This window comes from Bacteroidota bacterium, from assembly GCA_016721765.1.
Classification (GTDB): Bacteria; Bacteroidota; Bacteroidia; order UBA4408; family UBA4408; genus UBA4408.
This window is the reverse complement of the sequence record JADKHO010000004.1, coordinates 807,401-922,743: the sequence shown is the minus strand read 5'-3', so window position 1 is coordinate 922,743 and position 115,343 is coordinate 807,401. Positions and strand designations below refer to the sequence as shown.

Below are 115,343 nucleotides of genomic sequence, written 5' to 3'. Positions count from 1 at the left end.
AAAAACTTGGGAAGGAGAGTGAAAATTGTAAGCATTGAAATTGGAAATTTTAATTGTTTTGTTATTCTTAATGCCGCATCTGATTTAAAGTAAAATTTATTTTCTTCAATTAAAACTATGCTTTCTAAGTTTTGATAGGGAATAGCGAATTGGCGTATTAATTTTTTTGCGGATTCGGATTGCAACGAACAAAATTTGAATTTGGCATTGGGATCATGTCTCACAATAAATTGAACTGAACTGCTGCACAAATTGCAATAACCGTCAAACAAAATAATTCGGGAGGATTGCATTACTTTTTATAGGCAACAGAATAGGGATCTACTGATACTTCTGTTTTTTTATCGGATACAAGTAAGGTAGATAAATCGATGGTAGAGACACTTCCATTGCGCCCACCACAATCAGAACTGTGGTGTGGTGCGGGTCCGGCGAGGTTTACATTTCTATTAGCAATGTATACTAAATTGCGATCGTCATCCACAGCAACACCATGTGGCTGCCAACTGGTGAAGACTGATTTTATAAGAGTATTTGTTTGATAGTTGATTATGGCAACTGAACCTCGTTTTCCGGGAAAGTTTACAGAGTCTTCGGGACATGTTACAAATAGGTAAGGATAATTTTTTGAAAAACTCATTTCCTGAGGAAAGGAGCCAGTCCCAATTTTCGCAATCAATGAATCGTTTGCTGCGTTAAAAACCCTCACTTCATTAGTAAATTGGCAAGTTACATAATACTTGCTATAATCAGGACAAAAGGCAATTTCGTGCGGATCGAGCACATGTGGCGAAGTAGTAATTTGCGGCGCACCGTTCATAATTACTTCATTTACATCCGGAATTAGTGGATTGCTTACATTTATTTTATAAATATAGTTTCCGTATTGTGCTGTTGCATATAAAAAATTATTGGATTGATTGAGATTGGTGCCATGCGGAAAAACAAGCAAGCCACTCCCTGAATATTTTTTCTTAATGCTTAGATTCTCAAGGTCAACATAAAAAATATTTCCGTTTGAATTCCAATCGGCAATGTATGCATATTTGGAATCGTTGGTAATTGCAAAGGTATTCCAACTGCCAAACCCAATAAATATTTCGCCTGCAAAGGTATCGTCGCTGGTTCTAAATTTTTGCATATAGGAGCCATTAATAAACGATACATACCAGTATTGTCCATCGGGTGAAACCCGCACGGAATGTGGAGCTTCATTTAAAGGTGTGTGCCCAACCTGAACATAACGCATCGGCAATCCTGTTTCTGCATCAAAAACAGTAACCGCATCACAACCTTGATTGGTAACATATATTTTTTTACGATTGAGATTATCCGAGAATTTTACAAATCCGTTTTTATCCGGAGCCCCGGAAGAAATCCAATTTTTTAGTAGTGTAATTTGGTCGTTGCTTAGCGGGTCGGCACCAATTGGCATTGTAGGAGTGACACTTGGACCTTGGTCGGGATAAGTATTGGTAAATAAAAAAAATGTGCTTTGAGTGTGCGCATAAGGTATAACTGCAGCGCCATTTCGCGTGCCTTCAAAAAGATTTTCCCAAGTGAGCAGGGATAATCCGGCAGCCCCATCCTTGCTTTTATTGTTATGGCAGCCGCTTATGGCACATTTAGTAAGCACAATTTTTCCAACCTCTTCCGGATATCCACTACCTTCCAAATCGATAACCGGCGCATCTACTTTACATCCGTTGAAAGTCTGAACAAGCAACAATATTGAAAGCAATAATTTACCGAACGTTATTCTCATGCATTATAGTTTGGTAACAAGTTGATTTGAGCTATTGCCATTTTAATAGGCTTAATAAGAATTTATCTTGTACTTTTTAAAGGTGTCGTTTTTAAACACTTCCAGCGCTTTTTGATAGGCATCATTTATTTCGTTGATGACTTCAAAATAGCTGTCGTTTTTCCATAAATCTCGCGCTAATAATGCTTTTATTTGAAGCTTTATAACATCACCTGATACCGCTAGCCCTTTATCGTCTTTCTTGATTTTTTCCTTCTCGGCTGCGGCAATCAATGCATTCATCATTTCATTAGTTACTACGAAATTCTTTTTGTATTCGTCAAAAGTTGGATACTTGGCAAATAAGTCTTTGCGATTACGATCGAGATACGAGAGTACAAATTGATTTAAAATTCCTTTGCGGATAAGGTTGGTATAGTAGGCTGAAGATTTAGAAGTGTCGATAGGAATAAAAATATCCGGCATAATGCCACCGCCTCCGTAAACAATTTTCTTATTTGGTGTGGAATATTTTAACGAATCAGGAAACTTAATACTATCGGCATTTGTCAATTCACCGTGTTTGAAACGTGTATTTAAATCTTTGTAGTAATTTTCAATTTTGCCGTCATAAGGCTTTTGAATACTACGTCCTACAGGAGTATAGTAACGAGCAATGGTAAGTCGCATGGCCGAACCATCGGGTAAGTTAAATTGATTTTGTACTAATCCTTTTCCAAAAGTTCTACGACCAATGAGTAAGCCTCTATCCCAATCCTGAATTGCCCCTGAAACAATTTCACTTGCCGAAGCTGAGCCTTCATCCACCAATACAATTACTCTTCCTTTTTCGAATTCACCTTTTCCGGTTGCATTGTAGGTTTTTCGGGGTGATTTTAAGCCTTCGGTATACACAATTAATTTTCCATCGTTCAAAAATTGATCTGCAATTTCAAAAGCAATATTGAGGTATCCGCCACCATTATCATTGAGGTCGAGTATTAAATCTTTTGCACCTTTTGCCTTAAGTGTTCTTAAAGATTCAGCAAACTCATCCATGCTGGTTTGAGCAAACCTGCTTAATTTAATATAGCCTACAGTAGGTGTTGCCATATAAGTAGCATCGATGCTGTACAATGGAATTTTATCTCGAATAATGGTAAACTCCAAAAGTTCGCCAATACCTGAACGCATAATACTCACATTGACTTTTGTACCTTTTGCACCTCTTAAATTTTTAATAACATCGTCATTTTTAATTTTCATGCCGGCAAAATTTTTACCATCAATTTTGATGATTTTATCCCCGAAATGATACCAACTTTCTCGGAAGGGCCACCGGATATTGGAGAAATAACTGTAATGGTATCAAACAAAAGATTGAACTGTATTCCTACACCTTCAAAATTACCGGTAAGCGGTTCGTTGGTTTCTTGCAGATCTTCTTTAGGGATGTAAACGGAGTGAGGATCTAAAGTTTCGAGCATCCCGCTTATGGCATCTTCTACTAATTTTTTATTCTTAGTTGAATCCACGTAGTAATAATCGATATAATCGAGCACTGATTTAAATTTTTGAGAACTCTCAAAACTACTAGGGTTTTGCGCGTTTGAATGGAATGCAAATAGAAAACTTGCAATAAAAAATACGGATTTTATAATTTTCATAGATATGTTTCGTTAAGAAGTAACAAATTAAGCGAAAAAAAAATTGTGCTTTTAGCACTTAACATATATTAACGGGCTCAGAAAGGGACTACCTTTTCGACTTTATTTTTTCGAAGGTAAGCTTTAATAATCTGTTGCACATCTCGGTTGTCCTGTCGATGTTGAACTATTTCCTTCAAAGCGTCTAAATTATATTCCATATACTCCAATTCCACAAAGCCAAAACCCTTATATCTGCCATTCTCAACAAGGATAATTGATTTTTCATCATGGGATTTTCCTTCGTCAATCACTAAAAAGTTTTGGTGTTTTTGTTCGAATGTTTTAAGTGCTGCTAGTGCTCTAGAGTTGTAGTTATCGGCATTTTCTTTTCCAATGCAAGCACCGGTACATTTCTTTATGCTGTAATGAAAGCAAGCTTCTTGTGAATCATATAATCCGCATAACTTCTGACACAGGTTAAATTTCTCGATCAATTTATATAAACTGTTTTTAGCTTCAATTGCAGATGAGAAGGTTGCCAATGGTAAGGAGGAATTTCCTGTTTTTTCGGGCGAAATAGTGATGTAACCTTGTGAATCGTATGCAACAAAGATTCCGTAATTATAAAGTGTTCGGCGTTGCGCGCGATTGTAAAGGGGTTTGTGTTTTTTTATTTCTTCCGATTCTTTTAACAAGGCAACTAGTTCACTTCCGGTTACTTCAAAGTCAATGTCGGCAATGTTATTTTTCATTTCAATTGCTTTCTTGCTGCTATCACTGGTAAGGTGTTGCAGCACTCTTTGTCGGATATTTTTACTTTTTCCGATGTAGATGAGCTCTTTGGCTTCATTAAAGAAATAATACACACCTGTTTTTTCGGGAAGTTTTTTTAGCCAGGATTTATCCAAATTTAAATTCAGATTAGTGATAGCGTCTTCCTTTGATTTTGATTCAATTCTTAATTCTTGTGCGCCGGTTTTTAAGAGCAATTCAAAGAGTTGAACAGTTGCCAAAGCATCTCCGCCGGCACGGTGCCTTCCGTTTATTGGTATTCCTATTTCGGCACATAACTTACCGAGGCTGTATGATTTTTTGCCCGGTAATAACTTCCGGCTTAGTTTAACAGTGCAAAGGGTTTTGCGTTTAAAATCATATCCAAGGTTTTTATATTCCCGCTTAATAAAATTGTAATCAAAGGATGAGTTGTGTGCAACAATTACCTTTCCTTCGGTGAGTTGGATGAGGTGTTTTGCTATTTCATAGAATTTTGGAGCTTTTTCAACCATTTTATCGGTTATACCAGTCATCTGTGAAATGTAAGGTGGTATGCTTTTTTCGGGATGCACTAGTGTTTGGAATTCCTCTACCACTTTTTCACCGTTGTGGATATAAACAGCGATTTCTGTAATTCGCTCGTTTGCTGAATTACCACCGGTTGTCTCAATATCCAGAATCGCGTACATTTTTATAATTTACTCAAAGGTAAGCAGCTAAAAGTTGCTTTGCAACAAAGCAAAAGCGTTGTTTTTTACAAACAACGCTTTTGTGTAAAGTGAATAAAACTGTTTATACTATGTACGTGTGGCGTGGAATCCTTTTCTTTTCATTTCACCCCAACTTTTTTTACCAACAATTAAATCGAAGTTCCCTCTAATGGCAGCCAATACAAGATAAGGATGAAAGAAAATTGGCTCAATAAATATGGCCACCAAAATCTTACCTAAATCCCATTTGTTTTTGTATTGATGATAGGTTAATTCTTCTACTACAATGGCATAAAGCGAATAAACGATAGAGAAGGAATACACTAAAATCAAAAGACCCCAGAAAAATTTCCAATATACATATCCCAGAAAGGCCAAAATCAAGAAATTGATAAAACCTAAAAATTCAATAATAGGAGCCGCCCACTCAAAAACCAGCCAATAGGGATAGCTGAGTAGTCCTAACAATCCATAGGTTGGATTTAAAAATAATTTCTTGTGTCGAGTAAGGGTTTCCGCCGTTCCACGCGTCCAACGATTTCGTTGAATCCCTAATACTTTTAGTGATTCAGGAATTTCTGTCCAGCAAAGGGGTTCAGGGATATACACCATTTTATATTTCTCCTTTTGGCGGTGCATATAAATCCTCATTTTTACCACCAACTCCATGTCTTCTCCAACAGTTGTAATGTCGTATCCACCACAAGCAATAACCGTTTCTTTATCAAATAATCCAAACGCACCGGATATTAGGAGCAATCCATTTAATCGGCTCCATGCCATTCGGCCTAATAAAAAGGCTCTTAGGTATTCAACGGTTTGAATGCGGGGTACAAAGCTTTCGGGTAAATTTACCTTTACGATTTCCCCATTTTTAATGAGGCAGGAATTTGCAATTCGAAGCACACCCCCAACAGCAATCACGCGTTCTTCGGTTTCTTCAAGAAATGGTTTTACCATGCGCACCAGCGAATCTTTTTCAAGTATGCAATCCACATCCACACAGGCAATTAGTTTATGGCTGGCTACATTAATCCCAAGATTTAGTGCATCCGATTTTCCTCCGTTTTCTTTATCAATAACAATAAGCTTAGCAAATTTTGGATTTGTGGATTTATAAATATTCCGTGCCGGTTGAGTCTTAAGTTGCGGATTAATTTTAAAATCTACCTTTTCTAAATCAAATGCTTTTTTCATCAATTGCAATGAATCGTCGGTACTACCATCGTTTACAATAATAACTTCGCTTTTTTTATAATGTAAGGCAAGCAGTGAGTTTATGTTTTGAACAATAGTTGCTCCCTCATTGTATGCCGGCGCAATCACCGAAATGGTTGGTGCAAGTGGAGATTCTGAAATAATGTTGTAATCTACAAAACTATTTCGCTGCAAATAAGTGCGCGTTTCATAAATCGAAAAAATAGCCAAACCTATGTACGCAAAAATCAGCGCTGCTGTATAAATAAGCAGTCCGTTTTTAAATAAATCTGATAGAAACTCAATTATCTCCATGGCTTAATTTGTTTCTGCTAATGCGTGTTTAATAATATCCCTAGCAGTGGTATCTGCATAGGAAGTAAAAATTTCCCCAATAAAATGTCTGCCTTCATCACCCACAAAAACAATGGCTTTAGCAGCAGCAAGACTAATATCGTAATCAAAGGATAGCAATTGAACTTCTAAGAATCCAAAATCTTTGGCTTTAAAAATCCCCATAAAGCATTTCAATACTTGCACTTTAAACTCTTTTGCATCCCTATAAAATTGAGCTTTAATTAAACCAAGTGCCTTTTCATCGTGAAGCGTTCCAATGGTTTCAACGGCTTGAATGCGTACTTTCAAACTGCGGTGAGTCAATGCCAATTCCACATCACCACTGTCTTTCATGGTTATAAAATGCCGAATAAGTTTAAGTGCAAAAATAACTACAGTGTCGTTGTTCGATTTTAACCAAATGCTAAAATCGGGAAGGGTTGAAATTTCTTTGTTGGATAAAATATGCAAGAATTTTAATTGCTGCCATTCTGAAATGGGATAGGTGGTATCATCTAAAAAGCGCAAAGCATCAAAGTTAGCAAGCTTAACCAAAGCTGTTTGCGATTCTGTTCGAAGAAGTGCCTGTGAATGATTGCTGTATTTCATGATCTCTTCATTCGCTTCGATATAATCCATATCTGCTAGTTCCTGTATTCCTTTGGCTTTGATATACCAACGCCAGCTTTTTAATTTATTAAGCGAATATTGAGGAAGGTTGTGATTGAGATAGATGTCGCGCAAATTTTGAGCTGCTTTCCCACTCATGGTCTTATAAATGGAAATAAGTTCATTTAACAAAATATTGCGGTGTTCATGTTTTAAGAAAGTGTGATTGGTATAGCTTTTTATGAGTCTATTGGTTTCGCCTTCAAATGCAAAAGATTTTATTTTTCCTTGCATAATCGCATTAACCAGCTTTTCAATCTCAAATCGAAGTTCGGCAGCTTTGCGTGTTTTCCAGGCCACATAGATTCTTCGAAGCAATAAAAAAGCAATAAAGCCAATAGAAACAATGGTAAAAATCCAACCAAAGAATAAAATAATTTTTAACACCGTTGGTGAGGTGTCATAAAATTCTTGCGCAAATTTTATAAAAAGGATATGTTGGTTGCTATTCACTAATACGTTTTCTAATTAATTAATTGTGTAGTTTGTTTCAAAACACTCATTCTACGGTCGTGCACAAACTCTTTCAAACCGGGAATAAAAGCGCCAGGATCATTTTTATCGCCTAAAGTTGTGGAGCAATTTTTTTCAAATTCTTCATTTGAGAATTCTTTCATGCTATCTTCATGCACAGCATCTTTAATTAATGCGTAAAGGCGTTTTACTTCCCCATTAATGTGCTCTTCTGTAAACTCACTCACAAGTAAATTTTGCAGTGTAGTAAGGTAGCGTTTTTGAATTTGTTTGTTTTTAGTTAATACCAGATTAGCTAGCGGCAAGCTTGGATTACAATAGAAAATAGGAAATTCACATACTTGCGTGTAGGTGTATTTGGGATTCCAAGCAGCAAAACTGTAATTGTAATCGTAATTGATCCACTGCATTTTGCCACTCACAGAATCAGTATACAAAAAATAATTGTGCGGATACATCATATTATAGGCGTCTACATTCACCAGTAAATTATTAATTGCCCATGTTTTTAAGCAATCATCGAGGTTGAAAATGCTGTCTAAATTTGTATCTTGATTTTGCTCTGAGTTTGCTGAATTAACTACCGAGATAAAGTGAATCAAATCGCTCCAATCGTTTTGCTTTTTATTGTTTTTTTTGCGGTAATTGCGCGCGTAATCGGTTGATGAAGCTAATTTTACAAGTGTTCCATTAGGCTCTCCAAAATATAAATTGCCGGATGCATTGTTGAAATTACGTTTTAAAAAATCTTTATTGATTCCTTCCACCATTAAATAGAGCCCCCAATATTCATTGTTTAAATACACTTTAGCATAAGCGCTGCGTGGGGTTGGTAGACCTTCGTTCGTGAGCATATCTAAAGTTATTTTTTCACGCATTAAACTTGGATCTTTGTAATTATTGTTCAAATTAATTCGTGTTACGCCACAGTGTTTTTGTTTTCTTACAAAGCAATTAAAATCCAATTTAAAAGATTTCTTTTTGCCCTTTGTAAATTCATAGGACGATTCGCCTTTTAAGCGAACACCAATGTCTTTTATTTCATTCCCATCAATGGTTACATTGCATTTGTAAAAATGGTTTATTTCCAATGAGTCTTTCACAAGCTTATATTTAACCAATGAATCCCAAAAACTTTTATCGGCAAAATTCATTTTAATTTCATGCACTACCGAATCATCAAATACGTTTCCTTTATATATTTTGACTTCATTTGCAGGATTGGTTTTGCAAGAAAATAAACTTACAGAAACGACTAGAACTAATCCTAAAAAGCCACTACCAACATTCATATCAAAACTGATATTTTATACCTGTATCAAGGGTAAATTGAAAAATATATTTTGAAGCATCAAAGGGCATTTGCAAGCGCGTGTATCCGGTTCCCAATTGAAATCCAAATCCGCTATCAAATGTCTTTACCCACTGTAATTGTGCCGTTTGAGAATTCAAATAGTAATAGGTATCAAAATTTAAAGAGTTGCTATTATTTTCAGGTGAAACGCCTTGACCTAAAGTAAGCGTAATATAGTTTTTGTCGTTCTTCAAGAACCTACGGGCAAAGACAAAAATGGAAGCTGCAGTTCTTTGAGAAGTAGGGGTAACAAAGGCGCGAAGTCCAAACCAATACTTCCCGGTATAAATTCCTCCGGATCCTGTAAAGGTTAATATATTATTGCGTTCAAAAATCATGTAACGAACGCCAAGGGAAGCGATAATTTTTTTCGAAAAATTATTAAATAACTCAGCCCCAAATTTATGTTTTGGAAAGAGATTAGGAGCAGCAGAAAAACCGTAATTCAAATAACCGGATAGGGTAGAAGTGAGGCGCGGATAAAAATCAGCCTCGTATTGAAAACCATCTAAACCAAAACGATTGGCGTAATTAACCCGAGCCAAAACAGGCCCAACGGCGGTAATTCTTTTATACTCCAATGAAAGCAAGTTACGCTGGCCATAAATAGAGCCAAACCAATCGTGCAAATTATATATTGCAAGCGCATTTTGTTTTCTTAACCGTTTAATTTCTTGATCAAGTTGCTCTGCCTCAGCATTATCAGGATTGATTTGCTTTATAATTCCCAGCGTTTTCTCAGCATCTGCGTACTTACGAAGGGCGATTTGCGCTTTTGCTTTTTTCAGAAGCAGCTCCACATTATTTTGATCCACCAATATCCCGCGTTCGGCAAAGCGAATTGCATCTTCCGGATTATTGCCCCAAAGTGCATTGTCCGTTATTGCCTTGTGTGCGTCAATATTATCGGGTTTATCGGTGATTACTTTTTCGAGTATCGCTTTTGAAGCATCGTAGTTTTTATCCCAAGATAATATGCGTGATTTTAAAATTTTGACATCCGTATAATCGGGATACCTACTTAATATTGTGTCGCATTGTGTTATGGCTAAGGCATGTTGGTTATTGAATGCATTGCTTAGCGCCAACTCAAATAAGGAATCTCCGTTAAACGCAGACTGTGCAGAGGAATGAAGAAAAAATGGAAAGAGAATTAATAAAAAGTGTAAACGTAGCTTCATATTGGTATACGCATCACAACTTCCTTCCTGCATTCGGTTCTTAGTAGATGCATTTATGTGTATTTTCTATTTGATTAAGGCTTAAAAGTAAGTAATTTTAGTTCAAAACTATGTGAATTCATATAAAATCTTGACAGTTATCGTATTCCCATGGTATTCCTACTCATTTCTAATAAAAAGGTTACACTTCAAACCTAGGTGTAAGATTTTACTTTGAAATGAAATTATAAGAAATTTCAAAATTTAATAGGCTTCAAATTTGAATGGCAAGCTAAAATATTCAGCAAATTCTTGGCCTTTTTCAAGCATGTCTTCATCATCGGCTTTATACTGCCAAGTAACCTTTATTCCCTGATTACTGGGATTTAAATGTTGAATTTTGAGAATGATTTCGATGATTCTTTTTTGTGAAGAGGAATTAATGTAATCGAATTTGAATTCGATATTTGTGCTGGGATTTGGAGCAGCGAAATAATCCACAAACCACCTTAAAATTGGGTCATAGAATAAAACCGAATTTTGGACGAAGGAACGTCCGGAGAGTTTAAAAATATTTTTTTTCGCATCGAGTTGAACAAGAGGGGTTTCTTCTGTAGCTTCTATATAAAGGGCTTCCATTCTAGTATAAGTATAATTTTAATTGTTTTCTAATTCCACCTCAAGCGTAAAAAAGGATAATCCATTTTCGGCAGGATGAAATTTAAAGGTTAATTTTTTATCAGATTTTATGGCAAGATCAAATAATCCAACCCCAACAGAATCAAAAGTTGGGTTCCGTTCTTCAAATAATTTCTTCTTCGAAAAGTCTTTTAGCTCAGAAATACTAGCATTTTCAAGCAATGCAATTTTTGTTTCGAGTTTTGATTTTGCTTCACTGTTCACCAAATTGCCGGTTGCAACTTGTAAACCTTGAGGTGTTTTTTTTACCAAGAAATAGGCATTGTTAAAACCGGTTTCATCCGGTATAGCATATTTATGAATGTTTTGAAGCGTTTCTATCAACACCGAAAAAATTTTTCTTCTAAAAGCCGGCGATTTGTATTTGGGATAAATTTTTGTTTCTGCTAGTTTCAGGAACATGATTATCAAATCCTGATTAATGGCGCCACGATACCCCATTACAATTTCATCCCACTTTCGATATTCATTCAAATTGAAATTATTTGTCACTGTTTTTCGTTTTAATGAATGAATTATTTTATGCTTTTTTCACCTAACAAATATAGTTGTTCTTTCACCTGCACCAAACTGTCTTCACAAAGTTTTATAATTCGATTTACAAGCTGCGGAAAATCCTCCACGTTAATATTTTGCTTGGCTTCATATTCAATTTTTTCGAGTAATTTTTCTGCCTCAGTTAAACCCACATAAGGCACTGATGAACGCATTTTGTGCGCAATGCTAACTAAGCCCGTGTAATTTTTTAGGCTTAATTGATGCTCCAATTCAACAAGATTTTCAGGAGTTTGTTTCAAGTAAATTTCAAGCATTTTTATAACAAAATCAGTATTCCCATCCGCGAGGTTTGTCAAAAAATCGAGGTTTATCACTTTTGTCCCGGTCAATCGTTTTAGTAATCCCTTATCGATTGTGGAAGTAATAATTTTGTAGAGTGCATTTACTGTAAAGGGTTTCGATAAAAAGTCATTCATACCCGATTCTCTGCATTTATCTTCTTCGTCTTTAAATGTATGGGCGGTAAGTGCAATAATTGGCACATTGTTTTGAAGTTGTGTACGAATAATTTTTGTTGCTTGTAATCCATCCATTTCTGGCATTTGAATATCCATAAACACCAAATCATACTTGTCGGATTTTACTTTGTCAACAGCCTCAAAGCCATTTTGAGCAACATCCACAACACAATTTAAATCTTCTAAAAGTTTAACCACCAGTTTTTGATTCAGGAGATTATCCTCAGCTACTAATACGGTTAGTCCTGAAAGACTTTGTACAGTTGTTAACTTTTCTTTTTTATTTGATAAGTCGCTTAAGTTTGTTTTAAGATAAGGAATGGTGAACGTAAAAGTAGTTCCTACATTGAGGTGACTTTTTAAATGGATAGCCCCATTTTGGAGTTCAAGCAATTTTTTCACAATAGCCAATCCCAATCCTGTACCTCCATATTTTCGGGTTGTTTCGGGACTAGCTTGAGTAAAGCTTTCAAAAATAGTTTCTGTTTTATCATTTGGAATTCCAATACCGGTATCGGAAACAATAAACTCAAGTATTAAAAACTTGGAAGTTTCTTTTTTCTGGTTTACTGAAATAGTTATACCTCCTTTATCGGTAAATTTAATTGCATTGCTAATGAGGTTGCTCAATACTTGATGCAGGCGCACCTGATCTCCGATTAAATTTAAGTTTCGCTTAAAATTAAAGGAAGTTTTAAGTAAAAGATTTTTTTCTTGAATTTTAGGTTGAAATTGGTTGATTACATTATTAATCGCAATGTCAATATCAAATTGAGTATTTTCAATGCTCATCATCCCGGCATCAATTTTTGAAAAGTCGAGGATGTCGTTAATGATTACCAATAAATTGTCGCCGGAAGTTTTAATGGCCGATAAATAATCACTTTGCTCATTGTTTAAATTCGATTTTTCAAGCAGGGAGGCAAAGCCAATAATTGCATTCATAGGCGTGCGGATTTCATGACTCATGTTTGCCAAAAATTCTTGTTTTATCCGTACTGATTCTTCTGCAATTTTTTTTGCTTTATCTAATTCCAGTAAGGTTTTATGTAATCGATTAATGTTTAATTCGGAAATACGGTTGGCTGATTCCAGTTGCTTTTCGATCAAAAATATGTCGGTAATATCCTGAGAGCTTGCAATAACGTATGGTTCTGAATCTGCTTCGGTATGCACCACATTTCGGTAAACCAAATAACGTTTCTCATTATCTTTGCTCATGAATTGCATGATACCCGTAGACTTTTGCTTCTCCTTAAGTTCTTGCAGATAATCTACAAACATGTCTTTTTTTTCTTCAACTAAGAATTCGTGTAAGTTGCGTCCAATTAACTCGTGTGCTTTAAAACCTAATATTTTAGCTGCGGCGCGGTTAATTGAAATAATTTCACCATCCATTTTATGGGTACAAATAAATCCCTGCGTATTTTCAAAAAGTACCCTGTACCGGTTTTCATTTATTCGTGCAAGTTCCTTTGCGGTTACGTCTAATTTACTTTTAGTTGCTGAAAGCTCTAAAAGAGCCGTATAAAATTCCGATTTCGTTAATTTAACTGAATCGATTACAAGAATAGGGGCTTTATATTTTGCTTTTTGGGTTATAAATCCGGATGGTGTTTCACCAACAATTAACAGGGGTAGTAATTTTTTTAATTGAATTAATTCCTGCAAAAGTTCCGTTACAATGGGTGAATTGCTTTTGCTTTTTACAAGCAGGATTCCAAAACTTTTTTTCTTTAGAAACTCTACAGCATCAGTTGCATCAGCAGCTGCTTGAAGGGTGTGCATATAACTTTGCGTTGACAAAGTTTTGGATATAATAGCTCTATCTGTTTTATTGAAATTAATTATCAATAACTTGGGATAGCTCATGACTTAAAATTCTTTAAATTCAAATGGTAAATTTAAGAAATGGCTAAGTTCAATGCCGATTAATTTCATGTCTTCGTCTTCTACATTATTGTACCAAATAATTTTTGCTTTCGCACCAGTCTTATGCAGTTCATCCAGTATCTTGAAAAGTTCGGTAAGGTATTTATGGGAAGATGTATTAAAATAATCGAGCTTGCATTCCAGTACGGTTTCTTTGTTGGGGCTTTTGCAATACTTCTTCAGCCAATCTACCAAAGGAGTATAAAAATCAGCTGAGTTATGAGGTATAGAGATTCCTGAAATTTCGAATTTGCCTGCTTCTTTGTCCAAGATAACATTAGGAAACTCATCCGTCGAATCAATAATTAGTTTTTCCATGGTTTAGAATGGGCATATGGAACGATTGTGATACTACTGTAAATGTAAAAATATTTCAATTCTGATAAAAATTATTATGCATACTATTTTTTGATTCTACCAACAACATGAAATTCATCTCTTCTATTTAATTGGTGCTCCTTTTCAGAACATTTTACATTGTCGCCGCATTTGTTCACTAAATTGGTTTCTCCTTTTGAGACAACCGCTATGATTCTTTCGCGTGAGATTTTATTTTGAGCCATAAAATTAATGGCAGAGATGGCTCTTTTTGCAGACAAGCGGAAGTTATATGATTTAGAACCTCTGGAATCCGTATTGGCACTTATTTTTATTGCCAATAAGGTATCAATTCCCAATTTTGTTATGTTGCGTAAAAGCGCCTCTTTTGCATCCGGACGAATATCGAATTTATTAAAATCAAAATAAATGTTTTCAAGTTCCATAGAAGGTACTCCACTCGTATCAAAATCAGCTGAACTTTTCGTATTCAAGTGGTTTAGTTTTGTTTCTGTTTTGATTTTAGTAATGCGCGCTTCTACTGCTGCGTAGTTAGCAGAATCAATAACAGTAATGTTTTTGGTGACACTTGTTTCGTAAATTCCTTTGGAGTTTTTATTTTGATAAATTACATTTAATTTAACAGGAAATACCCCCATGTGATCAAATGTATGACGTGAGTTGGGGCTGTTTTTTCGGATTACAGAGTCACCAAATGTCCATTCATATTTCAAAATTTTAGATCCGGGTATGGTAACGAGTTTGCATTCAAAAATATTTTCTAAGCTTAATCTGGTTGTATCCGGAGCTAAAAAATCCAATTTTGGTTTTTCTACGGTTGTGGTCTCAAAGGTTTTGGCGATGCGTGCATTGTTTACTTGTTCAAATTCTGCAGGATTTAATACAACTACTTTTTTAGTTACATCTCTTTCATAAATTCCTTTGGTGGAATCAACTTGAAAAACTACATTCATTTTTACTTGATATACACCTATACTGTCGTAAGAATGCTGTATTAGTTTTGGGCCAATACGAACTAAGGTATCCCCAAAATCCCAGGTGTAGGCTAAAATTTTTGATTTTGGAATGAATACAGGGGCAGCATCAAATACATTTTCTAGATCTATGGTTGTTGTATCCGGAGCTAAAAAATCGAGATGAGTTAAGCCTAACATTTCTGAATTAAAGCCTTTTTTCTTGTTTTCTCGGGCAACTGATTTAAGGTAATAATTCATGTACTCTTCCTTATTCAAAATATTCACTGTTTTGGTAACACATTTTTGAAACACCCGCTCAGTAGAATCATCTCGTGCTACCATACTTAGTTTAACTTCATAACTACCCGGACTTTTAAACTTGTGCTTAGTGCTTGCGCTATCGCTGCCAATCGTAGAATCGCCAAAGCTCCAGTGGTATTTTAAAACGGTAGCATTTTCGATCTTAGAAGGAGCTCCATTAAATGTAAAAACCGAATCCACAGAAAGGGTGTCGGCACTTGTAAAATGAACAGTGTTTATGTTTAGTATTGTAATTGTGGTATCTTTTTCTTCTTTTAATGAATGTACAATGGGGTCGAGTATATATAGTTTTACTTTGTGTACACCAGGTTCTTTAAACTCATGTGTTACCACTTCTCCTTCGGCATGCTCACCATCGCTAAATTCCCAATGGTATTCGGCACTAGCACCCTTTACACCAACATTTTTTTTAGCATCAAAGGTTATTGGAAAGCTTGGTATGGTGGTCATCATTTGGCAATCATCAAAACGTGGTGTTGAATAATCAATCAAGCGATAGATGTCGTAATCGCCAAATCCACGTTGACGCGACGAAGAAAAATACGCCTGTTTTTTATACTTATCATATTTAAAATAAATATCATCACCGGCAGAATTAATAGGCATACCCAAATTTAAAGGCTCAAGCCATTGTCCGTAAGAATACACAGATTTGTACACATCATATCCACCCATTGAATTATGACCTTTGGAAGAAAAATATAAAGTGCTATCATCCATACTAATGCTTGGACTATCCTCGTCTTCTTTTGTATTTATTACCGCACCCAGGTTTTTTGCCTTTCCCCATTTGCCATCTGTTTGTTTTACACTCATGTAAATATCAAGTCCCCCATATCCACCCCTTGCGTTGCTCGAAAAATAAAGGGTATCATTGTGCGCCGAGAAAGAACCATGGTTTTGATATTCACCTATGTTAATGGTTTTACTAAATCGAATTGGTTTTGACCAACTTTTGCCATTCCATTCACTTAGCCATAATGCTTGGTTTTTGTAGGTTATCAGAAATTTTTCATCGTAAGATAAGGAAACAACCGATTCGTGAGCACCGGTATTTCTTAGTCTTTTTATAAGTGTATCGCCAAGCGTAAAACGCTCCCCAACATGAAATACTCCACTATCGCCTTTGCTAATAAACATATCTTCATAATAGCGATTTGATTCTATTTCTTTTTCACCTCCTACATTAGTTTTGCGTCGAGCAGTAAAATACATCACAGATTCATCACTTTTAACTACAGGAACATATTCTGCTTCATAGGTATTGATGTTTGAGCCAACATTGTCAATATTTACAATGTTGTTGAATGTTGCCATATAGCCCTTACCTTGCTGACATTGTTCTATTTTTTGTGATAAATCTTCGAGTTCTTTTTTGTTATTGCTTACAAATCGTTTAAAATTTGAATAGGCTTTGATGGCTTCATCATATCGATTATTGAGTTGATACGCCTGCCCTAAATAGTAATAGACCTTTGTGATTGTATCCTTAGTGGAATACTTTAATGCTTTTTCAAAATAGGGAAGTGAACGCGGTTGTTCAAATAAATTTAAAAAATAATTAAGCCCACATTCGTAATTGTAAATAGGATTTGCAGAATCCTTTTGAAGTAGAAATAGATAAATATTTTCAGCTTCCACATAAGAATCATTATCAGAAGCTTTTCGGGCTTGGGATAATAATTTTGAGTTCGAAAATTTTGCATATTTAAGAGAGTCTTCTACGCTCAATATTTCAGACGCAAAGCCACCTAATCCTTCACACAAAAGGAAAATCAGAAAAGCTATCCTGAAAACGTATGTCATATTCGTCAATTTCTCCCCCGGTTATTGGCGCTATAAAAGATTTAATTTTTTCAACAAAGCTTCTTTGTGCGAACGACTGATTGGTATTGCATTTTCACCAATAAAGACTGTGTTTTCCTCTATCTCCTTAATTTTATCAATACGAATAATATAGGAACGATGTACTCGAGCAAAATCTTTGGGGGGGAGTTTGCTCTCAATACCTTTCATGGTGGTTAACACAGTGTAACGTTGGCCGGTGGTGTAAATATTAACGTAATCCGATAAAGCTTCAATCCAGTTAATTTCATTGGCATGAAGTTTAATTAAGCGAGAATCTTTTTTAATAAAAATCTCATCTAAATTCACATCATTGCGGGTAATGCTCTGACTCATGTCTCTGGCTTTTTCAGCTGCTTTCAAGAACCTTTTATAATCTACCGGTTTAGATACAAAATCCGTTACATTATAATCGTACGCTTCTGCGGCATACTCCTTTTTGGAAGTAACCAAGACTACTTGAGGAATGTCTGTAAAGGTTTTCATAAAGTCAATCCCACTCATTTCCGGCATTTCTACATCCAGAAAAATTAAGTCAGCAGGTTTTTCTTTCAACCCAATTAGAGCATCTTTTGCGCTGGAGTAAATTCCTTCGAGTGTTAGAAATTCGGTTTTACTGACGCAGTGTTCTATCACACTTCTGGAATTTTCATCATCATCAACAATAATACATCTTAGTTTCATAGGATATAGTTTATTTATTTAATAATTCTTTTGCTTCGTCCATATCAATTTGCCTACCATTGAAGAAGGCAATTATGAATGCACCGTCGAGTTTATAATTAGTAACCAATTCATTTTTGCGGAACAATGCACTTGCATAATCAGGATAATTACCTACTGTATATCGCGTGTTTCCACTTGGTAGCTTATCCACATCAATGTCTTTTATGGAAACAAACTTATTGAGTAGTTCTGCCGGAACATCGTTCTTAAAGTTCCCGATTTGGATGGTGAAGAATATTTTATTTTTTGTAATCCCATTCATTTCTTTATCCGTATCACTTTCTTCAATACTTTCTTTTTGCAACATATTCACACCTAAAGATTGAAGTGCAATACGTTTACCGCCTTTGTATGCCACCACAAATGCTCCTTCGAATCCCTTTAATAAGATGTCAATTTTTGCTTTAGCAGCTTCGTTGTAAGAGGCATAATTTCCTGTAACATAGCGTGTAATCCCATTCTCGCCCATGAAAGAAATGAGTTGAGGCAGGTCTCCAAAAATTTCTTTTGAAACATTACCTTTATAGGCACCAACCTGCACACGGAAAATTACTTCATTGCTCTCCTTTTCTAATTCCGATTTCGCAATGGAGCTGTTTGTAGCTTTTACTGCACTCTTTGCAATTGGTCCGCTCACCGGTATCAATTTATTTTTGTTTTGAACCACTACGGTTGCTTCTTTTATGCCGCTTTCTACCAAATTTGTTTTTCGGGTTGCTGCATCTCCATAATTATTGTATTTACCTGCTGTGTAAACGGTAAGTGAATCACCAACTTTTGTGCTTTGGATATCTTTTATGCTTAAGTATTTGTTTATTAATTCAGGTGGAATTCCTTTTTTATAAGAACCCAATTGTACTTTATAAATATCTCGTTTATCGTCTTTTCTTTTTTCATTTAAATCAACAATTTGTGCATAAGCCCCAGTCGAATCCAAATACATTCCGTATTCAACTACCATCATTGTATCTGTATATTCCACCCCTTTTGCATTTACGATAGATCCTTTTGTTGACTGAATTTCATCGTCTCTAAAATTGAATATTAAATCCTTGTCATCGTCCAAGGGTACACCACGCAAATCCACCGGTTCACCTTTCGGTGTAAATGGACTGTAATCAGCCATATCCACAACACCATCTCCATCTTCATCATCCGGATCGCTTGCAAGATAATTTACATTTTCTTCTTCAGGAGTGATTTGTGCTTTATCTTTTCCAAACAAATGATAGTGCAATGAAAAGGAGGACATTACAAATCGATCATTTTTACTATCCCCTAAACGCACACCTTCGCCTTGTGAACTCACATTATCGAGGTTATCGGTAAAAGTGAAATGAATGGTTGTTCCTAATTTAAAGTCAAGTCTATCATTAACATGAATAATAGCTCCAGCACCCACTGGAATTGCCCATGAGCGCTCACCGTATTTCCCTGCCTTATCTAAATTTGCTTCGCGCAAATCCGATTCGTAGGTGTAGTCGCGATAAAGTTGAATAGCTTGTGAAGCATTCACACTTTCTTCAGAAATATTTTTAATAGAACCATCTTTCCAGTAATAGTAGGTGTTTCCATTTGCATCGCGTAAATCTGTTTTGGATAAAAATTCAAACGATTCGATTCCGGTGCTGATGTATGGTGAGATTATTCTATCTTTCTTTAAGAAGTTATCAAAATTGTAAGTTAAATTAATTCCACCTAACCGGATGCTCGATTCAAAATTTAAATTGCGATCGATTCCTCTTTCATTGGCGCCCAATTTTCCGAAAAGGGTGTAAAAACGAAGGTTCAAGTAATCTGTTACATCTTCACTAATTCCAAGTTCATAAGCAACACGACTCACCATAGGGTTGGCAAATTTTTTATTGCTGAGCTCACCATAAAAAGAAAACATTCCCACCCCTAAACCAATGATAGGCTTGGGGAGAATAGAAGCTGCTTGAACGTCATTTCCACTTTTGCTTTTTGTAGCGCTTGAATCAGCACTTTGTGCCATAGCAAAAACAGTTGTGAATAAAAGGACTTTGAGGAATAGAATTTTTTTAATCATGATTGCTTGATTAAATTGTTTTTAATTACCTAACCCACTTCTGATTTGCTATCATCAAAGCTTCCTGCACCGTTATGCGTGCGCCCCCATTGTATGCCGTAACAAATGGACCTTTTATCATTTCATTTTGTTTTAACTCTTCCCGCTTGTCGCGAGCAAGCTTATATGCATTTACATTGTTCAAGGTAAATTTATGCCAACCCTCATGCATTTCGGCATAAATTTCTTCGCTTATTTTGTAGGTTTCTTTGAAGTATGATAGTTCTACAGGTTTATGCGTAGCACAAATTTGAACCCTAAAACTAATTCCTTTTTGCGCATCAGGTATACTTGTTACTTCTGCTGCTTTACCTAGGGGAGATGCAGATTTGGTGCTTTCATCACTTGTGCTTGTTTGTGCTTCATTTTGTTTTGCACTTTCGGCAAGCGTATTTGGTTCTTGTTTAGATTCAGTTACAGTTTGCACTTCTTCTTTTGCGGATTTAGCATTTGCTTCATCAGTTGATAGAGAAGATAGGGAAGTACTCGCTAAAACGCTGTCCTTTTTTTCGCTTGCTTGCTCAGTGGAAGAAACAGTTGAAACAGCTGCTGAATTCATTAAACTGAACAAAAGTTGCGAAGTTGCGAGGGTGAATTTTTTACTTTCTTCTGCAATTGTAAAAGATAAATATCCGTTCACTTCGGCCGAATCTTCAGCAGATTCTGTTGCGGTAAGGAAATAGGAAACATTAAATTCTTTTTCAAATGGAAACGACATCCATAAAAATTTTACTTTTTGATCCACAAATGAAAAAACAGCGCCATGTAATTCGCTCGCCGAAGCAATATAACCGAGTGGGATTAATTCTTCCAATTTTGCAAATCCGGTTACTGAATCATTTTTTAAAACTATGTTTACAAGTACTTGCTTTGGTTTAGTTCCATTGCTGAAAGAGCGGGTACACATTACCGGCAGCTTAAGTGATGAATCAGTTTGTAGATTTATTGTTTCCGTTTTTTTCGCAGCGGATTCAAGGGGATTATCAAGATTTGTTCTAACGATATTCACAAAAATTTTCTTTTTTTCGAGATTCACTGTTGATTTTTGATTGTTCTCCAGAAAAGAAAAAGTTCCATCTACCCAACCTTCGCTTGAAGCGGATGAAAGCACAGTGATTTTGTATTTTACAACAAACTCTTTTTCAGCAGGCAAAGTCATCCATATAATTTTTACCTCATGATCCGTAAATGAAAAACTTCCTTTTTTGCTTTCGATTACGGAAGCACCAAATCCATCGGGTAAAATTTGTTTGAACTCTGCAAAACCGCTAATGTCATTTTTATTGATTTTTATTTCAATTACATATTCTCCTCCGGTGGAAACTGATTCAGGAAAATTATGAGATACTGTTACCGGTTCCGTTTCAAACAGTGAGGCAAAAAACAGCAAACCGGCAACATTGAGAAGTAGGAACAAGTATTTAATCATAGCCTTAGGATTAGTTTAGTACGATAATTTAGGTATCGGTTGCCAATGCTACACCTTGCCACACGACACAATAAGCTATCGTAACAAAAATAATTTTTTTTCACTCCAAAGGCTAGTGATGGAGTGCTTAGTTATAAACACAAAAATGTTAAAAGGCAGATTCTGTTTTTTATTTTGAAATGATTCATGTAGAACTTCTGTACCCCTTAATTTATAAGGAGTTTCAGCAGATTTTGTTCTAAAATGAAAATGTGAATCAAGGAAGGATTTTGAATTACAAAATTAATTAATCAACAAATATCCAAATTGGGATTATTTTTTTGAGGGAGGTAAAAAAAAAGCAGCAATCCTCTTGCTGCTTTTTTTTAATACTGGTGTATTCTCTAAAAATTTGGTTTAAGTAAATATTTGGAATAAAAACGATTTATTTCTTTTACTGCGTCATCTGCATTGTCAACCAGTGTAATCAGGTTTAAATCATCGGGGTTAATATTTTTTGCAGTTAGCATGGTGGTTTTTATCCAATCTAATAAGCCTCCCCAGTAACTTTTTCCTACCAAAATTATTGGAAATCTACCAATTTTTTGAGTTTGAATTAAAGTTATCGCTTCAAACATTTCGTCCAATGTTCCCATCCCTCCGGGTAGTACAATAAAGCCTTGTGCATATTTCATAAACATTACTTTGCGCACAAAGAAATAGTCAAAATTAATTAACTTATCTGTATCGATATAGGGATTAGAATATTGTTCAAAAGGTAATTCTATATTTAAACCAACTGAACGTCCGCCTCCTGAACGTGCTCCCTTATTTGCTGCCTCCATAATTCCGGGCCCACCTCCTGTAATAACACCGTAACCTTGTTCTGTAACTTTCTTTGCAATTTCTTCTGCTAATTCATAGTAAGGATTATTTGGTTTTGTGCGGGCTGAGCCGAATATCGAAACGCATGGCCCAATTTTTCCTAGCTTCTCAAAGGCTTCCACAAACTCGGCCATAATCTTAAAAATTTGCCAAGAGTCTTGTACTTTTATTTCATTCCAATCTCTGTTTTCAAATGCTTTTCTAATTTTTTCTTCGCTGTTTGACATCATATTTTTTATTTTTTATTTTCTATTTCATATTGATTTTGCATTTCTAATTTAAGATAATGCGCTGTAAAGCTATTTTTATTTTTGATAATTTCTTCAGGAGTTCCTTCACAAATTTTTTCTCCACCGCGTTCACCACCTTCCATACCTAAATCAATTATATGGTCGGCAACTTTAATAATATCCAAGTTGTGCTCAATTATTAAAACAGTACTTCCGTTGTCAATAAATCGATACAGCACATCCAATAAAATTCGGATATCCTCAAAATGCAATCCTGTAGAGGGTTCGTCTAAAATATAAAACGTATTTCCGGTATCGCGTTTTGATAGTTCGGCAGCTAATTTAATACGCTGTGCTTCTCCACCACTAAGCGTTGTAGATTGTTGGCCAAGTGTAATATATCCTAATCCAACTTCTTTTAATGTTTTAATTTTTTGCAAGATGCTCGGTATGTTTTCAAAAAATTCAACTGCATCTTCGATCGTCATATTTAACACATCGCTAATGGATTTGCCTTTGTAACGAACTTCTAGTGTTTCGCGATTATAGCGTTTTCCGGAGCATGTTTCACATTGCACATACACATCCGGAAGAAAATTCATTTCGATGGTTTTCACCCCACCTCCTTGGCAGGTTTCACATCGCCCGCCTTTTACATTAAATGAAAATCGACCAGCTTTGTATCCGCGTATTTTTGCTTCCGGTAATTCTGCATATAAATTTCGGATGTCGGCAAAAACATTGGTATAGGTTGCAGGATTACTACGCGGAGTGCGACCAATTGGGGATTGATCAATTTCAATTACTTTATCGATGTGTTTTAAGCCTTCAATTTTTGAGTAGGCTAATGGCTTTTTATGCGAACGATAAAAATGCTGATTTAAAATTGGATAAAGTGTTTCGTTAATCAATGTTGATTTTCCACTGCCTGAAACTCCTGTTATACAAATTAATTTTCCGAGTGGAAACGAAACAGAAACATCCTTTAAATTATTTCCCCGTGCTCCTTTTAAAACAAGCGCTTCTCCGGTTCCCTTTCTGCGGAAAGCAGGAATGGCAATTGATTTTTGCCCTTTCAAATATTGAGCGGTTATTGAATTTGAAGCAAGAATTTCTTTTGGCGTTCCGGCCGCTACAACATGTCCACCATGTATTCCGGCTTTAGGTCCAATATCTAATACATAATCAGCACATAAAATCATTTCCTTGTCATGTTCCACCACAATAACTGAATTTCCAACATCACGTAAATCTTGCAATGCTTTTATCAATTTTTGATTATCTCTTTGATGCAAGCCAATGCTGGGCTCATCTAAAATATACAATACTCCCACCAGCTGAGAACCAATTTGTGTGGCTAATCGAATACGCTGTGCTTCACCACCCGAGAGCGATTGAGAACTTCTATTCAAGGTTAAATAATCTAACCCTACGTTCAGTAAAAAATTAATTCGTGTTCTAATTTCTTTTAGAATTTCAGTGGCGATTAATTGATTTCTATCGGAATAATACGCTTCAATATTTTCGAACCAAGCCTTTAATTCTGTGATGCTTTTATTTGCTAATTCGGCAATGTTCTTATCGTTAATCTTAAAATGAAGCGATTCTTCTTTTAACCTTGCGCCATGACATTTAGGGCAGGATATTTTATTCATAAACGCATCAATCCATTTATCTACTGCTTTTGAGCTGAGTTCTTCCTGCTGTCGCACGATAAAATTAATAATGCCTTCAAAATTCATCGAATAGCTGGAAACTCTTGAGCTTTCACTTTTTTTATCCTGATGAGATTTTAAAATTTCATCGCTGCCGTATAAAATGGTATTAATGGCATCCTCCGAGATTTCATCAATGGGCGTATTTATATCAAAACCGTACTTATCGCCGAGCGACTCGATTTGACTAAATATCCAAGAATTTTTGTATTCGCCTAAAGGAACAATTCCACCTTTTTTGATGGTTAATTTCGGATTCGGAATTATTTTTTGAATGTCAATCTCAGAAACAAAACCAAGTCCATTGCATTTAGGACAAGCACCAAAAGGAGAGTTGAACGAAAATAAATTTGGTGCAGGGTCATCATAAGAAATGCCGGAAGTTGGGCACATCAGCATTCTACTGTAATGCCGCACCTCTTCAGATTGCAAATCCATCACCATGATTGCATTTTTACCGAGTTTCATGGCAAGTTTTAAAGCATCAGCAACACGCTGTCGTGCCTCAGCATCCACCTCAATACGGTCAATCACAATTTCGATATTGTGTGTTTTATAGCGATCCAATTGCATGCGTACTTTTAGTTCCTGCAAAGTTCCATCAATGCGGGCACGCAAGTAGCCTTGCTTTAAGGTATTTTCAAATAATTCACGGTAATGGCCTTTTCTACCTCGCACAACAGGAGCAAGAACCGCTATTTTTTTTCCGCTAAAATTTTGGAGGATGAGATTAATAATTTGATCATCGGAATAACGCACCATTTTTTCTCCGGTAACGTAAGAGAAAGCATCTGCTGTACGCGCATAAAGCAATCGCATAAAATCATACACCTCAGTAATGGTACCCACAGTAGAGCGTGGATTCTTATTCGTTGTTTTTTGTTCAATCGAAATTACGGGGCTAAGTCCTGTAATTTTATCCACATCGGGTCGTTCCAAATTGCCGAGAAACTGGCGAGCATAAATGGAGAAACTCTCGATGTAACGGCGTTGGCCTTCTGCATAAATGGTATCAAAAGCAAGCGATGATTTACCGCTGCCACTGAGCCCTGTAATAACAACTAATTTATTTCTTGGAATGCTAACGTCCAAATTTTTTAAATTGTGTACCCGCGCTCCAATTACTTCAAGACTATCTGTTTCCTGCATTTCGTTAGTTGATTTTGCCATAACAGGATTAATTTTTTATGGAATTGGTATCAATCGAATGTGCGTTGCTGTTGTAAAAACGTAGCGTATCTTCGGCAGAGTAAATATTGTCTTCTGAAAAATGTTTTTCAATATAATCGTAATCGGTATAGCCATTTTTAGGCAATAAAATGGTGTAGCTTTTCTTTGCTTTATTGGAGAGGTAATTTTTCCTTAACCAAGGGTTAAATATTTTAAGAATTTTGTAATTCACTCCTTGTCCCAATGCAAAATCGGTTAAACTGGTAATACTTGAATCTACCGTTAAACGAGATGTTGGAATAAAAGAATAAACATCTCGTTTACGAAAATTGTAACCGTAGTTTTTTGGGTGTAGTAAAATTTCTTTTGCAGATAAAATGCGGAAAATGTAGCGCGCTGTTTCTTGGTTTAATAATAAATTGTAATAATTTGTTTGTTTTTGATTTTGAACTTGTTTCGAAATTCCTTCAATTCCCATGTTGTACGAAGCTGCTGCAAGTGTCCAATTGCCAAGGGTTTGATAGGCTTCTTTTAAATAACGACAAGCCGCTTCAGTTGATTTTTCGACATTGTAGCGCTCATCCACTTCTTCGGTAATTTCGAGGTTTAATTTTTTTCCGGTTGCTTCCAAAATTTGCCAATATCCGGTGGCTCCGGCAGGTGAAATTACATTGGAAAGATTGCTCTCGATAACTGCCAAATATTTGAAGTCATCGGGAACACCGTTTTTCTTTAATATGGGTTCAATAATCGGAAACCAACGATTGGCGCGCTTATGAACCAGTAAGGTTTGAGACTGAAAATATGTACATACAAGTAATTCACGATCGAGACTTTCGCGCACATCAAAATTATTCATTGGAACTTTTTCGCCTGCAAATTCGAGGTTTAACGGAAGGTCCAAAGCAAATACCTGGTATCCGTTTCTGAAATCGTCGGCGAATTTTTCATCCACGCTGAATTTTTTTGCAAAGGTGAAAAGCATAAGTGCTATAAATAGTGCAATAACAAAAACGGAAGAGATAAGATGTTTTTTCATTTTAAATTGAATTGAAAAGATGCGAACTTTATTTGCTCTTTTCTTCTGGTTTGTTTTTTCGGGTGGTACTGTAAAGTAACCCAAAAATGGTTAGGAAATAAACTCCAAAAAATACAACTTTTGTGGTTGTCCAATTGGATTCAGTTACTATATAAATGCTCATCAAAAAAGAAAGCAAAGCGATGGACCCAAGCAATAAAGCAACTTTGCGATCACTTAAGCCCATATAGGATAAATGATGTGTGGTGTGATCTCTACCACCAACAAATGGCGATTTTCCTTTGGCCAAGCGATTAATTACAACGGTTGTTGTGTCAACAATTGGAATAATAAAAATAATAGCGGTTAAAATTAATTGTTTGCTGGGTGATAAAAAGCCTTCATTAAATGGTGTATTCCAAAAATAGGTAATTCCCATTGCCGACAATAAAACACCCAAAAACTGACTTCCCGTATCGCCCATATATATTTTAGATGGATGCCAATTGTAGAATAGAAATCCAAGTATGGAAGAGAGCACGCCAATAATCATAATGAAATTAATACTATCAACCTTACCAATAGAATAAACCACAAATAGTGCAGAAATAAGAATGAAAATGGATACTAAAGAAGTGATAGCATCCATATTGTCCAACATATTAATTGAGTTCATGATGCCAACAACCCAAAGAATGGTTAAGGCATAATTGAGGTAATTGTTTGTGAATAGGGTGATGTAGGTGCCACTTGCGATGAGGATAATTCCACAAAGTACTTGGGCTAAAAATTTAAGGTAAGGTCGGGTATTATATGCATCATCCGCTAAGCCCACAATAAATCCTAAGGATGTGGCAAGAAGTACCCCTAAAAACTGCTGCTTGTGAAAGATTGTTTTATCATCCGAAAAAATAGAATAAACAGAAATGGAAAGTAAAAAAATAATGTAAAAAGAAATACCTCCGAAAGCAGGTTTAGATTTGGTTTCCCACCGCACAATCGTTTCATCAATATTCCGCATTCCTAAATTCTTCGAGAACTTAAGAAATAACCGATTTATGAGTATTGAAAAAACAAGTGCGACAATAAAAAACGTACTATAAATTAAAGTCGAATGTGATGAAGCTAACATTAGTGATAATAAAAAGGAATGCAAGGTACTATTTTTTGCTTAGAACATACTCTTAAATTCATTGAAACTGCTGGCAACTTTATCTTTTTCAGAAAGCTGAGGATTACTTATTTTCCAATCAATACCCAAGGCAGGATCATTCCAAAGTACTGCGCCTTCAGCTGCTTTATTGTAATAATTGGTACATTTATAAAAGAACAAAGTTTGATCCTCAAGCGTTACAAAACCGTGCGCAAAACCGGGTGGTACATATAAAACTGTTTTATTTTTTTCGGTCAACTCAATTGCAAAGTGCTTTCCATAAGTGGGAGAATTTTTTCGGATATCTAATGTAACATCCAATACAGCCCCCTTTATAACGCGCACCAGTTTACCTTGTTCATAAGGTGGATTCTGAAAATGCAAGCCCCGTAAAACACCGGTATTTGATAAGGACTGATTGTCTTGCACAAAATCTACATCCACACCAAGTTTACGGTACGTTTCGCGATTATAACTCTCATAAAAATATCCACGTTCATCCTCAAATACTTGAGGTTGAATCACTAGTAACCCACTAAATCCGGTCTCAATAACGGTAGCCATACGCTGCGTTGCTTTTACGTTTAAAAATTTTCTTGTACCAAGGCTTAGCTTTGGCTCTGGAATCATCATCGTAATACCCATAGCCGTAGCCATAACCATAACCATATCCATATCCGTAACCTGGATGAATAGAGTCTACACCATTTAAAATAATCGATAAGTTTTTAATATTATGTTCCTTAATAATATTGTTCACATTTTCGAAGAAGAAACGTTTCGAATAATTGGACCTAAAAATGAAAATAGGATAATCAGCTCTTTTTAAATTGTTTAATCCATCCGAAACAATACCCACCGGAGGATTATCGATAATTACAGCATCATAAGATTTCTTTAATTCCTCAATGATTTCCTCCATTTTCTTGGTTAAAATTAACTCGGATGGATTGGGAGGAATTGGACCCGCTGTAATAAAATCCAAATTTTTTAAGGAACTATGTTGAATACAATCTTTAATGTCTGTTTTTCCTATTAAGATGGTACTCATACCCCTTTCATTAGAAGCATTAAAACCAATGTGAATTTTCGGTTTACGCATATCTAAGTCGATAATGATGACTTTTTTTCCTGCGTAAGCAATAATACCTCCTAAATTAATTGAAACAAAAGTTTTCCCTTCCCCAGAAATGGAAGAGGTAATCGAAATTACTTTTGGACCGAGTGAATCAGAGATAAACTGCATATTGGTTCGAACAGAACGAAATGCTTCGGCTATACTCGACTTAGGATTTTGATCCACCAAGAGCTGTGATATTGGAACTTCTTTTTTGTATTTAGGTATTAATCCTAAAATTCCGGCATCGGTATACTTTACAATATCGGCAGTGGAGGTTACATTATTATGAGTAACATAGCGAACAATAATTAATATCAACGATGAAAGCGTAGCTAGTATTACGGATATTATTAAAATCATATTGCTATTCGGGGAAACCGGAACACCCGGAGTTGCAGCATTTTCGAGTATCACATTTTGTGAAACATAGCCTGCATTAGAGATAGAATATTCTGCTTTTTTATCCAAAAGCAAGGTGTAAAACTTCTCGTTGATCGAATACAATCGATTTAGGCGAGCGTATTCAATTTCTTTAGTAGGTAGATTTATAAACTTCTTTTCGGTTTCCTGAATACGGTCATTTAAGCTTACTTCCTTACGATTGAGTTTTTCCTGAATGGTTTTAATTCCATCGTATAATTGCTTCCGCTTTTCCTCAATTTGATCGTCAATAATTTTAATCTGCTGATTGTTGATAGTTGCATGATACAACTCCATTTCTTTTTTTGATAAAAGTACTTCGAGCGGATTAATTAGGTATGCAAAGGTATTGGCATACGGTGTGCCTGCTAATATTGCGAGCAAGTTATATACATCCGGATTTTTGCTTGCGCTGATGCTTTTTGCTACTTCATTGATGACACTTTTGTCAAAATTTAAATCAATTGTTTCTTTAGCGAAATCATTCATCTCGGCAGTATAAGTATTCGAAAACTGCTCCGGATTTGTTAATTTATTTTCAAGTTTAAATTCTTGAATTTTATTTTCGGCAGTGCTTAATTGCTCGTATACGGCGTTTAATTGACTGTTGATAAAATTTAAGATCTTATTCGAACTTTCTGCTTTTCGTTCTACATCATAAACTAAAAATTCCTCTGCTATTATATTCGCAATATCAGTACACTTTCGAGGATTATTATCTTTAACGGTTATCTTAATTGTATTTGCCTCAGAACTGAGCATACGAATATTTAAGGAAGGGGAGTATAATGCCGAAAGGTTATCCGGATTATTCACTACAAAATACTGTTCAATATTCTTAACAGTGCTTTTATTTGAAAGTACCTTTTTAAAATCCAAAATCTTAATTTTAAAATCGATGTCTTCCAATTTATTCCAAACATTGGTTCGAAATACTTGTTTTATTTTTTCGCCGGTAAGGTTGCTGAAATAAGCGACTTCGGCTTCGTTATAATTTATAAAATCAATAAAAAAGGGTCTTCCGTAAACCTCGCCGTTTTTCACATTTACCTCTATGGTATAGCCACTTGAAACATAGTTTTCGTAAGTTTTGAAAGTACCTTTATTGTAATAGGAAACGCGTAAGGGCAATTTAGAAAGCGCTCGGGTTAAAAATACCTTTGAACGCATGAGTTCTATTTTGCTTTCAATTTTTTCCTGAATTTCAATCGGATTGGCAACGTTTAATACCTGACTGGCAGTATTTTCCTGATTTATTTGAATTACTGTAGAGGTTTGGTATACCTCAGTTGAATAACGAACAAAAAGAAAAGCACTGATTATCGAAAGGACAAAAAATACTAAAGCCCAGCTCAGGCTCTTTTTTGTTATAAAAAGAAACAGGCTTAAATCAAATTCTTCCTTAATGGTGGAACTGTTCTTTATCACTGTAGTGATCTTGAAAAGGTGAGAATGATAAATAAGCTCGAAATAAGGCTCACATAAGGAGCAATCTCAGACACCAAGCTTCTGCCAAATTTGGGCACAGGTTCAATGTAAATAATATCATTCGACTGCAGGTTTATGCTCGATTGCTTTATACCTTCAATGGTAGAAAGGTCAAAAAGATACACTTTAGGGTTCTCTAATTCGCCACGGAGTAGTTTTACCCGATACGCTTTACCATTGTCAGAAATTCCGCCGGCAGAAGCTAAAACTTGTAATAAATTAGTTGCATCGTTGGTTAAGGGTACAACTTTGGCATCATTCGAACCACCAGTAAACACAAATACTTTACGGTTTTCAACTTTTAATAAAATAAAAGGTTTTATGTAAAAATCCGCATATTTTTCCTCTAACATGCGCTCTGCTTCACGCACGGTTAAACCGGAAACCGCTATTCGTCCGAGCATGGGGAGCTTTATTTTGCCATCAAATTCAACATTGTATTCAATCGAAAAATTGGCATTTACCCCTGCATTATTCGTATTTAATGAGGTTAAGTCAATTAATTTAAAGCCTTCATTCGAGAAAATCCTAAAGTCAAGTATATCATTCGGTTGAATCTTATAATCGGGGTTGCTGGAATCTTTAGGTATATCAAATTTGTATTCTTTTGGTGTTTTCATCATGATATTAGGGCGTAAAGTCCTACACGATGAAAGCGTAATTAGCAGCAGCACAATGGCAAGCAATCCTTTTTTCATATTTGTTTTTGATTATCGGGCGCAAAATTATCAAAATATAATTAAAGCCACCTTTTTTTAGTTGAATGAAAGGCTATTTCCGATAGGTGGCAAGCGATTGCTGGTAACTGGTTCTAACGTCGTTCACCAAACGTGTATAATGGAATTTTGATTTGACATGTTCCCAGCCCAAACTCCCCATTTTTAATCGTAATTCGTCATTTTCAACCATTTCAAGCAAATTTTTTGCAAACGGGAGCAATTGGTTGTTTTCACTCAATAAGGCTGTTTTTCCGGGTATTACCACATTTTCAATTCCACCCACATTGGTAGATACTATTGGTTTGTTTGCCGCTTGGGCTTCAATTAAACTAACCGGTGTTCCTTCATCCAAAGAGGTTAACGCAATGATGTCGGAACCGGCGCACACCCAATCTATGTCTTTAATCCATGAAGTAAATGTAATGGTGCTAAAAGTATCTGCTTCCCCGTTTGTAAAGGGCAATTTTAGCTCATTTGCTTTTTGTTCGATATTTTTTCGTTCGGCTCCATCTCCCACAATCATAATTCTAACCTTTTTATTTGTTTTTTCTAAAAGCAGCTTAATGGCTTCCAAAAACATCGAATGGTTTTTTATCATAACCAATCTTCCGATTATAGATATAACAATTTCATTTTCAGCAATTTTATAGCGCTCACGAAAACTTTTTCTTTTTTCTAAAGTATTGGTCTGAAATTTTTGTAAGTCAAAGCCAAGCGGCACCATTAGCAGTTTTTCTTGTTTAAATACCTTGTGCTGATTTACCAGCTCATCGGCTTGTATGTCGCTAATTGCAATAATCTTTGTGCTTTTTCTTGCAAGATATTGTTCAATTACTTTATAAAATGCTGTTTTTAGTTTCCCAAAATAAAAGGAGTTAAAAATATGCCCATGAAAGGTATGATAAATTACTGGAACTCCGCATGAAATAGCGGCTAATCTTCCTAATGCGCCTGCTTTAGCAGCATGGGTGTGTACAATATCGGGTTTAAATTCGCGGATTATTTCCTTTAGTTTTTTGTAGGCGAGATAATCGTTTTTAAAATTAATTTCCCTTCGCATTTCGGGAATAATTAAAGGTTTAAGGCCAAGATTTTCTACGATGTATTCTGAACCTTCTTCACTTTCATCTTTTGTTCCCCCAACCAAAAGTGTTTCAAATTCGGGGGCTAAATATTTACTCAAGTAAGCCACATTATAAGTGGGGCCTCCTAAATTAAAACGGTTGGTAATTCTAAGTATTCGTGGCATCGTAGGTATCTTATTTCCGCTCTTTTTAGGTGGAAATGTTCGTTTTTTAATTAATTATTAAGGGTTTCTTCAAATTTTTCCACCATGTCTGAAATACCAGTAAGGCCCATATTCGGGCAACACTGTCTTGCGGATTGGTCGAAAATAATTGTGCTTTAAGTTTTTGAACGGACTCAAGTTTGAAAATTTTTTGATCCCTAATAAAGGAATCACTTAACAGTTCCTCAAGTGTGCTGCGCAAATCACTTTTAAACCAATTTAATAGTGGCACTTCAAATCCTTGTTTATTCCGGGTGTATAGCTCATCAGGCAATACATTCCGAAAGGCATCCTTCACTATTTTTTTACGTTGATTTTTATCGATTTTAAAATGTTCGGGCAAAGAAAAGGCAAAATCAACAACATTATAGTCCAGAAATGGTGTGCGCACTTCTAAACTGTTTGCCATGCTCATCATATCCACTTTAGTGAGCATATCGTTCACTAAAACTAATTCCATATCAGTGTGTAAAACTGAATTTATTTCAGGGCCAATGTGCTTCAAAATTTCAGATTTTCTTCGTTCTGCTTCACTTGAATCAAGTTTTTGATTTAATTCGGGATGCAACATTTCACGGCTTTCAATACCATCTGTAAACCCTGCCCAGCGCCAGTAACGCTCCTTGTCGTTCAAATTTAAACCGGTACTGTATTTTTCTATTTTTCGAATTAAGTTACTGAATTTTGAATTGCGCGATTTGGGTAATGCTTCCCAAATTAATCGACTGTTTTTTAAAACTGTATTTGCGATGTTTTTTTCTCGTGAGTTATAGGCTGCATAATGCTTGTTGTAACCTGCAAAAAGCTCATCGGCGCCATCTCCCGAAAGGGCAACAGTTACCTGCTTGCGGGTTTCTTTACTTAAGATATATACCGCTAGTGCGGAGGAATCAGCAAAAGGTTCATCAATATAATCAAGCGCTCCATTTAGGTGCTCAAATAAATCGGCATTTGTAAGCGAAAAAACGGTGTGATTGGTACCATGCATTTTTGCTACCAATTGTGCATAATGCGTTTCATCAAAAAGCGGTTCATCTTTAAATCCTATCGAAAAAGTGGAAAGGTGTTTCGTATGCTTTGATGCAATTGCTGCTATCACGGATGAATCAATACCCCCACTCAAAAAACAACCTAATGGAACATCCGAAATCAGGCGTAATTGCACTGATTTATCCATAAGTTCCACTAATTTTTGTTTTGCACTTTCGTAATCTTTCGGAGAATTTTCTTGTGTTGATGTGTCCTTTATGCTATAGTAACAGTGCTTTTCGGGAATATTATTTCGGATAAAAAAGTAATTACCGGGCTCCAGCTTTTTTACATTTTTAAAAATGGTGAAAGGAGTGGGGATGTAATTTAAATGTAAATAGGTTTGCAATGAAACGGTATCCAACTCTTGTGGAATATCCAGTTCCATCATAGCTTTCATTTCGGAGGCAAATACAAATTTTTGGTCATTATAAAAGTAGAGTAGGGGTTTAACACCCATGCGGTCGCGCGCTACAAAGAGAGTCTGCTCTTGATTATCGTAAATGGCAAGTGCAAAAAAACCATTCACTTTTTGCAAACAAGCAGGGCCTTCCTTTATATAAAGCTGCAAAAGCACCTCGGTATCACTGTGAGAACGAAACTGAAAACCCTTATCCGCAAGTGTTTTGCGGTGTTCTTGATAATTAAAGAACTCTCCATTAAAAATTATGGTGTAACGACCCGAATTGTCGGTAAATGGTTGGGAGGCAGTTGCTGAGGTATCAATTATAGAAAGTCGAGTATGACCTAGAACTACTTTGTTGTGAACAAATAATCCGTTCCCATCAGGACCTCTTTTACAGAGCCTATCAATGGCTTGCGTTATTTTTTCCTGATTTGGTGCTTGATTTGAAAAATTCAATACCCCAACAATTCCACACATTTTGCGTCCAAAAATTTAGGCTGCGAAAGTAAAAAAAAGGAATGGGGGATTATAGGAAATTCTACGAATGGATGTATACTTATGAATTGACCAAATTCCTGGCTATATTCTCACAAGCTAAATCCAAGAGGTGAAAAACTTTATCAAAACCCTCTTCCCCGCCAAAGTAAGGATCCGGAACTTCAATATCGGTGCGTGGGTATAATTCGTTCATGATTAAATTCACTTTTTTCTTGTCGTCATTATTACGGGCCAATCCAATTACATTTTTATAATTGCTGCGGTCCATCACAAGAATTAAGTCAAAATTATCGAAGTCGTTTACGGTAAACAAACGGGCACGAAGTCTCGAAATGTCTAAATTGTGTTTTAATCCGTTGGCAATACTGCGCTTGTCGGGAGCTTCACCCACGTGGTTGGCTATTGTGCCGGCCGAATCCACGTGCACGTCTAATTCATATTTCTCAGCTTTTTGACGCATAATGCCTTCTGCCATTGGAGAGCGGCAAATGTTACCCAGGCAAACCATTAATATTTTTGTTGTCATTTTTTTATTTCCTTCGTAATTCAACTTCGTTGTATTAAATTATAAATTCAGATTTAACCGCGAGTAATTTCATTTCTGTTTTCAATTAATTTCAAAGCTTCAAATTATTTTGTAATACATAAAAATTCCGCAGAAGCTCTAAACTAAAAAGAGTTAATAAATGGTTGATTCCAATTTATTAACTCTTTTCAGAAATTTGTTTTGATTATTTTAAATCACAGAAATTTTCTTTTCAAGTTCGGTGATGTATGTTTTAAATCGTTTATCGGTATCTATTAAATTATTTACCGTGCGGCAAGCATGCAAAACTGTTGCGTGATCTTTGTTTCCGCATTGCATTCCAATACTGGCCAAAGATGATTTTGTCATACTTTTTGAGAAGTACATTGCTATTTGGCGAGCTTGTACCACTTCTCTTTTGCGTGTTTTTGATTTTAATAACTCAATAGGTAAATCAAAATAATCAGAAACTACTTTTTGAATGTAGTCAATTGAAACTTCGCGCGCAGTATTTTTCACAAACTTGTCAATCATCGATTTAGCAAGTTCTAGCGTGATTGCTTTTTTATTCATACTGGATTGAGCCAGCAATGAAATCAAAGCACCTTCCAGTTCACGAATATTGGTTGTTATACTATAGGCCAAGTATTCTATAACTTCTTTTGGCATATCAATACCATCCGCATAAATTTTCTTTTCTAAAATGGCAATACGGGTTTCCAAATCAGGCGCTTGCAAATCTGCTGATAATCCCCATTTGAAACGGGAAAGTAAGCGTTGCTCTACTCCTTGCATTTCCACCGGAGGCTTGTCGGAGGTTAATACAATTTGTTTTCCGTTTTGATGTAAGTGATTAAATATGTGGAAGAAAATATCTTGTGTTCTTTCCTTACCGGAGAAGAATTGCACATCGTCAATAATCAACACATCAATCATTTGATAAAAATGAATGAAATCGTTTTGATCGTTGTTACGCACTGAATCAATGTATTGATTCATAAATTTTTCGGCAGTAACATATAAAACAGTTTTATTTGGATGACGATTTTTTATCTCAATTCCAATGGCTTGAGCCAAATGCGTTTTTCCTAATCCAACTGCACTATATATAAGGAGTGGGTTAAAAGATGTTCCTCCCGGTTTTTCGGCAACCGCATATCCGGCAGAGCGTGCTAAGCGATTGCATTCCCCTTCTACAAAATTTTCGAAAGAGTAGTTGGCATTCAATTGCGATTGCACATCTACTTTTTTCAAACCCGGAATAATAAATGGATTACGAATCTCTTTGTTACTGATATCCAATGGCATCGTAACAGGAGAATTCACCAAGGCTTTTTTATTGCTGGTTGGAATTTTTATGGAATACGGTTTAGAATTACTGAATGAATTCTCCATTAGAATGCTGTATTCCAAACGGCCTTCAGTTCCTAATTCCTTTTTTACAGTTTTCTTTAATAAGGTAATGTAATGCTCCTCTAACCATTCGTAAAAGAATTGACTGGGAACCTGAATAGTCAATACGTTAGAAGTGAGTTTAAGAGGTTTTATTGGTTCGAACCAGGTTTTGAAACTTTGTGCACTTACATTGTCTTTAATTATACTCAGACAATTTTCCCATACCTTTTCGAAACTTTTCTCCATAATAATAATTCTGTTTTTGGGTGATATAATGTGGTTTACTTTTGTAATTTTTCGAGTGGCTAAATTGCAATTAAAATTTGAGTGCGCAAATAATTTTTAATAAAAAAGTTTATAAAAATATTTTGTAGGTATTGACTTTTTCGAATTTTTGTTTTTGTTGTGTTAGCAAGGGATTCGGCAAGTTTACTTTAAGACGTATTTACTTTCGAATAAAAAAATTTAAATCCAAAATAATTTTCAAATTATTATTCAACATCCATTGAATGTTTGAAAAAAAATTATATCGAATTCGAAAGATGATGTAAATTCAAGCTGGTGCCCTCAACATGTTTTTTCTTGGAACTACGTTCAACAAAATAAGTAATCTTTCCCAATTTAATTCCTGCCCATCCCACTTGTGCAACGATTACTTTTTTATTTTCACGATTACCTAGTTCAACAGGTTTATCCAAAAAGGTGTGCGTATGTCCGCCAATAATTAAATCAATGTTTTTCGATTCTTTTGCCAACACCACATCACTCACTTTTTTATTTTCGTAACTATATCCCAAGTGAGAAAGGCACACCACGATATCGCATTTTTTTTCTTGCTTAAGCAACACACTCATCTCAGCAGCTTTTTCCAAAGGATCCAAATATTTTGTGTTTTCATACATGCGCTTGTCCACCAATCCATCCAACTCAATTCCAATTCCAAACACACCCACTTTTATTCCATCCTTTTCAAAAATTTTATAGGCTTGCGTTTTTCCATTCATGGCTGTATCCGAAAAATCATAGTTAGCACAAAGCAATGGGAAGCTGGCGTTGGGTAATTGTTTAACTATTCCCGGTATGCCATTGTCAAAATCATGGTTACCAATAGTTCCGGCATCGTAAGCCATTTTGCTCATTAATTTTAATTCCAATTCACCCCCAAATTTATTAAAGTAGGGTGTACCTTGATAAATGTCACCGGCATCTAATAACAATACATTTGGCTCTTTACTGCGAATCTCTTCCACCAAAGCTGCTCTTCGCGCAACACCACCTAAGCCGGGGTATTTAGGGTCATTGGAGGGAAAAGGATCAATATGGCTGTGCACATCGTTGGTGTGTAAAATTACAATTTTTACAATCTCTTTTTTTGCAAACACATCACTTGGAAGCATTGTCATTCCTGCAACACCCAAACTACCATAAAGTGAATTTTTTAAAAAATCACGTCTATTTTTTATAAGAAATTCTTCCATCAAGCATCGGTTTTAAAGTGTTTCCTTTTTTATTTTCTTCTTTCATGTATTCCACAATTGCATCGCGTATTTTATGATGCAGCGTATCAACCCTTTCGGGGGATTTAAAAAAATACATTTTATCCCCACCATTTGATAAATAATCGGAAGTAACAACACGGTAATTTTTTGTTTCATCCAAGTCCTTCCCTCCAACTGTTACTATCGGTGGAAGAGAATCCTGAATTACCACGCGCGCTCCGGCAATGGGCATACCTTTATCACGCGCAATGGCTTGAAACATTTGCTTCGTTTTTTTTCCGGTCATGGTAAGCACTACCAGCTCATTTTCAAAAGGCATTAATTCAAATACTTTACTTAAGGGGATTTCACCTTTGGGTAAGGGAGAGCGCAAACCTCCATTGTTTAATAAACATATATCTGCAGGTTCTAAGTGTTGTTCCATGCAGTAATCATTTGCTTTTTTCAAGACCATGTCACAGGTAATGTTTCCTAACTTTCCTTCCGGAAGATTCTTCTCCGCACTACTTTCAGAAACAATCAATATTTGATTCATTTCTGCTTCCATGCTGCTTTTATAGGGTTCAATAATTTTTTCGAATTCAGGGTCGCTTTTGCTTGAAGTGTTAAGTTGCACTGCAGTGGGTTCAACGTTGGTAACGGTTGTTGTAGTTGAACAAGCAGCAATTATAAAGGAAGTGCTTAAAGCGAGAAGTGTTTTTTGAAATGTAGTCATAACAAGTTATTGCGCCAATTTTGAGCCTTACAATAATAGCCATTTATCAACACATTCGCTACTATTATGTGAAAAATATTTTTGGGATTAGCGCCTATAGTTTACTTATTTTTACCGGCATTATTTTAATTCCAAATTCATGTTTACTTCTTTCACACAAATTAGAGTTCGTTATGCCGAAACCGATAAAATGGGTTACGTGTATTATGGCAATTATGCACAGTATTTTGAGGTGGGCCGTGTGGAAGGACTGCGCGACCTGGGTTTGAGCTACCGCAAGATGGAAGAGGAGGGAATCATGCTTCCTGTGCTGGAATATCATATTAAGTATTTTAAGCCTGCTTTTTACGATGATTTACTCACCATAAAAACCACCATAACGGAAGTGAAAGGCGCTCGGATATTTTTTGAGTATGAAACCTTAAGCGAAACGAATGAGCTGTTAAATAAAGGCAACACTACGCTCGTGTTTGTGAATATGGCCTCGAATAAGCCATGTCCACCGCCGGATTGGTTTGTTGAAAAAATGAAACTTTCTGGAACTGCTGATACTTCTAATAATCAATAACCTAATTCTATTAAACCTTTAACTACTATTTTAATATGAAAAAATTTCTGCTGATTGCTTTGCTTTTAGGATTCAATTGTGTTGGTTTTGCACAATCCGCTTCTTCACTAATATCGGGCCCTATGTTGGGTTATGTGGAACACCGTGAAGTGTTAATTTGGATGGAGGTTGGTGCTGATGTCAAGAAAGTGCAGCTCCAGTATCGCGAAAAAACAACGTCACCGGAAGGAAACAAGCCAACTGCTGCTATGGTGCGTGAAAATTATTCAGGACCGCTTGGAAAAAAATTTAATCCCATTAAGATAGAGTTGGCCGGTTTAAAAATGAATACAGTATATGAATATGAAGTATATCTCGACGATAAAAAAATTACGTTTCCCTTCTCATGCACCTTTAAAACAAAGGATTTGTGGGAATGGAGAAAACCGGCGCCAGATTTTTCATTCCTTTTTGGAAGCTGCACGTATATAAACGACAGTCTTTATGACCGACCCGGAAAACCCTATGGTGCTTCACCCAAAATATTGGAAACGATGGGAAATACTCCTAGTGATTTTATGATTTGGGATGGCGATAACTTATATTACCGTGAAGCGGATTTTAGCTCAGAATGGGGTATGAAATATCGCTACTCGCATGATTTTAGAATTCCTGAAATGCAAAAACTAAAAGCCACTCGTGCTAATTTTGCCATTTGGGATGACCATGATTACGGCCCCAACGACAGCAATAAATACTGGGAAATGAAAGGAGATGCGCTTACCAATTTCAAAAACTATTGGGGCAATAAAACTTTTGGAGAGTTTGATAATCCCGGAATTTATTCGAAGTTTAAATGGAGTGATGCGGAGTTTTTTTTAATGGACGATCGTTTTTATCGCTCACCAAATGAATTAAAGGACAGTGTTGATGGTAAACCCAATACGGATAAACAATTTTATGGAAAACAGCAACTGGCCTGGCTCAAGAATGGTTTGATTTCGAGTGTTTCCGTATTTAAATTTATTGTAACCGGTGGTCAAGTGCTTAACCCTATGGCCGATAAGGAGTGCTTTCGTTTTTACCCATCGGAGTTTAACGAACTCATGAGTTTTATCATCGAAAATAAAATCAGCGGAGTAGTCTTTTTAAGTGGAGACCGACACTTCACAGAAATGGTAAAATATACACCCACAAATTTTTATACCTTATATGATTTTACCTGCTCCAGCATCACTTCCGGAATATTTAATATTAGCAATAAGCCTGAGTTTAATAATCCCAACAGAATAGAAAATTCCTTATTGTTGGAGAATAATTTTTCAAAAATCGGAATCAGCGGAAACAAAGGTGAGCGGGTTATAACTTTCGAAACCTATTCAGCAAATGGTGAATTAAAGTGGAAGTATAATCTAAGCCAAAACCAATTAAAGTCATTAAAATAACTGATTGTAATCACAATTTTGCGATTTTAATTGTTTAACTTTGTACCAAAGATTTATAAATTGAAATATATAATTGCTTTTTTAGTCTTATCAGGTGTGCTTTTACAAAGCTTTAGCAGTATTGTTATTGTAGCGCATTACGAATGGAATAAAAAGTACATTACCGCTAAATATTGCGAAAATAAAGCTAAGCCGAAGTTGCAATGCAATGGTTCCTGTCATCTGCGTAAGCAATTAATAGCTCAAGATAAAAAGGAGCAAGTTCCGACCTCTCCTTTAAAAGATAAGACTGAAAACATACAATATTATCAGGCTTATTCTGAACAATTGGATTTTATTCAATTGTATTCCATTTCTAATATACACTTCAACTACCTCCAAATAAAGCCTCAAGAGGTGTTGCTCTCCTTTTTTCATCCCCCTGCAGCGTCTTTAACGCTTATCTCTTAGTCCGTTTGCCGCATAGCGGAATGGATATTCAATAATACTTATCAATCAATTTATGAGAAAACTAATAGTGTTATTCTCTCTAATTGTTTGGACGCAATTTGCTATAGCTTGTGATTTTTGTAATTGTTATTTGGGTATAAATCCTCATTACAAAAAAAATACAATTGGCACACGCTATACCCAATCCGTATACTATGGTTCTCACTTGGATAATCAAACGCTTGAGAAGTATAGTTTAAGTCCGCACGATTTTAGTGAAACACGCAGCAATATTGAAGTGTATGCCCAATATTATCCCTTGCAAAAACTGCAAATGCAAGTTTTTGTACCTTATGTAGTTAATGTGGAAAGTATGAGTGATAATGCTTTTCATGCATTTTCTACTACAAGTGCAAGTGGTAATCGCTTGAGCCATGTAGAGCCATCATCAGCAGCAGAAGGCACTGAAATGAAGCAAAGCAGCACTGTTCAAGGATTTGGCGACCCATTACTCCTTGCGCAGTATCAGCTTTTTAATCTCAATGCTATGGACAGTGTTGGAATTAAACAGCGTTTGCTGGCCGGAGCCGGTGTGAAATTTCCACTTGGCAAATCAAAGATGGATGAAGCCGAGGATCCATTAGAGAAAACACATCAGCCGGGAACCGGAAGTTGGGATGTAATGCCAAGCCTGTCTTACCTGGCCAAGTATAAAAAATGGGGAATGAATGTGAATGCATCTTATATGATTACTTCGCGCGATAAGTATCGTTTTCAGTTTTCCAACCGCTTAAATGCAAATCTGAATGTATACCGCGAATTCAATAAGGCGAAGCTTTTTATGTATCCCTCCTTAGGCATGTACTTTGAACAAGCCGGTAAGGATTTATATAAATTATATATACTCGAAAACTCCGGTGGGGCTGTTCTTTTAGCACATGCCGGGCTCGATGTATATTATCGGAAATTTTCATTAAGTGCGGCGTTTCATCTGCCCACAAGTCAACAACTAAATGGTGCACAACCCCACATGCAGTATCGCATTATTGCAGGATTGGGTTATGCTTTTAACTAATAATTTATTAACTTTAAAATACTAAAAAATGAACCTAACAAATTTAAAATCAATGATTATTTTAACTGCTGTGCTAGCAGTTGTTTTTACAGGTTGTAAAAAGGATAAAGACAATTCAGAGGAAGTAATTCCAGAAAATGCGGAACAAAATTTAAAATTTCATATACATAACCAAGTTGGGAATCAATTGGCTAATTACACCAATACATATACCCAGGCTTCCGGAAGAAAATTTATTTTAGCCGATTTCAGGTACTATTTATCCAACATTAAGCTGGTTAAAGAAGATGGAAGTGAATTGGCGCTTTCAGGAAAAGTATTACTTGCCAAACCTTCGCAACAAGATTATGATTTAGGAATGGTACCGGTTGGAAACTACAAAGGCTTAAAATTCATTTTGGGATTGGATTCTGCCACTAACCATCTTGATCCAACTACCTATGCAACAGGCAATCCGCTTGCAATTCAAACGCCAAGTATTCACTGGAGTTGGAGTTCGGGTTATATATTTTTCAAGGTGGAAGGTGTATGTGACACTACTGCCGCTGCGAATGGACCTGCCGATTGCCCTTTCTTTTATCACATTGGAATGGATTCATTTAAACGGAACATGAATTTTAGTACAAGTGCATTTACTGTGGCCAACGGTTCAGATAAAGAAATAGCCTTTGTATTTGATTTATTAAAAGTGTTACAGAATGTGGATATGAGAAGCGAACAGCAAACACACACCATGGATAACATGATGTTGGCAACTAAAATCGCAAACAATTTTCCAGGCGCGATGAGTATTGAATAAGAATTTATACCTAAGCAGGTGCTTTACTTTGATTGAAATAAATTAAGATAAGTTAAAATTTGCTTTCATTGTAAACACCTGCTTTCAAAAAGAAATAAAATGAAAATTAATCTGTTCGTATTGCTGACTTTCCTGGCATCTGTCTTTTTTTCATGCAAAAAGGATAAAGCAGTTGTTGAGGAAATTGAAGAAGGTAAGAGAGAGCTCACACTCACTGTTCCGATGGGTTTTCCCTATCCTCAAATTCCATCCGATAATTTGCCAACTGCCTACAGAATCGCATTAGGAAGAAGATTGTTTATTGATCCTATTTTATCAAGAGACAGCAGTATTTCGTGTTCAAGTTGCCACAAAGATAATTTGCATTTTACGGATGGCTTAGTAGTAGCCTTGGGCATTGATGGTTTGCTAGGAACACGAAATGCGCCATCTATTATAAATGCAGCCTATCAACCCTATTTTTTATGGGATGGTGGAGTGCCAAATTTGGAACAGCAGGTGCTTGCACCTATTGATGCGCATAATGAAATGGACTTTGATGTAAATCTCGTTGTTAATCGGCTTAATAGAATCGAAAGCTATAAAAATGATTTTAATAAGGCCTACGATCAAGCCCCCTCAGTGTTTGCATTGACCCGTGCTATTGCATGTTACGAAAGAACTTTATTTAGTGGTAAATCGAAGTTTGATGAGTATCAATACAATCAGAATACAGCTGCTTTATCCGCCTCTGAACAAAATGGAATGACCTTGTTTTTTGGTGAACGTGGAGAATGTTTTCATTGTCATGGGGAATACAATTTTACAGATAACAGTTTTAAAAATAATGGACTGTATTTAAATTACGCAGATTCAGGTCGCGCCAGAATCACTACCTTGCACAGTGACGTGGGAAAGTTTAAAGTTCCATCATTGCGAAATATTGCCTACACTGCTCCCTACATGCACGATGGAAGTTTAGCAACTTTAGAAGATGTGGTAGAGCATTATAATACAGGTGGAAAAGCACATTTTAACAAGAGTGCGCTCTTAAAGCCATTGAACTTAACAGTACAAGAAAAAATTGATTTAGTAAATTTTTTGAAAGCACTTTCCGATTAAACAATTTCTTATAGCTTTCGTTTATAAAATAGTGAAATACAAATTTAACCCTAATCTAAATTATAAAACTCAAATCAAATGAAAAAAAATAAATTAATAGCTTTAGCACTCCTAGCATTATTGGCAATTCAATCCTGTAAAAAACCGGGCTTAGGCGGCGATGCTACTGTTGTTGCCTTTCCAAAGCATCATGGCAAGGCAATTTATGGTGCAACTGTTTTTGTAAAATTTGATACGCAAGATTCTCCGGGGTCCTCTACTAGTAGTTATGATGCAACCTTTGAAGGTAAAGCGGATGAAGACAATGTGAAAATTCCAGGTTTAAAGCAAGGAAAATATTATTTATATTCGGTCGGATACGACTCCTCCATTTCAGCTCCGGTGTATGGTGGGCAATCCATAAATATTAAGCGTAAGGATCGAAAAGATGAGCAGAATTTGGATATTGCTGTAACTGAATAATTCAGCCTAATTTTGCACCTCATTCTTCTAGCATCATTCACTTCTGTTGTGAATAAAATCAACTATCACCACGATTCGTATCAATGCAATAAGATGCAATGGACATAAATTAATTTTAGTTTAATAATTATTTTGAAAATGAAAAAACAGCTTATACTTAATTTGCTTGCTTTGATGACAAGTACATTACTTTATGCTCAATCAATTCCAAATGCCGGATTCGAGAATTGGACTAATCAAGGAAGTTATGTAACACCAGATAATTGGAGTTGCTTAAATAGCTTAACTTTTCCTATGGGGATTTTCACTTGTGGTAAAGGTACTCCCGGAAGTCCTGGTACTGCTTATTTAAAGCTCACAAGTAAAAGCGTTTCCGGTATGGGAGTAGTTCCGGGAATCGCGGTAAGCGGGCTAATTAATACTACCACAATGCAGCCTCAAAGCGGATTCGCATTTAATCAACAACCGGCTAGTTTAACCGGCAAATGGCAACACATGATTTTTGGTAGCTCACAAGGTAGCGTGGATGTTCAACTTACGCGATGGGATATGGGAATGCAAATGAGAATGCCTGTTGCAAGTGCTCACCTGGTGCTATCGGGAATGGCAATGAGCTGGACAAATTTTACAATTCCACTGGTATATTCAGATTTCTCAGCTCCTGACAGTTGCATTATTACCTTTGCAGCGAGCGGTGCTAATCCTACTGATGGCGATTATTTATATATCGATAATTTAGCTTTTGTAGGAAACGTAACTGCATTAGCCAACTTAAAACAGCAGAACAGTGTGCGCATTTTTCCTAATCCGGTGATAAATAAAATTAATATTGCAGATACTCACGCTGACACTCAAAAAATGGATGTCGTAGTTTTAGATCTTGCAGGAAACATTCTAAGCGCTCAAAGTAGTTTAAATAACTCTGCAATAAATCAAGTGGATGTAGCGAATTTACCTAAAGGGTTTTATGTCCTGAAAATGATTTCAACCGATTCGATACAGGTTTTTCCCTTCGTCAAAATGTAAGATGAAAGAGAATTGAAATTTTTTCTGACTTGAGATTTATAATTTTCTGCTTCAAAAAAAAGCCTGCATGGGCAATCCATACAGGCTTTTTTTTGAAATAAATTGTACCGAAACTGGAAATTTATTCAACAATAAATTTACCGCTGGCTTTTACTTGATTCTCATGCAAGAATTCATAAAAATATACACCTGAATTCAACATTCCTTTTTGCAACACAATTTTTCCGTTGGGTTGTGCCACTTTAATGGAAGTGGATTGCCCATAAATGTTATACACTTTTAGCTCAGTATTCCTAAGTGCTGCATCAAATTGAAAAGTTGTGCTGGTGCTGAATGGGTTTGGAAAAACCGATAATGCTATTTTCTGTGGATATTTTGCAATGCCAATGGCAATGGTGCATCCAGCTCCTGCAGCGGGATAAAAGGATGAATCATTAGTTCCATAACAACTAAGCGTATAAGCACATTCCAATGGGGCTTTTAATGGTTCCGTAAATCCTCTTGAATGTCCAATGCCTTCTATTAAGTATTGGCTCCAAGTGGCACCTGTTAAAGCGAAACGTTTCATATATCCGTTAGGGGTAAGCACACTGTCTATGCCGGATACAACTATGTCTCTAAAAAAATTATTAAAGCTAATGGGCAAGGTATCACCAATGGCCAAATTAAAATCATACAGCAATCGTTCCATGCTATCGCCCGGCTGTCTGATCATAACTACACGACTATCTGAACGCACAAAATAATGTGCAACAGTATCAATATATGCATAAGTTCCGATACATCCTGGATTTTGAAATGGCGCTTGCCAGTCGAAATAACCTTGTCCTTTTTTAAAGATTTGAACGTACATTAAAGAGTCAATCAGTGTATCACCTTTAGTATAGTAATTATAGTCTTCAATCATATAGCAAGGTCCGCCAACACTGCAATTACTGTGCACCTGCCATACCGGATTGTTTTGGAAATAAGTGTTTAACTGTGCTTGGGATGTTGGAGTTAACCCAAGAATAATTGCCACTAAAAAGCTTAAAAATAATTTTGTTTTCATGTAGTAAATGGAATAAAATTTCAAAGACAAAGATAAATTTTATCTTGAAAATAAAACTGTTTGTAGAATAAAATGGAGTATTAGCAGCACAATTCGATTAGAAGTAAGTTATCTACCCATTAAAAGTTTTTTTGCAAGTAGTTAGGAAGGTTACTTCCGATAATTTCAGCCCATCCTGCTTCAAAGTTTGCTTTTGCAAAGGCTTTATGGTCAGATGGAAAGCTTTCTAAACCTGCGTGAGTAAGCACTATTCGGGTGTTTGCACCTTCCTCAAAAAACTCCAAAGTCAATATTGATTCGCCAGCATAACCTTTGTAACTCCATGAGTGCACGAGCTTTTTATATGGAATCACTTCAATTATTTTGCAAAGGTGTACAAACTCATTACAATCTCCATCGGTGCCGATAAACTGAAATTCAAATCCAACTTTTGCTTCAAAAGCATTCATGTCGAAATACCATTTTTTCATTTCTGCTTTATCCGTAAATGCTTTCCAAACATGAGCTATAGGTGCATTTAAAATTTTTTCAACGCGCAATTCTGTTGTTCCCATTTTGATATTTTTTTAAGGCATGCAAAATACTCATAAACCAATAAGCCATCCTTCGACTCCGCTCAGGATGACATAGTAAACTCAATAACCCACCCTTCGACTCCGCTCAGGATGACATCGTAAACTCAATCACTCACCCTTCGACTACGCTCAGGATGACTTGGTACAAACTAATAAAAGAATATAAAACTTATTAACCCAATAACCCTCCTTCGACTGCGCTCAGGATGACATAACAATCCAATAACCCTCATTCGACTGCGCTCAGGATGACATAACAATCCAATAACCCCAAAACTCAATACCTAAACCCCCTCAACATATTTTTTAAAATTATTCAAGATAGCTTGCCAACCTCCTTCTTGCAATTCGCGGGTGTTTTCCATCTCAGGATCAAAAGTCACTGTTACCTTTGTTTCATTTCCTTGCGGGGAAAAAATTACTTCTGCTTTTCTATTGTCGTCCATGATATAAGCAATGCGCTCATTTTGCTTAATATCAGTATAGGTACCTCCGAAATCAAAACTAAAACTGCCATCCTTTGCAGCCATGCCATACACAAAACGGCCGCCTATGCTTAGGTCATTTTTGGCATGCGGACAGTACCAATCATCGGAAGCATTATTCCAATGCATTACATGTTCGGGAAGCGTATAGTGCTCCCATACTTTTGATACAGCTGCTTGAATAGTTGCGCTTACAGTGATTGCTTGTGTTGTTTCCATATTTTAATTTTGTTAGATATATTGATTTTAGTTAATCGATGTGAGCACTTAAATTAGTTATCCAAATTTGATTTTAAATTACCCAAACTCGCTTGTAAATCTTTTAGCAGCACTTTTTTTAAATTGAATAATACATGCATTATTTTCATCATGTAGTTGCTGCTGCTGTTGAATGTCCATTTAACTCTTGTCTGGTTGTCGGATAAACTTTCAAGCAGGAGGGAAGAAGTGGAAGTTCCGGCAAATGGTTTGATGAAGCGAATTTCATAATCAATGCGGCTTCCCTCTATTAGCTTCTTTATTTCTTGTTCCCCTTTTCCTACCTGTTTGTTTTCACTGTCCCAGCTATACACAAAACCAACAGTTCCATCTGTTCCTTTAAATACTTTCTTCATATTGGGATCGGTCATTACCCATTTATTATACTGCTCAGAATTTTTTAAAATTTTTAAATAATCATACACCACTTGTTTGGGCTTTTGAATTTCTATAGTTGCTTCAATCGACCAATTCTTTGGGCTGAATAATGCAGCAAGCAAAATGGCTGCAATAATTAATAGAACTATTTCTAATGCGAGCATAGTTGAAGTTTTAGGTTTGAATTTGTTTTATTTTGTAAGTAAGGTTGCCAATTTTTCGAAGCTTTCGCTCCAGCCTTGTTCCATGCCATTTGCTGCCATTTCAAAGCCTTTGTCGAGTTTCGTTAAAGCTGCATGTAACGTTAATTTTGTTTTTCCATTTTCCTCTTGGAAGATTACTGTGTTTAAGCCTTCGAGGCCATGACTTCCATCTGGTCTAAAGATTCCTTTGGTAGTAAATACTAACTTTTCACCCGGAATAATTTCGGTAAAAACACCTTCCACCCAACTGTTAGGAAAGCCAAGTTGTGGCGCATGCATATTAATTTTCCATTTCCCATTTTCGCGTGCATCCATTTCGCATTCCGGATTAGTAAATCCATGTGGTCCCCACCATTGCATCAGCATTTCGCGGTTGGTAAAGGCTTTAAACACGAGCTCTTTTGGAGCTGAAAAATAGCGGATTAGTGTTACTTCTTTAATTATTGTCATACTATATTTTTACTAAAATTTAAAAAATTATAAATGCGGTATTTTATTCACCGCGATGCGCTGCTTCCAAATCGGCTACAATTATTTTATCCATTTTTAATAGCGCTTGCATAACTCTGCCCGCTTTTTCGCGATCAGGATCACCTATTAATCGACCTAAAGCACTTGGAATAATTTGCCAGGATAGTTCAAATTTATCTTTAAGCCAGCCACAACGGCTGTTTTTACCGCCATCTGAAGTAAGTTTATTCCAATAATAATCCACCTCATTTTGATCCTCACAATGCACAAAGAGCGATATAGCTTCCGTAAATTGAGCATGCATGGGCCCTCCATTTAAAAAATGAAAGCTGAGTCCTTCCAAGTCGAAACTACCGGTAAAGGCTTTGCCATTTGGTCCAGGACTAACATGTTTAATTTTGGAATTTTTAAATATCGAACAGTAAAAATTCATTGCTTCTTCGCCGTTATCGTTGAACCAAAGAAAGGGAGTAATTTTTTGCGGAGCGTTTATACTAGCCATTTTTATTTTGAGTTTTATTTTAGATGAATATTATTTTTTCTTGATTGCTTTTATTTTTTGCTTTTCTATATTCTCTTTCATTCTGGCTTTTACTATCTTTTTAATAAGAGTAAGTGGTAGCTTTTGATTGAATTGAAATTGAATGGTACCTTTTGAGGTTTTGTAAGGTTTTAATTCATCAGCCATTGAAGCAGTTAATTTACTATTTGCTGCAAACAAACTACAATGCTTTTTAAAGCCTGCAATATATACGAGCATACTATTTGCGTAGCGAAAGGCCGGCATTCCATAACTAATTACTTCAGCTGCTTCAGGCGCTAATTCGAGGATGAGTTCACGCATCTTATGCAGCATTTCTTTTGCTTCAGCTTCTTGCAAAGAAATATATTCTTCAAAATTTGATATTTCCTTTTTCATAGTCAGGTTTATTTGTCTATTAATTTGATCCAATCTTTAATAATCTTTTGTAATTTTTTTTCTTTGGATTTTGCATCCTCAATATTTTCAAAAACAATAAGCCTTCTGCCATCTGCGTATTCTCCGGTTAGTAACCCACTTGTATCCTTAACCTTTGCTCCGCTTGGAAAAACAAGCATAATGCGTCCTTTAAAAAGATTAAAAACAATCAACTCTCGTTTATACTCTTTAGGATTAAAGGGTTTCATTGCTCCTTTATAAAAGAAACTGGGATTATTCCATTTAATGCGCTCACCAATTTCAGAATTAGTGGATAATATCACTTTGCGTAAATATGTTACAATAATGGCCAGCTCTGGTGCTAATTTTAAAATGTGACTATCCACACCTGAAGTATCGCTTGATAAATTCTCTTTATCCATAACAAATTCTTTACTTAAAATTAAATTAAAATTTCAACTTCAAATCCTTTATGAGCTAAAAAATTAAGCACTTCTTGCGGACAAATCTTATCATCTTCAATTCTTAGAATTCGATCACAATCATCTAAATCAAAATTTATTTTTGCACTAGGAAATAAGGTGAGCAAATCTTGTTTCACCGTTTCAGATTGTTCTCTGCTTTCAATCGATGTTTTAAAAATTTCTACCATAGAAACTTTTGTTTAGGCTGCTATTAAACGTTTATGGTAATAGATGTATGAAACGGTGCCCAACACCACCGGAACCAATATAAATAGCATAGAAGCAGAAAATGACTCTACCGACAATATGGAAAAAATGGCTCCAACTAAATCAAAAGCCAAACCTGCATAAGCCCATTCTTTAATTCTTGGATATCCCGGAATAAATAACGCTAATACTCCTAAAACTTTTGCCCATCCTATAAAGGCTACAAAGTACAATGGGTAGCCTAAATGTTCGGTCATAAAGGTTACCGCTTCTGCTGATTTTAAGATATCCGGAACGGCCGTAAATAACATTAAGGCACCAAATAATCCAGTAAAAATCCAATAGATTGTGTTTGTTTTTTTCATCTCGTTTTTGGTTTGGGTTTTGACAATTTTACAGCTTTTGTTTTTGGGGATGATACCAAAGGCTTTTTTGATTTTTTGCTAGCTTTCAGCTGCATTTCTTCCTTTTGTAATTGTGCTAAATAAATTTCAAGTGCATTAAATTTGGTATTCCAAAATTCACGGTACTGCTCCACCCAATCCGAAACTTCATTCAGTTTCTCCAGTTGCGCCTCACAATGCCTTTCTCGTCCCTGCTGCTTTATGGTAATGAGTCCGCATTGTGTCAGAATTTTTATATGTTTCGAAATAGCAGGTCGGCTCTGCTGAAATTGCTCGGCAACAGAATTTAAATTCAACGATTGATGCGCCAACATGCTTATGATAGCTCTGCGGGTAGGGTCAGCTATGGCTTGAAAAACATCTCTTCTCATTTGAGGTTACGGATAACAGATTATTACAGATTTACGAATACAGTAATGGATCAATTTGGTAGTTCATATTTAATAAAATTAAAACCGAATCCGATCTATTGTCTTTTTATATGTAACTAATCGGTTACAAATATATAGGTAACGATTCGGTTACGCAAATTTATTTTTGTTTTTTTTGAGATTGTTTGAAATCCCTTTATTAAGTGGGGTATTCGAAGGGTTGTAGGATTGAGAATTTGTTTAGATTTAACTTAGCTGCCGAAATAAATTTCGGTTTTGGCACTCAAAATTTAATTTCTAGTTACGTCCACAAAATTAAATGTATCGCCGTCAAATAATCCTTTATCGCTTAATTTAAGATGTGGTATAACCAGTAAGGCCATAAACGAAAGTGTCATGAAAGGTGCGCTTAGCGTGCTTCCCAGCTCTTTGGCAAAAGCATCAATGGCGGTGTAATGTTTTGCCACTTCAAAAGCATCCTCACCACTCATTATGCCGGCAATCGGTAAGGGCAATATCATTTCCATGCTCGAACTCAATCCGGCAACGCCGCCTTTGCAATCAATCAATAAATTCACCGCTTTACACAATTCCTCATCGTTGGTGCCAACGGCAATAATATTGTGTGAATCGTGCGCTACAGTGGAGGCAATGGCACCGTGCTTAAGTCCAAAATTTTTAATAAAACCAAGGGCTGGTGCTGCATTGCTGTATCGGTTTACGACCGCTATTTTTAAAATATCATTTTCAACATCCGCTTCGCAATACCCATTAATGTAGCGGGCATTCGCTGCTATTTTATTAGTAATGAGTTGTCCATCTAAAGCCTCAATAGCAAATATCTTTTCACTTTTTGCTTTGATTTTGAACTGTTCGGGAGTTTTTTTTGAAGTGGAAAAATTATTTACAATTTTACTTTCGTGGAAAGGTATTCTTGTTTTACCGTTTTCCGCAACTAACTTCCCATTGATATAGGTTTTTTGAACTTGGAAATCTTTTAAATTATTTACTAAAATAAAATCTGCCGCATCACCAATCCTTAATTGACCAACATTTAATTTGTAATGTTCAACGGGGTTCAGGCAGGCAGCTCTTAGGATTTTAAATAAATCAATTCCTTTTTCTAAAGCTCGAACTACAAGCAAATTGATGTGTCCGTGTTCCAAATTGTCCGGATGTTTATCGTCCGAACAAAACATAATCTCGTTGGGATAGGTGTGCAAAAGATTAATTAAGGCCTCAAAATTTTTGGCAGCGCTGCCTTCGCGAATCAGAATTTTCATTCCGTATTTCAATTTATCCAAAGCTTCTTCGGCAGTAAAGCACTCATGATCGGTAGTAATTCCTGCTGAGATATATTTTTTTGCTTGTTCTCCTCTTAAGCCGGGTGCGTGGCCATCCACTTGTTTGTTGTATTTTTTGGCAAGTGCAATTTTTTCTAAGACCACACTGTCGCCATTTAACACACCCGGCCAATTCATCATCTCTGCAAGGTAAACGATTTCGTCGCGTTGAAAAAGCTTTTCAATATCGGCTGCATTTATAATAGCACCGGCTGTTTCAAAGGTTGTTGCAGGCACGCAAGAAGGTGCACCGAAATAAAATTTAAAGGGTACTTGTTTCCCATTTTCAATCATGTATTCTACCCCTTCAATTCCCAATACATTGCCGATTTCATGCGGGTCGCTGATGGTAGCTACAGTGCCGTGCATTACCGCCAAACGTGCAAATTGGCAAGGGGTAAGCATACTGCTTTCCACGTGCACATGCGCATCCACAAATCCGGGCAGTATATATGTTTCCGGAGTTTCGCTAATTTTTTCAATGTTGGATATCAAGCCATTGGTAACACTAATGTGCGCAGGATAAATGGTTTCGCTTTTAATGTCTACGAGGTTGGCCTTGAGCTGAAAAGTTAGTTCCGCCATTTATTATTGTTTTTCTTTATAGCGTTTAATTAATTCTTGAAAAATGATAGCTACTGCAGCACCCATGGTGAGCAAAGTAATCATTACCACCGGACGCACGCATTCTGTTCCGCTTAAGCGAGAAAAATTTCCGGAGGAGAGTAATAAAACAAAAGTGGCAATAATGAGAGGTCGATTAGTTTTCATCTTTTTTTTATTTAAAATTAGCGGATTAATCAATAACTAAAAATTTTTCACCAGATTTTTTATCCATAAAGGAATGGCTAGCATGCTTTAATAGCAATGCCGGTGTCTTTGCTGAGGGAGATAAGGCTACACAATGAATGTTGTTACGTTTAAGAAAATTAAGTTGTGCTTGTGCTGTATTGATTGCGCTGAAGTTTTGTTTTTGAAAGCTCATAAATTTGTAAAAATCTTGGCTTTTAAAAATAGTATGATAAGCAGCAGATGTGCTTGAATCGTGCAAGTAATCAAGTATACCAATGTTAACCATTCCTAGGTATTTTTTTCACGTTGCAAATAGGAACCAGTCATCCCACCGCTAATTAATTCCATTCTGTAATGACAATCTTCCGGACTTAAAATATAGCCCACCGTAAATTTTTCGTTTGACGAAAGGTGCAACGAATCGATGGCTTTTAAAAATTCAGATGAATAGGAATATTGTTTTTTGGCCAGCATCAATCCTTTGTTTGCAAAAAATAGTGAGGTGATTAGGAGCATGCAAAAAGCGGATTTAACTAGATAACTTTTCAAAGAAGGTTCAAGAGAAAACACGTCCCGAAGCATGAAAATTATAAATACCAGATGAATAAAAATAAGTGAGTTGGTATACATTTGCCAGGCTTCAGGCAGTTTGTAAAAGGAAGCCCATGAAAGCAGGGAACCCAGATATAAGCAGCCCGCTAACAACAATAATTCTGATAATTGATGTTGCAATTGCTTCTTGCGAAGACTTATCAATACTACCAAAACATAAGGTAAATAAATAAGAATGGTACGGAAAGGTTTGGCCCAAGAGCGATAAACCAATTCCGCAAAAAGCAGTTTAAAGGAGCCTAAATTAAATCCTTTGTAATCACTTGCATTGGCCAGTGAAATTCCGCTTGCACCGTTGAAGCTATAAAATAAATAATACAAGGCAAGGAAACTGAGATGAATAAGCAGCAACATTAACAAGGTGCGCAATGAAATAGTTTGTTTCCATAACAGGAGGAAGCAAAATGCGGGGATGCCCAAGCTAAATGGAAGCAAGAAGCTAGGATATAAAAATGCAGTTAGGGTGAGAAGTAAAATAGCATTTACACGGTTTTTTTTCAAATAGAGCACAAGCGATGCAAGCAAAAAAACAAAGGCTACACTTAATTTTTCGCCATACAAACTAAGTGTGTTTTCGGTGAAGTCGAATTGAAATCGCCCAAACCCCTCGGCTCCAGGAAAGAAATAGCATGCGCACAAACCCATTAATAGTAAGGCGAAGAAAACATGATAATACCTTAACTTAAAAAATATCTCACCAAGAGCAAGCACTCCAAGCACAGCTATAAAGTTAAACAGTGGCAAGGTGTAAAAATGAATCGCTTGCAATTCGGTAATATCCAATAGATGACTTATTCCTGCGGTGAACCATAAATCAAAATAATGATAAGGTGATAGCGTTGGTGGCGAAGAGTTAGATAAAAATCCAATGCCAAATGTGTTTTCAACTCCGGTGTTTGCAATCACTTTCGCAAATTGGGCGTACAAACTGTTTTCGGGATTGGCAGGTACACTCAATTGAAAATTTTCATCCAAAACTAAACGAACATACCACCCAAATAATAGTGCAAGGACACAAAAGAGGGCTATACCCTTTGCTAAAATGAAGGAGCGAAGGGAAGTTTTTTCAACAGGAAGTACGGTATTAGATTTTTCGGAACGCGATAAAATAAGGTAAAAGAATAGGGGTGTAAAAAGAAGAAGGATGGATTTAAAGTTTGTATAATAACATGCTATAACAGTTGTAAATACTACAGTTCCAATTAAGCACGAAAGAAATAGCTGACTCGCTGGAGTATATTCATTTTGCTTAAATCGGTTTAGTAAACTGTTTCCTAAAATGCCCAAACATCCAATCAAGAAAAGCAGCGCAATAAAGTGCAAGGCAAGGGCTAACATCTTAGGTTGAAATGAAATTTTGGATTAAAAAATCAGCAAGCTGTTTAGTTGCCTGCAGGAAGCGAAATTAAAATAATTTGACTTTTAATCTAGCAGCCATTTTTACAACATCTTCGTCGCTGATGTGATGTGTGTTTTTATTGCCATGATAGTTTTCAACCAACATGCAAAATAAGGTATATCGGTGCTTTTTTGCTAAAGCATGATAGGGCTCCATTTCCCAATCAAAAATAAACGTATTGTCCACAAATATTTTAGCATGACCTTTCAGCATTTCTGCTTCTGTTTTTTCTTGACAAGCAGCATAAGCAAGGTGATTTTTTTTGTAGTCGAAGGTATAATCTCCACTTCCGGCATCTGTAAAATAGTCATCGATTGAAAGCACAGGATACTTTCCATTTTCAGAAAGCAGATTTGCGAGCGTTGTTTTGCCGCTGCCGGGAACGCCTCGAAGAAGTATGAGCGCCTTGTCCATTTTTACTAGTAACTAATTTCAAGCAAAAATTACATCCGTTTTGCTACGCGGTATTCAGCATCGAGTACCTTCACTTCATCAATCAATCTATTTACTTCTTCAGTACTGGTGCCATCATAGGAACCTCTGATGTGTCGTTTTTTATCTATTAAATAGATGGTGGATTGATGCACTAAAGTTGAGTCTGCATTTTGAATTTCGAAACCCTCACGCGCAATTTTCATTAAATCAGTTCGGTTTCCGGTAAGTAAATTCCAATACCCCGGATCGGCGTGCACCATGCGTGCATATTCTTTTAAGGTTTCGGGAGTATCCATTACAGGATTAACGCTAAAGGCTATTACTGTAAAGGCTTTTAGATAGTTTAATTTTTTTTGCATGCGAAAAAACTGTGCTGCAATTTTTGGACAGGAAGTTGAACAAGTGGTGCAGATGAATGCTGCAGCAAACATTTTGCCTTCAAGAGTTTTTTCGGTTACCGCTGCGCCATCTTGGTTCACAAAATTAAAATCAGGAATGGAAGCATATACTGTATCCTTGCCATTCGCAGCTAATACTTTTGTACCGTAGTAATTCAGTTTTTTATAGAGTCCTGATGGATTTTCAAGAAAGGGTTTGCGAATCATAAAGATATAGAACGCAAAACACAAGACGGTGGGTATTATAAAAATGGAAAACAGCAAAACCCGCTTGAGGTTTGCGGAAATTTTGCTGTTCTCTGGCATTTAAATGGGATTATTTATTCGTGAGCTGCTTCGCCATGTTCGGCATGTTCAGCATCATTAGCGTGTTCGGTTACATTTTTATCCATTACCATACGGTATTTTTTTGCGTAAGGACCTTCTCCTAAATCGGCAATAAAAACCAAGTAAATAATAAATACACAAAAAGGCACAAGTACGGCATATTTAAACGCTTTTACTTCATCTCCCAAGTGCATAAAAGAAAGCACAATAAAACCTGCTTTTACAATTGTAAATCCGATGAATATTACTTTTAAAGCAATATCGGAAAAGTGTGTATTATAAAATCCTACCACTAATTCGATTAAGGTAATGCCTAACATAATCCAGAACACATTCCAAAGTTTGCGCCTTTTCTTTTTTCCGTCTTCTTCGCTATGGTGAGCCATAAGCTCGTATTGAGGATAATTATCGTTAAATTCTGACATAAATTTTTGGTATTAGTTATGTGTTATTTTTTTGTTTTAGACTTATAATAAATAGAAGAATGTAAATACAAACACCCAAACTAAATCCACAAAGTGCCAGTACAATCCAACTTTTTCAACCATTTCGTAATGTCCTCTTTTTTCGTAGGTACCATTTACAACATTTAGGTAAATGATAAAATTAATTACAACACCGCTGAATACGTGGAATCCGTGAAATCCGGTAATAAAGAAAAAGAAATCTCCAAACACAGGTAAGCCATATTCATTGTAAGATAAATTAGCGCCATGCACCAAAGTGTCTTTCCAAACCCCATCCACCAAAATATTACGAATCGCACCGTGCTCGGTTCCGGTAATGAAATGATACCACTCCCAAGCCTGTGAACCAACGAAAGCTAATCCTCCAATGATGGTCCAAAATAACCAACGGGTTACAGCTTTGCGGTCGTTACGATGTCCGGCTTCAACAGCCAATACCATGGTAACCGAACTCATAATCAAAATAAAGGTCATTAATCCTACATACGCCAAGGGAATATGTCCTTCGTAAAAAGGGAAATGGGTAAATACTTTACCTGGATTTGGCCAAAAGTCGGAATACTTGTGACGCATGAATCCGTATGCGGACAATAATCCTGAGAAGGTGAAAGCATCGGAAATAAGGAAAAACCACATGTACATTTTTCCATAGCTCACACCGAAAGGAGAAACGCCACCGTTCCAATCCGGTTTTGATTTGTTTAAAGCTGCATCGTGCGACATAGTTCAGTTTAAAGTTTTATAGATTTAAAATAGCCTTTAAATTTTTTTTGCAAGTTTAACTAATAAAGATTAAAAAAAAGAATAAATATATCCATAATCCATCAAGGAAATGCCAATAAGTAGCGCAAAGCTGCAAGGATAAATAGTTTTGAGCAGAATACTTTTTTTTCAACGCGTGAATGTTAACAGCCAATAAATAAAGCATTCCCCCAAATAAATGGGCTAAATGCAAACCGGTTAACACATAAAAAAAGGAGCCGGAAGCATTGCTATCCTTGCCTGCAAAGAAAACTTTTTGACTTGTTAATTCCGACCATCCCATAAATTGACATATCATAAATGCAAGGCCAAGTAAAAAGGTTATTCCAAGTGCGCGTTGAACTCCTGCAAAATTGTCTTTTTTAGCAGCACTTACCGCCATGTTAATAAAAAGGCTGCTCAATAAAATAAGCGCAGTACTGAAATAAAAAGCCTGCGGCATTTCAAATTTTAGCCAATTTCCTTCGGCATGTCGCACTACATAAGCGCTGGTTAATCCGCCAAAAAGCATTACCATACTGCCAATGGCAATATAAAGCATGGGTTTGGCGGTTTTGTTTCGGATTTCTTGTTTCTCGTTGTAATTCAAAGCGTAGGAGCTATTCATTGTTTATACTTTATCAAATAATAAGGCCAATTGCACCAAAGGCAAATAAGCAAAGGAGCCAAACATGAGTTGTTGCGCAGCTTTTAAGGTGCACGTGCGAAATAATTTAATTGCTTGAAGCGAAAAAAGCACGCCGCAAAGCGTAATAATAATTGCTGAAATACTTCCTGAAATGCCAAAGAAAATAGGCATTAAACTAATAGGAACTAAAAATAAGGTATACACCAATACTTGAAATGCACTCGCTTTATCACGTCCTCCGGCAGAAGGCAACATGCGGAAACCAGCTTTTTTGTAATCGTCATCCAACACCCAGGCAATGGCCCAAAAGTGTGGAAACTGCCACATAAACTGCACCGAAAAAAGTATCCAAGGTTCGATGGCAGTTATGTTGTTGGTTGCAGCAATCCATCCCAACATCGGAGGAATAGCTCCCGGAAAAGCTCCTACAAATACAGCAAAGGGAGTTTTTAATTTTAGAGGTGTATACACCACGACATACAGAAACAAAGCCAAGGTACCTAATAATCCACTTAATGGATTCATAAAAAACCAAAGAATAGCAATTCCCACCACACCGGTAATGATTGCTATGGCATAAGCTTCATTCAAACTCATTCTTCCTGTGGGAAGTGGTCGATTGGAAGTGCGATTCATTAATTTATCGAGCTTACGTTCAATAATTTGATTGAATCCATTACTGGATGCAGTCACTAAGAAACCACCCAGAATTAAAAAACCAAGTTTTTGAAAATCGATTACATCGGAAGCCAACATAAAGCAAATAGCGGCCGACATAACCACCAAAGTTGCCAAACGCAGTTTTACAAACATCACATAGTCACCAATTTTACTTGTGGCTATTACTGGACTCTCAACTGTTAAATCTTGCGTACCGGCAGGATTTGATTCACTCATTGTGGATAAAAGTTTGGATTTTTTTGCGGGTGCAATTTTAGGCATAATTTGCCGAAGGTGCAAAGGGAATTTATGAACGTATTTTCATTATTGAGATGATGTGTAGTATTTGGTTATGAATTTGGATTTTATTTAATTTTTGTCGTTTTTAAATGGGGTAAGTATTAAGCCGGAGGCTTGGGAATAGCTTACACTCGGAAGATGCGAGCGAATTTGAAGTAGCCGGAGGCTTGGGAATAGCTTACACTCGCAAGATGCGAGCGAATTTGAAGTTGCCGGAGGCTTGGGTATAGCTTACACTCGCAAGATACGAGCGAATTTGAAGTTGCCGGAGGCTTGGGTATAGCTTACACTCGCAAGATACGAGCGAATTTGAAGTTGCCGGAGGCTTGGTTATAGCTTACACTCGCAAGATGCGAGCGAATTTGAAGTTGCCGGAGGCAAGGGTATAGCGTACACTCGCAAGATGCGAGCGAATTTGAAGTTGCCGGAGGCTTTGGTATAGCTTACACTCGCAAGATTTGAGCGAATTTGAAGTAGCCGGAGGCTTTGGTATAGCTTACACTCACAAGATGCGAGCGAATTTGAAGTAGTCGGAGGCTTGGGAATAGCTTATACTCGCAAGATTTGAGCGAATATGCAGCGTACTTATTCGTTTTCGCAAAATTGGCTTACTCCCGCGACAATATCAAAGGCGAAAAATTATGTGTCGCATTTCTAATTGCACTTAAGGTTAGTGTATCATCTTTAATATACCAATCGAGTGCTTTGTAAGTAGTGGTATTATCATTTTTGCAGTGAAAAAAGATGACCGATTTTATTTCAGGATATTTTATAGGCATATCTGTTAAGGCATCTTTGTACCATTTAGCGCGGTTTCCACCCACTCCTAAGCTTCCGAATTCAGTAATCATAATGGGCTTTTTAAATTTAGAAAGTTGTGCATAATAATTTCCAAAAATTTCATCAAAGCTCCACCACTTGCTCCAAGTTGCTACAGTACCATAATTCAAGGTTCCAACACCCACCCAATCCACGTAACCATCGCCCGGGTAATAGGCATCATAGTTTGCATAAGCAGGGTGCGGCGACCAAATCCAAATAACATTTGTGGCACCTGCTTTTTTAAATAAGCTCACCACATGCTGCCAAGCATGAATAAAATCAATAGGTTTATTGTTTTGTGGGCCCCATGGATAGCGATATGGATCGTTCATTTCGTGGCCCAAACGCACAAAAAATAATTTTCCAACCTCTTTTGCAGCTGCTGCACATGTAGTAATATAGGCATCGTAATCGCCTTTGGCAATTGATTTTAAACCGTTCTTATCGCGCTTGTCCACATCCGGAATCTTAGGAAAATCGGCTTTATCAAAATCAGCCAACCAGGGCTCCCAAGTGATTACCGGAACTGAGCCAATATCCAAAATGGCTTTAGTTTGAGTCATTGGAAATTCTTCTTCGGGCTTGCTACCCCAAGCGGTATAAATGTGAATTACCGGAAAATGTGTACCCAATGAATCTTCCAAGTTTACCACACTTTGATAGGATTCAGAAAAGTCATCGTCATAGGCCCCAAACAGGAGTTTATCTGAATTGGCCAACTTTTCAGCATCGTTGCGGTAAGAGTTAAACCAAGCCAATGTTTTGGTGCGTGTATCTTCCCGTTCATTCAAAATTAATTTGTGTTCGATGGTAGCCACACCATTTCCCATGGCTGTGAAAGCATCATCAATTGGACCGGATGATTTTGTCCCATGTAGGTGAGTAATAACACCAGAAAAATTCCGAGTGCAATTGCTGCAACCGTAATGCCAATGCGGTAGGTAATTAATTTGAATTTTGTCATGATTCTTTCCTTTTTGATTCTAATTTGGATACATCAATCTTTTCCCAAGGATCTTCTGCGCTAAGCCTTTTAGACTCTATTACAGCATACATCCCACCAAAAGCTAGTAAAACTGAAATACTTGCAAAAGCAATCATGCCCCAGGTTTGCTCAGCTGTTTTTACCAAAGTGGTTTCGGCAACAATGTATCTTCGCTGATACAACGTGTAGAAAACGGTTATTACAAAAAGTAAAATGTGTGCCAGCAATGGTCGTGCAAAGGGCGATACTTTACCTGTTACAGCTTGCTTGGCTGTGGGTATGTATGGAATTTCACCATCCACTAAAGAAAGCAAAAATCCTAAGAAAAAAACCGGCCAAGTGGCAAATTTTAAAATTATCCCATTCCAGTGCAAGCCGCGCTCTACCTTTGGATGACACATCCAAATTTGCACATAAAGATAAATTAAAATGGAAATAAGTGTAACTGGAATTCCGAATTCAATAAACTCAATAAAACGCATATTGGCCGGCAATACCCCAAATAGCAAATACAAAAACGGGATGAGCATATAAATGAGTGTTGTTGTACCTACCAAATAGTAAGTTCCAATTGTACTATAAGATATGCGTTGCCAGAAGGATAGTTTTTTAAAAAGCCGGGGCACTTCAGCAAACAACACTTCATGCACGCCACGCGCCCATTTTAATTGTTGTTTACAAAAGGAGCCAAAGTCTTCGGGAACTAATCCACGGCTCACGATTACCGGATGATAAATGGATTTCCATCCTTCGGCATGAATACGAATGGCAGTAATTAAATCTTCTGCCAGCCCAATTCCGTGACCACCTGCTGATTCTAATGCTTTCCGCCGAAAGGTGCAATTTGCGCCAATTGCAACGGCACAGTTTCTTCCAAATAATCCCATTTGAGTAGGTCCGTAAAAGCCATATGTTTGTTGTGCTGCTCCCTTTGCGGTGAAGGAGCGGTATTGATTGTAATAGGCTTGTGCTACTTGCACATATCCCACTTTTTCATCGTTAAAAAATCCAAGCACCTCATCCAAGAAATTGGGAAAGGGAATATGGTCGGGATCCAATACCAACACAAATTCTTCGGTAGTTAACGACAGTGCTTTGTTTACCTTTCCTGCTTTTGCACCCGGCAATCCTACAAGCTCAAGCCACACTGCACCATGCCTTTCGGCACAAGCTTTAAATTCGGGATTTTGTGTGTCGTCTAACAAATAGGTAGTATGTGGATAGGTGATATTTGCACAAGCTTCTAATGTTTTTTCGAACATGCTAAGGGGCTCACCGGGAGAGCTGGTTGTAAAAATGGCAACTCGCAATCCAGCAGGAGTGGGCATAGGTTCAGGTTTTTTTACAGCCAGGTAATTCGTCCAAATTAGTAGCAAGCGAAGAATCCCATACCAAAATACTGCCGACAATAAAATAAATAATCCCAAATTGGCAACGTGTTCTTCTCGAAACCACCAGTTGGCAAGCCTTATCACGGAAATAAAGCCTGCAATTACCAGCACAATTAGCAGGAAGCGAGCCATTGGGCTAACTTTTTTCGCCTCACGAAAAGTCCATAAGTTCTTATCGTCCTTTGCCATTAATAAATCGATAAGTCAAATTAAGGAAGGCGGAATGTTGCTCAAAATAAAATGCTTTTTGGTATTTGTAAGTTAACTCTATCGCGAACTTAATTGTTGGCCTAAGCTTGAGGTTTGCACTTAATTCGAGAGGGGAATATTTTTGCGAATAGTAATCGTGCACAATTATTAACTTATTGTTTTCATTGTTATCAAAATAGAGATAAGGGCTTTCCGCTTTTGCATCTACTGCTTAATTTGCATTTAATGCAATACTTGTCTTTTTGCCGGTAGTAAAAATTACATTTGCCAGGAGGGAGTGTATCTGTTGATTTTGTGGAGTGAAATAGGGTGAGTATGCAGCCGGTATTTTTCCGGATTCGTCAAACTGCACAATGGCTTGCAAAGGCGTTGTGGTTAAATTATAGCGATTGTATTGGCTGCTCGAGTAATTAAAATTATATCCCAAATAAAATTCAAATTTTGAAAGGCGAAGCGCAGGTGAAAGCAACCAGGCATAATACTGTTGAACAGAATTGTTATCGTCGAATTGCTGAAACGTATAAGCTGTTTTGCCACTGCCTATTTTTTCTTTGAAAAAGGAAATTGTTGCGGCATAATCTGTATACATGATGGCAGTGCTAAAGTTGGAAAGCGTGTATTGATAGTTTTTTCGTGCAACGCAGAGCGAGATAGAAAAATTTTTGTGGAACTGATTTTTTACCTCAATAGTTCCTATGCCATGTATTGAATTTGTTGCCAATGGGGTCACTATTCCAGCACTTAATTGAATTTCTGTTTTTATGCCACTAAAGAAAAACTTGTTCGAAATTTCGCTGGAGTAGCCAGTTGCTGAACTATTTCCGGAATCAGCTTTTTGCCATTCCATAGTAAATTTAGGCGCAAGCAAATGCGAACGATAAACACCAGTTTCAATGCCTGCATGCAAGGCCGACATGGGTTGAGTATCGCTGCTGTAGCACGATGTTAATTTTGCATAAGGCGCTTTGGCATTTTTGATTTCGTTCAAATAGTTTTTTGCCCACTCATTTGTTGGATAATAATTTAATACAGCATTAAAAAGTTTTTCAGAGGTCTTGGTTTTACCTTGCCAATAGGCAATTGTAGCAAGCATATTTTTTGCTTCAATGTTTGAATTTCCAGCGACCTGGTATTCAATTAAAACGACTTTCGCTTTTTTCCACTGCTGCAATTCATAAAGCATTCGGGCATAATCTAATTTTAAAAAATGCCATTCAGGATTGTTTTTCAAATAAGAGGAACACAAATTAAGCGCAGCAGAATAATCTTTCATCCAATATAAAATTTGTGCATGTAATCGTACAGCATTAATATCGTTGGGATGTGTTTTTTCGAATGCAGTAAGCAGTGCATCAGCTTCAGCGTACTTATGAATATAACTCAACTGACGGGCAGTTTCAGTTGTATCGAGCTGAGCTAACAAATTGTTGCTAAAAAAAAATAAAGAAATAAGGGTAATCCAAAGTGTGCGCGCCATAAATTTTGAATTTATTCTAGCAGCTAAAATAAATTCTTTTACTGATTGTGCAGTGAAGGTGCACTTGATTTGTTAGGTGAAGAAAAGAAATGGGCTAAGCAGATTATTGTATCGGTATTTGCAATAAATTAATTAATGTTTAAAAGCTCTTTTTTTAATCATGCCCCCTTTGGTATCCCGAATGCTGCTCATAATCACAAATGCATTGGGATCAATTTTTTCGATTTCGGTATTAATTTTATTCACCTCTAATCGCGTTACCACCGTGTAAATAATATCTACTTCCTTATTGTGCCCATGTGAGCCAAAGCCTCTACGTCCTTTGTAAACGGTAACCCCTCTGCGCAGTTCATCAGTAATCATTACACGAATTTCTTCGAAGTGCGCACTCACAATCGTTATACCGGTATACTCCTCAATTCCTTCAATTACAAAATCCAAGGTTTTTGAAGCTGCTAAATAAGTAATCATCGAATAGAGTGCAGTTTCAATTGATAGAAAATATGCTGCGGATGAAAAAACCACCACATTTATGATTATGATAATATCGCCGATGGTGGTACCAAGTTTTCTACTAAGCGCGATTGCCAATACTTCGGTTCCATCCAGCACTGCACCACCACGCACGGTTAATCCAATTCCCGCACCTAAAAAAAATCCACCAAATAAGGCCACAAGTAATTTGTCATGCGTAATGCTTGGAAAATGAACGGTTGCTATAACTACTGCAAGTCCACCAATGGCAAGTGCTGCTTTTACAGCAAATTGTTTCCCTATGATATTAAATCCAAGAAACAAGAATGGAATATTTATAAGGATTAATAAAAATGAAAGGGATAACTTGCTTATTTCTGAAATCAGTAATGCAATTCCTGTTGCGCCGCCATCAATAAAATTACTGGGAAGTAAAAAACTTTCTAAGCCAAACGCTGCCGAAAATATACCTAGGGTAATCAAAAAAAAATCTTTCGTTAATTCAATCGCTTCTAATTTTAATTTACGGTATGCTCTTGCAAGCTCAAAGGAGGAATACGTATCTCTTTTAATGCGATTCTTTTTCTTTGCTCTTTGTGCTGTATTTATTATGAGTTGCGAAAGAATGGGATTCATGCGGTGTGGGGTTTTGTGTAAGAGCTGTAAAGTTACTGATTAGAAAATCAATACTTAACACCATCAAATTACTTTGCAATATAATAAGCAAGGGCAAGCCATACAAGACCTTTGATAAGGAAAAAGAAAAAACCTATCCAGCCAATCTTCTTAAGCCAAGCCCTGGTAAAATATCTTTTTGGTGGGGAATTTTCCATGCTCTAAAAATAATAAAATCCTTGCGCTTGAAAAATAATTTTTGCCCATTCGAATTTGATTTTATAACTATAGCCCACTGGGAATAGGGATTTTGGCTGTTTTTAAAAACTTGCACTTATAGATAAACTTTATCAAGCGGTCGAACTTGCGTAATATTGCAGGAAATGAAAAAATGGCTTAATCGTTTGTTGCTTCTTGTGTTAATACTACCGTTGTTTCTAGTGTGTTTTATAGTAGTAAACTATTTTCTTATTTCAATTAGCAACCGTAGTAACATTCATACTGAACTCAGTAGGCTGGGGAATTACCATAATGTTTTAATACTCGGTGCCGGAAATTCTCCTTTGGGAGAATGGCAAAATACAACCTTTTCTAACCGCATGAATGCATGTGTAAAACTCAACTCAAAAAATAAATTGCTGCGAATTGTTTGCAGCGGAAAAATAAAACGCCCCTATTATAATGAACCCGAAGACATGAATGATTTTTTACTTAAAAAAGGCATTCCGGCAAAATCAATTGTGCTTGATAATAATGGTAATAGCACATTTCGAAGCCTACTTAACTATGCAAAAAAATATGAAGGGGATAGTGTTGTAATTATAAGTCAACGACTTCATTTGGAACGTGCGCTATTTGTTGCAAAAAGAATGGGATTACATCCAATTGGCTTTTCAGCAGGTGAGTATAAAACAATGAATTATAAATTTTATTTGTACGAAGCATTGGCCCGAATGAAAGTACAATGGGAGCTATTGTTTTATTAGCACCCTAAGTATTGCGAACTAGAAATTTAGTCGATTTTCATAAAAGCTACAAAGCTATTTATAGCGAATGTTAAGCTGCTAAATACTTAATTCGATAAGTTTCCTTAGCGGGAAGGGTATTCCAAAACGTAAATATGGGAGTATTAAAGAGAAGTTCCCGGGATGCCGCCGATGGTTAATTTTACGATTGCTTTCATGTCTTGAATTTTTTCTTCAAAACTCCAAAAGCCTGCGTTTCCGGTCAATACGTATTTAGTGGTAATTTTATATACCCACCAGCACGGATAGGGGGCCAATATTTATATTTTAAGAGGGAGATGAAATTCTTAAAAGATTAAATCCATTTCATTTCCAAGGCCATTTTCAATAAGCCGATAACCCCTTTGGTATTGGTTTTTCGGAAAATATTTTTTCGATGGGTTTCAACGGTTCGTTCACTAATAAAAAGTGCTTCTGCTATTTCGAGATTGCTTTTTTCGGCAGCGATCAGCTTAACAATTTCTATTTCACGATCGGTTAAATGCACTTCTGCTTCTTTTACCTCCGTTTTTTCAGTTATTGATTTCATCATCTCACTGGTTATCTCATCCCCAAAAAATAGCCCCCCTTCATAAATTTTTACCAAGGCCCTTATTAATTCTTCCTTTCCGGTGTTTTTTAAGATGTAGCCTGAAATGCCTGCTTCCAGCATTTCGCTAATGGTGCTTCGCTCGCCGAACATGCTAAGGGCTAACACTTTAATTTGAGGAAAATATTTTTTGATGTTTCGAGTAAGCTCTACTCCATTCATACCGGGCATGTTAATATCCGTAATTACAATATCAGGAAGATTAGCCGCAATTAGTTCTAAAGCATCTTTCGCACTGGTACAAAAGCCGGTTAAGTCGAATCGCTTTTCGCTTTTAAGCAAGGAGCCCAAGCCATCGAGCATCATTTGATGGTCGTCGACAAGCAAAATTTTTATAGGGGTTTTGATTACTGACATACTTAATGATCAATGGTTTGAGCCTGTAAAATACGTAAAAATTCATTCCAAAGTACTTCATCGGGTGGAGGCGCGGTAATATGTATCTTTTCTTTTGATACAGGATGAATAAAATCTACCGAGCGGGCGTGTAAATGTATTGATGCGTCTTCATTTCCGCGTTTAAATCCATATTTAACATCGCCTTTAATTGAACTTCCCATAGCTGATAGTTGCACACGAATTTGATGATGCCTACCGGTATGTGGGTTAATCTCTAGCAAATAGTAATGAGTTGCATGTGCAATTATTTTAAAGTCCAGTTCACAGCGCAATGCACCCGGAGTGCCTTCGGGATGGGTAAAACTGCGATTTTTAGCTTCGTTTTTTTTGAGGTAGTTAATTAAGGTGCCCGATTCCGTTTCCGGTTTTTCTTTAACTGCTGCCCAATAGGTTTTTTTAATTTCTTTGGTTTTAAACATCTCATTGAGCCGTGTCAATGCTTTGCTGGTGCGGGCAAATAACACTACGCCGCTTACCGGCCGATCGATGCGATGCACAGTACCTAAAAAAACCTCACCGGGTTTGGCATATTTTTCTTTAATATAGGCCTTCACATAATCGCTCATGGGAGCATCGCCGGTTTTATCGCCTTGCACAATTTGTGAGGGCTTTTTATTTACGGCAATGATGTGGTTGTCTTCGTAGAGGATGTCGTTAAATTGTATCATTCACTAATTCTCGGGCAATTTTTTACATATTTTGTTGCAAAAGTAGCTTTAATCTTCTATAATCTGCCTTAAATCCAAGCAAAATAAGGTATACAAATGCACTGCTTTTCATATTCATATTTATTCTATATTTGCAGGCTTAAAAAAAAATTAAATCAATCAATAGATTATTATGCAAAATAAAGGTGCCATTAAGTTTTTCGCTATTGCCTTAGCGGTTGTTTGTATTTTTCAATTGTCGTTTACGCTCATCACGCACAATGCTGAGAAGAGAGCGACCGAATATGCAGCTACAAAATTTGCTTCCATGCAAAATTTAAGTGAAGCAGCAAAAGCAAACCCCGATTCAGTTAAAGAATCCATCAGCAAACATTATCTCGATTCAATTGCTGGTTTGCCCTTGTATAACATCCTGTTAAAAAACTACACCTACCGTGAGTGTAAAGAAAAGGAAATCAACCTTGGTCTGGATTTACGTGGCGGTATGAACGTAACCCTTGAGGTATCGGTGGTGGATTTGATTCGTGCAATGAGCAAAAATAGCACTGATTCAGCCTTCAACAAAGCCTTGCAAGTGGCGAATCAAAAAATGAAAAATAGCCAAAAAGACTATGTAACCCTTTTTGCCGAAAGCTATAAAGAGGTTTCTCCAAACGGAAAATTAGCTGCTATTTTTAATACAATAGAATTAAAAGACAAAATTAAGTACGAATCTACCAACGAAGAAGTTATTGCTGTTATCCGCAAGGAAGCTACCGATGCAATCGATCGCTCTGAAAAAATCCTTCGTACACGTATCGATAAATTTGGGGTGACTCAACCTAACATCCAAAAATTAGGTATTTCAGGACGTATACTTATTGAATTACCAGGTGTAAAAGAAAAAGAACGCGTTCGTAAATTATTACAAGGAACAGCCAACTTGGAATTCTGGGAAACCTACGACAATAGTGAAATTTCTCCCTTGTTAATTAAAGCAAACGAAAAATTAGCTGCTATACTTCACCCTGAATTGGCAAAAGATACTGCAAAGGCTGATACTGCTAGCGCTTCCGCAGATGCAAAACTGAATCCGGTGGCGGATGTTGCTAAAACCGATTCTTCGGCTAACAAATCCGAAAGTGAAGGAGCTTCTTTAGGTTCAGCTAAAAAGGATACCAATAAATTGGCTTCGAAAAATGATACTACTAAAGCTAAGCAAGAAAACCCATTGTTTGAAGTGTTAACTCCTGCCGTTCAACGCGGCGATAAAGGTCAGTTTTATGCTGCTCCGGGGCCGGTTATCGGAACTGCTTTAATTGCAGATACTGCTAAAGTGAATCAAATGCTGCAAATGCAAGCTGTAAAAGGCTTGTTGCCACAGAACTTGAGACCCTTATGGACGGTTAAAGCTTTTGATAAAGAAGAAAGACGTTTGCAATTGGTTGCAATTAAATCAAACCGCGAAAATCGTGCTCCTTTAGAAGGAAATGTGATTACAGATGCGAGTGGAGATTTTGCTCAGAATAGCTCTAAAGCCGAGGTTTCTATGTCGATGAACTCCGAAGGCGCTCAAACTTGGAAACGCTTAACGAAAGAAAACATTGGTAAAAGTGTTGCCATTGTTTTGGATAACTCAGTGTATTCCTTCCCAACCGTACAATCTGAAATTAGCGGTGGACGTTCATCTATTACCGGAAACTTTGATATTACTGAGGCGAAAGATTTGGCTAACATTCTTAAGGCCGGTAAACTTCCTGCTCCTGCGCGCATTGTGCAAGAAGCTGTGGTGGGTCCATCTTTAGGTAAAGAAGCGATTGTAAATGGTTTGTTATCCTTCGTAATTGCCTTGATATTAGTGCTTTTATTTATGGGATTCTATTACAGCCGTGCGGGTTGGGTGGCCGATGTGGCACTCTTTGCAAACGTATTCTTTATCATGGGAATTCTTGCTTCGCTGGGTGCAGTGCTAACCTTACCGGGTATTGCCGGTATCGTGCTTACCATCGGTATGTCGGTAGATGCTAACATTTTGATTTTTGAACGGGTTCGTGAAGAGTTGCATGCCGGTAATTCGGTGAAACAGGCCATTAAAGAAGGTTTCCACAATGCCATGTCATCGGTAATCGATTCCAACATCACTACTTTATTGTTGGGTATCATTTTGTATGTTTTTGGAACAGGTCCAATTCAAGGTTTTGCAACTACTTTAATCATTGGTATTTTAACTTCCTTGTTCAGCGCGATTTTTATTTCTCGTTTGATTTTTGAAAATATGCTTGATAAAAACCGTGTGATTACTTTCAGTACAAAACGCACTGAGCACATGTTTAAAAACATTAACATTAATTTCGTTGCAAAACGTAAGTTGTACTATATGTTTTCTGGGGCAATCATTGCGCTAGGAATTGTAGGATATACCATGCACGGGTTAAATTTTGGGGTGGATTTTAAAGGAGGAAGAACTTATGTAGTGCGTTTCGACAAAGACATGGAACCTGAAAAAGTGCGTGAAGCATTAGCTGCACCGCTTACTGCTGCTCCCGAAGTAAAAACATTTGGTAAAGACAATCAGGTAAAAATTACTACACCTTACTTGATCGACGATAATTCTGCTGATGTGGATGCAAAAGTGGAAGCGAAGATGAATGAAGGCTTAACTACATTGGGTGGTAAGTACGAAATCATGAGTTCTCAAAAAGTAGGTGAAAATATCTCCGACGATATTAAAGTATCATCTGTTTGGGCAGTTGTTTTCTCTTGTATTTTGATGTTTATTTTCATCTTCATCCGATTCCGCAAATGGCAGTATGGTTTGGGAGCGGTAGTGGCCTTGTTTCACGATGTGCTTATCGTTCTTTCCTGCTATGCCATCTTTAATGGAGTATTGCCTTTCTCTTTAGAGATTGATGCTAACTTTATTGCTGCTATTTTAACGGTAATGGCTTATTCGATGACCGATACCGTTGTGGTATTTGACAGAATTCGTGAATACTTGAGCACCAATAACAAAAAGGAATTGCAAGGTAAAGAGCAAACTACAATCATTAACTATGCGTTGAACAGTACCTTAAGCCGTACCATCAATACATCTTTAACTATTTTCTTTGTATTGTTGGCCATCTTTATTTTTGGTGGTGAAGTTATTCGAGGATTCTCTTTCGCTTTGTTGATTGGTATCGTAATCGGAACCTATTCTTCTATTTGTATCGCAACACCGGTAGTAATAGATTTTGACAAACAAAAGCACGAATAATTAATTTAGCATATCAGGAAGAGGCAATTCGAATTTCGGGTTGCCTCTTTTTTTTGAATCCAATTTTTAGCGAATGAGCAACAAGGTGCTTTTAAAAAATTACTATTTTCATTCCCGCTTTGTGCCCCAGCTATGAAAATTTTATTGTTAGATAACTTTGATTCATTTACCTACAACCTGGTTCATTTAATTGAAAAGGTGAGTGGTTACGAAGTGGAGGTGCGCCGAAATAATGAAATGGAGCTGGCTGAATTTGAAGCCTATGATAAAATTGTACTCTCACCGGGTCCCGGATTACCGGAGGAAGCAGGCATTCTGTTGCCATTTATTCAAAGGTATTATAAATCAAAAAGCATCCTAGGGGTTTGCCTCGGCCACCAAGCTTTGGCGGTAGCTATGGGAGGATCGCTGGTAAATCTTTCAATTGTTTTTCATGGGGTTGCGCTGCCTACACACATTATTTCCCCGGATGCTTTGTTTTGTGATATACCCACAACTTTTGCAGGAGGAAGGTACCATTCATGGGTGGTGGATAAATTAACTTTACCTGAAGCATTTAAGATAACAGCAGTGGATAATGACGGCAACATCATGGCCATGCGGCACACAACCTATAATTTAAGTGGCGTGCAGTTTCATCCCGAATCCATACTCACCGAATACGGTGAAAAGCTGCTAAAAAATTGGATAGATAGTTGATATCCGCATATAATGAAGGTAACCATCAGAAAGGCAAATTTGGCCGATATTCCATTGATTCGAACACTTTCCGAAAGCATTTGGAAAAGGCATTATATACACATCATTAGCATGGAACAAATTGAATACATGTTGGCAAAAATGTATTCCACTGCCCAATTAAGCAAAGAAATTAATAACCCTAATTATACTTATTTTATCGCTTCCGCAGATGGAGTAGATTGCGGTTATATGGCGATTAGTTTAGAAGATTCAGACCAATGTTTTTTGAATAAATTTTACATTCTGCAAGAAAATCAACAACAAGGCTTGGGCGAAGCAATTTTTAGATTAGTGTTTGATAGTTTGCACTATTCTCAAATTCAACTTTTTGTAAACCGCCAAAATTTTAAATCGGTTAATTTCTATTTTAAGATGGGTTTTAAAATTGCAGATGTGGTCGACAATCACTTTGGGGATGGATATTACATGAATGATTTTAGAATGATAAAAAAGAGCAGTAAATAATTGGACTCACCTTGGGTTTTGTACACAAACATCAGTGAAAATCCGCATCATCCGCCCAATCAGCCTTCCATTCCCAATTCATAAAAAATCATAATCAACATAAAATATCATAATTATCTTAAAAAATCAGCGTTCTATTACATTACATTATTTCAGTCAAAATCCGTTTATGAAAAAAATTATTTTGTTACTCCAATTCGTTTTGCTGACTTCAATCGCATCGGCGCAGGTAAATCCAACTCTTCCGGCCCTAAATGCAACAATTATTGACTATGTAAAAACAACCATCGGTAAAAAAGTGGATAGAGGTGAATGCTGGGATTTAGCCAATCAGGCGTTAACCAGAGCCAATGCAGCTTGGACTTTTCCCAACCAATTTGGTAAAGTAGTAGATCCTCAAAAAGACAGCATTTATCCCGGTGATTTAATTCAGTTTACAAACGTAAAAATGAAAAGCAGTAATGGCGAAACGTGGACATTCCCAAAGCATACTGCCATCGTGTATGAAGTGATTTCGCCCGGAGTATATAAAATTGCTGAACAAAATGTGAATGGAAAAAGAAAAGTTCAGATTGATGATTTAATAGTTAAGGATAAAGTTGCCGGTAAGATGATTTTTTATCGGCCGGTGCCAAAATAGTTTGCGTATACAATTGGAAATCTTACATTTGAAAATCGACTCTTCCAAAGAACAAACAATTCAACTGTATGCATAAAACATCCAAGAGAATTTACATTCCCATTTTATTAATTGTGTTTTCATTTCGTGGTTTAGCACAACACTACCAACCAGTTATTGCGGTCGAGAAGCTAGTTCAAGATACCTTTTACAAGGAGTATATTGTAAAGGATTCTTACCAATGGCTTGAAAATACTTCGAGTGCAGAATCAATTAATTGGATTGAAAATGAGAATAAAGCCGCAGATAAATATTTAGCAAGTGCGGCAAATAAAACTGGTTCATTGGCATCCTTAAAAAAGTATTCTTTCACCGAATTTGAGATACCCAATAAATTTGGAAAGTATTTTTTTAGCTATTATGGAAGAGGAACAAAAACGCGTGCCTTGTACTATTGCAGAACGTTTAATGGAGTTCCTAAGATGCTTGTTAACCCCGATTTGCTTTCTAATACAGACGTTATAGACCTTTATGATTATCACGTTTCGAAAGATTCGAAATGGTTAGTTTATCTTTTTGGAAGAAATGGCAGCGATTGGAGAGAGGCAAGGGTAGTTTCATTAGAGGATGGAAAGGAACTTAAAGATAGCTTGGTAGATTTAAGATTTTCTTCAATTTCCTGGCTAAAGGATGGTTTTTACTATTCGACGTATTCGCGCGATGAGCAATTTGCACTGGCACGGGGACAAAGAGTTTTTTATCATAGGATTGGCACACCACAACGACAAGATAGTCTTGTGTTTCAAAGAAAAGTAAGTGATAGAAATCGTTTTTCGTATAAAACTACCAGCGATGAGCGATTTTTTATTCTTTCGGAAATCAATGAAAAGAGCGATACTAGAAATATTTTTTATGTAGATACATGGGCCGAAAAACTATATATGCGCCCTTTATTTATGAATTTGATTAAGGATCAAAATATTGATGTGATTGACAATATAGGGGATAAATTTATTGCACTTTCCAACTATAAATCAAATACAGGAAGCATAGTGGAAGTCGATCCAAATGATCCATATAAATGGAAGGAACTTATTCATGGATTTTCTAGGGCTTTACTCATGCATGCGCAACTCTACAAAGATAGGATTGTTACCCTTTTTCAATCTGATCAGCATCCTGTTTTTACGCTTTATGATTACGCTGGTAACGCTTTAAAAAGTCTGGAGCTACCAATAGCAACCAGTGTACTAAATATCAGTGGCGACTGGGATGACGATGCACTTTATTATTGTTACACCTCTTATACAATTCCTCCGGTAGCTCATAAATTGAGAATAAATGATTTTAAAGATGAATTGCTTCAAGCCACAGTAGTTAACTTCTACAGTAGGGATATAGAATACAAAGAGCTAACCTATTATTCAAAAGACAGTACACCGGTTAACATGACGATTGTATATGAAAAGGGACTAAAATTGAATGGGACTAATCCAACGATTTTAAGTGCTTATGGAGGATTTGGTTTAGTTGAACAAGCTAGTTTTGATCCGGGAATTGTTAATTTGGTAAAAAGTGGTGGCGTTTTTGCTTTTGCTAATATTAGGGGCGGTGGCGACAAAGGAATAAGTTGGGCAATGGAGGGAAAGGAAAACAAAAAGCAAAATGCTATTGATGATTTTATTGCTGCTGCCGAGTACTTAATAAGCAATAAATATACTTCACCTAAGAAACTTGCCATTAAAGGAGCATCGCATGGTGGATTAGTGGTTGCTGCGGCTGCTATTCAACAGCCTGGATTATTCAAAACAGTCGTTGCCAGTGTAGCTCCATTGGATATGATTCGAAAGGAAAAATTTACTACCGGGATTTTAAATATTAAGGAATATGGAACAGTAACTGATAGTCTTAATTTTGTGCATCTATTAAAGTATTCTCCATATCACAATGTTTTGGAATCTCAAAATTATCCATCAATGCTGTTGATAACCTCCGAAAATGATGATCGCGTGCCACCCTTTCATTCCTATAAGTTTGCCGCCAAGATGCAAAACAGAAGTGAACAAAAAAATCCTATAATTATTAAGATTGCGAAAAGGTCTGGACATTATGGTGCCTCCACTAATTCTTCGCGGATTCAAGAGCTAGTCGATACGTACGGATTTATCATGAACGAATTGCAAAAGGAATGAAAGCAATTTATCACATCGCCACCAAGGAGAATCTTGAAAATGCATCTCAAGCAGGATTTTATGTGGTAGAATCACTGTTTTCCGAGGGTTTCATACATTGTTCCACACGCGAAGAAGTTGCAAATACCGCAAACCGCAGGTTTAAAGGAAAAACTGACTTGGTACTCTTGCAACTAAATGAAACAGCAATTGCAGCCCCTGTAAAGTACGAGAACCTTAGCGGGGGAGAGGTAATGTATCCTCATATTTACGGAAAGTTAAATTGCAATGCAATTGTGGGTGCATTTTCGTTTAAGCCCCAACCTAACGGTGAGTTTACTTTTCCGGATGCAACCGAAAGTATTGACTTATTTCTTACAGAATCGCATTTTTTGCACTTGGCTGTCAAACAATTTAAAGAGCTAAAACAGCAGGCAGAAAAGGCAATGGCACAAGTAAGCGACGAGGAACTTTTTTATCAGGCTAACAGCGAATCCAACAGCATTGCCATCATTGCGCAGCATTTAAGTGGTAATATGATATCACGCTGGACTGATTTTTTAACCACGGATGGTGAAAAGGAAAATCGCGAACGGGATACGGAATTTGAACTTCACCTGCATACACGTGAGGAACTGATGGAGATTTGGGAAAAGGGCTGGACAGTATTTTTTAATTCCTTGGTTGCGTTAAAAGGGGAGGAGCTATTGAAATTAGTATACATACGCGGTGAAGCCCACTCGGTAATGAAAGCGATTTTACGTCAGATTGCGCACTATGCTGCGCACACAGGTCAAATAGTTTATTTAGCAAAGCAACTACGAGGAGATGCTTGGAAAACCCTTTCGATAGCTAGAGGTAAATCAAAAGAATTTAAGCCTTAATTGCAAACTTTTGATTTGAACCCACCAAAACAATTATTAATTCTTAAGAATAAAATGCAAGGAAATTTCAATCCTTGACTTTTCTTTATGTTCTTTGCAGCGAATTTTGCTGTATATAAACATGAGCATATCAATAATTATTTTACTTATTACGTGTGTGGTGTCGCTTATCGCATTTAATAAGCCCGATTGGATGCATCAGATGCGCTTTAATGCTTATGAAATCCATAACCGTAAACAAGGCTATCGTTTTTTAAGCTATGGATTAGTGCATGCCGATGGTTTGCATCTTTTTGTAAACATGTATGTGCTGTATAGCTTTGGAAACTGGGTGGAGTTTTTTTTCAGCCAGTATTTTCAAGAACGGAGCACGCTTTATTTTATATTACTTTATGTAGGCGCTTTATTTGCAAGTGTAATACCCGCTTACGAAAAGCATAAAAATCACAGTTATTACAATGCGGTGGGCGCTTCGGGAGCCATTTCTGCTGTTGTGTTTTCGAGTATTTTGTTTGATCCATTGGCACCTATGGGATTACTTTTAATTCCTTTTCACTTTCCGGCAGTAGTATTTGGAGTAGCCTACTTGGTGTATAGTTATTATATGGCGAAAAAAGGCACCGATTCAATTGGGCATGATGCACATTTTTTTGGAGCTTTGTTTGGCATTATGTTTACCATTTTATTGAATAAAAACATTGCCATTAATTTTTATTACCAGATGATAAACTGGTTTTCACGCTAAGTTTTATGAGTATACAATTAAATTATAGTAACCTGAATGGGGAGTTGATAGAAAGTGATAAACCTCTATTTACTCTTGCCAATAGAGCATTTCGCTATGGCGATGGGGTGTTTGAGTCGATACGAATAGTGGATGGTAAAGTACCATTTTTGCCTTTGCATGTGGCACGTTTAAAAAGGGCATGCGAATTTTTAAAGTTAAATGCAGCTGATTTTTTGAAAGAGGAAATCATAGCGCAACACTTGAAAAATTTAATGGAAAAAAATAAGATTTTACAAGGTGGAAAAATCCGAATTACTGTTTTCCGAGAGGATGGAGGCCTTTATACACCGCTTGCAAACAAAGCAAAATTTAGTATCGAAGCAGTTGCAATTGAACACAATCAATTTGAATTAAATACTAAAGGGTTACAGGTTGAACTTTATTCCGAAATCAAAAAGCAAATTCATCCGCTCTCCAATTTTAAAACAAACAACTGCCTGACTTATGTGATGGCAGGAATTTATAAAACCGAGAATAAATTTGACGATTGCATATTACTTAATGACAAAAGCCATGTGTGTGAAGCGATCAGCTCCAATTTGTTTTTAGTAATTAATGGAGCGCTATATACACCTACGCTAAGTGAAGGTTGTTTGGATGGAGTGATGCGAAAAATAATTCTTGAAACAGCTCCCAAACACCGTATCAATATTTATGAACCGGCAATTCTGCCAAACGATTTGCTGCGCGCAGATGAAGTTTTTTTAACCAATTCTATCAATGGGATTCAGTGGGTTGGCTCTTATAAAAACAAGCGCTACTTCAATACCACTTCCAGAAAAATTAACGCCATAATCAACGAATTAGTTCATTGAAGGGTTGTCCGGAAAATTACTTAAGAGGGCAAACTCTTCACCCATCGCTTTCATTACCTGCCGCCACATTTCTTTATCGCTGGCTTGCATAATCATCGATTTTGTGGAATTGGCAACAAACCAGGAATGTTCTTCCAATTCACGCGCCAACTGATTTGGCTCCCATCCGGAGTAACCTAAAAAGAATTTTATTTGATGCTCTGTTGCTTTCCCTTCAAGAATTAGGGTTTTTAATGATTCAAAATTGCCACCCCAAGATAAACCTTCAGATACCGGCAAACTTCCTTCAATTAACTCACCAAATGTGTGTAGGTAAAAAAGATTGTCGCGTTTCACAGGGCCGCCAAAATAAAGTGGAAAATCAAAACCTTTAAAATCATCAATAGCTTCGTTGAGGCGCATATCCACACGCTTATTTAAGATAAAGCCCACTGATCCATTTGAATTGTGCTCGGCAAGTAACACCACTGAACGTTTAAAATAGGAATCGGCTAAGGTAGGTTCCGATATGAGTAATTTGCCACGGGTTGCTTTTAGCTTATTTACGATCATGATTACTGTTTTTAGTACAAACGAAAAAAAGTGACTTTTAGTTGTTGCCTTGCAATTTTAATGCTAAACATTTTTTCAATTTTAAAGTTTATACTCACATACAAAAAAATGGTTTTTTACTTTAGGCGATTGGTACAATTTTATCGTTAATTGGTTTAGCCGATGGTGATAAATGTCAGTGCGGAATTAAAAATAGATTTCCATCTTTGTATGCTTATTAAAACGCACGCTTATGAATGACAAAATACGGCATCTTCGTCAGGAATATGCCCTTTCCACGTTACTCGAAGGGGAACATGATTTAAATCCCACACATCAATTTAAAAAATGGTTCGAAGATGCCATGAGTGCAGAGCTGCCCGAACCGCATGCCATGACTCTGGCAACTGTTTCGGCAGCGGGAAAGCCTTCTATACGTGTCGTTTTGTTGCGAAACTTTGATGCAGCCGGATTTGTTTTCTTTACTAATTACAAGAGTAAAAAAGGTGGTGACGCTTCTCAAAACCCGAATGTAGCCCTCAACTTTTTTTGGCAGCAAATCGAACGCCAAGTGCGCATTGAAGGTTGCATTGAAAAAATTAATGTAGAAGAATCCGAAGCTTATTTTAATTCGCGTCCACGTGAAAGCCAAATTGGCGCATGGGCATCTTTGCAAAGTTTGGAAATTGAAAGCAGAGCAACCTTAGAAGATCAGGTTCGATATTACACACAAAAATATGAAGGCGTTCCCATTCCTTGTCCACCACACTGGGGAGGCTACAGAGTGGTGCCCGAATATTTCGAATTTTGGCAAGGCCGTCCAAGTCGATTACACGACCGTATCAGCTATTCTTTAAAAAATGGAAGCTGGTTGATTTCGCGCTTAAATCCTTGATAATTTGTGGCTAAAATATAAAGAGCATTTATTACATTTGGCAATTATCTAAGACCCGAATTCAAGCGTGAGCGTAAGTTATAAATCCTTGTTGCACCAGTATTTTAAGATTTTATTTTTCTTTTGTGTATTACCCCAATTAGGCTTCTCACAAGTAACTCGTGTGAGCGGAAGGGTGTTCGATAGCGAAACAAAGGAACCCTTGCCGTTTGTGAATATTGTATTTAAAGGCACCCGCATTGGGACAACCTCTGATTTTGATGGAAATTTTTTACTAACCACCTCTGAAAAGGTGGACAGTATACTGTTTTCTTATATCGGTTACATTCCTAAATCTAAAGCGGTAAAGCGTGGTTTGGCTCAAGAAATAAAGGTGGAATTGAGTGTGAATGCTGTTGCTTTAAAAGAAGTAGTCATAAAACCCGGTGAAAATCCCGCCAATATTCTCTTCCGTAAGGTGATAAAGCACAAGGATGAAAATGACATTAAAAAGCTGGATGCCTATCAGTACGAAACGTATAATAAAATTGAAATCGACATCAATAATATTTCTCAAAAAATGAAAAAGCGAAGGCTTTTAAAGCCCTTTAATTTTGTGTTTGATAATATTGACAGTACCAATAAGGAGGAAAAGCCCAGTTTGCCAATGTTTATTACCGAAACACTAAGCGACTATTATTTTAAAAAGAATCCAAAATTTAAAAAGGAGATTATAAAGGCCAGTAAAGTGGCAGGAATTAAAAACGAAAGTGTTTCGCAAGTGCTGGGAAACATGTATCAGCAGGTGAATATCTATGACAATGCCATATTGGTTATTGATAAAAATTTTACAAGCCCGCTGTCTGACAATGGTTTGATTTTTTACCGTTATTACCTAATTGATTCCTTGTTTCTCGAGAATCATTGGTGTTATCATTTGCAGTTTAAACCCAAAAGAAAACAGGAATTGGCTTTTATCGGAAACATGTGGATTGCAGATACCACCTTCGCTGTAAAGCGTCTCGAAATGAGTATTCCGGATGATGCCAACATCAATTATATAGTTGCATTAAACGTAATTCAAGACTACAATTTGGTGGGCAATAATTGGATGTTGAGTAAGGATAAGCTGGTGATTGATTTTGCACTACTGGATAAAAAGATGATGGGCGTTTATGGGCGTAAAACAACTTCATACAAGAACATTATTATTAATCAACCCAAAGAGGAGAAATTTTATTCCAAAACCGATAACTTAATTGTGGAAGAAGGAGCGAACGATAAGGACAATAAATTTTGGGAAGAAGCGCGACATGATACCCTTTCGAAAAACGAAGAATCAATTTATCATTTGGTGGATACCATTCGCACGCTTCCTGCATTTAAGCGTTATTCAGATTTGGTGAAAACCCTTTACGGGGGATACTATGTGTATAAAATGATTGAGTTGGGTCCCCTTTTTTCAATATACAGTACCAATACAATTGAAGGCAGCAGGGTGCGTGTAGGAGGGCGAACAAGCAACTCATTTAGCAAGTGGTTTGAGCTAAATGGTTATACTGCCTATGGATTTAAGGACGAGAAATATAAGGTTGGTGCCGGCTTTCGCTGGATGTTGCAAAAGAAGCCAACCCGTCAAATGCTTTCTTTTAATTATAAAAACGATTACGAAATTTTGGGGCAAAATGCCAATGCCTTTCGGCAGGATAATTTATTTGTTACTATTTTTAGAAGAAATCCGCTTTCTAATTTAACAAGAGTGGAGCAATACCGCGGCTTTTACGATAAGGAATGGTTTAGTGGTTTTAATACAAAATTAATCCTCACCCATCGTATCATGACACCGTTGGGTAATACCAAATACAGGTACACGGAAAATATCGTGGATACCTTTAATATAGGGAATATAAAATCTTCTGAAATTGGCATTAATATTCGATTTGCGTATGGCGAGCGTTTCTTGGATGGAGAGTTTGACCGCGTTAGTTTAGGAACCAAATCACCCATTTTTCAAGTTCAGTTTACAGAAGGTTTTAAAGGGGTATTGGAGAGCAATTATGATTACAAAAAAATTGTTGTGAATATCGATGACCGTATCCGAATTAATCCGATTGGGTATACCAATTATGTGTTGGAGTATGGTAAAATATTTGGAAAAATACCCTATCCTTTGCTGGAGTTGCATCCCGGAAACGAGACCTTTGCTTATGATTTTTATTCCTTTAACCTCATGAATTATTTTGAGTTTGTGAGCGATGAGTATGCAAGTGCCAAACTGGTGCATCATTTTGATGGCTTTTTCCTGAACCGGATACCACTTTTACGTAAATTAAAACTACGTGAAGTTGCTTCTTGCCGGGCGGTTGTGGGGAAAGTGAGCGCTGAAAACAGAGAGGCTATTTTATTTCCCAACAACTTATATTCTCTCAATAAAGCAGGTTATACAGCTAGTTTGTTTGAGCACAACAAGCCTTATATGGAAGCAGGTGTAGGCATCGAAAATATTTTAAAATTTTTCCGTGTGGATGCCGTTTGGCGATTATCGTACCTCGACCATCCAAATATTGCTAAATTTGGAATCCGTGCCACCGTGCAGGTTATTTTATAAGCACTACATGATCTTAAGAACCGAAAATTTAATTAAAAAATACAAAAGCCGCACGGTAGTAAATTCCGTTTCGGTAAATGTGAAGCAAGGCGAAATTGTGGGCTTGCTCGGTCCGAACGGTGCCGGTAAAACAACAACCTTTTACATGACAGTTGGCTTAATAAAACCCAATGAAGGCAAAATTTATTTGGATGATCGTGACATTACCAATGAACCCATGTACAGACGCGCACAATTGGGAATTGGTTATTTGGCGCAGGAAGCAAGTGTGTTTCGTAAATTAAGTGTGGAAGATAACATTACCTGCATTCTCGAAATGACTAAGTTGAGTAAGGAAGAGCAAAAGGAAAAACTAGAGACCTTATTGGATGAATTTAGTTTGCAACACATCCGAAAAAACCGAGGCGATTTATTGAGTGGAGGTGAGCGCAGAAGAACTGAAATTGCACGCTGCCTGGCAGTTAGTCCGGCGTTTATTTTGTTGGATGAGCCTTTTGCAGGGGTTGATCCAATTGCTGTAGAAGATATTCAAAGCATCGTGTCCAAACTAAAAGAAAAGAATATCGGAATATTAATAACCGACCATAATGTGCATGAAACCTTAAATATTACCGATAGAGCCTATTTGCTTTTTGAAGGAAAAATATTAAAAGCAGGCACAGCCGAAGAGTTGGCGGCCGATGAAACAGTGCGCAGAGTTTACCTCGGACAGAATTTTGAATTAAGAAAATAGCAGTTACTCTGCAATTAAATCGAACTCGTAATGTTCCATGATTTGATTTGCCAGCAGTTTTTTACAGGCTTCGTCCACTTTCGAATGCGCTACTTCTTTTGATTCCGCTTCCACTTCTAATGAAATGTGTTTTCCGATTCTAACATTTTCAATTTCTGAAAGGTGCAGGTTTTTCATGCTTGCAGTAACCGCTTTCCCTTGTGGATCTAATAAAGCTTTTAAAGGCATTACATTAATTTCAGCTCTGAATTTCATTTGATTTTTTGCTTTTGATAAGGTTGTTAAGGAAGGACAAAACTACATACAAAATAATTAATAGTGCTATTCCTGTAAATTTAAAAACTGCTAATAATACTGAGGCTAGTAGGAGAAAAATGAATCGAATTTCATTCCCTTTCCAGCCAAGGTTTTTAAATTTTAGCGAAAAGAGAGGCAATTCGGCTACCATTAGTAAGGAACAAATAAGGGTTGTAGGAATTAAAAAAGTGAGTCGATGCAATGCAGGTGCTAAAAACGATTCCGGTTGAAAAATAAGAATGAGCGGGAAAGCGGCTATAAATATAGTGTTGGCAGGAACTGGTACACCAATAAAGGATTCGGTTTGACGCGTATCGATATTAAATTTAGCCAATCGAATGGCCGAAAAAACCGGAATGAATAGCGAAATGTAAGCAAGGTTCCATTTAAAGTCAGAATTGGCAAGCATTCCATAGGTTTCGAAAATGGAAGTAGTAAGGAGTTGGTACATGATAAAACCTGGCGCAACGCCAAAAGTAACCATATCGGCAAGGGAGTCGAGCTGTTTGCCTATTTCGGATTTAACATGTAATAAACGCGCAACAGCACCATCTAAAAAATCCAAAACAGCAGCAGCAGCAATAAGATAAGCGGCCATATCGAGTGCTTTATGAAATATGCTCACAATGGCCAAGCAGCCGCAAACCAAATTTAGGCAAGTAATAAAATTAGGAATGTGTTTTTTCATGATTTAGGATGCAAAGAAAGGTATTTTTTGAGAACTTTATAATTGGTTGTTTTTTCCTTAATTGGTTTAATTAAGCATTTGGTTTATTTGGAAGTAGCATATGTAAAGTGCACCGCACGAAGCTTAGCTTCGCGGGTAATGTGTACTTTTTTCTAATACCTTGTGGACTATTTGAACAGCATTACAGCGAACCCGAGCAAAGCTCTTCAGATTAAAAGCCGCACGAAGCTTAGCTTCGTGGGTACTGTTTTTTTTAATTCATCCAAAAAGGCGTTAGCAAAAACAATCCTTCTCTTGCCATGATAGCGCTAGGAATTAGAAAATTTAGGAGCAGTATCGTTGCGGCAAATTGGATGAATTTTTTGTTGCCCCATTCTTTTTGCAATTTTTGTAAGGATAGTAGCACGGCAGGAAATGCAATGCACATCATTCGTGTAATATCATAGGCAATGAGGTATTGCAGTAAGGGAACCAGCAGCAGTGAAAGTAGGGAAAGCCCTAGCCATTTTTCTTTGTTTTTAAACGCATACATCATCCCAAGTAGTGGAAAAATCCAACTCAGTTTAAAGCAAAAAAAGATGCCTGCAGGGATTTTATTCCAAACGCTTGCACAGGCTTCAAGGTTTTCGTCCGAAAAATAAAAAGCAAGGGAATATTCAGGCTCAATTTCGCTGGCTACCCACATCCGGAATGCCATCAGCGGAAGCAAAGCGCAAAAATAAGTTAGCAATGTTGAAAAATAAGTGGTTTTAAAACTCATTGAATACAGCAATAACGCTGGAAATAGAAAAGCACAGTTTTCGTGATTTAGCAATGCTAGCGCATAAAAAATAGCTGATTTTTGGGGTGATTTTTGAGCAAATTGAAAGGCAAGAAAAATAAAGAAAAATGAAATTGGGTCAGTATATCCGGGCGAAAACAATGGGATTAGCACTAAGGAGGAAAAGGCAATGATGGCAACGTAGAGTAAAGCAACTAGCGGACTGCAATCATTTTTACGCTGAAAATAATAAATGGCAGAAAGGAAGAAAAAGGTGAACATCAACGGAAGTAAATAGAATAAATCCCCTCTTAAAAAAAGCAAATAGCCCAACAATGGCCCAAGAATTCGGTTTTGTAAAGCATAGTTTTGTGTAAAATCAAACGGCGCGGTCGACATTCTTGCGAAGACACTGCCATGGTACATCGAATTGAATAGTGGTTGTGCATAGAGCATTGCTAATCCCAAAAAAAGTAATCCAACCAACAAGGAGCAAAAAAATAGTGAGGTTTTACTTTCAAGTTTTAAAAGTATGACATTCATAAAGTGTTTGTCGTTTGTTATCAAGGCAGCGCTCACAAGTTATTTTACAGGTATAGGTTTGGGCCTGAACTTATCTTTTAATTTTAAAAAATTTCGTTCATAGAACTCATAGCTGGCAATTGTTACAGCAATAGTAAGGATTAACAACAGTAGCGGGTTAAGAATAAAAATTTGTAATGCCGAAAAGGACCAGCCATAGTGCTCACTGAGCTTAATAAAAATAGTGATAACAACGCCATGATAGCAATACAGGCCGAATGAAGCATTGCCGAGATAATTGCTCCATTTCCATTTACCAAGTCGAAAGATAGACTCGGTACAAAAGGATTGTTCAAAAATAATGAATCCAAAAAACAATGAAAAGATAAGCCGTTCAAAGGTTTGCAAGAGTGGGGTACAATAAATGCTTTTGTAAAAAATGATGTTTAAAAACATCAAGAAATAAATTGAAAAAATTTGAATCTTGGGCAACGTTTTTAAAAAATGAAAAGCCTTTGTTTTATTAAAGGAAAGGTAGGCCACCAGCGCACCTATGGAGAAGTTGGCAAGTGTACTGGCTGTGTGGAAATACAATTTTTTTTGGTCTGTTAAATTCATCCAACGAAAAAGCAGCGAAATCCCAATCAAAATAAAACAAAAGGGAAGCAAGTATTTTTTTAAGAACTTGAGCAATATCGCCCAGCAAAAATAAAATTGCTCTTCCACCGAAACCGACCATAAAATCACCAAAAAGAACAAAAAAGTATCGCCTTGTTCCACGATATAGAAATTCAAAATAAAAAACAAAAAGTAAGGCAGGGGCGGCAATTGAGCGGTAGTAAAGAATTGAGCAGCCAAAAAACCAATTCCCACAATTAAAAAATACAAAGGCCAAATACGCAAACTACGGCGCATAACGAAGTTTTTGAAATTAAAAGCAGCAGCATTTTGATATTCTTCCAAAATTATCCATGTGATAAGGAAGCTCGACAAAACAAAAAAATAGTCCAAGCCCAAAATTCCAACTTTTAAGTGAGTTTCAACAAAATGATAGGTTTGGGAGTTAAGTACAGCGGGGTTTTGTGAGAAAAAAACATGGGTAAAAAAAACGGGAATAAAGGCAAAAAAACGTGTCGCATCCAGGTTGGGAAAATAAGTTTTGGGAGCGGATTGCATGTAGTATTTAATTATTTGCCTAGTACAATTTTAATTAAAAAATTCAGTTATCGATTAGTATTTGAAATATTTGAATTGAATAAGTAATTTCACCAACCATATACTGAGAAATGATACAACGGAGATTGATTTTGACCCTTTTGACCATTACTTGCTTAACTGCCCAAGCGCAAACGCGTAAATACAGCAATGAGTTTTTAGCCATTGGAGTAGGGGCAAGGGCTTTAGGAATGAGTAATGCGAGTGTTGCAACAGTAAGCGATGTCACTTCAGGCTATTGGAATCCTGCAGGTTTAGCAGGTTTGAAAAATAATTTTGAAGTGATCCTTATGCATTCCGAATACTTTGCGGGTATTGCCAAATACGATTATGGTGCATTGGCAAAGCAAATTGACAGCAGCAGTTCAATTGGGTTGAGCATTGTTCGATTTGGTGTGGATGATATTCCCAATACTACCGAACTGATTGATGCCAATGGGCAAATTGATTATGACCGCATTACTACCTTTTCGGCAGCGGATTATGCATTTATCCTATCCTATGCTAAAAAATTGAAAATTGAGGGTTTAAAAATTGGTGCGAATGCAAAGGTTATACGACGTAAAGTTGGTGATTTTGCAGGTGCATGGGGTTTTGGTTTAGATGCCGGTGTGCAATACCGCAGCGGAGATTGGAAGTTGGGTGCCATGGTGCGGGATGTATCTACCACCTTTAATTCCTGGACCTATAACTTGGATGATCAAACAAAATACATCTTTGAACAAACCGGTAACGAATTGCCTCAAAATGGCTTAGAAATTACCTTGCCTAAATTAATTTTAGGAGTGGGAAGAACTGTAGCTTATAAAAAGTTTAGCGGACTTGCTGAAATTAACTTGGATGCAACCTTTGATGGTAAACGCAATGTGATTTTTAAAGGCGACCCAATAAGTGTTGACCCGCATATTGGGATAGAAGTTGGATATGACAATTTGATTTTTTTGCGTGGAGGTATTGGAAATATACAAAAGGTGCAGGATTTAAATGCATTGGCAAGCTATGTTACACAACCTAACATTGGAGTGGGAGTGAAGTTGTTTAAATCACTTTCAATAGATTATGCATTGGCTAACGTGGGTCAAAACTTTGGCTTGTTGTCGCATGTGTTTTCGATAAAAGTGGATTTGAATCCCAAGCATTAATATTTTGCGCACGCAAGCTATTTCAATAAATTGAAATAAAAAATATGAAGAAACTTTACCTCTTAATTGTGTTGTTGATTCCATTTTGTTTGAAAAGTGCTGCGCAAGCCACTAGCAACAATTGGATAAAATACACGCAATCCTACTATAAGTTTCCGATTACCAAAACCGGTGTGTATCGCATCACGCCAACTACACTTTACAATTCGGGGATAAATTTTTCGAATGTTCATCCACAAAACTTTCAGCTTTTTGGGCGCGGTAAAGAAATTCCGATTTATGTAAAAAATGAAACCGACCTCGATGGAATCTTTAACAACAACGATTATATAGAATTTTACGCAGAGCGCAACGATGGCTGGTTAGATAGTTTAGTTTATGATTCTCCCGGGAATTGCACCAACCCATACTTCAGTTTGTATACCGATACTGCCTATTACTTTTTAACCTGGAATTCGGTATTTAATAATCCACGTATGCAACTTGTAGGAGCGGATACTAGCGGAATTACCACTTTTATTCCGGAGCCGTATTACATGCAGGAGCGCTTAACTTACTTTAAAGAAAAATATTATCAAGGGGAGTCGGATGTAACTTTAATTACTGATCCGGAATACACTAAAGGGGAAGGTTGGATGTGCAATTATTTTACTCCCGGCAACGATAAAAATATTAGTTTTTCTACTGCAAATCTTTATCCTGCTGGGCAAGATGCCAGTTTAAAAATGAATGTGGTAGCCTTTACCAATGATTTTCAATTTCATGAAAACAATCAAATTCGGATTGAACTAAATTCAACTGTGCTGAGTGATACCATGTCTATTGGCTATGCCTCGTTTCAACACAATTTCCCAATTGCACCCGCCTTATTGGCGAGTGGTACATCGAGTATCACTATTAAAAGTATTGCTATTCCGGGTGTTAATAATCCGCAATCGCTTGCTACTGCTTATGCCCGATTGATGTATCCTCATACCTTTGATTTAGAGAATTCAGATTCGGTTTACATTCGCATTTTTGGCATAACACACCAATTGAAAGCGCGTTTTGATATCAGTAATTTTTCAGCATCCTCAACCGTTTTTTTATATGATTTAAAAGATGGGCGGCGCATTCAAGCTAAGGCTGTTCCGGGAGGCTATCAAATTTTGTTTCCGAACTTAAACAATGATTTCGAAGGCTATTTGACATCCGAAAGCCGAATTAATTATGTCCCAAGAGTTATGCCGGTGAGCACAAATCCGGCTTCTCGCTTCACCGATTATGCCAATCAATTGTCGGAGCAAGCAGATTACTTGCTGGTATCACACAAAAGTTTGTTGCCCGAAGCTATTAATTACAAAGCTTATCGTTCTTCTTTTGCAGGAGGTTCGCACAATGTAGTACTTGCCTTGAGCGATGAATTGTATGATCAGTATGGCTATGGCGTAAAGCGCAATCCAATTGCCTTGCGCAAGTTTGCTGAAGATGCATTAAAAAACTGGGGAAAAAAGGCGTCCTATCTATTCTTGTTAGGAAAAGGAATTACGGCCAATGAGTTTGGGCCACAGGATTTGAATTTTAGATATTCTTCTACCATAATTGATCAATGTTTGGTGCCTTCATTTGGGTATCCACCATCCGATAATTTAATTACAAATCATATAAATGATTCCTTGCTTTTTGCTCCTGCAATTCCTACCGGAAGGCTTGCAGCTGCGACAAATCAAGACGTTGCCAATTATCTTAATAAAGTACAACAATACGAAAGTGCCACGCGCGCAGTATGGATGAAAAATGTATTGCATTTTGGTGGTGGTAACAGCAGCAATGAACAATTGCAATTTTCGAATAACCTTGATACCTATAAAGCGATTTTAGAAGACACAGCTTTTGGAGGAAGCATTCATACATTTCTGAAAACTACCTCAGCACCAATTCAAATTACATTATCAGATTCGGTGAAACAATTAATAGAAACGGGTGCTTCTTTAATGACCTTTTTTGGTCATGCCTCCGGAACTAGTTTCGATCAGAGTATTGATGAGCCTTCGGGATATAATAATACAGGCCGCTATCCGCTCGTGGTTGCCAACTCTTGCTTTTCGGGAAATATTCATAATCCGGTAGGATTTGGTGAAAGCCGAATAAATGAAAATTATGTGCTATATCCCAATGGTGGGGCAATTGGATTTATAGCGCAAGTAGGACAAGGTATTTCTCAATACTTGCACAATTATTCCACCAATTTTTTCACTACGATTGGAAAAACCGATTATGGGAAGCCCATTTCTTTTGCGATGAAAAAATCCGTGCTAAACATTCAGTCGAACTTTTTATATATGAAAGCGCTGTGTCTCGAAATGACTTTACATGGCGACCCTGCTTTGGTTTTAAATGCTTTTGCTAAACCCGATTATCAAATTGAATCGCCTGATATTTTCTTTACTTCAGGTATACAAGGAAACAATTCTATCACCGCAAATTTGGATTCATTTTTTGTGAATGTGCGGGTAAATAATATTGCAAAAGCTATTGATGATTCCAGTGTAATTCAGTTAAAGCGAATTTTTCCGGGAAACATTGCTCCTAAAGTATACACCAAGGTAATTCCGGGTGTGCATTACAGCGATGTGTATGCTTTTAAACTTCCGGTTGATCGCGTGAATGGAATTGGATTGAATAAATTTGACGTGATAGTGGATGAGGGAAATGTGATTGATGAACTTGATAACAGCATTAATAATGCGGCCGTTAATACATTAAATATTGCTTCCGGATTTATTTCGCCGGTCTATCCATATCCGTTTGCTATTGTTCCCGACAACCGTATAAGTCTTGTTGCTAGCACCTTTGACCCACTTGCGCCCTCGGCGCGCTATTTTATTCAAATTGATACCAATGAAGCATTTAATAGTTTTCAGGCATTTTATCGCGATACTACTATTGTTTCGGCAGGTGGCGTTTTGAAATGGAAAGTGCCTTATATTTTACAAGATAGTACGGTTTATTATTGGAGAGTAAGTCGTGATTCAACCGGAACGCATCAACCTATATTTTGGAAACAAAGTTCATTTCAATACATTAAAAACAAAACTGGCTGGGCTCAGGCACATTTTCCACAATTTAAAAAGGATGAATTTAAATTTTTGAATTACGATAGTTTGAATCGTAAATTTAGTCTGATTCCGGCGCAAAAGAATTTGTTTTGTCAAACCTACGGAGTGCCTACTATTCCTGATTTGTATGCTACTTCTTATTCCATTGACGGGCAATTGCAAGAATCTGCAACTTGTGGCGGCGGATTTAAGATACAAGTTGGAATTATTGATGGCACTACCTTGGAAGCTTGGGCAACACGATTTATTGATACTACCGGAGGTTCCACTTTTACATATAATCCTCGACATAATTTAGGAAACGGCAACGACAATAATAATTGCCCAAATCGTTATGGCCCCATGAAATTATTTACGTTCAGCGCCGGCGATTCACTTCAAATGGAGAATCTTGGTAAATCATTGCTCGACAGTATTCCGGTTGGAAACTACATCCTAGCGTATACCTGGGGATATGCCAATCCGGGTTGGAAAAACAAAGCCAGAATTTTTGATTATTTTGATACGCTAGGTTTTGCTGCATTGCGTACAATTTACGGCACAAAGCCATGGATTTATTTTGCAAAGGTAGGCGACCCAAGTTCGGTGCACGTTGTTATTGGCGATACAGGACATGTTCAAATTAGTTTAAGCCAAAACATGAGTAACAGCCGTAAAAGCGGTGAAATTATTTCCGGCTTAATTGGTCCTTCGGCCAGATGGGATTCCTTGCATTGGCAAGCGCAATCAATCGAACAGCCAACGAATGATAATATTCGATTTAGAGTGTATGGGGTGAATGTTAATGGGCAGGAGATTATATTGAAGGATTCAGCTGCATTCAGAGCAGATATGAGCATTCAAAATATTAGTGCGGCACAATATCCTTACCTGCGCCTCAGTGAGTTTACCGAAGACGATATCAGTTTCACTGCATCACAACTTAAGCGCTGGCAAGTGATTTATGAAGAAATTCCGGAGGCTGCCGTAAATCCGCTGCTTAGCTATAATTTTGAAAGTAGCCAAGTGTTGGAAGGGGATTTGGTAAAGTTTAAAGTAGCCATCGAAAACATCAGCAACATAAATATGGACAGCCTATTGGTTCGTTTTTGGCTGGTTGATAAAAACAGAGTGATTCATGAACTCAAGTCGCAACGCTACAAAAAATTACTTGCTCACGATACATTAGTTGCCAGCATTGCCTTCTCAACATTAGGTTTTGATGGAATAAATACCTTATTTATGGAAGCAAATCCAATTAAAACAGGAAGTGCTAACTACGATCAAGCGGAGCAATTTCACTTTAATAATTTTGCTTTAAAAGAATTTACGGCTACAAAGGATAAAGTGAATCCATTGTTGGATGTAACTTTTGACGGGGTGCATATTTTGGATGGAGATTTAGTTTCTGCAAAACCTGCCATTTCGGTTCAATTAAAGGATGAAAGCAATTATTTGGCTTTGGATACTTCTGTGTTATTTAAAGTGTTTATTCGCTATCCCAATCAAAATGCCGATGTGTTGATTCCATTTGATGGGGCTTCACTACGTTTTATCCCTGCTCAGTTGCCGGATAATAGATGTAAAGTGGAATATAGCCCCAATCTGAGTGAAGATGGTGTGTATCAATTAATCGTTCAAGCACGCGACAAATCCAATAACCGTTCAGGTGATATTGATTATCGAATCAGTTTTGAAGTAGTAAACAAATCGAGTATCACCGAAGTGATGAATTATCCGAATCCGTTTAGTACCTCTACACGCTTTGTGTTTACCTTAACGGGAAGTGAAATTCCGCAAAATTTTAGAATCCAAATTATGACTATCAGTGGGAAAGTTGTTCGAGAAATTTTTCAAGATGAATTGGGGCCGATTCACATTGGAAGAAACATCACCCAATATGCCTGGGATGGGAAAGATAACTTTGGCGATCAATTGGCCAACGGAGTTTATTTTTACCGCACCGTTACAAAACTAAATTCTGAGAACATCGAAAAACGTGAAACACAAGCCGATGGTTATTTTAAAAAGGGCTGGGGCAAAATGTATTTACTTAAATAATTGCAAGCGTCAGCAGTGAGGAGATGAGTAGGATGTGGCGTAATTTTTTTCCTTATGTTAGAGTTTCGGCTAAGCTTGTAGCGCAGCTTAACCGACAAAGAAACTACCTCAAAAAATATCTCGAACCACATTTAGCAGCTGCCCAAAAATCCAATGATGGAAGTCTTGAAGCAGCCGATTTTGCTAAGATCAGAAATTATTATGCGCTTTTTGTTGTTGCAATAGTTGGCGAAAACTATTGTACGCTGCGAGGAAGTAAAATGACTGAAAGGGAACGAAAAGTACTTACTTTTCAAGGAGCTCTTACCGGTTTGTACGATGATTTTTTTGATCACCCCAAGCGTAAAAATGCCCGCGTAATGGAAATGATGGACAATCCTTTCTCCTATGCGGCAGAAAATTCAGTTGATAGATTATTTTTATTTTTTCTGCAACAAGTGCATCAGAACTTGGAAGATAAAAAGGATTTTGATGCAATGTTTCTTCATATTTACAAGGTTCAAATTGAAACCGAAAAGCAAATCAATTCAAATTTATCTGCGCAAGAATTAAAGAAAATCAGCAGCGACAAAGGTGGCCTCTCGCATTTATTTTACCGTATCACACTCTCAAATCCATTGGGGCAAAAAGAACACGATTGCATATATGAATTGGGAAGTTTGCTGCAACAGGTGAACGATATTTTTGATGTGTGGAAGGATAGTATGAATGGAATTTCAACCTTTGCAACGGCATCAAAGGATATGAGGCAAACCAAACAAGAATTCGAAAACCAATTGCAAAAAGTGTATGAAATGGTTTTGGCATTGGATTATGATAACAAGAACAAACGCAATTTTTTTCTTCAGCTTATGATTTTGATTGGAATGGGAATCGTAAGTTTAAATCAATACATTGGCTTACAAGAAGGTGCACATAAGGAATTTAATCCGCATGATTTTACGCGACACCAGTTGGTTTGCGACATGCAGCGAAAATCGAATTTAGCAAAGCTTATGAAGGTTTGTCTGAGTTTTGACTTTAGATTTAAAAAAATCCGGCAGTGAAAAATTAATTCAATTTATAAGGAACTATCAACTGAAATTCGGGAATCAATACTTCAAAATAGGCTCCATCCGATTGACGCACCATAGTGTAGGTTCCATGCATTTTGCCCAAATCGGTATTTAAATTACAAGCACTTTCGTATTCATAAATTTGACCTGGTTGTAATACCGGTTGTTCACCCACAACGCCTTCACCTTCTACTTCCGATTGTTCACCTGAACTATCAAAAATATACCAATGCCTGCGTAGCAATTGCACTGCAAATTCATTTTGATTTTCAATTATGATGTGGTAAGAAAAAATAAAATGCAGGTTATCAGGACTGGAAAATTCTTCCTGATAGCGCGTATTTACTGAGATGCGGATGCCTTTTGTAATTTCTGTTACCATTCGAATGTAAAACTTCGGCAGCAATAATAGCAATAAGTTTTTCTTTCACACAAGTAACCATCGAAATTTTCTTAACAGATTTTTGTTCTTAAAAGGGATTGGAAGCAATTTTAACAATTTACATTTTTTATTTTCCTGTGCTGTTTAATCGTTTATAACCGATTAACTGATAATAATAAGTGCCGAATGTTTTGTAGTAAACCAAAATATAATAATCGTTTTCTGTTTCGTAATGATTGGCTTCGAAGGTACTTTCATCTGCAATTGTTTCTCCGTTTTTCAAAACCACGTAGGAATAATTGTAATACCCTTGTTTTAAATATGGACTCGCCACATAAGTTGAAAAAGTAGTGTCGTAATTCATTTTAAACTCGGGCAAATAATTCCAATTGCTAAGGGCACCAAAAACATATACCTCCGCATTTTGCAAGGGTTCAACGCATGGTAAAGAAAAATGAACATAGGCATAATCTCCATCCGTGTCACCATCATATCCCGCTAAGGTGCGAATAACATAACTCCCATTGATGTCGCGCATAGAACTATAACGCTTAAATGCTCTTTTTTCTTCCGGAAGGAGATACACATTGTTTTGCTTTTTTTCATCAAAAACAAAGCGACTGATGCGTTCATTAGGTGCGTTAAAAACTTTATCTTCAAAATAGCGAAACTCATTTCCGCCATTAAAAACGTTGCCTTCATCATAATCGTAAACCAATTGTCCGGGTTTCGTAAATGTTGGCTTGAGTGAAGTGATGGCATTGTCGAAACGCTGATTTTGAAGCAGCGTAACTTTTAAATTTTCGAAAGGGTCGTTAATTTCAAAATCGGGATTATTAATGTTAAAATCTACTTCTTGTTTTGTATAGCGGTCGTTAATAATTGTTGCAACTTTGGCACTTCCCACAACATCCACTTTTTTATCGTACACCAAAAATCTACGCGTAAGCACCACATTTTGTTCATCGTAATCTTGAAAAACTTTAATAATGTAATTGCCTGATTTTGTAATTTTTATTCCGTCTGTTGGAAATACTAAATTAAAATGGGTGTAACGTTGAATGGAATTAAATGAAAATTTATAGTCTGTAATAAGTTCGTCATTAAATCCGGAAAGGTAATCACTGCGCACCATATTCGTTGGGTTCCATGAGGCATCGCAGTGTATCAAGGTATAATTATATGTTTTTCGATCGGCATCCAAATCGTCAAAACTCAATTGCAATTTATCTTCGCCGTTTAATTCAATAATTGGAAAGGCAAGTTCTGCGCCTGATGGAGCAAGTTGAACCGTTTTAATATTTTCTTTATAGATAATGTTTTCAAAACGCAGGTAATCGGGAGTAAAATAATCTTCAGTACTTTTATGAGGCAACACATGAGAAGCACTTACTCTTTGTGATAGCATAAAAAATTGAAATAGCAGCACGCAAGCAAATAATTTCATCCCTATCGTTAATGAGCCTGCAGTAGTATCTTCAAGGATTTTAATAGATGCAATGAAGCTGGTTTTAATTTTAGAATATGCCTTAGTTTTATTTTTCAAGATAAATTTTTTCAAGTTCAGAAATCATGGTTTTTAAGGAGAAGAGTTGAGTGACATCGTTCAATCCATTTTTTATTAGGGTGCTTTTCAGTTCCTTATTTTGAAGTATAAGTTTCATACCATCATAAATTTCTTCTTCCTTTTCATAGTCTACCACCACCGCATTTTTTTTGTCAACAATAAAATCATGTGCAATTCCCGAAAGGGTAAATACAGAAGGAATTCCGGCTGCTAAGGCTTCTACATAGGTTTGTCCAAATGCTTCTGCATGCGCATTAATAGGTACATGCACAAACACATCAAATAAGTGATAGAGTGCTGCATTGTCGTATTCGAATTCAACTTCAAGAAAATTTGTGGAAGGAATTTGTTTCAGCAATTCTTTAATACGCAAAGCATCGTTACCATTCGTATTTGCCAATACTAATTTTACATTTGGAAAATCAACTAATAGCTTTTTAAAAGCCGGAATAATGTGTTGTACCCCTTTCCACCAAGTATAACGCGAAACAACACCAATTATTGGATACTGTTGTGAAGCATTGTATTTGTTTTTTATAGCTTGGATACGATCGGCAGATACAGATGAAAAAAAATCTAAATCAAAACCATGGTGAACAATTACTATTTTATCTTTTTTAACTCCTTCTTGTTGTATTAAAATGTTTTTCACATTTTCAGTGATAGCAATTATTTTTGTGGATATAAAATTAATCCACCTATCGTATTTTATGGCATTGGGGTGGTACATGTGATGCTGAGAAGCATGGTGTCGCGTGTGAATTCTTTTTTTTATGCCACAAATTCGTGCTGCGGTTAAACCGAGTAGGGAGGCAGTAAACAGGTGGGTATGCACCATGTCGGCTTTTGATTTTCTCAAATGATTAATTAGGGAAAGAAGCGCTGCCGGATACTGTTTTTTTGATTTGGCCTCTACTAAATAAAAGGGTACCGCTTTTTTACTCAAATAATTTTTAAAATAAGATTCGGAGGAATTTATCAATACGAATTCAAGCTCGAATTTACTTCGGTCTATATTTTCAACTACCCACTCAAATGCAATGGCACGGTCGATATCCGAGATAATATAGATGAGTTTAATTTTTTCCTTTTTCACCGGAAATAAAGATATGATTTATTATTGGCTACGCTTTACACGGATTGCGAAAGTAAATAAAATTGATGCAGCAAGCATTTTTTTCCTGAAACGAGTATGCGCACTATAATTTCAAATTTCTTTACTTTGTAACCTACAAATACAATCCTCATGAGAAAGAAAATAGTGGCCGGTAACTGGAAAATGAATTTAACTTTTGCAGAAGCCCAGTTGTTGGCTTCTGATGTAGTAAAAGAATTTGCTGCAAATACTCCTGATGGAGTTGAATTGGTTCTATGCCCATCCTTTCCATTTATAATGGAAGTGCATGCTAAAATTCCTTCCAATAGCAGCATTTCTGTTGGAGCTCAAAATTGCGCAAGCGAAAGTGCAGGTGCCTATACCGGTGAAGTATCGGCAAAAATGATCTCTAGTTTAGGCGTTACCTATGTAATTCTTGGGCATTCAGAAAGACGTGCGATGTTTCACGAGACCGATGAATTGTTGGTGAAAAAGCTGGGACAAGTTTTGACAAATAATCTTAATCCTATCTTTTGTTGTGGCGAAACATTGGCAGAGCGGGAGGCAGGAAAGCATTTTGAAATAATAAAAAATCAACTGGTAAACGGGCTTTTTCACCTCGCTTCTGCAGATTTTGCGAAAGTTGTAATTGCTTATGAACCGGTATGGGCAATTGGTACGGGGGTAACAGCAAGTTCAGCCCAAGCGCAAGAAATACATCAGTTTATTCGAGAAGTGGTGACCGATAAATATGGAGATGCAGTTGCGATAGATTGCTCCATTCTCTACGGTGGGAGTTGTAATGCCGCAAATGCAAAGGAGCTTTTTGCCAATGCAGATGTGGATGGTGGACTTATTGGTGGTGCAGCTCTAAAAGCGAAGGACTTTGTGGCCATTGCAAATTCATTTTAAATTCAGGCACTTAAGTTGTAATAGTTTATACTTTAAAATTAATCGAATGTTCCTATTTTGTTGAAAAGTAAGGAACAAACTAATTTAAGTTTTCTTTTATATTTGAACGATTGAGATTATCCCTACAAAAGTCTCAAATTCAACTGCTGCATGGATTATATTGAAGTCAATTTTGAACTCGTGCCACTTCATCCTTTTGATGATATTCTCACTGCCGAACTTGCAGAAGTTGGGTTTGAAAGTTTTGTCAACCTAGATACCGGCTTGCAAGCATTTATTCAAAAGGGCTTATTTGATGCAGCAAAATTAGCTAAGCTGCTTGCTGCTTATGCGGAGCGCGGATGTAAAATTTCTTTCACAAAAAAGGAAATACCTGCTCAAAACTGGAACGCTTCTTGGGAAAGTAATTTTGAACCTATTGATGTGGATGGTATTTGTACAGTGCGCGCTCCTTTTCATCCAAAAACAGCCACAGCAAAATACGATATTATAATTGAACCCAAAATGTCGTTTGGAACAGGACATCACGAAACCACCTATTTAATGTTGCAGCAATTACTAGCTATGAATATTGCCGGTAAAAGTTTGCTTGATATGGGATGTGGAACTTCAGTGTTGGCAATCTTAGCTGCAAAACTAACTGCTAAGGAAGTGTTGGCTATTGATAATGATTCTTGGAGTTATGAAAATTCACTTGAAAATTGTGCTTTAAATAGTTGTCCACAGATATGCGTTAAACTTGGAGATGCCGCACTTTTAAAAGGGCATAAATTCAATATTATTTTGGCCAATATTAATCGAAATATTTTGCTTAACGACATGTTTCATTACTATGCTGCATTGGAGGAAAAGGGTGAATTGTTAATTAGTGGATTCTTTGATGTGGATACACCTTTATTATTTGAGCACGCACAAAAATTGGGTTTTCATTTGGTTAAAAAAATCACTAAAAATAATTGGGCTTTAATAGGATTACAAAAATAAATACAATGAATAAAATCAAACTTCTTCTTGTTGTTCTCATCTTTTCCATTGGAATGGAGAATGCTTTTTCGCAAACACTAGTGAAGAAAGTATTCCCGGATGACCCAACTGAGTTTCTTAAAAAAATTAAAGATCAAATGGAAGACCAAGATAAAAAGGCAACTCATGAATTTATGGAGCTTTTTGAAGTGGCTTGGAATGGTCAAAAATTTACCAGCAGTCAGCAAGGTATTATGATTAGTACTTGCAACTTGATGTTTGCAAAGCGCCTTAAGATGTTTCCAGATTTTAAAAATTATTTGTCTTCGGCTATGAACTTTGTTAACTCCGGTCAAACCGATAAAAGTTTTACAGCCTGGCAATTAAGTATTGATAAAATTCTAGGAAAAAGTGCCAACAAGTTCAGCGATTTTATTGAGATGAGCGATAACTTATTTTCTACCAATACCATTTTCAAAAATTCAACACTTGAGTGGAAAGCTAGTGGGAGCAATTATACTTTTGAATTCGACAGTGTTCCCAAAGTGGTGTTTGGTGAAACGGATTTGCGCTGTATTATTAAGGATGATAGTTCAGTTATTTATTCTACCCAAGGAACCTATTATCCCAGTACTCAGCGTTGGATAGGGAAGGGAGGAACGGTAAATTGGAGACGCGCCGGAGTGCCTGCTGAGCAAGCTTATGCTGAGTTAAAAAGATATTCTATTGTATTTAAATCATCACAATACCGTGCCGATTCTGTCTTGTATCATAACACTATTTATTTTCAAAAGCCACTACTCGGGGTATTACAAGATAAAGTATTTGTGAACATGACCGAAGAGCGCGCCGTGTATCCTCAATTTGATTCGTATGATAAACGTTTGGTAATTGCCAACATTTATCAGGATGTGGATTATGATGGAGGCTTTTCGGTAAAGGGCTCTAAAATAATTGGAACAGGCGACAGAGACAATCCTGCGTTCTTAAAATTTTTCCGTAATAAGAAATTGTTTTTAAAGTCCGCCTCCTTGCAGTATATCATGAAGCCGGAACGCATTACTTCCGACAAAGCAGAAATAACTTTTTATTTTGATGGGGATTCTATCTATCATCCAGGCTTGCAGCTAAAGTTTAGTTATAAGGATAAGGAAGTGGTACTCATCCGCGACCAGCAAGGAACGGCTAGAACGCCCTATTTTGATAGCTTTCATAAACTTGACATGTATTTTGAAGCCTTGTATTGGCGAATGGATGAACCAAAAATTGAATTAAAAAATATTAAAGGTAGTGCTGAAAGCTCAGCTCTATTTGAGTCCTCTGCATTTTTTAGAGCTGCGCGTTTTGAGCGTTTGCAAGGTATGGATGATGTGAATCCCTTGTACCGCATTCGTCAATTTGTGATGAAGCAAAATGCAGGTGGTAAGGAATTTGACCCTGTAAGTTTATCGCGTTTTATGCAACTCTCTCCGGATCAAGTTAAACCCATGTTGATGATTTTGGCAAATGGTGGTTTCTTAACTTATAATGTGGATTTAGATAAAGTGGTAGTGAAGGATCGATTGTTTGATTATATCCGCAACAGCGAGAAAAAGCGCGATTATGATGTGATTCAATTTAATTCTACAGTAGGTGGAAGCGAAACCAACGCCAGCCTTAATTTGTTGAATTTCGATTTGCGTATTGACGGTGTGGAACGCATCTTTTTAAGTGATTCACAAAACGTAAATATTTATCCTAAAAACCAAACGGTGTTGGTGCGCAAAAATCGCGATTTTGATTTTGCGGGTGTTGTTAATGCCGGTCGATTTCAGTTTTTCGGAAAGGAATTTAATTTTGATTACACCCTCTTCAAGATTAATTTAACCAACGTGGATTCCTTACGAATAAAGGTGTTGGCTAACGAGGTAAATGAATACAACGAACGAAAATTGGTGTATTGTAAAACAGTTATAGAAAGTGTAAACGGTGATTTGTTGATTGATCGACCAACGAATAAATCGGGTACAGTGGATTATCCGGATTATCCCATCTTTAATAGCAAGAAGGAATCTTTTGCTTATTATTCGCGCAGTGGTATTCAAAAGGGAGTTTATAAGCGCGATAGTTTTTATTTTAAGTTAACCCCTTATACCATCGATAGCTTGGATAACTTTACAAATGAAGCCTTGGCATTTAAAGGTACATTGGCCTCTGGAGGAATTTTTCCCGACTTTGATGAAACGCTGCGTTTACAAGAAGATTATTCACTTGGTTTTAAACGTGAAACACCTGCCGGTGGATTCCCTATGTATGGTAACAAAGGAACGTATACTTCCACCATTAAACTTAGTAATAAAGGTTTGCGTGGAGATGGAACGTTGGAGTATGTAACTTCCACCACCAAAAGCAAGGACTTTATTTTCTTCCCTGATTCCATGAACGCAATTGCGCAAAGCTTTGAAAACAAAGAACAGGCAGGCGCCATTGAATTTCCTCCGGTGAAGGGTGACAGTGTTTATGCACATTGGATGCCTTACAAAGATTACATGGAAGACAATGGAATCCGAAAGCCCATGGATTTTTATACCGGACAAGCTGAATTATTTGGTAAATCAACGCTAACACCAACAGGTATGACCGGTAAAGGGCGAATGGATTTTTCAAAAGCCTCCTTGTTTTCAGATAAAATGGTTTTCAATAAAATTACATTTGATGCCGATACTTCCGATTTTCAGTTGAATGCAGAAGAGTTGAGTGCCCTTGCATTTAGCACTAAGAATGTAAATGCGCACGTTGATTTTGCAAAACGACAAGGTGTCTTTAAGAGCAATGGAGAAGGTTCTTTTGTAAATTTTCCAGTAAATCAATACATCTGTTTCATGGATAAATTTACTTGGTTTATGGATCAAAAAAGTATAGAACTTTCGGCTTCTACCAAATCAAAAACTTCAGTCAATAACAACACAGCCGAAGAGTCGGATGAAGGTTCATTGAATTTGGAAGGGTCTGAGTTTATTTCGGTGCATCCGGATCAAGATTCCTTGCGCTTTTTCTCGCCAAGAGCACGCTACGATTTAAAGAGTTATTTGATTTCTTGTAAGGAAGTTAAATACATAAACGTTGCAGATGCCCGTATATTTCCGGATAGCGGTAATGTAGTGATTCAGAAAAAAGCAAAAATGGAAACACTTAACAATGCCAAAATATTGGCCAACTTAGTAACAAAGTACCACAACATTTACAATGTTTCGGTAAATATTTTGGCCCGTAAAAAATACTCCGGCTCGGGCGATTATGATTATGTGAGCGAAACCAAGGAGAAACAAAAAATTCATTTCACAAACATTTCTACCGATACTACTTTCCAATCCTTTGCAATTGGTGATATTACCGAGGAATCTAAATTTACACTTAGTCCGTACTTTGATTATCGCGGTAAAGCAAAACTCTATGCCAATCAACAATTCCTCACATTCGACGGTTCATTCCTCATCAAGCATGAATGTCCACACATAGGAAAAAGCTGGTTGAGCTTTAGTGGAGAAATAAATCCGAGTGAAATTTATATCCCTATTGCAAAAGATATGAAGGATAATAATAACGATAAACTGGTGGCAGGTATTATGTATACAGCTGATTCTACACACTGCTATCCAGCATTCCTCAGCCGCCGAGTTACCTTTAGCGATCAAATTGTTGCAGGTGCTGATGGGTATTTGTTTTATGATAAAGCCTCACGCGAATACAAAATTTCAAACAAGGATAAAATCAAAGAAATTAATTTCCCCGGAAATTATGTGAGCTTAAATACTGCCAATTGTAAATTGTATGCCGAAGGAAAATTGGAAATGACCAATGGATTGGGACAGGTTAAATTTAATGTTTACGGAAATGGTGTGGATGATTTGCAAAATGATTCAGTTGCCTTTGATGTAGTAATTACACTTGACTTTTTCTTTGCCGACGATGCCTTAAAGAACATGGGAAATCGTTTCGAAACATCCACTGCTCCGTTTGCTTCGCTTAGCCGCACTACTTATGAGCGTGCTTTGCGCGAAATGCTCGGTAAAGCGGATGCAGATAAATTAATTTCTCAAGTGAATTTATACGGTTCTTTTAAGAAGTTCCCTGATGCGATGGAACATTCAATAATACTTACCGATGTGAAAATGAAATGGAATTCCAATACTAAATCTTTTGTTTCGGATGGACCAATTGGCGTAGGAAGTGTATTTAAAAACCAAATAAATAAATTTATGGGTGGAAAAATTGAGTTGGCTAAAAAGCGAGCTGGAGATATACTTACCGTGTATTTAGAAATTGACGGTGCCAATTGGTATTTCTTTAATTATCAAACCAGCCTCATGCAAGCCATTTCATCCGATGAAAAATTTAATTCTATTATTCGCGACATGAAAGCAGATAAACGTAAAATGGAAGTGGAAAAGGGCCAAACACAATATTCCTACAATCTTTCCACTGCAGCTAAGAAGACATCTTTCCTTAAAAAAATTGATACCCAGGAAAAATAATTCATGATAACACCCGAAAATATTCTGTATTTGATTATTGCCTATTTGCTAGGTTCTATACCAACTTCAGTGTGGATTGGGCAGTATTTTTATAACATTGATGTACGCGAATTCGGAAGCGGAAATTCAGGTGCTACCAATACCTTTAGAGTACTGGGATATAAGGCAGGAATTCCAGTGTTGATTATTGATGTTTTAAAGGGTTGGTTCTCCGTGCGCCTCGCTGTTTTGATTAGTGATTATGCACCGGGCTCAGCCTTGTTAGTAGATCTCGAATTGGTGTTTGCTGTTGCCGCATTAATGGGGCATGTATTTCCTGTATATGTGGGATTTAGAGGAGGCAAGGGAGTTGCAACCTTATTGGGAATTGTGTTGGCACTCAATCCTACCGCTGCATTAATTTCACTTGCTGTCTTTATTATTGTATTTCTATCTACTAAATACGTTTCACTCAGCTCCATTATTGCTTCCTTTGCTTTTCCCAATGTAGTTATTTTTGCAATGGACTCGCGGGTGCCTTCCATGGTTATTTTTAGCATGTTTATCACGGTTATTGTATTGATAACGCACCAAAAAAATATTGAACGATTACTCGCAAAAAAGGAATCCAAAATTCACTTGAGAAAACCTAAACGAGAGGAAGTATCAGAAATTTAACACACCAACATCCCTGCAATCACAGCCGCCACTTTCTCAGCATTGGGTAACATCGTGGCTTCTAAGGTTGCATTAAGCGGTATAGCAGGTAAATTTTCCGAACCCACCACTTCTACAGGAGCATCCAAAAACTGAAAGCAATTTTTCGAAATTTTTCCGGCTAAACTTTGCGCAAAACTGTTTACAGTAGGCTCTTCGGTGAGCACAATACATTTGCTGTGTTTTTTTACGGATGCATAAATGCTTTCTGTATCCAATGGAACAAGTGTACGTAAATCCAAAATTTCTATTTGGGAAGGAAAATTCTTAGCCGCTTCTTTCGCCCAATACACGCCCATTCCATAAGTAATTATGCATAGCGTTTTGCCTTTTTTAATGCAATCCTCTGACGCTGTAAGAACAGTTCTTGCCTTACCAAATGGAATAATATAGTCCTCATCCGGCTCAATTGTTTTCGCATCTTCTGTACCTTTTATTTTGCTCCAGTAAAGACCTTTGTGCTCTAACATCACCACAGGATTAGGGTCATAATATGCTGCTTTCATCAAGCCTTTTAAATCGGCACCGGTGCTAGGATAAGCGATTTTTATCCCTCCAATATTTGTCAAAACAGATTCTACACTCGAAGAATGGTAAGGACCTCCGCTTCCATAAGCACCAATGGGCACACGAATAATGCAACTCACCGGCCATTTGCCATTGCTTAAATAACAGGAACGGCTCACCTCTGTAAACAACTGATTTAAACCCGGCCAAATGTAATCTGCAAATTGCACTTCTACTATGGGTTTGCATCCTGTAGCACTCATTCCTGCAGTACTTCCAATAATAAATGCTTCTTGAATGGGCGTATTAAAAACACGATTGTCGCCAAACTTTTGCGCAAGTGTTGCCGCTTCACGGAATACTCCACCAAGTCTGCCTCCTACATCTTGTCCATAGAGCAGACATTCCTTATGCTTGGTCATCAGTTCTTGCACCGCAAACAAAGCGCAATCCACCATAACCGTTTTTTCTTTTCCTTGCGGTTCACGAATTCCTTTTTCTTCAGTAACGGGAGTAGGAGCAAAGTCGTGCAAAAATAAATCTTCCGGTTTCGGATCTTCTGCAGCAGCAGCCTTCGCAAAATCTTCTGCAACTTTTTTAGTAGCCGCTTCTTCCATTTTGGTCAATTCAAATCGGTCGAAACCGGCCACAATTAATTGGTTTTTGAAACGTGGAAAAGGGTCTCTTTTTGAGGCTTCCAATAAATCATCACGATACCATTCTTTACGCACACCTGATGTATGGTGATTCAATAAAGGAACTTTGGCGTGCACTAAAAAAGGCCTGCGTTCGGTTCGTATTTTTTGCATCACTTCTTCCAACACTTCATAACACCTAAAAAAATCGGTGCCATCAATGGTGCGTGTTTCCAATCCTTTAAAGCCCTTGGCATATTCACTCGCGTCTTGAGCACGAAACTCCTTTGCATTGGCACTGATGTCCCACTCATTGTCTTGCACCAAATACAGTATCGGAAATTTTTTAAGTACTGCCATCTGAAAAGCCTCAGCAACTTCGCCTTCAGTAATGGAAGCATCTCCTAAGGAACACACCACAAGCGGTTTATCAGCGCCATAATCAGGAGCTAATTTTTCATTTTCCAAGTACTGTAAACCCATTGCAACACCGGTAGCCGGAATTGCCTGCATGCCGGTTGCCGACGACTGCATAGGTATTTTGGGCATGTTATCTCTACGCAAACTCGGATGGCAATAGTACAAGCGTCCACCCGAAAAAGGATCATCACGCTTGGCCATTAATTGCAACATTAATTCATAAGGCTCCATGCCAATAGCGAGCAGCATACTGTCATCTCGATAATAAGCCGATAAGTAGTCTTGCGCTTTCAATTGCAGTCCAAGCGCAAGTTGTATGGCTTCGTGACCGCGTGATGTGGCATGCACATACTTTGCAGTTACATCTTTATTGGCCTCATACAACTCTGTCATCGCTTTAGCGGTGCACATAAGCTCGAAGGCTTTTAGCAAAGTTGTTGCCGGTATTTTTGAATTTATATTTGGTACGGTTTGAGTTTCCAATGTAATTTTTATTTTGATGCGGTAGTTTGTGCTTCCGCAGAGTTCATTATAACCAAGCGGTTTTATCTTACGCCAGTTTTAAATTTTGCAATTGCATTACGAGTGAAATCTGAAAGCACCAATTTGCCACTCATTTCAGCACGTTCGAGCAATAGTGTATCCCAGTTTTCGGTTCCTTCCCACTGCACTTGCTTTAATAATTGCATGGCTTCAGGATTACTAAAAGCAAGTTTTTCGGCCAAAGCAAGAATAGCGCTATCCAAATTTTCGATAGTGGAAAACGTATCGGCATACAAGCCTTTTTCTTTGGCCCATTCTGCCGTTTGCCATTCGCTAGCATTTATGCTTAAGGAGGAAAAAGCAGCGGTTCCAATTTTGCGTTCAACTGCCGGACCCACCACAAATGGACCAATACCCACAGCCAATTCACTTAATTTTATAGATGCATTGTCCATCGCTAAGGTATAGTCGGCGGCACTGGCTAATCCAACACCTCCACCTACTGCTTTACCCTGAACACGCGCAATTACAAATTTTGGTGCCTTGCGAATGGCATTAATTACGAGTGCAAATCCTGAAAAAAAGTGCTTGCCCATTTCGAGGTTTTCAAGCGAAACCAATTCGTCAAAACTGGCTCCGGCGCAGAATGCCTTTTCTCCTTCACTTTGCAGTACTATCACTTTGCAGGAGGTCTCATTTCCTAGTTTGGTGATTTCTGCGGCGAGTTTACGTAACAATTCTCCAGGCAATGAATTGCTTTGTGGATGAAAAAATGTTACCGTTCCAATTCCTTTTTCTACGGATGAATATACATTACCTAATGCGCTCATGGGCTTAAAATTTGAAACAAAGTAATTGATTTTTTTAATACGATTGCTTTCCTTACAGGTGTTAATTTGTTACTTTTTCTTAATTAAAAATTGCTACCGGCACTAGGACTGAAGCATGCTTTTTAGCAAGCTGTCAATATCCATTTTACTTTGCTCGCCTAACTGCATGTTTTTAACGGTTAATTGACCGCTGTTAATTTCATCTCCACCAACCAGTACAACATAAGGTATTTTTTTATCGTCGGCATAACTCATTTGCTTTTTCATTTTAGCTGATTCTGGATAGAGTTCAGCGTTAATACCCGCATCCCGTAATTTAGATAACAATGGCAAGCAATAATTCTCTTCAGCTTTTCCAAAGTTTACAAAAAGAATTTTGGTTGATGCGGCAACACTTTCAGGGAATAAATTTAATTCCTCCAACACATCATAAATTCTATCCGCACCAAATGAAATTCCCACGCCACTCATATTGGGCAAGCCAAATATGCCGGTTAAGTCATCGTATCTGCCGCCACCGCAAATGCTGCTTCTTAGGCTACCTGCATTGGCTTTAACTTCAAAAATGGCACCGGTGTAATAATTTAGGCCACGCGCTAAGGTTATGTCTAACTCAAAAAGGGCTGTCTTAAGTTTGCATAGTTGAAGGGTTTCAAAAATACGTTCCACCTCTTCAATTCCCTTAACTCCTATGGGCGAGCTCGATAGCAATTGCTTTAAGAAATTTAGTTTTTCAAGTGTTGTTCCTTCAAAGTTTATCAAAGGCTGAAGTTTTTCTATGGCAATTGAATTCAATCCGGCTTCAGCCAATTCTTTATTTACCCCATCAACACCTATTTTATCTAATTTATCAATGGCAACGGTTATGTCGATGATGCGCTCTTTTTCGCCAATTATTTCGGCAATGCCGCTCAATATTTTTCGGTTGTTGATTTTGATGATTACCGGAAGTTTTAAATCCGAAAACACGGCATCCATCAATTGCACCAATTCTACTTCATTCAGTAATGAATTGCTTCCAATTACATCGGCATCACACTGGTAAAACTCACGGTAACGCCCTTTTTGGGGACGGTCGGCACGCCACACCGGTTGTATTTGGTAACGCTTAAACGGAAAGGTAATTTCATTTTGATGTTGCACAACGTACCGGGCAAAGGGTACTGTGAGATCGTATTTTAGAGCCTTTTCAGAGATGAGATTGCTTAATTGATTAGCATTTATTACACCTTCAAGCGGTAATTTATCTCCTACAAAATTTTCCTTCCATGAATTTGACTCTTCAACAGTTTTTTTATCGATACCGATGTTGGTGAGAAAATTCCCTGAATTCAAAATCTTAAAAATCAATTTATCCCCTTCTTCCCCATACTTTCCCATTAAAGTACTCAGGTTCTCCATGGCTGGAGTTTCAATAGGCAAAAACCCAAAGCGCTGAAAATGGGTGCGGATGCAATCAAAAATATAATTCCGTTTCACCATTTCACTCGGCGAAAAATCACGTGTTCCTTTAGGAATAGAGGGTTTTTGAATGGCCATATTTTTTTTTAAGTGTGCAAAGGTAATAAAACAAGAGGCAATTCTAGGTGCAGCAGAGTTCAAAATAATTTCTACTTTTATAAAAAGATTTTCAACATGAAAAAACTGATTTTGGGACTGTCGGTTGGCATTCTATTCGCCGCATGTAGCAAGCAGCAACCGTGCAATTCGGTTGGATTGGTAACCAAAGATTATTTGAACGTTAAAATTGGTAGTTATTCCGGAATTGGTGGTTTTGTGGCCAACGGCTATTCCTCATTTGTGGTGCTTGAGGTAAACCAATCATACCCGACCGATTACAATGGTTATTACGATTACAGTTATGGGAGTGCATTCACCTCCTTAAAATTACCCATTGCGCATAATTACGAACAAACCACTTTCGTATTCAAGGGAGATACGGTTGCACCCGAAACCTTGATGGTGAATAATTACAACGCACGTGCTGAATTTTCGGATGAATGTGGATACCGTCTCACTATTGATAAACCAACAGTTGCCATTTGTACTTTTTCGCAAAAAACGAAAAACCCAGAGTTTGACGAAGCAAATAAGATTTTAAAATTACAGCTAACTAAGTAGGACCTATGAAGAAACTATTTTTTGCCTTTATGACCTTGCTTTCCTTTTCTACAATGGCTCAAGATTCAACTAAATACCATCAATTTAGCACCGGTATTAATGTATTGAATGCAGTTTTTAAAGACGCAGAAATCAATACCGAATTTATGCTCAACCAGCGACTGGGTTTGACCTGCGATTTAGGCTATCAATTCAGCACCAGCGCAGGAAAAAATTTAAATTTATTGCACAATAAAATCGAAGGGTATTATTTTAAAATTGGTCCGCGTTTGTATTTTGCACCACACAGCGCTAAAGGCAATGGATACGTAACAGCAGGATTCATTCATTCTTATTTTAAACAAACAGCTAATATCGACGAGGATGATTTTTATGAAGCATCAAAATTTGTCATCAAAACCGAGCAAAAGCTGCAAGGAACCTTCATTGGCATTGGAACACTCATTAAAATGTCGAATAATTTCAGCATCGATTTTGGAACTATATTTAATTTCTTTTCTCCTGAAGATATTAATTTTGAACAGGATGTAAATAATGCTACCAACGGACAGCCTGGATTTGGAACATTTATTTTTAAAAATACCGGCAATTTCGGGGTAGGCGTCGGAATTAATTGTTCCATTAAATATGAGTTTTTGAATCATTAATTGTTTCCGAATTACAGCATCCACAACTGCTGTACGCGCGAGAAGCATTGACGGGAAACAATTATAATTACTATTTACAAACACTTGTAAATTCTTCAAAATCTTTATGCTTTTGTTACGCTTACAACTTGTTTTTTGTTTTATTTCGAACTGCGTTTTTGGGCAATCGAATGCAGATAAATTGCAGGTAACTCCACTCACCGGCAATTTTTATGTGTACACCACTTACAATGCATATAAGGAATATCAGGTTCCGGCTAATGGCATGTATCTCTTAACCGAACAGGGCGCTGTTGTGTTTGATACGCCTTGGGATACTACTCAATTTCAACCGCTCATTAATTATATCAAGAAAACGCATGGGAAAGATATTCTTTTGTGCATTGCCACGCATTCGCATGAAGATAGAACAGGCGGGCTCGACTATTTTAAGAAACAAGGAATAAAAACCTACACAAGCGTTCAAACTGATAAAATCTCAAAATTAAACAATCAAAAGCGAGCCGAATTTTTGATTGAAAAAGATACTTTATTTAAAGTTGGACAAAATACTTTTCAAACCTATTATCCCGGCAAGGGGCATGCGCCCGACAATATTGTAATTTGGTTTGAAAAGGAGAAAATACTTTATGGCGGTTGCCTCATTAAAAGTACAGAGGCAAGAGACTTAGGTTATCTTGGTGATGCCAGTGTGGATGAATGGTCAGTTACAATAAAGAACATCCAAACTAAATTTGGAAAACCTAAATTTATTATTCCGGGGCACAACAGTTGGAAAGGCACAAATTCAATGAAGCATACCTTAAAACTGATCAAAAAATACAAATTAGCGCAACATTAGCTCCTTAATTACTTTAGCTGAGTTGGAGCATTCTTAATTACACCACTATCAATTGAATTATTTATTGTTTTAAGGGCAATATCGTGTATCCCTTTACTCCGAAATAATATCATAAAAATCAGGATCACTCAATAGCTCTTCCTTTTCGGAATCATTCCCAATAATTTCTTTTTCCTTATCGCGCTTTGGAGAACCAAAAATATATTTAAGTCCGACACCTATATAGGCGCCATTATTAATTCCACTTTTATAAAAGGTACTTGAGTTTTTTTGCAGGCCTTCGCTTAGGCGGATGCTTCTGCGGAAAGCATACCCGATGTCAGCACTTGTGGTAAAGCTATTGCTAAGCTTGATGTTCGTAGTTATTCCTATATGATTTTCTCTTTGCCGAAAATAAAATGCCTTCGGAAATTGGCTGTATTCACTTCGATTTGAAATGTAATTAAATCCACCCTGCGGTTTTAAATAAGCAGTAAGGCGAACTTTGTTACCAATCCGTTGCACAAAAGATATGCGACTCGGAAAATTAATAATCATGCGACTTCGTTTTCCTGTTTTGAAACTCATTCCCAGTGCAGGAAACAAAATACCACGACCAATAAAATAGGAGTAGCCCAATCCCATATGAAACGAAAATCCCTTACTCACATTTCTACGGTATTGTGCAAGTCCGGCATAACGAATTTCGGGAGTACCCAAGGTATAGTTATCATTTCGACTCATTGAACTAACAGACAAGGAAAAAATGTTTTTTCTGTTTTTTACCAAAAATGCACTTAAACCAAGCGATGCACCAAGTAGATGTTGCTGTTGCATTACGTTCGATAAATCTGCACTGCTCCAAGCTGCTGAGCCATTTGTCATCAGCTGGAAGTAAGAAGATTTGTGCGTGGAATCTCCTAAAATAATATGATTGTAAATGGGAATAAAAAAACTGAGCTGACCGCTTTGCTTTGAATAAGATCCTGCAGAATCCTGAAGTTTACTTTCCGGAACATACGTATAATGTAAAGCCAAGGAAGGTTTAAATAGCCTTGCTTGCTGCGCCTTTGTATAAATGGATAGTGCAAGGAAAAACACTAAAATCCCTGTTTGGAAATGCCACATAGTTCTATTCAGACAACTGAAAAGTTTATTGGTTTAAATGAGTAAAAAATATTTTTTTTGGAGGTGTATTTCATGTTTAGATTGTATCAATAATTATTTCTTGAGTTTTTTTAGGATGTGCTTGTGTTATTAAATTAAAGAAATACTTTTTGAAGAAATGATTTAACCGAAGGGTGCGCAGAGAAGTTGCGGAGAGCGCCGCGCTTGAATCTTATTTGGAATAAACTTTAGTTATTCGCAGGCGCAGGAATCATTCTCCAATCCCAAATCAATTGCAGTAATAACTTTGGTAACGCTATCACATTCAGCAAAAACAATTCGAACATTCTGACCGTCCGAAGTTTTGCCTTCTAAGGCATAAGAGGGGCAAGGTTTATCATGTACTTGGCTTTTAGTGTAATTCACCTCGCCTTTCATTAAAATTTCTTTCACTTCGCTTTCGCTGATGTTGCGGCATTTCATGCGACATTGTGCATGCTTGCTGTATTCAAGATGCTGACTTTGCAACTTTCCATGAATAACTTCGCTTGGTGATTTGTATACATTGCGATTTTTAAAAACAAAAAAATACATGATGATGCTACCCAATAGCACACCAATTATAAAGAGTCTTATTCGTCGGGAAGTGGTCATAATAGAATTAAGTATTGCAACACTACAAAAGCGTATTTGATTTAGAAAATAATAGAATTATCAGCATCAAGGTGGATTAAATCACGGCCATCAATAAATCAATATCTTTATATGGCAAGTGATAGGTTTCGCCCAAAAAGCGATTGGTAAGAATTCCGCTATACACGTATACACCATGACGCACACCGCTATCTCTTCGAAGCATGTTATCAATACCGCCTTCTTCGCCAATATTCAATAAAATAGGTGCAAATATATTGCTCAAGGCATACGATGCAGTGCGCGAAACGCGGGATGCAATATTGGGAACACAGTAATGAATTACTCCATGTTTGCGGAATACAGGATGTGTATGATTGGTTATCTCGGATGTTTCAAAAACTCCTCCTTGGTCTATACTGATGTCGATAAGGACAGCTCCGTATTTCATCTCCATTACCATCTCTTCGCTCACTACACAAGGAGTCCGTCCGTGCGGGGCTCGAATGGCACCAATTACAACATCGGCGGTTTTTAGTGCTTTGCTTACTACTTTGGGTTGAAGTAAAGAAGTAAACACACGCATACCCAAATCGCTTTGTAAACGTCGCAAGCGATATACTGAGTTGTCGAAAATTTTAACGGATGCACCCAATCCAAGCGCAGCTCGGGTGGCAAATTCTCCAACGGTTCCTGCTCCTAAAATCACTACATCGGTAGGGGATACGCCTGTTATTCCTCCAAACATAGAACCTTGTCCTATACTTAAATTGCTCAAATATTCGGCTGCAATCAAAATGGAGGTGTTACCGGCAATTTCGCTCATGGCGCGAATAATAGGATAAATTCCATCGCGGTCTTTGATGTAGTCGTAGGCTATGGCGGTTACTTTTTTATCTATCAGTTGCTTCACATAATTAGCGGGCTGCACTGCAAATTGTAAAGCCGAAATCAAGGTTTGCTTGCGCTGCATCATTTCAATTTCGGCAGGAGAGGGAGGAGCTACTTTTAAAATGATATCGGCTTTATATACTTCTTCCGGACTGCTCACAATTTGCGCTCCAGCTTCGCTGTAATCTTTATCTTCAAAATGAGCTGCTTTACCGGCATTCGTTTCAATCACGATATGGTGCCCATTATTTACCAATAAAGCCACCGCATCCGGCACAAGTGCAATGCGGTTTTCCTGAAACGAAATTTCTTTGGGAATTCCAATAAAGAGCTGACCTTTCTTTCGCCCTACTTCCAGCATTTCCTCCTGAGGCATCAATCCACCTTGCTTTTGAAGGCTCAATAACACATCTTTTGATGTTATCATAATTTTATAGGAATCGTTACACAAATTTAAAATTAAAATGAAGGGAAAGCAATATTTTTTTCGATTGAATTAATGGGTGCTCATAATGTAAGTATATCAAACTGTTTTTTGAAGAGGATATTTTTTTGCAACACATAGGATCATAGTAAACATTGGTTTCATATAGGATTGGTCTATGTGCCTTTGTGTTTTTTTTAAGGAAGTTTTTTTTGAAACACATAGGATCATAGTTAACATAGGTTTCATGTAGGATTGGCCTATGTGCCTATGTGTTTTATTTTATGTGAATATTTTTTTGAAACACATAGGATCATAGGAAGCATAGGTTTCATATAGGATTGGCCTATGTGCCTATGTGTTTTTTTTTAAGGAAGTTTTTTTTGAAACACATTGGATCATAGGTAAAATAGGTTTCATATAGGATTGGCCTATGTGCCTATGTGTTTTATTTTATAAGAATATTTTTTTTGAAACACATAGAATCATAGGAAAATAGGTTTCATGTAGGATTGGGCTATAAGATTTAAGTAAAGATAATTAACAAAAAGTATCACACGAAATGTGATGCTAGATTGGTGCGTTCCCTCTTAATTTGCCAAGTTGCACATAATCTTCATCAGGCAATAAAATGGATTTCACGTGAATCGCCCTTAATCTTTATCTCAACGTGCAAAGTTGCATCCGGAAGTAAAGAAGCTATTTTCTCCGGCCATTCGATAAAGCAATAGTTGCCACTATAAAAATATTCCTCACAGCCCATGTCTAGTGCTTCGCTCTCTTTGTTGATGCGATAAAAATCGAAATGATAAATGCGCTCGCCGGCAGGGTTGAGGTATTCATTCACCAAAGAAAAAGTAGGGCTGGAAGCCACATCCAAAACGCCCAAGGCTTTACACACCGCTTTAATAAATGTAGTTTTTCCGGCACCCATCTCACCACTAAAAGCAATTACCTTTTTATCGCCAATAGCATTTAGAAACTGCGCTGCTGAAGCATTAATACCGGTAAGTGAGTGGATGAGGATTGTCATAAAAGGGAATCAAGCGTATGCTTCTTCTTTGCTAAAATCAACATTCAAGTAATCTGTCACCACATTATAAAGCGTATCGCGTTCAATCGGGTGACGCTTTACTTGTTTTATCAATTCCACCAATTGCGGCGTTGTTAAAGCAGGATTTTGCTCTTCGGAACCGGCCATGGTGTATATTTTTGTGGAATCGTCAATAGTGCCATCAATGTCGTCCACTCCAAAGGAAAGCGAAAGCTGAGCGGTAGTTCTTCCTATCATTGGCCAATAGGCTTTTAGGTGCGCAAAATTGTCGAGGTAAATGCGGGAAATGGCATAATTCCTTAAGTCTTCCACCACCGAAACTTCAGCTAAGTGCGACATTTGATTGTCTTTGTTACGAAACTTTAATGGAATAAACGTATTAAATCCACCTGTTTTATCTTGCAATTTTCGCAAGCGTTCCATGTGATCCACGCGATGCGCATAGGATTCAACATGCCCATACAACATTGTTGCGTTCGAAGGCAATCCTAATTTATGAGCCGTTTCATGCATTTCGAGCCATTCTGCCGAGGTACATTTATCTCCGGCAATTTGTGCCCGAATTTGCTCGTCAAAAATTTCAGCACCACCACCGGGTAAAGAACCCTGACCATGCTCTTTTAAGATGCGCAAGCCTTCTTCATAAGATACTTTTGCTTTTTTGCACATATAATCCAACTCCACGGCTGTAAAGGCTTTTACATGAATATCAGGACGGATTTCTTTTACTTTTTTTATTAATCCGGCAAAATAATGCAAGCCCATTTTGGGATGCACACCGCCTACAATATGCACTTCTGTGATCGGTTTTCCATCATATTTTCTAACCAAATCTAAAATTTCATCTTCACTCAATTCCCAGCCTTCGTTTTTGTTTTTCAACAGGCGCGAATAAGAGCAAAATTTACAATCAAACACACAAATATTGGTAGGCTCAATATGAAAATTGCGGTTGAAATAAGTATAATCTCCATGTTTCTTTTCGCGGATATAATTTGCCAAAGTGCCTAGAAATCCAAGTTCCCCTTTTTCGTAAAGCACTAGTCCATCTTCAAATGAAACGCGCTCGCCTGCTATTACTTTTTCAGCAATTTGCTTAAGTCGTGTATCAATAGTTGTGGTGTTGATTAGGTCTATTATAGTAGTTTTTTTCATATTGTTATTGAAACCACGAAAGTACGAAGATTAATGCTTTTTACTATGATTTTTGTCTTGTTTCAAATCAAAAAAAAGAGCTGAAT

103 protein-coding genes and 1 pseudogene (1 of these 104 cut by a window edge) are annotated in these 115,343 nt (G+C 37.0%); 30 read left to right on the top strand and 74 right to left on the bottom strand.

Annotated features, from left to right (window positions below; genetic code table 11):
- The 29 genes and pseudogenes from IPP32_17955 to IPP32_17815 all read right to left on the bottom strand — a co-directional run.
- Nucleotides 1-293, bottom strand: the 5' portion of a protein-coding gene (locus IPP32_17955) for a DUF393 domain-containing protein (protein ID MBL0049971.1). The gene continues 106 nt to the left of window position 1, outside the view; only the first 293 of its 399 coding nucleotides appear in the window; it begins with the start codon at nucleotides 291-293; its stop codon lies off the left edge, out of view.
- Nucleotides 293-1,765 carry a YncE family protein gene (locus IPP32_17950; GenBank protein MBL0049970.1) on the bottom strand — a complete coding sequence of 491 codons (1,473 nt, stop codon included), beginning with the start codon at nucleotides 1,763-1,765 and terminating at the stop codon, nucleotides 293-295. Before IPP32_17950 ends, IPP32_17955 begins: the two co-directional genes overlap by 1 nt.
- Before the next feature lie 51 nt (nucleotides 1,766-1,816).
- Nucleotides 1,817-3,411, bottom strand: a pseudogene (locus IPP32_17945) (S41 family peptidase).
- 77 nt (nucleotides 3,412-3,488) lie between these two features.
- A complete protein-coding gene (locus tag IPP32_17940) occupies nucleotides 3,489-4,856 on the bottom strand; it encodes a GIY-YIG nuclease family protein (protein ID MBL0049969.1) in 1,368 nt (455 codons plus the stop codon).
- A 108-nt stretch (nucleotides 4,857-4,964) separates the two neighbouring features.
- On the bottom strand, nucleotides 4,965-6,389 hold the full coding sequence (locus IPP32_17935; protein MBL0049968.1) for a glycosyltransferase family 2 protein: 1,425 nt from the start codon (nucleotides 6,387-6,389) through the stop codon (nucleotides 4,965-4,967).
- Between the two features lie 3 nt (nucleotides 6,390-6,392).
- Nucleotides 6,393-7,532, bottom strand: a complete 1,140-nt coding sequence (locus tag IPP32_17930) for a hypothetical protein (protein MBL0049967.1) — start codon at nucleotides 7,530-7,532, stop codon at nucleotides 6,393-6,395.
- An 11-nt stretch (nucleotides 7,533-7,543) separates the two neighbouring features.
- Nucleotides 7,544-8,845, bottom strand: coding sequence for a CotH kinase family protein (locus tag IPP32_17925; GenBank protein MBL0049966.1), 1,302 nt, complete (start codon nucleotides 8,843-8,845; stop codon nucleotides 7,544-7,546).
- Nucleotide 8,846: 1 nt separating this feature from the next.
- Nucleotides 8,847-10,121 carry a YaiO family outer membrane beta-barrel protein gene (gene yaiO, locus IPP32_17920; GenBank protein ID MBL0049965.1) on the bottom strand — a complete coding sequence of 425 codons (1,275 nt, stop codon included), beginning with the start codon at nucleotides 10,119-10,121 and terminating at the stop codon, nucleotides 8,847-8,849.
- Between the two features lie 210 nt (nucleotides 10,122-10,331).
- Entirely contained in the window at nucleotides 10,332-10,706 is a 375-nt protein-coding gene (locus tag IPP32_17915) for a DUF1987 domain-containing protein (protein ID MBL0049964.1), read from the bottom strand.
- An 18-nt stretch (nucleotides 10,707-10,724) separates the two neighbouring features.
- Entirely contained in the window at nucleotides 10,725-11,258 is a 534-nt protein-coding gene (locus IPP32_17910) for a hypothetical protein (GenBank protein MBL0049963.1), read from the bottom strand.
- 23 nt (nucleotides 11,259-11,281) lie between these two features.
- Nucleotides 11,282-13,588 carry a response regulator gene (locus tag IPP32_17905; GenBank protein MBL0049962.1) on the bottom strand — a complete coding sequence of 769 codons (2,307 nt, stop codon included), beginning with the start codon at nucleotides 13,586-13,588 and terminating at the stop codon, nucleotides 11,282-11,284.
- 69 nt (nucleotides 13,589-13,657) lie between these two features.
- On the bottom strand, nucleotides 13,658-14,032 hold the full coding sequence (locus IPP32_17900) for a DUF1987 domain-containing protein (protein MBL0049961.1): 375 nt from the start codon (nucleotides 14,030-14,032) through the stop codon (nucleotides 13,658-13,660).
- 83 nt (nucleotides 14,033-14,115) lie between these two features.
- A complete protein-coding gene (locus IPP32_17895) occupies nucleotides 14,116-17,136 on the bottom strand; it encodes a PKD domain-containing protein (GenBank protein ID MBL0049960.1) in 3,021 nt (1,006 codons plus the stop codon).
- 30 nt (nucleotides 17,137-17,166) lie between these two features.
- Nucleotides 17,167-17,859, bottom strand: a complete 693-nt coding sequence (locus IPP32_17890) for a response regulator transcription factor (GenBank protein ID MBL0049959.1) — start codon at nucleotides 17,857-17,859, stop codon at nucleotides 17,167-17,169.
- Between the two features lie 10 nt (nucleotides 17,860-17,869).
- Nucleotides 17,870-19,951, bottom strand: a complete 2,082-nt coding sequence (locus IPP32_17885; protein ID MBL0049958.1) for a hypothetical protein — start codon at nucleotides 19,949-19,951, stop codon at nucleotides 17,870-17,872.
- A gap of 25 nt (nucleotides 19,952-19,976) precedes the next feature.
- A complete protein-coding gene (locus IPP32_17880) occupies nucleotides 19,977-21,419 on the bottom strand; it encodes a hypothetical protein (GenBank protein MBL0049957.1) in 1,443 nt (480 codons plus the stop codon).
- A gap of 383 nt (nucleotides 21,420-21,802) precedes the next feature.
- Nucleotides 21,803-22,510 carry a TIGR00730 family Rossman fold protein gene (locus tag IPP32_17875; GenBank protein ID MBL0049956.1) on the bottom strand — a complete coding sequence of 236 codons (708 nt, stop codon included), beginning with the start codon at nucleotides 22,508-22,510 and terminating at the stop codon, nucleotides 21,803-21,805.
- An 8-nt stretch (nucleotides 22,511-22,518) separates the two neighbouring features.
- Complete coding sequence (gene uvrA / locus IPP32_17870; protein ID MBL0049955.1) at nucleotides 22,519-25,377, bottom strand: excinuclease ABC subunit UvrA; 2,859 nt, start codon at nucleotides 25,375-25,377, stop codon at nucleotides 22,519-22,521.
- Nucleotides 25,378-25,405: 28 nt separating this feature from the next.
- Nucleotides 25,406-26,437, bottom strand: coding sequence for a lytic transglycosylase domain-containing protein (locus IPP32_17865; protein MBL0049954.1), 1,032 nt, complete (start codon nucleotides 26,435-26,437; stop codon nucleotides 25,406-25,408).
- Between the two features lie 28 nt (nucleotides 26,438-26,465).
- Nucleotides 26,466-27,437 (bottom strand): undecaprenyl/decaprenyl-phosphate alpha-N-acetylglucosaminyl 1-phosphate transferase, encoded by a 972-nt coding sequence (locus IPP32_17860; protein ID MBL0049953.1) that lies wholly within the window; start codon nucleotides 27,435-27,437, stop codon nucleotides 26,466-26,468.
- Nucleotides 27,438-27,587: 150 nt separating this feature from the next.
- The gene (rfbC, locus tag IPP32_17855; GenBank protein ID MBL0049952.1) at nucleotides 27,588-28,133 is read right to left on the bottom strand and encodes a dTDP-4-dehydrorhamnose 3,5-epimerase; all 546 of its coding nucleotides are present in this window, start codon (nucleotides 28,131-28,133) and stop codon (nucleotides 27,588-27,590) included.
- The gene (locus IPP32_17850) at nucleotides 28,117-30,537 is read right to left on the bottom strand and encodes a polysaccharide biosynthesis tyrosine autokinase (GenBank protein ID MBL0049951.1); all 2,421 of its coding nucleotides are present in this window, start codon (nucleotides 30,535-30,537) and stop codon (nucleotides 28,117-28,119) included. The genes rfbC and IPP32_17850 overlap by 17 nt, the downstream gene beginning before the upstream one ends.
- A complete protein-coding gene (locus IPP32_17845) occupies nucleotides 30,534-31,295 on the bottom strand; it encodes a polysaccharide biosynthesis/export family protein (GenBank protein ID MBL0049950.1) in 762 nt (253 codons plus the stop codon). Before IPP32_17845 ends, IPP32_17850 begins: the two co-directional genes overlap by 4 nt.
- Before the next feature lie 73 nt (nucleotides 31,296-31,368).
- The gene (locus IPP32_17840; GenBank protein ID MBL0049949.1) at nucleotides 31,369-32,565 is read right to left on the bottom strand and encodes a glycosyltransferase; all 1,197 of its coding nucleotides are present in this window, start codon (nucleotides 32,563-32,565) and stop codon (nucleotides 31,369-31,371) included.
- A gap of 46 nt (nucleotides 32,566-32,611) precedes the next feature.
- Nucleotides 32,612-34,516, bottom strand: coding sequence for an asparagine synthase (glutamine-hydrolyzing) (asnB, locus tag IPP32_17835; GenBank protein MBL0049948.1), 1,905 nt, complete (start codon nucleotides 34,514-34,516; stop codon nucleotides 32,612-32,614).
- A gap of 79 nt (nucleotides 34,517-34,595) precedes the next feature.
- On the bottom strand, nucleotides 34,596-35,063 hold the full coding sequence (locus IPP32_17830; protein ID MBL0049947.1) for a low molecular weight phosphotyrosine protein phosphatase: 468 nt from the start codon (nucleotides 35,061-35,063) through the stop codon (nucleotides 34,596-34,598).
- Between the two features lie 210 nt (nucleotides 35,064-35,273).
- Nucleotides 35,274-36,704 carry a chromosomal replication initiator protein DnaA gene (gene dnaA / locus IPP32_17825; GenBank protein MBL0049946.1) on the bottom strand — a complete coding sequence of 477 codons (1,431 nt, stop codon included), beginning with the start codon at nucleotides 36,702-36,704 and terminating at the stop codon, nucleotides 35,274-35,276.
- A 278-nt stretch (nucleotides 36,705-36,982) separates the two neighbouring features.
- Nucleotides 36,983-37,936, bottom strand: coding sequence for a metallophosphatase (locus IPP32_17820; protein ID MBL0049945.1), 954 nt, complete (start codon nucleotides 37,934-37,936; stop codon nucleotides 36,983-36,985).
- Nucleotides 37,911-38,672: a 5'-nucleotidase C-terminal domain-containing protein gene (locus IPP32_17815; protein ID MBL0049944.1), complete on the bottom strand. Its 762-nt coding sequence runs from the start codon at nucleotides 38,670-38,672 to the stop codon at nucleotides 37,911-37,913. The genes IPP32_17820 and IPP32_17815 overlap by 26 nt, the downstream gene beginning before the upstream one ends.
- Nucleotides 38,673-38,811: 139 nt before the next feature.
- On the opposite strand from IPP32_17815, the gene IPP32_17810 reads away from it, so the two are divergent.
- The 8 genes from IPP32_17810 to IPP32_17775 all read left to right on the top strand — a co-directional run bounded on the left by IPP32_17810 (nucleotide 38,812) and on the right by IPP32_17775 (nucleotide 45,556).
- Entirely contained in the window at nucleotides 38,812-39,240 is a 429-nt protein-coding gene (locus IPP32_17810) for an acyl-CoA thioesterase (protein ID MBL0049943.1), read from the top strand.
- Nucleotides 39,241-39,275: 35 nt separating this feature from the next.
- The gene (locus IPP32_17805) at nucleotides 39,276-40,664 is read left to right on the top strand and encodes an alkaline phosphatase family protein (GenBank protein ID MBL0049942.1); all 1,389 of its coding nucleotides are present in this window, start codon (nucleotides 39,276-39,278) and stop codon (nucleotides 40,662-40,664) included.
- A 60-nt stretch (nucleotides 40,665-40,724) separates the two neighbouring features.
- Nucleotides 40,725-41,114, top strand: a complete 390-nt coding sequence (locus IPP32_17800) for a hypothetical protein (GenBank protein MBL0049941.1) — start codon at nucleotides 40,725-40,727, stop codon at nucleotides 41,112-41,114.
- Between the two features lie 52 nt (nucleotides 41,115-41,166).
- Nucleotides 41,167-42,168, top strand: a complete 1,002-nt coding sequence (locus IPP32_17795) for a transporter (protein MBL0049940.1) — start codon at nucleotides 41,167-41,169, stop codon at nucleotides 42,166-42,168.
- Nucleotides 42,169-42,196: 28 nt separating this feature from the next.
- Nucleotides 42,197-42,967: a hypothetical protein gene (locus IPP32_17790; GenBank protein ID MBL0049939.1), complete on the top strand. Its 771-nt coding sequence runs from the start codon at nucleotides 42,197-42,199 to the stop codon at nucleotides 42,965-42,967.
- Between the two features lie 99 nt (nucleotides 42,968-43,066).
- The gene (locus IPP32_17785) at nucleotides 43,067-44,068 is read left to right on the top strand and encodes a cytochrome-c peroxidase (protein ID MBL0049938.1); all 1,002 of its coding nucleotides are present in this window, start codon (nucleotides 43,067-43,069) and stop codon (nucleotides 44,066-44,068) included.
- A 78-nt stretch (nucleotides 44,069-44,146) separates the two neighbouring features.
- Nucleotides 44,147-44,530: a hypothetical protein gene (locus IPP32_17780; GenBank protein ID MBL0049937.1), complete on the top strand. Its 384-nt coding sequence runs from the start codon at nucleotides 44,147-44,149 to the stop codon at nucleotides 44,528-44,530.
- 138 nt (nucleotides 44,531-44,668) lie between these two features.
- Nucleotides 44,669-45,556 (top strand): T9SS type A sorting domain-containing protein, encoded by an 888-nt coding sequence (locus IPP32_17775; GenBank protein MBL0049936.1) that lies wholly within the window; start codon nucleotides 44,669-44,671, stop codon nucleotides 45,554-45,556.
- 121 nt (nucleotides 45,557-45,677) lie between these two features.
- On the opposite strand, the gene IPP32_17770 is transcribed toward IPP32_17775, so the two are convergent.
- The 26 genes from IPP32_17770 to IPP32_17645 all read right to left on the bottom strand — a co-directional run bounded on the left by IPP32_17770 (nucleotide 45,678) and on the right by IPP32_17645 (nucleotide 65,460).
- The gene (locus tag IPP32_17770; GenBank protein MBL0049935.1) at nucleotides 45,678-46,607 is read right to left on the bottom strand and encodes a T9SS type A sorting domain-containing protein; all 930 of its coding nucleotides are present in this window, start codon (nucleotides 46,605-46,607) and stop codon (nucleotides 45,678-45,680) included.
- Nucleotides 46,608-46,726: 119 nt separating this feature from the next.
- Nucleotides 46,727-47,161, bottom strand: coding sequence for an SRPBCC domain-containing protein (locus IPP32_17765; protein ID MBL0049934.1), 435 nt, complete (start codon nucleotides 47,159-47,161; stop codon nucleotides 46,727-46,729).
- 305 nt (nucleotides 47,162-47,466) lie between these two features.
- Nucleotides 47,467-47,886, bottom strand: a complete 420-nt coding sequence (locus tag IPP32_17760) for an SRPBCC family protein (GenBank protein ID MBL0049933.1) — start codon at nucleotides 47,884-47,886, stop codon at nucleotides 47,467-47,469.
- A gap of 53 nt (nucleotides 47,887-47,939) precedes the next feature.
- The gene (locus tag IPP32_17755; GenBank protein ID MBL0049932.1) at nucleotides 47,940-48,467 is read right to left on the bottom strand and encodes an SRPBCC family protein; all 528 of its coding nucleotides are present in this window, start codon (nucleotides 48,465-48,467) and stop codon (nucleotides 47,940-47,942) included.
- A 27-nt stretch (nucleotides 48,468-48,494) separates the two neighbouring features.
- On the bottom strand, nucleotides 48,495-48,956 hold the full coding sequence (locus tag IPP32_17750) for an SRPBCC domain-containing protein (protein ID MBL0049931.1): 462 nt from the start codon (nucleotides 48,954-48,956) through the stop codon (nucleotides 48,495-48,497).
- Nucleotides 48,957-48,999: 43 nt separating this feature from the next.
- Nucleotides 49,000-49,479 (bottom strand): VOC family protein, encoded by a 480-nt coding sequence (locus tag IPP32_17745; GenBank protein MBL0049930.1) that lies wholly within the window; start codon nucleotides 49,477-49,479, stop codon nucleotides 49,000-49,002.
- A 30-nt stretch (nucleotides 49,480-49,509) separates the two neighbouring features.
- Nucleotides 49,510-49,896 carry a DUF1801 domain-containing protein gene (locus IPP32_17740; protein MBL0049929.1) on the bottom strand — a complete coding sequence of 129 codons (387 nt, stop codon included), beginning with the start codon at nucleotides 49,894-49,896 and terminating at the stop codon, nucleotides 49,510-49,512.
- An 8-nt stretch (nucleotides 49,897-49,904) separates the two neighbouring features.
- A complete protein-coding gene (locus IPP32_17735) occupies nucleotides 49,905-50,318 on the bottom strand; it encodes a DUF1801 domain-containing protein (protein ID MBL0049928.1) in 414 nt (137 codons plus the stop codon).
- A 20-nt stretch (nucleotides 50,319-50,338) separates the two neighbouring features.
- A complete protein-coding gene (locus IPP32_17730; protein MBL0049927.1) occupies nucleotides 50,339-50,548 on the bottom strand; it encodes a hypothetical protein in 210 nt (69 codons plus the stop codon).
- 12 nt (nucleotides 50,549-50,560) lie between these two features.
- Nucleotides 50,561-50,932, bottom strand: coding sequence for a DoxX family protein (locus tag IPP32_17725; protein ID MBL0049926.1), 372 nt, complete (start codon nucleotides 50,930-50,932; stop codon nucleotides 50,561-50,563).
- Nucleotides 50,929-51,342, bottom strand: coding sequence for a winged helix-turn-helix transcriptional regulator (locus IPP32_17720; GenBank protein ID MBL0049925.1), 414 nt, complete (start codon nucleotides 51,340-51,342; stop codon nucleotides 50,929-50,931). The genes IPP32_17725 and IPP32_17720 overlap by 4 nt, the downstream gene beginning before the upstream one ends.
- Before the next feature lie 290 nt (nucleotides 51,343-51,632).
- On the bottom strand, nucleotides 51,633-53,270 hold the full coding sequence (ade, locus tag IPP32_17715; GenBank protein MBL0049924.1) for an adenine deaminase: 1,638 nt from the start codon (nucleotides 53,268-53,270) through the stop codon (nucleotides 51,633-51,635).
- 3 nt (nucleotides 53,271-53,273) lie between these two features.
- Nucleotides 53,274-53,456, bottom strand: a complete 183-nt coding sequence (locus IPP32_17710; GenBank protein ID MBL0049923.1) for a hypothetical protein — start codon at nucleotides 53,454-53,456, stop codon at nucleotides 53,274-53,276.
- A 25-nt stretch (nucleotides 53,457-53,481) separates the two neighbouring features.
- Nucleotides 53,482-53,763: a hypothetical protein gene (locus IPP32_17705; GenBank protein MBL0049922.1), complete on the bottom strand. Its 282-nt coding sequence runs from the start codon at nucleotides 53,761-53,763 to the stop codon at nucleotides 53,482-53,484.
- Between the two features lie 2 nt (nucleotides 53,764-53,765).
- On the bottom strand, nucleotides 53,766-55,427 hold the full coding sequence (locus IPP32_17700; protein MBL0049921.1) for a hypothetical protein: 1,662 nt from the start codon (nucleotides 55,425-55,427) through the stop codon (nucleotides 53,766-53,768).
- Nucleotides 55,428-55,494: 67 nt separating this feature from the next.
- Complete coding sequence (locus IPP32_17695) at nucleotides 55,495-55,902, bottom strand: AAA family ATPase (protein MBL0049920.1); 408 nt, start codon at nucleotides 55,900-55,902, stop codon at nucleotides 55,495-55,497.
- 29 nt (nucleotides 55,903-55,931) lie between these two features.
- Nucleotides 55,932-56,528 (bottom strand): SCO family protein, encoded by a 597-nt coding sequence (locus IPP32_17690; protein ID MBL0049919.1) that lies wholly within the window; start codon nucleotides 56,526-56,528, stop codon nucleotides 55,932-55,934.
- Between the two features lie 113 nt (nucleotides 56,529-56,641).
- Nucleotides 56,642-57,073 (bottom strand): cytochrome C oxidase subunit IV family protein, encoded by a 432-nt coding sequence (locus IPP32_17685; protein ID MBL0049918.1) that lies wholly within the window; start codon nucleotides 57,071-57,073, stop codon nucleotides 56,642-56,644.
- A gap of 42 nt (nucleotides 57,074-57,115) precedes the next feature.
- The gene (locus IPP32_17680; protein ID MBL0049917.1) at nucleotides 57,116-57,838 is read right to left on the bottom strand and encodes a cytochrome c oxidase subunit 3; all 723 of its coding nucleotides are present in this window, start codon (nucleotides 57,836-57,838) and stop codon (nucleotides 57,116-57,118) included.
- 55 nt (nucleotides 57,839-57,893) lie between these two features.
- Nucleotides 57,894-58,484: a heme-copper oxidase subunit III gene (locus tag IPP32_17675; protein MBL0049916.1), complete on the bottom strand. Its 591-nt coding sequence runs from the start codon at nucleotides 58,482-58,484 to the stop codon at nucleotides 57,894-57,896.
- Nucleotides 58,485-58,487: 3 nt separating this feature from the next.
- Nucleotides 58,488-59,402 (bottom strand): protoheme IX farnesyltransferase, encoded by a 915-nt coding sequence (gene cyoE, locus IPP32_17670; GenBank protein ID MBL0049915.1) that lies wholly within the window; start codon nucleotides 59,400-59,402, stop codon nucleotides 58,488-58,490.
- Nucleotides 59,403-60,073: 671 nt separating this feature from the next.
- Nucleotides 60,074-61,117 carry a cellulase gene (locus IPP32_17665; protein MBL0049914.1) on the bottom strand — a complete coding sequence of 348 codons (1,044 nt, stop codon included), beginning with the start codon at nucleotides 61,115-61,117 and terminating at the stop codon, nucleotides 60,074-60,076.
- Nucleotides 61,081-61,251: a hypothetical protein gene (locus IPP32_17660; GenBank protein MBL0049913.1), complete on the bottom strand. Its 171-nt coding sequence runs from the start codon at nucleotides 61,249-61,251 to the stop codon at nucleotides 61,081-61,083. The genes IPP32_17665 and IPP32_17660 overlap by 37 nt, the downstream gene beginning before the upstream one ends.
- Complete coding sequence (locus tag IPP32_17655) at nucleotides 61,248-62,852, bottom strand: glycosyltransferase (GenBank protein ID MBL0049912.1); 1,605 nt, start codon at nucleotides 62,850-62,852, stop codon at nucleotides 61,248-61,250. Before IPP32_17655 ends, IPP32_17660 begins: the two co-directional genes overlap by 4 nt.
- Nucleotides 62,853-63,084: 232 nt before the next feature.
- On the bottom strand, nucleotides 63,085-64,350 hold the full coding sequence (locus tag IPP32_17650; GenBank protein MBL0049911.1) for a hypothetical protein: 1,266 nt from the start codon (nucleotides 64,348-64,350) through the stop codon (nucleotides 63,085-63,087).
- A gap of 132 nt (nucleotides 64,351-64,482) precedes the next feature.
- The gene (locus IPP32_17645) at nucleotides 64,483-65,460 is read right to left on the bottom strand and encodes a YitT family protein (protein ID MBL0049910.1); all 978 of its coding nucleotides are present in this window, start codon (nucleotides 65,458-65,460) and stop codon (nucleotides 64,483-64,485) included.
- A 362-nt stretch (nucleotides 65,461-65,822) separates the two neighbouring features.
- Between IPP32_17645 and IPP32_17640 the strand changes: the two genes are divergently transcribed.
- Complete coding sequence (locus IPP32_17640) at nucleotides 65,823-66,425, top strand: YdcF family protein (protein ID MBL0049909.1); 603 nt, start codon at nucleotides 65,823-65,825, stop codon at nucleotides 66,423-66,425.
- A gap of 143 nt (nucleotides 66,426-66,568) precedes the next feature.
- Here the strand turns inward: IPP32_17640 and IPP32_17635 are convergent, their stop codons facing one another.
- The 3 genes from IPP32_17635 to IPP32_17625 are packed head-to-tail and all read right to left on the bottom strand — an operon-like array spanning nucleotide 66,569 to nucleotide 68,120.
- Nucleotides 66,569-66,721 carry a hypothetical protein gene (locus tag IPP32_17635; GenBank protein MBL0049908.1) on the bottom strand — a complete coding sequence of 51 codons (153 nt, stop codon included), beginning with the start codon at nucleotides 66,719-66,721 and terminating at the stop codon, nucleotides 66,569-66,571.
- A 38-nt stretch (nucleotides 66,722-66,759) separates the two neighbouring features.
- Nucleotides 66,760-67,410: a response regulator transcription factor gene (locus IPP32_17630; GenBank protein MBL0049907.1), complete on the bottom strand. Its 651-nt coding sequence runs from the start codon at nucleotides 67,408-67,410 to the stop codon at nucleotides 66,760-66,762.
- Nucleotides 67,411-67,412: 2 nt separating this feature from the next.
- Nucleotides 67,413-68,120 (bottom strand): RluA family pseudouridine synthase, encoded by a 708-nt coding sequence (locus IPP32_17625; protein MBL0049906.1) that lies wholly within the window; start codon nucleotides 68,118-68,120, stop codon nucleotides 67,413-67,415.
- Nucleotides 68,121-68,292: 172 nt separating this feature from the next.
- Here IPP32_17625 and secDF point away from each other — a divergent pair, with 172 nt between their 5' ends.
- The 8 genes from secDF (at nucleotide 68,293) to IPP32_17585 (ending at nucleotide 77,837) form a co-directional block, all read left to right on the top strand.
- On the top strand, nucleotides 68,293-71,355 hold the full coding sequence (gene secDF, locus IPP32_17620) for a protein translocase subunit SecDF (protein ID MBL0049905.1): 3,063 nt from the start codon (nucleotides 68,293-68,295) through the stop codon (nucleotides 71,353-71,355).
- A 132-nt stretch (nucleotides 71,356-71,487) separates the two neighbouring features.
- Nucleotides 71,488-72,054: an aminodeoxychorismate/anthranilate synthase component II gene (locus tag IPP32_17615; GenBank protein MBL0049904.1), complete on the top strand. Its 567-nt coding sequence runs from the start codon at nucleotides 71,488-71,490 to the stop codon at nucleotides 72,052-72,054.
- A gap of 12 nt (nucleotides 72,055-72,066) precedes the next feature.
- On the top strand, nucleotides 72,067-72,561 hold the full coding sequence (locus IPP32_17610) for a GNAT family N-acetyltransferase (GenBank protein ID MBL0049903.1): 495 nt from the start codon (nucleotides 72,067-72,069) through the stop codon (nucleotides 72,559-72,561).
- Nucleotides 72,562-72,730: 169 nt separating this feature from the next.
- The gene (locus IPP32_17605; GenBank protein ID MBL0049902.1) at nucleotides 72,731-73,201 is read left to right on the top strand and encodes a hypothetical protein; all 471 of its coding nucleotides are present in this window, start codon (nucleotides 72,731-72,733) and stop codon (nucleotides 73,199-73,201) included.
- A gap of 68 nt (nucleotides 73,202-73,269) precedes the next feature.
- The gene (locus IPP32_17600) at nucleotides 73,270-75,372 is read left to right on the top strand and encodes a S9 family peptidase (protein ID MBL0049901.1); all 2,103 of its coding nucleotides are present in this window, start codon (nucleotides 73,270-73,272) and stop codon (nucleotides 75,370-75,372) included.
- 233 nt (nucleotides 75,373-75,605) lie between these two features.
- Nucleotides 75,606-76,235, top strand: coding sequence for a DUF1572 family protein (locus IPP32_17595; protein ID MBL0049900.1), 630 nt, complete (start codon nucleotides 75,606-75,608; stop codon nucleotides 76,233-76,235).
- Between the two features lie 121 nt (nucleotides 76,236-76,356).
- Nucleotides 76,357-76,980, top strand: a complete 624-nt coding sequence (locus IPP32_17590) for a rhomboid family intramembrane serine protease (protein MBL0049899.1) — start codon at nucleotides 76,357-76,359, stop codon at nucleotides 76,978-76,980.
- 5 nt (nucleotides 76,981-76,985) lie between these two features.
- Nucleotides 76,986-77,837 carry an aminotransferase class IV gene (locus tag IPP32_17585; protein ID MBL0049898.1) on the top strand — a complete coding sequence of 284 codons (852 nt, stop codon included), beginning with the start codon at nucleotides 76,986-76,988 and terminating at the stop codon, nucleotides 77,835-77,837.
- Here IPP32_17585 and IPP32_17580 read toward each other — a convergent pair.
- Entirely contained in the window at nucleotides 77,826-78,389 is a 564-nt protein-coding gene (locus IPP32_17580) for a YqgE/AlgH family protein (protein MBL0049897.1), read from the bottom strand. The two genes, IPP32_17585 and IPP32_17580, sit on opposite strands and share 12 nt — an antisense overlap.
- A gap of 232 nt (nucleotides 78,390-78,621) precedes the next feature.
- Here IPP32_17580 and pdxH point away from each other — a divergent pair, with 232 nt between their 5' ends.
- The 3 genes from pdxH to lptB all read left to right on the top strand — a co-directional run bounded on the left by pdxH (nucleotide 78,622) and on the right by lptB (nucleotide 82,583).
- A complete protein-coding gene (gene pdxH / locus IPP32_17575) occupies nucleotides 78,622-79,263 on the top strand; it encodes a pyridoxamine 5'-phosphate oxidase (protein MBL0049896.1) in 642 nt (213 codons plus the stop codon).
- Nucleotides 79,264-79,330: 67 nt separating this feature from the next.
- Nucleotides 79,331-81,850, top strand: a complete 2,520-nt coding sequence (locus tag IPP32_17570; protein MBL0049895.1) for a carboxypeptidase-like regulatory domain-containing protein — start codon at nucleotides 79,331-79,333, stop codon at nucleotides 81,848-81,850.
- 7 nt (nucleotides 81,851-81,857) lie between these two features.
- The gene (gene lptB, locus IPP32_17565; protein MBL0049894.1) at nucleotides 81,858-82,583 is read left to right on the top strand and encodes an LPS export ABC transporter ATP-binding protein; all 726 of its coding nucleotides are present in this window, start codon (nucleotides 81,858-81,860) and stop codon (nucleotides 82,581-82,583) included.
- 3 nt (nucleotides 82,584-82,586) lie between these two features.
- On the opposite strand, the gene purS is transcribed toward lptB, so the two are convergent.
- The 4 genes from purS to IPP32_17545 form a co-directional block, all read right to left on the bottom strand.
- Nucleotides 82,587-82,838 carry a phosphoribosylformylglycinamidine synthase subunit PurS gene (purS, locus tag IPP32_17560; GenBank protein MBL0049893.1) on the bottom strand — a complete coding sequence of 84 codons (252 nt, stop codon included), beginning with the start codon at nucleotides 82,836-82,838 and terminating at the stop codon, nucleotides 82,587-82,589.
- On the bottom strand, nucleotides 82,822-83,568 hold the full coding sequence (pssA, locus tag IPP32_17555; GenBank protein MBL0049892.1) for a CDP-diacylglycerol--serine O-phosphatidyltransferase: 747 nt from the start codon (nucleotides 83,566-83,568) through the stop codon (nucleotides 82,822-82,824). The genes purS and pssA overlap by 17 nt, the downstream gene beginning before the upstream one ends.
- Nucleotides 83,569-83,821: 253 nt before the next feature.
- The gene (locus tag IPP32_17550) at nucleotides 83,822-84,871 is read right to left on the bottom strand and encodes a hypothetical protein (GenBank protein ID MBL0049891.1); all 1,050 of its coding nucleotides are present in this window, start codon (nucleotides 84,869-84,871) and stop codon (nucleotides 83,822-83,824) included.
- A gap of 39 nt (nucleotides 84,872-84,910) precedes the next feature.
- On the bottom strand, nucleotides 84,911-86,026 hold the full coding sequence (locus IPP32_17545) for an acyltransferase (GenBank protein ID MBL0049890.1): 1,116 nt from the start codon (nucleotides 86,024-86,026) through the stop codon (nucleotides 84,911-84,913).
- 110 nt (nucleotides 86,027-86,136) lie between these two features.
- Between IPP32_17545 and IPP32_17540 the strand changes: the two genes are divergently transcribed.
- The 3 genes from IPP32_17540 to IPP32_17530 are packed head-to-tail and all read left to right on the top strand — an operon-like array spanning nucleotide 86,137 to nucleotide 93,391.
- Nucleotides 86,137-87,207 (top strand): PorV/PorQ family protein, encoded by a 1,071-nt coding sequence (locus IPP32_17540; protein ID MBL0049889.1) that lies wholly within the window; start codon nucleotides 86,137-86,139, stop codon nucleotides 87,205-87,207.
- 44 nt (nucleotides 87,208-87,251) lie between these two features.
- Nucleotides 87,252-92,345 carry a hypothetical protein gene (locus IPP32_17535; protein ID MBL0049888.1) on the top strand — a complete coding sequence of 1,698 codons (5,094 nt, stop codon included), beginning with the start codon at nucleotides 87,252-87,254 and terminating at the stop codon, nucleotides 92,343-92,345.
- 32 nt (nucleotides 92,346-92,377) lie between these two features.
- Nucleotides 92,378-93,391, top strand: a complete 1,014-nt coding sequence (locus IPP32_17530; protein ID MBL0049887.1) for a hypothetical protein — start codon at nucleotides 92,378-92,380, stop codon at nucleotides 93,389-93,391.
- 4 nt (nucleotides 93,392-93,395) lie between these two features.
- Here IPP32_17530 and apaG read toward each other — a convergent pair whose 3' ends face one another.
- The 3 genes from apaG to IPP32_17515 form a co-directional block, all read right to left on the bottom strand.
- Entirely contained in the window at nucleotides 93,396-93,782 is a 387-nt protein-coding gene (apaG, locus tag IPP32_17525; protein ID MBL0049886.1) for a Co2+/Mg2+ efflux protein ApaG, read from the bottom strand.
- Nucleotides 93,783-93,909: 127 nt separating this feature from the next.
- On the bottom strand, nucleotides 93,910-95,328 hold the full coding sequence (locus IPP32_17520) for a DUF5103 domain-containing protein (GenBank protein MBL0049885.1): 1,419 nt from the start codon (nucleotides 95,326-95,328) through the stop codon (nucleotides 93,910-93,912).
- Nucleotides 95,318-96,445, bottom strand: a complete 1,128-nt coding sequence (locus tag IPP32_17515) for a glycosyltransferase family 4 protein (protein MBL0049884.1) — start codon at nucleotides 96,443-96,445, stop codon at nucleotides 95,318-95,320. The genes IPP32_17520 and IPP32_17515 overlap by 11 nt, the downstream gene beginning before the upstream one ends.
- A 150-nt stretch (nucleotides 96,446-96,595) precedes the next feature.
- Here IPP32_17515 and IPP32_17510 point away from each other — a divergent pair, with 150 nt between their 5' ends.
- The 4 genes from IPP32_17510 (at nucleotide 96,596) to plsY (ending at nucleotide 103,491) form a co-directional block, all read left to right on the top strand.
- Complete coding sequence (locus IPP32_17510; protein MBL0049883.1) at nucleotides 96,596-97,357, top strand: triose-phosphate isomerase; 762 nt, start codon at nucleotides 96,596-96,598, stop codon at nucleotides 97,355-97,357.
- A 150-nt stretch (nucleotides 97,358-97,507) separates the two neighbouring features.
- Complete coding sequence (prmA, locus tag IPP32_17505; protein MBL0049882.1) at nucleotides 97,508-98,341, top strand: 50S ribosomal protein L11 methyltransferase; 834 nt, start codon at nucleotides 97,508-97,510, stop codon at nucleotides 98,339-98,341.
- Nucleotides 98,342-98,346: 5 nt separating this feature from the next.
- Nucleotides 98,347-102,834: a hypothetical protein gene (locus tag IPP32_17500; protein MBL0049881.1), complete on the top strand. Its 4,488-nt coding sequence runs from the start codon at nucleotides 98,347-98,349 to the stop codon at nucleotides 102,832-102,834.
- A gap of 3 nt (nucleotides 102,835-102,837) precedes the next feature.
- Nucleotides 102,838-103,491, top strand: a complete 654-nt coding sequence (plsY, locus tag IPP32_17495; protein ID MBL0049880.1) for a glycerol-3-phosphate 1-O-acyltransferase PlsY — start codon at nucleotides 102,838-102,840, stop codon at nucleotides 103,489-103,491.
- Here plsY and IPP32_17490 read toward each other — a convergent pair.
- The 3 genes from IPP32_17490 to IPP32_17480 all read right to left on the bottom strand — a co-directional run bounded on the left by IPP32_17490 (nucleotide 103,488) and on the right by IPP32_17480 (nucleotide 107,938).
- Nucleotides 103,488-105,503: a tungsten formylmethanofuran dehydrogenase gene (locus tag IPP32_17490; protein MBL0049879.1), complete on the bottom strand. Its 2,016-nt coding sequence runs from the start codon at nucleotides 105,501-105,503 to the stop codon at nucleotides 103,488-103,490. The two genes, plsY and IPP32_17490, sit on opposite strands and share 4 nt — an antisense overlap.
- A 134-nt stretch (nucleotides 105,504-105,637) precedes the next feature.
- On the bottom strand, nucleotides 105,638-106,405 hold the full coding sequence (locus IPP32_17485; GenBank protein ID MBL0049878.1) for an enoyl-CoA hydratase/isomerase family protein: 768 nt from the start codon (nucleotides 106,403-106,405) through the stop codon (nucleotides 105,638-105,640).
- A 102-nt stretch (nucleotides 106,406-106,507) separates the two neighbouring features.
- Nucleotides 106,508-107,938, bottom strand: coding sequence for a histidine--tRNA ligase (locus IPP32_17480; GenBank protein ID MBL0049877.1), 1,431 nt, complete (start codon nucleotides 107,936-107,938; stop codon nucleotides 106,508-106,510).
- A gap of 102 nt (nucleotides 107,939-108,040) precedes the next feature.
- On the opposite strand from IPP32_17480, the gene IPP32_17475 reads away from it, so the two are divergent.
- The 3 genes from IPP32_17475 to bla all read left to right on the top strand — a co-directional run bounded on the left by IPP32_17475 (nucleotide 108,041) and on the right by bla (nucleotide 110,014).
- A complete protein-coding gene (locus tag IPP32_17475; protein ID MBL0049876.1) occupies nucleotides 108,041-108,526 on the top strand; it encodes a hypothetical protein in 486 nt (161 codons plus the stop codon).
- 5 nt (nucleotides 108,527-108,531) lie between these two features.
- Nucleotides 108,532-109,173 carry a hypothetical protein gene (locus IPP32_17470; GenBank protein MBL0049875.1) on the top strand — a complete coding sequence of 214 codons (642 nt, stop codon included), beginning with the start codon at nucleotides 108,532-108,534 and terminating at the stop codon, nucleotides 109,171-109,173.
- A 106-nt stretch (nucleotides 109,174-109,279) separates the two neighbouring features.
- Complete coding sequence (gene bla / locus IPP32_17465; GenBank protein ID MBL0049874.1) at nucleotides 109,280-110,014, top strand: BlaB/IND/MUS family subclass B1 metallo-beta-lactamase; 735 nt, start codon at nucleotides 109,280-109,282, stop codon at nucleotides 110,012-110,014.
- A 93-nt stretch (nucleotides 110,015-110,107) separates the two neighbouring features.
- Here the strand turns inward: bla and IPP32_17460 are convergent, their stop codons facing one another.
- The 5 genes from IPP32_17460 to mqnE all read right to left on the bottom strand — a co-directional run bounded on the left by IPP32_17460 (nucleotide 110,108) and on the right by mqnE (nucleotide 115,257).
- Complete coding sequence (locus IPP32_17460) at nucleotides 110,108-111,121, bottom strand: hypothetical protein (GenBank protein ID MBL0049873.1); 1,014 nt, start codon at nucleotides 111,119-111,121, stop codon at nucleotides 110,108-110,110.
- 231 nt (nucleotides 111,122-111,352) lie between these two features.
- Nucleotides 111,353-111,754 carry a DUF4258 domain-containing protein gene (locus IPP32_17455; GenBank protein ID MBL0049872.1) on the bottom strand — a complete coding sequence of 134 codons (402 nt, stop codon included), beginning with the start codon at nucleotides 111,752-111,754 and terminating at the stop codon, nucleotides 111,353-111,355.
- Between the two features lie 76 nt (nucleotides 111,755-111,830).
- Nucleotides 111,831-113,051 (bottom strand): alanine dehydrogenase, encoded by a 1,221-nt coding sequence (locus IPP32_17450; GenBank protein MBL0049871.1) that lies wholly within the window; start codon nucleotides 113,049-113,051, stop codon nucleotides 111,831-111,833.
- Nucleotides 113,052-113,667: 616 nt separating this feature from the next.
- Nucleotides 113,668-114,081, bottom strand: a complete 414-nt coding sequence (gene tsaE / locus IPP32_17445; GenBank protein MBL0049870.1) for a tRNA (adenosine(37)-N6)-threonylcarbamoyltransferase complex ATPase subunit type 1 TsaE — start codon at nucleotides 114,079-114,081, stop codon at nucleotides 113,668-113,670.
- Nucleotides 114,082-114,090: 9 nt separating this feature from the next.
- Complete coding sequence (mqnE, locus tag IPP32_17440) at nucleotides 114,091-115,257, bottom strand: aminofutalosine synthase MqnE (GenBank protein MBL0049869.1); 1,167 nt, start codon at nucleotides 115,255-115,257, stop codon at nucleotides 114,091-114,093.
- Nucleotides 115,258-115,343: the final 86 nt, after the last annotated feature.

What these genes read in the sequence shown, in the direction of transcription:
- IPP32_17725 (MBL0049926.1), bottom strand. Translation starts at nt 50,932, where the DNA reads ATGAAAAAAACAAACACAATCTATTGGATTTTTACTGGATTATTTGGT.
- IPP32_17450 (MBL0049871.1), bottom strand. Translation starts at nt 113,051, where the DNA reads ATGATAACATCAAAAGATGTGTTATTGAGCCTTCAAAAGCAAGGTGGA.
- IPP32_17645 (MBL0049910.1), bottom strand. Translation starts at nt 65,460, where the DNA reads ATGAATCCCATTCTTTCGCAACTCATAATAAATACAGCACAAAGAGCA.
- dnaA (MBL0049946.1), bottom strand. Translation starts at nt 36,704, where the DNA reads ATGGAGAAAAGTTTCGAAAAGGTATGGGAAAATTGTCTGAGTATAATT.
- IPP32_17680 (MBL0049917.1), bottom strand. Translation starts at nt 57,838, where the DNA reads ATGTCGCACGATGCAGCTTTAAACAAATCAAAACCGGATTGGAACGGT.
- IPP32_17820 (MBL0049945.1), bottom strand. Translation starts at nt 37,936, where the DNA reads ATGGAAGAATTTCTTATAAAAAATAGACGTGATTTTTTAAAAAATTCA.
- secDF (MBL0049905.1), top strand. Translation starts at nt 68,293, where the DNA reads ATGCAAAATAAAGGTGCCATTAAGTTTTTCGCTATTGCCTTAGCGGTT.
- IPP32_17865 (MBL0049954.1), bottom strand. Translation starts at nt 26,437, where the DNA reads ATGAAAAAACATCTTATCTCTTCCGTTTTTGTTATTGCACTATTTATA.
- IPP32_17610 (MBL0049903.1), top strand. Translation starts at nt 72,067, where the DNA reads ATGAAGGTAACCATCAGAAAGGCAAATTTGGCCGATATTCCATTGATT.
- IPP32_17845 (MBL0049950.1), bottom strand. Translation starts at nt 31,295, where the DNA reads ATGAAAAAAGGATTGCTTGCCATTGTGCTGCTGCTAATTACGCTTTCA.
- pdxH (MBL0049896.1), top strand. Translation starts at nt 78,622, where the DNA reads ATGAATGACAAAATACGGCATCTTCGTCAGGAATATGCCCTTTCCACG.
- IPP32_17720 (MBL0049925.1), bottom strand. Translation starts at nt 51,342, where the DNA reads ATGAGAAGAGATGTTTTTCAAGCCATAGCTGACCCTACCCGCAGAGCT.
- IPP32_17595 (MBL0049900.1), top strand. Translation starts at nt 75,606, where the DNA reads ATGTATCCTCATATTTACGGAAAGTTAAATTGCAATGCAATTGTGGGT.
- IPP32_17605 (MBL0049902.1), top strand. Translation starts at nt 72,731, where the DNA reads ATGAAAAAAATTATTTTGTTACTCCAATTCGTTTTGCTGACTTCAATC.
- IPP32_17770 (MBL0049935.1), bottom strand. Translation starts at nt 46,607, where the DNA reads ATGAAAACAAAATTATTTTTAAGCTTTTTAGTGGCAATTATTCTTGGG.
- IPP32_17685 (MBL0049918.1), bottom strand. Translation starts at nt 57,073, where the DNA reads ATGTCAGAATTTAACGATAATTATCCTCAATACGAGCTTATGGCTCAC.
- IPP32_17705 (MBL0049922.1), bottom strand. Translation starts at nt 53,763, where the DNA reads ATGGTTAACATTGGTATACTTGATTACTTGCACGATTCAAGCACATCT.
- IPP32_17470 (MBL0049875.1), top strand. Translation starts at nt 108,532, where the DNA reads ATGAAGAAACTATTTTTTGCCTTTATGACCTTGCTTTCCTTTTCTACA.
- uvrA (MBL0049955.1), bottom strand. Translation starts at nt 25,377, where the DNA reads ATGCAGGAAACAGATAGTCTTGAAGTAATTGGAGCGCGGGTACACAAT.
- IPP32_17915 (MBL0049964.1), bottom strand. Translation starts at nt 10,706, where the DNA reads ATGGAAGCCCTTTATATAGAAGCTACAGAAGAAACCCCTCTTGTTCAA.
- IPP32_17925 (MBL0049966.1), bottom strand. Translation starts at nt 8,845, where the DNA reads ATGAATGTTGGTAGTGGCTTTTTAGGATTAGTTCTAGTCGTTTCTGTA.
- IPP32_17695 (MBL0049920.1), bottom strand. Translation starts at nt 55,902, where the DNA reads ATGGACAAGGCGCTCATACTTCTTCGAGGCGTTCCCGGCAGCGGCAAA.
- ade (MBL0049924.1), bottom strand. Translation starts at nt 53,270, where the DNA reads ATGGCGGAACTAACTTTTCAGCTCAAGGCCAACCTCGTAGACATTAAA.
- IPP32_17530 (MBL0049887.1), top strand. Translation starts at nt 92,378, where the DNA reads ATGTGGCGTAATTTTTTTCCTTATGTTAGAGTTTCGGCTAAGCTTGTA.
- IPP32_17550 (MBL0049891.1), bottom strand. Translation starts at nt 84,871, where the DNA reads ATGAATGTCATACTTTTAAAACTTGAAAGTAAAACCTCACTATTTTTT.
- purS (MBL0049893.1), bottom strand. Translation starts at nt 82,838, where the DNA reads ATGAAATTCAGAGCTGAAATTAATGTAATGCCTTTAAAAGCTTTATTA.
- mqnE (MBL0049869.1), bottom strand. Translation starts at nt 115,257, where the DNA reads ATGAAAAAAACTACTATAATAGACCTAATCAACACCACAACTATTGAT.
- IPP32_17895 (MBL0049960.1), bottom strand. Translation starts at nt 17,136, where the DNA reads ATGACATACGTTTTCAGGATAGCTTTTCTGATTTTCCTTTTGTGTGAA.
- IPP32_17780 (MBL0049937.1), top strand. Translation starts at nt 44,147, where the DNA reads ATGAAAAAAAATAAATTAATAGCTTTAGCACTCCTAGCATTATTGGCA.
- IPP32_17785 (MBL0049938.1), top strand. Translation starts at nt 43,067, where the DNA reads ATGAAAATTAATCTGTTCGTATTGCTGACTTTCCTGGCATCTGTCTTT.
- IPP32_17510 (MBL0049883.1), top strand. Translation starts at nt 96,596, where the DNA reads ATGAGAAAGAAAATAGTGGCCGGTAACTGGAAAATGAATTTAACTTTT.
- lptB (MBL0049894.1), top strand. Translation starts at nt 81,858, where the DNA reads ATGATCTTAAGAACCGAAAATTTAATTAAAAAATACAAAAGCCGCACG.
- IPP32_17830 (MBL0049947.1), bottom strand. Translation starts at nt 35,063, where the DNA reads ATGACAACAAAAATATTAATGGTTTGCCTGGGTAACATTTGCCGCTCT.
- IPP32_17775 (MBL0049936.1), top strand. Translation starts at nt 44,669, where the DNA reads ATGAAAAAACAGCTTATACTTAATTTGCTTGCTTTGATGACAAGTACA.
- IPP32_17460 (MBL0049873.1), bottom strand. Translation starts at nt 111,121, where the DNA reads ATGTGGCATTTCCAAACAGGGATTTTAGTGTTTTTCCTTGCACTATCC.
- tsaE (MBL0049870.1), bottom strand. Translation starts at nt 114,081, where the DNA reads ATGACAATCCTCATCCACTCACTTACCGGTATTAATGCTTCAGCAGCG.
- IPP32_17935 (MBL0049968.1), bottom strand. Translation starts at nt 6,389, where the DNA reads ATGGAGATAATTGAGTTTCTATCAGATTTATTTAAAAACGGACTGCTT.
- IPP32_17590 (MBL0049899.1), top strand. Translation starts at nt 76,357, where the DNA reads ATGAGCATATCAATAATTATTTTACTTATTACGTGTGTGGTGTCGCTT.
- IPP32_17890 (MBL0049959.1), bottom strand. Translation starts at nt 17,859, where the DNA reads ATGAAACTAAGATGTATTATTGTTGATGATGATGAAAATTCCAGAAGT.
- IPP32_17875 (MBL0049956.1), bottom strand. Translation starts at nt 22,510, where the DNA reads ATGTCAAACAGCGAAGAAAAAATTAGAAAAGCATTTGAAAACAGAGAT.
- IPP32_17700 (MBL0049921.1), bottom strand. Translation starts at nt 55,427, where the DNA reads ATGTTAGCCCTTGCCTTGCACTTTATTGCGCTGCTTTTCTTGATTGGA.
- IPP32_17600 (MBL0049901.1), top strand. Translation starts at nt 73,270, where the DNA reads ATGCATAAAACATCCAAGAGAATTTACATTCCCATTTTATTAATTGTG.
- IPP32_17940 (MBL0049969.1), bottom strand. Translation starts at nt 4,856, where the DNA reads ATGTACGCGATTCTGGATATTGAGACAACCGGTGGTAATTCAGCAAAC.
- plsY (MBL0049880.1), top strand. Translation starts at nt 102,838, where the DNA reads ATGATAACACCCGAAAATATTCTGTATTTGATTATTGCCTATTTGCTA.
- IPP32_17750 (MBL0049931.1), bottom strand. Translation starts at nt 48,956, where the DNA reads ATGACAATAATTAAAGAAGTAACACTAATCCGCTATTTTTCAGCTCCA.
- IPP32_17535 (MBL0049888.1), top strand. Translation starts at nt 87,252, where the DNA reads ATGAAGAAACTTTACCTCTTAATTGTGTTGTTGATTCCATTTTGTTTG.
- rfbC (MBL0049952.1), bottom strand. Translation starts at nt 28,133, where the DNA reads ATGGCTACCGTTATTGAGACCGGATTTAGTGGGTTACTAGTGATTCAA.
- IPP32_17455 (MBL0049872.1), bottom strand. Translation starts at nt 111,754, where the DNA reads ATGACCACTTCCCGACGAATAAGACTCTTTATAATTGGTGTGCTATTG.
- IPP32_17710 (MBL0049923.1), bottom strand. Translation starts at nt 53,456, where the DNA reads ATGAAAACTAATCGACCTCTCATTATTGCCACTTTTGTTTTATTACTC.
- IPP32_17665 (MBL0049914.1), bottom strand. Translation starts at nt 61,117, where the DNA reads ATGGGAAATGGTGTGGCTACCATCGAACACAAATTAATTTTGAATGAA.
- IPP32_17740 (MBL0049929.1), bottom strand. Translation starts at nt 49,896, where the DNA reads ATGAAAAAGGAAATATCAAATTTTGAAGAATATATTTCTTTGCAAGAA.
- IPP32_17745 (MBL0049930.1), bottom strand. Translation starts at nt 49,479, where the DNA reads ATGGCTAGTATAAACGCTCCGCAAAAAATTACTCCCTTTCTTTGGTTC.
- IPP32_17790 (MBL0049939.1), top strand. Translation starts at nt 42,197, where the DNA reads ATGAACCTAACAAATTTAAAATCAATGATTATTTTAACTGCTGTGCTA.
- IPP32_17900 (MBL0049961.1), bottom strand. Translation starts at nt 14,032, where the DNA reads ATGGAAAAACTAATTATTGATTCGACGGATGAGTTTCCTAATGTTATC.
- IPP32_17585 (MBL0049898.1), top strand. Translation starts at nt 76,986, where the DNA reads ATGAGTATACAATTAAATTATAGTAACCTGAATGGGGAGTTGATAGAA.
- IPP32_17880 (MBL0049957.1), bottom strand. Translation starts at nt 21,419, where the DNA reads ATGATTAAATACTTGTTCCTACTTCTCAATGTTGCCGGTTTGCTGTTT.
- bla (MBL0049874.1), top strand. Translation starts at nt 109,280, where the DNA reads ATGCTTTTGTTACGCTTACAACTTGTTTTTTGTTTTATTTCGAACTGC.
- IPP32_17860 (MBL0049953.1), bottom strand. Translation starts at nt 27,437, where the DNA reads ATGCGGAATATTGATGAAACGATTGTGCGGTGGGAAACCAAATCTAAA.
- IPP32_17840 (MBL0049949.1), bottom strand. Translation starts at nt 32,565, where the DNA reads ATGCCACGAATACTTAGAATTACCAACCGTTTTAATTTAGGAGGCCCC.
- IPP32_17540 (MBL0049889.1), top strand. Translation starts at nt 86,137, where the DNA reads ATGATACAACGGAGATTGATTTTGACCCTTTTGACCATTACTTGCTTA.
- IPP32_17755 (MBL0049932.1), bottom strand. Translation starts at nt 48,467, where the DNA reads ATGCTCGCATTAGAAATAGTTCTATTAATTATTGCAGCCATTTTGCTT.
- IPP32_17545 (MBL0049890.1), bottom strand. Translation starts at nt 86,026, where the DNA reads ATGCAATCCGCTCCCAAAACTTATTTTCCCAACCTGGATGCGACACGT.
- IPP32_17730 (MBL0049927.1), bottom strand. Translation starts at nt 50,548, where the DNA reads ATGGTAGAAATTTTTAAAACATCGATTGAAAGCAGAGAACAATCTGAA.
- IPP32_17660 (MBL0049913.1), bottom strand. Translation starts at nt 61,251, where the DNA reads ATGACAAAATTCAAATTAATTACCTACCGCATTGGCATTACGGTTGCA.
- IPP32_17485 (MBL0049878.1), bottom strand. Translation starts at nt 106,405, where the DNA reads ATGAGCGCATTAGGTAATGTATATTCATCCGTAGAAAAAGGAATTGGA.
- IPP32_17625 (MBL0049906.1), bottom strand. Translation starts at nt 68,120, where the DNA reads ATGATACAATTTAACGACATCCTCTACGAAGACAACCACATCATTGCC.
- IPP32_17805 (MBL0049942.1), top strand. Translation starts at nt 39,276, where the DNA reads ATGAAAAAATTTCTGCTGATTGCTTTGCTTTTAGGATTCAATTGTGTT.
- IPP32_17795 (MBL0049940.1), top strand. Translation starts at nt 41,167, where the DNA reads ATGAGAAAACTAATAGTGTTATTCTCTCTAATTGTTTGGACGCAATTT.
- IPP32_17885 (MBL0049958.1), bottom strand. Translation starts at nt 19,951, where the DNA reads ATGATTAAAAAAATTCTATTCCTCAAAGTCCTTTTATTCACAACTGTT.
- IPP32_17810 (MBL0049943.1), top strand. Translation starts at nt 38,812, where the DNA reads ATGTTTACTTCTTTCACACAAATTAGAGTTCGTTATGCCGAAACCGAT.
- prmA (MBL0049882.1), top strand. Translation starts at nt 97,508, where the DNA reads ATGGATTATATTGAAGTCAATTTTGAACTCGTGCCACTTCATCCTTTT.
- IPP32_17640 (MBL0049909.1), top strand. Translation starts at nt 65,823, where the DNA reads ATGAAAAAATGGCTTAATCGTTTGTTGCTTCTTGTGTTAATACTACCG.
- cyoE (MBL0049915.1), bottom strand. Translation starts at nt 59,402, where the DNA reads ATGAGTGAATCAAATCCTGCCGGTACGCAAGATTTAACAGTTGAGAGT.
- IPP32_17735 (MBL0049928.1), bottom strand. Translation starts at nt 50,318, where the DNA reads ATGGATAAAGAGAATTTATCAAGCGATACTTCAGGTGTGGATAGTCAC.
- IPP32_17950 (MBL0049970.1), bottom strand. Translation starts at nt 1,765, where the DNA reads ATGAGAATAACGTTCGGTAAATTATTGCTTTCAATATTGTTGCTTGTT.
- yaiO (MBL0049965.1), bottom strand. Translation starts at nt 10,121, where the DNA reads ATGCAGGAAGGAAGTTGTGATGCGTATACCAATATGAAGCTACGTTTA.
- asnB (MBL0049948.1), bottom strand. Translation starts at nt 34,516, where the DNA reads ATGTGTGGAATTGTTGGGGTATTGAATTTTTCAAATCAAGCACCAAAT.
- IPP32_17490 (MBL0049879.1), bottom strand. Translation starts at nt 105,503, where the DNA reads ATGTGCACCGCTAAAGCGATGACAGAGTTGTATGAGGCCAATAAAGAT.
- IPP32_17475 (MBL0049876.1), top strand. Translation starts at nt 108,041, where the DNA reads ATGAAAAAACTGATTTTGGGACTGTCGGTTGGCATTCTATTCGCCGCA.
- IPP32_17815 (MBL0049944.1), bottom strand. Translation starts at nt 38,672, where the DNA reads ATGACTACATTTCAAAAAACACTTCTCGCTTTAAGCACTTCCTTTATA.
- IPP32_17615 (MBL0049904.1), top strand. Translation starts at nt 71,488, where the DNA reads ATGAAAATTTTATTGTTAGATAACTTTGATTCATTTACCTACAACCTG.
- IPP32_17650 (MBL0049911.1), bottom strand. Translation starts at nt 64,350, where the DNA reads ATGGCGCGCACACTTTGGATTACCCTTATTTCTTTATTTTTTTTTAGC.
- IPP32_17760 (MBL0049933.1), bottom strand. Translation starts at nt 47,886, where the DNA reads ATGGAAACAACACAAGCAATCACTGTAAGCGCAACTATTCAAGCAGCT.
- IPP32_17765 (MBL0049934.1), bottom strand. Translation starts at nt 47,161, where the DNA reads ATGGGAACAACAGAATTGCGCGTTGAAAAAATTTTAAATGCACCTATA.
- IPP32_17580 (MBL0049897.1), bottom strand. Translation starts at nt 78,389, where the DNA reads ATGATCGTAAATAAGCTAAAAGCAACCCGTGGCAAATTACTCATATCG.
- IPP32_17500 (MBL0049881.1), top strand. Translation starts at nt 98,347, where the DNA reads ATGAATAAAATCAAACTTCTTCTTGTTGTTCTCATCTTTTCCATTGGA.
- IPP32_17690 (MBL0049919.1), bottom strand. Translation starts at nt 56,528, where the DNA reads ATGATTCGCAAACCCTTTCTTGAAAATCCATCAGGACTCTATAAAAAA.
- IPP32_17630 (MBL0049907.1), bottom strand. Translation starts at nt 67,410, where the DNA reads ATGTCAGTAATCAAAACCCCTATAAAAATTTTGCTTGTCGACGACCAT.
- IPP32_17655 (MBL0049912.1), bottom strand. Translation starts at nt 62,852, where the DNA reads ATGGCAAAGGACGATAAGAACTTATGGACTTTTCGTGAGGCGAAAAAA.
- IPP32_17675 (MBL0049916.1), bottom strand. Translation starts at nt 58,484, where the DNA reads ATGAATAGCTCCTACGCTTTGAATTACAACGAGAAACAAGAAATCCGA.
- apaG (MBL0049886.1), bottom strand. Translation starts at nt 93,782, where the DNA reads ATGGTAACAGAAATTACAAAAGGCATCCGCATCTCAGTAAATACGCGC.
- pssA (MBL0049892.1), bottom strand. Translation starts at nt 83,568, where the DNA reads ATGAAAAAACACATTCCTAATTTTATTACTTGCCTAAATTTGGTTTGC.